Source organism: Achromobacter sp. HZ01, from assembly GCF_003267925.1.
GTDB classification, from domain to species: Bacteria; Pseudomonadota; Gammaproteobacteria; order Burkholderiales; family Burkholderiaceae_B; genus Achromobacter; species Achromobacter pulmonis_A.
Genome location: NZ_LWKV01000002.1, coordinates 111,021 through 221,433, shown reverse-complemented (window position 1 = coordinate 221,433; position 110,413 = coordinate 111,021). Strand labels below are relative to the sequence as shown.

Annotated in this window: 113 protein-coding genes and 1 pseudogene (2 of these 114 only partly in view); 68 read left to right on the top strand and 46 right to left on the bottom strand. The window is 69.1% G+C overall.

From position 1 onward, the window contains the following. The 4 genes from A6B37_RS10095 to upp form a co-directional block, all read left to right on the top strand. Positions 1-65, top strand: partial view of an LLM class flavin-dependent oxidoreductase gene (locus tag A6B37_RS10095; protein ID WP_111825667.1) — the final stretch only. 934 nt of this gene lie to the left of the window's left edge; the window shows 65 of its 999 coding nt (coding positions 935-999); the start codon falls outside the window, past its left edge; the stop codon is at positions 63-65. Positions 66-149: 84 nt separating this feature from the next. Beyond that, on the top strand, positions 150-1,310 hold the full coding sequence (locus A6B37_RS10090; protein WP_111825666.1) for an ABC transporter substrate-binding protein: 1,161 nt from the start codon (positions 150-152) through the stop codon (positions 1,308-1,310). A gap of 81 nt (positions 1,311-1,391) precedes the next feature. Further along, positions 1,392-2,840: a D-alanyl-D-alanine carboxypeptidase/D-alanyl-D-alanine-endopeptidase gene (dacB, locus tag A6B37_RS10085; RefSeq protein ID WP_102773697.1), complete on the top strand. Its 1,449-nt coding sequence runs from the start codon at positions 1,392-1,394 to the stop codon at positions 2,838-2,840. Between the two features lie 167 nt (positions 2,841-3,007). Continuing rightward, positions 3,008-3,646 (top strand): uracil phosphoribosyltransferase, encoded by a 639-nt coding sequence (gene upp / locus A6B37_RS10080; protein ID WP_102773696.1) that lies wholly within the window; start codon positions 3,008-3,010, stop codon positions 3,644-3,646. A gap of 245 nt (positions 3,647-3,891) precedes the next feature. Here upp and cysG read toward each other — a convergent pair whose 3' ends face one another. After that, positions 3,892-5,307 (bottom strand): siroheme synthase CysG, encoded by a 1,416-nt coding sequence (gene cysG / locus A6B37_RS10075; protein ID WP_102773695.1) that lies wholly within the window; start codon positions 5,305-5,307, stop codon positions 3,892-3,894. Positions 5,308-5,424: 117 nt separating this feature from the next. Continuing rightward, the gene (locus tag A6B37_RS10070; protein WP_102773694.1) at positions 5,425-6,006 is read right to left on the bottom strand and encodes an ANTAR domain-containing protein; all 582 of its coding nucleotides are present in this window, start codon (positions 6,004-6,006) and stop codon (positions 5,425-5,427) included. A 338-nt stretch (positions 6,007-6,344) separates the two neighbouring features. Between A6B37_RS10070 and A6B37_RS10065 the strand changes: the two genes are divergently transcribed. The 9 genes and pseudogenes from A6B37_RS10065 to A6B37_RS10025 all read left to right on the top strand — a co-directional run bounded on the left by A6B37_RS10065 (position 6,345) and on the right by A6B37_RS10025 (position 15,398). Continuing rightward, the gene (locus A6B37_RS10065) at positions 6,345-7,646 is read left to right on the top strand and encodes a CmpA/NrtA family ABC transporter substrate-binding protein (RefSeq protein ID WP_111825665.1); all 1,302 of its coding nucleotides are present in this window, start codon (positions 6,345-6,347) and stop codon (positions 7,644-7,646) included. A 26-nt stretch (positions 7,647-7,672) separates the two neighbouring features. Next, positions 7,673-8,503 carry a nitrate ABC transporter permease gene (gene ntrB / locus A6B37_RS10060; RefSeq protein WP_111825664.1) on the top strand — a complete coding sequence of 277 codons (831 nt, stop codon included), beginning with the start codon at positions 7,673-7,675 and terminating at the stop codon, positions 8,501-8,503. Between the two features lie 4 nt (positions 8,504-8,507). Then, positions 8,508-9,377 carry an ABC transporter ATP-binding protein gene (locus A6B37_RS10055; protein WP_102773692.1) on the top strand — a complete coding sequence of 290 codons (870 nt, stop codon included), beginning with the start codon at positions 8,508-8,510 and terminating at the stop codon, positions 9,375-9,377. Positions 9,378-9,384: 7 nt separating this feature from the next. Further along, positions 9,385-10,599, top strand: a pseudogene (locus A6B37_RS10050) (FAD-dependent oxidoreductase); the annotation flags it as partial. 21 nt (positions 10,600-10,620) lie between these two features. Beyond that, on the top strand, positions 10,621-13,350 hold the full coding sequence (locus A6B37_RS10045) for a nitrate reductase (RefSeq protein WP_111826305.1): 2,730 nt from the start codon (positions 10,621-10,623) through the stop codon (positions 13,348-13,350). A gap of 78 nt (positions 13,351-13,428) precedes the next feature. Beyond that, a complete protein-coding gene (locus tag A6B37_RS10040; RefSeq protein WP_168202166.1) occupies positions 13,429-14,145 on the top strand; it encodes a hypothetical protein in 717 nt (238 codons plus the stop codon). Between the two features lie 84 nt (positions 14,146-14,229). Beyond that, a complete protein-coding gene (locus A6B37_RS10035; RefSeq protein WP_043544379.1) occupies positions 14,230-14,547 on the top strand; it encodes a DUF883 family protein in 318 nt (105 codons plus the stop codon). A 59-nt stretch (positions 14,548-14,606) separates the two neighbouring features. Then, positions 14,607-15,026, top strand: coding sequence for a phage holin family protein (locus A6B37_RS10030; RefSeq protein WP_102773689.1), 420 nt, complete (start codon positions 14,607-14,609; stop codon positions 15,024-15,026). Positions 15,027-15,029: 3 nt separating this feature from the next. Continuing rightward, positions 15,030-15,398 carry a hypothetical protein gene (locus tag A6B37_RS10025; protein WP_111825661.1) on the top strand — a complete coding sequence of 123 codons (369 nt, stop codon included), beginning with the start codon at positions 15,030-15,032 and terminating at the stop codon, positions 15,396-15,398. A 15-nt stretch (positions 15,399-15,413) separates the two neighbouring features. Here the strand turns inward: A6B37_RS10025 and ubiD are convergent, their stop codons facing one another. Further along, positions 15,414-16,958, bottom strand: coding sequence for a 4-hydroxy-3-polyprenylbenzoate decarboxylase (gene ubiD, locus A6B37_RS10020; protein WP_102773687.1), 1,545 nt, complete (start codon positions 16,956-16,958; stop codon positions 15,414-15,416). Between the two features lie 81 nt (positions 16,959-17,039). Between ubiD and A6B37_RS10015 the strand changes: the two genes are divergently transcribed. Continuing rightward, positions 17,040-17,858, top strand: coding sequence for a lytic transglycosylase domain-containing protein (locus A6B37_RS10015; protein WP_102773686.1), 819 nt, complete (start codon positions 17,040-17,042; stop codon positions 17,856-17,858). A 145-nt stretch (positions 17,859-18,003) separates the two neighbouring features. Here A6B37_RS10015 and A6B37_RS10010 read toward each other — a convergent pair whose 3' ends face one another. After that, positions 18,004-19,164, bottom strand: coding sequence for a pyridoxal phosphate-dependent aminotransferase (locus A6B37_RS10010; RefSeq protein ID WP_102773685.1), 1,161 nt, complete (start codon positions 19,162-19,164; stop codon positions 18,004-18,006). A 43-nt stretch (positions 19,165-19,207) separates the two neighbouring features. Here A6B37_RS10010 and A6B37_RS10005 point away from each other — a divergent pair, with 43 nt between their 5' ends. The 4 genes from A6B37_RS10005 (at position 19,208) to A6B37_RS09990 (ending at position 24,186) form a co-directional block, all read left to right on the top strand. Further along, complete coding sequence (locus tag A6B37_RS10005) at positions 19,208-20,092, top strand: FAD-binding protein (RefSeq protein ID WP_111825660.1); 885 nt, start codon at positions 19,208-19,210, stop codon at positions 20,090-20,092. Between the two features lie 131 nt (positions 20,093-20,223). After that, positions 20,224-22,512: an NADP-dependent malic enzyme gene (locus tag A6B37_RS10000; protein WP_111825659.1), complete on the top strand. Its 2,289-nt coding sequence runs from the start codon at positions 20,224-20,226 to the stop codon at positions 22,510-22,512. Next, a complete protein-coding gene (locus tag A6B37_RS09995) occupies positions 22,493-23,722 on the top strand; it encodes a patatin-like phospholipase family protein (RefSeq protein ID WP_168202165.1) in 1,230 nt (409 codons plus the stop codon). Before A6B37_RS10000 ends, A6B37_RS09995 begins: the two co-directional genes overlap by 20 nt. Next, positions 23,719-24,186: a barstar family protein gene (locus A6B37_RS09990; protein WP_102773683.1), complete on the top strand. Its 468-nt coding sequence runs from the start codon at positions 23,719-23,721 to the stop codon at positions 24,184-24,186. The genes A6B37_RS09995 and A6B37_RS09990 overlap by 4 nt, the downstream gene beginning before the upstream one ends. A gap of 13 nt (positions 24,187-24,199) precedes the next feature. Here A6B37_RS09990 and A6B37_RS09985 read toward each other — a convergent pair whose 3' ends face one another. After that, positions 24,200-24,931 (bottom strand): 16S rRNA (uracil(1498)-N(3))-methyltransferase, encoded by a 732-nt coding sequence (locus A6B37_RS09985; protein WP_102774141.1) that lies wholly within the window; start codon positions 24,929-24,931, stop codon positions 24,200-24,202. Positions 24,932-25,157: 226 nt separating this feature from the next. On the opposite strand from A6B37_RS09985, the gene tkt reads away from it, so the two are divergent. From tkt to A6B37_RS09965, 4 genes are all read left to right on the top strand, one after another. Beyond that, positions 25,158-27,194 carry a transketolase gene (gene tkt / locus A6B37_RS09980; protein WP_111825658.1) on the top strand — a complete coding sequence of 679 codons (2,037 nt, stop codon included), beginning with the start codon at positions 25,158-25,160 and terminating at the stop codon, positions 27,192-27,194. Positions 27,195-27,208: 14 nt separating this feature from the next. Further along, positions 27,209-28,219: a type I glyceraldehyde-3-phosphate dehydrogenase gene (gene gap / locus A6B37_RS09975; protein ID WP_102773681.1), complete on the top strand. Its 1,011-nt coding sequence runs from the start codon at positions 27,209-27,211 to the stop codon at positions 28,217-28,219. 95 nt (positions 28,220-28,314) lie between these two features. Then, a complete protein-coding gene (locus A6B37_RS09970; protein ID WP_111825657.1) occupies positions 28,315-29,523 on the top strand; it encodes a phosphoglycerate kinase in 1,209 nt (402 codons plus the stop codon). Between the two features lie 68 nt (positions 29,524-29,591). Next, positions 29,592-31,304: a SulP family inorganic anion transporter gene (locus A6B37_RS09965; RefSeq protein ID WP_181390971.1), complete on the top strand. Its 1,713-nt coding sequence runs from the start codon at positions 29,592-29,594 to the stop codon at positions 31,302-31,304. Here the strand turns inward: A6B37_RS09965 and A6B37_RS09960 are convergent. The 5 genes from A6B37_RS09960 to A6B37_RS09940 form a co-directional block, all read right to left on the bottom strand. Then, entirely contained in the window at positions 31,264-32,460 is a 1,197-nt protein-coding gene (locus A6B37_RS09960; protein WP_111825656.1) for an acetate kinase, read from the bottom strand. The two genes, A6B37_RS09965 and A6B37_RS09960, sit on opposite strands and share 41 nt — an antisense overlap. Positions 32,461-32,515: 55 nt before the next feature. Further along, positions 32,516-33,460, bottom strand: a complete 945-nt coding sequence (locus A6B37_RS09955; RefSeq protein ID WP_168202164.1) for a phosphate acetyltransferase — start codon at positions 33,458-33,460, stop codon at positions 32,516-32,518. Further along, on the bottom strand, positions 33,457-35,850 hold the full coding sequence (locus A6B37_RS09950; protein WP_111825655.1) for a DUF3141 domain-containing protein: 2,394 nt from the start codon (positions 35,848-35,850) through the stop codon (positions 33,457-33,459). Before A6B37_RS09950 ends, A6B37_RS09955 begins: the two co-directional genes overlap by 4 nt. A 186-nt stretch (positions 35,851-36,036) precedes the next feature. Further along, positions 36,037-36,672 carry a glutathione transferase gene (gene yfcF, locus A6B37_RS09945; protein WP_102773677.1) on the bottom strand — a complete coding sequence of 212 codons (636 nt, stop codon included), beginning with the start codon at positions 36,670-36,672 and terminating at the stop codon, positions 36,037-36,039. Between the two features lie 39 nt (positions 36,673-36,711). Then, positions 36,712-37,041 (bottom strand): DHCW motif cupin fold protein, encoded by a 330-nt coding sequence (locus A6B37_RS09940; RefSeq protein ID WP_102773676.1) that lies wholly within the window; start codon positions 37,039-37,041, stop codon positions 36,712-36,714. Positions 37,042-37,236: 195 nt separating this feature from the next. Here A6B37_RS09940 and A6B37_RS09935 point away from each other — a divergent pair, with 195 nt between their 5' ends. The 4 genes from A6B37_RS09935 to A6B37_RS09920 all read left to right on the top strand — a co-directional run bounded on the left by A6B37_RS09935 (position 37,237) and on the right by A6B37_RS09920 (position 39,616). Then, on the top strand, positions 37,237-38,178 hold the full coding sequence (locus A6B37_RS09935; protein WP_102773675.1) for a DnaJ C-terminal domain-containing protein: 942 nt from the start codon (positions 37,237-37,239) through the stop codon (positions 38,176-38,178). 2 nt (positions 38,179-38,180) lie between these two features. After that, a complete protein-coding gene (locus tag A6B37_RS09930) occupies positions 38,181-38,498 on the top strand; it encodes a chaperone modulator CbpM (protein WP_102773674.1) in 318 nt (105 codons plus the stop codon). Between the two features lie 63 nt (positions 38,499-38,561). Further along, positions 38,562-39,272, top strand: coding sequence for an AzlC family ABC transporter permease (locus A6B37_RS09925; RefSeq protein ID WP_246842441.1), 711 nt, complete (start codon positions 38,562-38,564; stop codon positions 39,270-39,272). Then, positions 39,269-39,616 (top strand): AzlD domain-containing protein, encoded by a 348-nt coding sequence (locus A6B37_RS09920; RefSeq protein WP_111825653.1) that lies wholly within the window; start codon positions 39,269-39,271, stop codon positions 39,614-39,616. Before A6B37_RS09925 ends, A6B37_RS09920 begins: the two co-directional genes overlap by 4 nt. Before the next feature lie 132 nt (positions 39,617-39,748). Here A6B37_RS09920 and A6B37_RS09915 read toward each other — a convergent pair whose 3' ends face one another. The 3 genes from A6B37_RS09915 to A6B37_RS09910 all read right to left on the bottom strand — a co-directional run bounded on the left by A6B37_RS09915 (position 39,749) and on the right by A6B37_RS09910 (position 42,697). After that, the gene (locus tag A6B37_RS09915; protein ID WP_102773671.1) at positions 39,749-41,224 is read right to left on the bottom strand and encodes an inorganic phosphate transporter; all 1,476 of its coding nucleotides are present in this window, start codon (positions 41,222-41,224) and stop codon (positions 39,749-39,751) included. Between the two features lie 208 nt (positions 41,225-41,432). After that, a complete protein-coding gene (locus A6B37_RS26295; RefSeq protein ID WP_281492758.1) occupies positions 41,433-41,558 on the bottom strand; it encodes a hypothetical protein in 126 nt (41 codons plus the stop codon). A gap of 14 nt (positions 41,559-41,572) precedes the next feature. Beyond that, positions 41,573-42,697 carry a D-alanyl-lipoteichoic acid biosynthesis protein DltD gene (locus A6B37_RS09910; RefSeq protein WP_111825652.1) on the bottom strand — a complete coding sequence of 375 codons (1,125 nt, stop codon included), beginning with the start codon at positions 42,695-42,697 and terminating at the stop codon, positions 41,573-41,575. A 153-nt stretch (positions 42,698-42,850) separates the two neighbouring features. Between A6B37_RS09910 and mog the strand changes: the two genes are divergently transcribed. The 3 genes from mog to A6B37_RS09895 all read left to right on the top strand — a co-directional run bounded on the left by mog (position 42,851) and on the right by A6B37_RS09895 (position 44,750). After that, entirely contained in the window at positions 42,851-43,468 is a 618-nt protein-coding gene (gene mog, locus A6B37_RS09905) for a molybdopterin adenylyltransferase (RefSeq protein ID WP_111825651.1), read from the top strand. A 71-nt stretch (positions 43,469-43,539) separates the two neighbouring features. After that, positions 43,540-43,878 carry a hypothetical protein gene (locus tag A6B37_RS09900; RefSeq protein WP_102773668.1) on the top strand — a complete coding sequence of 113 codons (339 nt, stop codon included), beginning with the start codon at positions 43,540-43,542 and terminating at the stop codon, positions 43,876-43,878. A 5-nt stretch (positions 43,879-43,883) separates the two neighbouring features. Further along, positions 43,884-44,750, top strand: coding sequence for a peptidoglycan DD-metalloendopeptidase family protein (locus tag A6B37_RS09895; RefSeq protein WP_102773667.1), 867 nt, complete (start codon positions 43,884-43,886; stop codon positions 44,748-44,750). Positions 44,751-44,763: 13 nt separating this feature from the next. On the opposite strand, the gene A6B37_RS09890 is transcribed toward A6B37_RS09895, so the two are convergent. The 5 genes from A6B37_RS09890 to A6B37_RS09870 all read right to left on the bottom strand — a co-directional run bounded on the left by A6B37_RS09890 (position 44,764) and on the right by A6B37_RS09870 (position 47,365). Further along, positions 44,764-45,051: a hypothetical protein gene (locus A6B37_RS09890; RefSeq protein WP_102773666.1), complete on the bottom strand. Its 288-nt coding sequence runs from the start codon at positions 45,049-45,051 to the stop codon at positions 44,764-44,766. A 157-nt stretch (positions 45,052-45,208) separates the two neighbouring features. Further along, positions 45,209-45,478, bottom strand: coding sequence for a translation initiation factor IF-1 (infA, locus tag A6B37_RS09885; protein ID WP_102773665.1), 270 nt, complete (start codon positions 45,476-45,478; stop codon positions 45,209-45,211). Positions 45,479-45,982: 504 nt separating this feature from the next. Continuing rightward, entirely contained in the window at positions 45,983-46,522 is a 540-nt protein-coding gene (locus tag A6B37_RS09880; protein ID WP_111825650.1) for an SRPBCC family protein, read from the bottom strand. Continuing rightward, entirely contained in the window at positions 46,515-46,880 is a 366-nt protein-coding gene (locus tag A6B37_RS09875) for a metalloregulator ArsR/SmtB family transcription factor (RefSeq protein ID WP_111825649.1), read from the bottom strand. Before A6B37_RS09875 ends, A6B37_RS09880 begins: the two co-directional genes overlap by 8 nt. Before the next feature lie 53 nt (positions 46,881-46,933). Next, complete coding sequence (locus A6B37_RS09870; protein ID WP_102773662.1) at positions 46,934-47,365, bottom strand: GFA family protein; 432 nt, start codon at positions 47,363-47,365, stop codon at positions 46,934-46,936. A 199-nt stretch (positions 47,366-47,564) separates the two neighbouring features. Between A6B37_RS09870 and phnC the strand changes: the two genes are divergently transcribed. From phnC to phnE, 3 genes are all read left to right on the top strand, one after another. Next, positions 47,565-48,386, top strand: coding sequence for a phosphonate ABC transporter ATP-binding protein (gene phnC / locus A6B37_RS09865; protein WP_102773661.1), 822 nt, complete (start codon positions 47,565-47,567; stop codon positions 48,384-48,386). A 53-nt stretch (positions 48,387-48,439) separates the two neighbouring features. Next, positions 48,440-49,420, top strand: coding sequence for a phosphonate ABC transporter substrate-binding protein (phnD, locus tag A6B37_RS09860; protein WP_111825648.1), 981 nt, complete (start codon positions 48,440-48,442; stop codon positions 49,418-49,420). A gap of 84 nt (positions 49,421-49,504) precedes the next feature. Then, positions 49,505-50,299, top strand: a complete 795-nt coding sequence (gene phnE / locus A6B37_RS09855) for a phosphonate ABC transporter, permease protein PhnE (protein ID WP_102773659.1) — start codon at positions 49,505-49,507, stop codon at positions 50,297-50,299. A gap of 25 nt (positions 50,300-50,324) precedes the next feature. On the opposite strand, the gene A6B37_RS09850 is transcribed toward phnE, so the two are convergent. From A6B37_RS09850 to A6B37_RS09840, 3 genes are read right to left on the bottom strand one after another with little or no spacing between them, the layout of a single operon-like run. Then, the gene (locus A6B37_RS09850; protein ID WP_102773658.1) at positions 50,325-50,819 is read right to left on the bottom strand and encodes a GAF domain-containing protein; all 495 of its coding nucleotides are present in this window, start codon (positions 50,817-50,819) and stop codon (positions 50,325-50,327) included. After that, complete coding sequence (locus tag A6B37_RS09845) at positions 50,816-51,790, bottom strand: tripartite tricarboxylate transporter substrate binding protein (RefSeq protein WP_111825647.1); 975 nt, start codon at positions 51,788-51,790, stop codon at positions 50,816-50,818. The genes A6B37_RS09850 and A6B37_RS09845 overlap by 4 nt, the downstream gene beginning before the upstream one ends. Positions 51,791-51,845: 55 nt before the next feature. Further along, positions 51,846-53,681, bottom strand: a complete 1,836-nt coding sequence (locus A6B37_RS09840) for a gamma-glutamyltransferase family protein (protein WP_111825646.1) — start codon at positions 53,679-53,681, stop codon at positions 51,846-51,848. A gap of 102 nt (positions 53,682-53,783) precedes the next feature. Between A6B37_RS09840 and A6B37_RS09835 the strand changes: the two genes are divergently transcribed. Then, entirely contained in the window at positions 53,784-54,725 is a 942-nt protein-coding gene (locus A6B37_RS09835) for a LysR substrate-binding domain-containing protein (protein ID WP_111825645.1), read from the top strand. A 231-nt stretch (positions 54,726-54,956) separates the two neighbouring features. On the opposite strand, the gene phnN is transcribed toward A6B37_RS09835, so the two are convergent. The 4 genes from phnN to phnF form a co-directional block, all read right to left on the bottom strand. Next, the gene (phnN, locus tag A6B37_RS09830; protein ID WP_111825644.1) at positions 54,957-55,538 is read right to left on the bottom strand and encodes a phosphonate metabolism protein/1,5-bisphosphokinase (PRPP-forming) PhnN; all 582 of its coding nucleotides are present in this window, start codon (positions 55,536-55,538) and stop codon (positions 54,957-54,959) included. Then, positions 55,535-56,278 (bottom strand): DUF1045 domain-containing protein, encoded by a 744-nt coding sequence (locus A6B37_RS09825; protein WP_111825643.1) that lies wholly within the window; start codon positions 56,276-56,278, stop codon positions 55,535-55,537. Before A6B37_RS09825 ends, phnN begins: the two co-directional genes overlap by 4 nt. A 2-nt stretch (positions 56,279-56,280) precedes the next feature. Then, entirely contained in the window at positions 56,281-57,480 is a 1,200-nt protein-coding gene (locus tag A6B37_RS09820) for an alpha-D-ribose 1-methylphosphonate 5-triphosphate diphosphatase (protein ID WP_111825642.1), read from the bottom strand. Between the two features lie 88 nt (positions 57,481-57,568). Further along, positions 57,569-58,291: a phosphonate metabolism transcriptional regulator PhnF gene (phnF, locus tag A6B37_RS09815; RefSeq protein WP_111825641.1), complete on the bottom strand. Its 723-nt coding sequence runs from the start codon at positions 58,289-58,291 to the stop codon at positions 57,569-57,571. 171 nt (positions 58,292-58,462) lie between these two features. Between phnF and phnG the strand changes: the two genes are divergently transcribed. From phnG to A6B37_RS09770, 9 genes are all read left to right on the top strand, one after another. Further along, positions 58,463-58,933 carry a phosphonate C-P lyase system protein PhnG gene (gene phnG, locus A6B37_RS09810; protein WP_111825640.1) on the top strand — a complete coding sequence of 157 codons (471 nt, stop codon included), beginning with the start codon at positions 58,463-58,465 and terminating at the stop codon, positions 58,931-58,933. Between the two features lies 1 nt (position 58,934). Then, positions 58,935-59,555 (top strand): phosphonate C-P lyase system protein PhnH, encoded by a 621-nt coding sequence (gene phnH, locus A6B37_RS09805; protein WP_102773652.1) that lies wholly within the window; start codon positions 58,935-58,937, stop codon positions 59,553-59,555. Between the two features lies 1 nt (position 59,556). Further along, a complete protein-coding gene (locus A6B37_RS09800) occupies positions 59,557-60,672 on the top strand; it encodes a carbon-phosphorus lyase complex subunit PhnI (RefSeq protein WP_111825639.1) in 1,116 nt (371 codons plus the stop codon). Continuing rightward, complete coding sequence (locus A6B37_RS09795) at positions 60,669-61,565, top strand: alpha-D-ribose 1-methylphosphonate 5-phosphate C-P-lyase PhnJ (RefSeq protein ID WP_102773650.1); 897 nt, start codon at positions 60,669-60,671, stop codon at positions 61,563-61,565. The genes A6B37_RS09800 and A6B37_RS09795 overlap by 4 nt, the downstream gene beginning before the upstream one ends. Beyond that, positions 61,562-62,344, top strand: a complete 783-nt coding sequence (gene phnK, locus A6B37_RS09790) for a phosphonate C-P lyase system protein PhnK (RefSeq protein ID WP_102773649.1) — start codon at positions 61,562-61,564, stop codon at positions 62,342-62,344. Before A6B37_RS09795 ends, phnK begins: the two co-directional genes overlap by 4 nt. A gap of 2 nt (positions 62,345-62,346) precedes the next feature. Continuing rightward, positions 62,347-63,066, top strand: a complete 720-nt coding sequence (gene phnL, locus A6B37_RS09785) for a phosphonate C-P lyase system protein PhnL (RefSeq protein ID WP_111825638.1) — start codon at positions 62,347-62,349, stop codon at positions 63,064-63,066. Positions 63,067-63,068: 2 nt separating this feature from the next. After that, positions 63,069-64,268 carry an alpha-D-ribose 1-methylphosphonate 5-triphosphate diphosphatase gene (locus tag A6B37_RS09780; protein ID WP_111825637.1) on the top strand — a complete coding sequence of 400 codons (1,200 nt, stop codon included), beginning with the start codon at positions 63,069-63,071 and terminating at the stop codon, positions 64,266-64,268. An 18-nt stretch (positions 64,269-64,286) separates the two neighbouring features. After that, complete coding sequence (locus A6B37_RS09775; protein ID WP_111825636.1) at positions 64,287-64,829, top strand: MOSC domain-containing protein; 543 nt, start codon at positions 64,287-64,289, stop codon at positions 64,827-64,829. A gap of 105 nt (positions 64,830-64,934) precedes the next feature. Further along, entirely contained in the window at positions 64,935-65,369 is a 435-nt protein-coding gene (locus A6B37_RS09770; RefSeq protein WP_111825635.1) for a hypothetical protein, read from the top strand. An 11-nt stretch (positions 65,370-65,380) separates the two neighbouring features. Here A6B37_RS09770 and A6B37_RS09765 read toward each other — a convergent pair whose 3' ends face one another. Both A6B37_RS09765 and A6B37_RS09760 read right to left on the bottom strand, forming a co-directional pair. After that, on the bottom strand, positions 65,381-65,758 hold the full coding sequence (locus tag A6B37_RS09765; protein WP_102773644.1) for a hypothetical protein: 378 nt from the start codon (positions 65,756-65,758) through the stop codon (positions 65,381-65,383). 58 nt (positions 65,759-65,816) lie between these two features. Next, positions 65,817-67,097: a dicarboxylate/amino acid:cation symporter gene (locus A6B37_RS09760; RefSeq protein ID WP_111826303.1), complete on the bottom strand. Its 1,281-nt coding sequence runs from the start codon at positions 67,095-67,097 to the stop codon at positions 65,817-65,819. 285 nt (positions 67,098-67,382) lie between these two features. Here A6B37_RS09760 and A6B37_RS09755 point away from each other — a divergent pair, with 285 nt between their 5' ends. Together A6B37_RS09755 and fba are read left to right on the top strand one after the other, a co-directional pair. After that, the gene (locus A6B37_RS09755; RefSeq protein WP_102773643.1) at positions 67,383-68,282 is read left to right on the top strand and encodes an SMP-30/gluconolactonase/LRE family protein; all 900 of its coding nucleotides are present in this window, start codon (positions 67,383-67,385) and stop codon (positions 68,280-68,282) included. 184 nt (positions 68,283-68,466) lie between these two features. Continuing rightward, positions 68,467-69,531, top strand: coding sequence for a class II fructose-bisphosphate aldolase (gene fba / locus A6B37_RS09750; RefSeq protein ID WP_102773642.1), 1,065 nt, complete (start codon positions 68,467-68,469; stop codon positions 69,529-69,531). Between the two features lie 60 nt (positions 69,532-69,591). Here the strand turns inward: fba and A6B37_RS09745 are convergent, their stop codons facing one another. Then, a complete protein-coding gene (locus A6B37_RS09745) occupies positions 69,592-70,047 on the bottom strand; it encodes a GFA family protein (protein WP_102773641.1) in 456 nt (151 codons plus the stop codon). Positions 70,048-70,279: 232 nt separating this feature from the next. Between A6B37_RS09745 and A6B37_RS09740 the strand changes: the two genes are divergently transcribed. The 16 genes from A6B37_RS09740 (at position 70,280) to A6B37_RS09670 (ending at position 83,547) form a co-directional block, all read left to right on the top strand. Then, positions 70,280-71,161: a phosphoribosylaminoimidazolesuccinocarboxamide synthase gene (locus A6B37_RS09740; protein ID WP_102773640.1), complete on the top strand. Its 882-nt coding sequence runs from the start codon at positions 70,280-70,282 to the stop codon at positions 71,159-71,161. A gap of 129 nt (positions 71,162-71,290) precedes the next feature. Beyond that, positions 71,291-71,956 carry a fumarylacetoacetate hydrolase family protein gene (locus A6B37_RS09735; protein WP_102773639.1) on the top strand — a complete coding sequence of 222 codons (666 nt, stop codon included), beginning with the start codon at positions 71,291-71,293 and terminating at the stop codon, positions 71,954-71,956. Continuing rightward, entirely contained in the window at positions 71,953-72,708 is a 756-nt protein-coding gene (locus A6B37_RS09730; protein ID WP_111825634.1) for a fumarylacetoacetate hydrolase family protein, read from the top strand. Before A6B37_RS09735 ends, A6B37_RS09730 begins: the two co-directional genes overlap by 4 nt. Positions 72,709-72,752: 44 nt before the next feature. Beyond that, a complete protein-coding gene (locus tag A6B37_RS09725; RefSeq protein ID WP_111825633.1) occupies positions 72,753-73,730 on the top strand; it encodes a tripartite tricarboxylate transporter substrate binding protein in 978 nt (325 codons plus the stop codon). 28 nt (positions 73,731-73,758) lie between these two features. Next, positions 73,759-75,216, top strand: a complete 1,458-nt coding sequence (gene hpaE, locus A6B37_RS09720) for a 5-carboxymethyl-2-hydroxymuconate semialdehyde dehydrogenase (protein ID WP_111825632.1) — start codon at positions 73,759-73,761, stop codon at positions 75,214-75,216. A 38-nt stretch (positions 75,217-75,254) separates the two neighbouring features. Continuing rightward, complete coding sequence (locus tag A6B37_RS09715) at positions 75,255-76,229, top strand: tripartite tricarboxylate transporter substrate binding protein (RefSeq protein ID WP_102773635.1); 975 nt, start codon at positions 75,255-75,257, stop codon at positions 76,227-76,229. Between the two features lie 27 nt (positions 76,230-76,256). Then, complete coding sequence (gene hpaD, locus A6B37_RS09710) at positions 76,257-77,174, top strand: 3,4-dihydroxyphenylacetate 2,3-dioxygenase (RefSeq protein ID WP_102773634.1); 918 nt, start codon at positions 76,257-76,259, stop codon at positions 77,172-77,174. Positions 77,175-77,178: 4 nt separating this feature from the next. Continuing rightward, positions 77,179-77,619: a 5-carboxymethyl-2-hydroxymuconate Delta-isomerase gene (locus tag A6B37_RS09705; RefSeq protein WP_111825631.1), complete on the top strand. Its 441-nt coding sequence runs from the start codon at positions 77,179-77,181 to the stop codon at positions 77,617-77,619. 3 nt (positions 77,620-77,622) lie between these two features. Then, positions 77,623-78,459 carry a 2-oxo-hept-4-ene-1,7-dioate hydratase gene (gene hpaH, locus A6B37_RS09700; RefSeq protein WP_111825630.1) on the top strand — a complete coding sequence of 279 codons (837 nt, stop codon included), beginning with the start codon at positions 77,623-77,625 and terminating at the stop codon, positions 78,457-78,459. Positions 78,460-78,461: 2 nt separating this feature from the next. Beyond that, entirely contained in the window at positions 78,462-79,292 is an 831-nt protein-coding gene (locus tag A6B37_RS09695; RefSeq protein ID WP_111825629.1) for an aldolase/citrate lyase family protein, read from the top strand. Positions 79,293-79,372: 80 nt separating this feature from the next. Continuing rightward, positions 79,373-79,861, top strand: coding sequence for a homoprotocatechuate degradation operon regulator HpaR (hpaR, locus tag A6B37_RS09690; RefSeq protein WP_111825628.1), 489 nt, complete (start codon positions 79,373-79,375; stop codon positions 79,859-79,861). Positions 79,862-79,928: 67 nt separating this feature from the next. Further along, positions 79,929-80,087: a DUF5993 family protein gene (locus A6B37_RS26055; RefSeq protein ID WP_219929589.1), complete on the top strand. Its 159-nt coding sequence runs from the start codon at positions 79,929-79,931 to the stop codon at positions 80,085-80,087. A gap of 10 nt (positions 80,088-80,097) precedes the next feature. Next, positions 80,098-80,670, top strand: a complete 573-nt coding sequence (locus tag A6B37_RS09685) for a disulfide bond formation protein B (protein WP_111825627.1) — start codon at positions 80,098-80,100, stop codon at positions 80,668-80,670. Positions 80,671-80,777: 107 nt separating this feature from the next. Continuing rightward, positions 80,778-81,293 carry a 5-(carboxyamino)imidazole ribonucleotide mutase gene (purE, locus tag A6B37_RS09680; protein WP_168202163.1) on the top strand — a complete coding sequence of 172 codons (516 nt, stop codon included), beginning with the start codon at positions 80,778-80,780 and terminating at the stop codon, positions 81,291-81,293. Between the two features lie 5 nt (positions 81,294-81,298). After that, complete coding sequence (locus tag A6B37_RS09675) at positions 81,299-82,489, top strand: 5-(carboxyamino)imidazole ribonucleotide synthase (protein WP_111825626.1); 1,191 nt, start codon at positions 81,299-81,301, stop codon at positions 82,487-82,489. 8 nt (positions 82,490-82,497) lie between these two features. Then, on the top strand, positions 82,498-83,547 hold the full coding sequence (locus A6B37_RS09670) for an L-threonylcarbamoyladenylate synthase (protein WP_111825625.1): 1,050 nt from the start codon (positions 82,498-82,500) through the stop codon (positions 83,545-83,547). 182 nt (positions 83,548-83,729) lie between these two features. Here A6B37_RS09670 and A6B37_RS09665 read toward each other — a convergent pair whose 3' ends face one another. From A6B37_RS09665 to A6B37_RS09650, 4 genes are read right to left on the bottom strand one after another with little or no spacing between them, the layout of a single operon-like run. Then, positions 83,730-84,557 (bottom strand): IclR family transcriptional regulator C-terminal domain-containing protein, encoded by an 828-nt coding sequence (locus A6B37_RS09665; RefSeq protein WP_102773626.1) that lies wholly within the window; start codon positions 84,555-84,557, stop codon positions 83,730-83,732. Continuing rightward, complete coding sequence (locus A6B37_RS09660) at positions 84,557-85,198, bottom strand: 3-oxoacid CoA-transferase subunit B (protein WP_102773625.1); 642 nt, start codon at positions 85,196-85,198, stop codon at positions 84,557-84,559. The genes A6B37_RS09665 and A6B37_RS09660 overlap by 1 nt, the downstream gene beginning before the upstream one ends. Before the next feature lie 10 nt (positions 85,199-85,208). Continuing rightward, positions 85,209-85,889, bottom strand: coding sequence for a 3-oxoacid CoA-transferase subunit A (locus A6B37_RS09655; protein ID WP_111825624.1), 681 nt, complete (start codon positions 85,887-85,889; stop codon positions 85,209-85,211). A gap of 46 nt (positions 85,890-85,935) precedes the next feature. Next, entirely contained in the window at positions 85,936-86,934 is a 999-nt protein-coding gene (locus A6B37_RS09650; RefSeq protein WP_102773623.1) for a tripartite tricarboxylate transporter substrate binding protein, read from the bottom strand. Positions 86,935-87,247: 313 nt separating this feature from the next. Between A6B37_RS09650 and A6B37_RS09645 the strand changes: the two genes are divergently transcribed. Then, on the top strand, positions 87,248-88,270 hold the full coding sequence (locus A6B37_RS09645) for an amino acid ABC transporter substrate-binding protein (protein ID WP_102773622.1): 1,023 nt from the start codon (positions 87,248-87,250) through the stop codon (positions 88,268-88,270). A gap of 37 nt (positions 88,271-88,307) precedes the next feature. Here A6B37_RS09645 and A6B37_RS09640 read toward each other — a convergent pair whose 3' ends face one another. From A6B37_RS09640 to A6B37_RS09625, 4 genes are read right to left on the bottom strand one after another with little or no spacing between them, the layout of a single operon-like run. After that, positions 88,308-88,718, bottom strand: a complete 411-nt coding sequence (locus A6B37_RS09640) for an OB-fold domain-containing protein (RefSeq protein WP_102773621.1) — start codon at positions 88,716-88,718, stop codon at positions 88,308-88,310. 3 nt (positions 88,719-88,721) lie between these two features. Beyond that, a complete protein-coding gene (locus A6B37_RS09635; protein ID WP_111825623.1) occupies positions 88,722-89,891 on the bottom strand; it encodes a thiolase domain-containing protein in 1,170 nt (389 codons plus the stop codon). A 14-nt stretch (positions 89,892-89,905) separates the two neighbouring features. Next, on the bottom strand, positions 89,906-90,886 hold the full coding sequence (locus tag A6B37_RS09630) for a tripartite tricarboxylate transporter substrate binding protein (RefSeq protein ID WP_102773619.1): 981 nt from the start codon (positions 90,884-90,886) through the stop codon (positions 89,906-89,908). A 53-nt stretch (positions 90,887-90,939) separates the two neighbouring features. Beyond that, positions 90,940-92,496: an AMP-binding protein gene (locus A6B37_RS09625; protein ID WP_111825622.1), complete on the bottom strand. Its 1,557-nt coding sequence runs from the start codon at positions 92,494-92,496 to the stop codon at positions 90,940-90,942. Positions 92,497-92,665: 169 nt separating this feature from the next. Here A6B37_RS09625 and A6B37_RS09620 point away from each other — a divergent pair, with 169 nt between their 5' ends. Both A6B37_RS09620 and A6B37_RS09615 read left to right on the top strand, forming a co-directional pair. After that, the gene (locus tag A6B37_RS09620; RefSeq protein ID WP_102773617.1) at positions 92,666-93,244 is read left to right on the top strand and encodes a TetR/AcrR family transcriptional regulator; all 579 of its coding nucleotides are present in this window, start codon (positions 92,666-92,668) and stop codon (positions 93,242-93,244) included. Between the two features lie 152 nt (positions 93,245-93,396). Then, positions 93,397-94,953, top strand: a complete 1,557-nt coding sequence (locus tag A6B37_RS09615) for an acetolactate synthase large subunit (protein WP_102773616.1) — start codon at positions 93,397-93,399, stop codon at positions 94,951-94,953. Here A6B37_RS09615 and A6B37_RS09610 read toward each other — a convergent pair. The 8 genes from A6B37_RS09610 to A6B37_RS09575 form a co-directional block, all read right to left on the bottom strand. After that, positions 94,950-95,660 carry an ABC transporter ATP-binding protein gene (locus A6B37_RS09610; protein ID WP_102773615.1) on the bottom strand — a complete coding sequence of 237 codons (711 nt, stop codon included), beginning with the start codon at positions 95,658-95,660 and terminating at the stop codon, positions 94,950-94,952. The two genes, A6B37_RS09615 and A6B37_RS09610, sit on opposite strands and share 4 nt — an antisense overlap. Continuing rightward, positions 95,657-96,424 (bottom strand): ABC transporter ATP-binding protein, encoded by a 768-nt coding sequence (locus A6B37_RS09605; protein WP_102773614.1) that lies wholly within the window; start codon positions 96,422-96,424, stop codon positions 95,657-95,659. Before A6B37_RS09605 ends, A6B37_RS09610 begins: the two co-directional genes overlap by 4 nt. Next, a complete protein-coding gene (locus A6B37_RS09600) occupies positions 96,417-97,472 on the bottom strand; it encodes a branched-chain amino acid ABC transporter permease (RefSeq protein WP_111825621.1) in 1,056 nt (351 codons plus the stop codon). Before A6B37_RS09600 ends, A6B37_RS09605 begins: the two co-directional genes overlap by 8 nt. 2 nt (positions 97,473-97,474) lie before the next feature. Continuing rightward, positions 97,475-98,356, bottom strand: coding sequence for a branched-chain amino acid ABC transporter permease (locus A6B37_RS09595; protein ID WP_111825620.1), 882 nt, complete (start codon positions 98,354-98,356; stop codon positions 97,475-97,477). 33 nt (positions 98,357-98,389) lie between these two features. Beyond that, positions 98,390-99,550, bottom strand: coding sequence for an ABC transporter substrate-binding protein (locus A6B37_RS09590; protein ID WP_102773611.1), 1,161 nt, complete (start codon positions 99,548-99,550; stop codon positions 98,390-98,392). Positions 99,551-99,587: 37 nt separating this feature from the next. Continuing rightward, positions 99,588-100,403, bottom strand: a complete 816-nt coding sequence (locus tag A6B37_RS09585) for an alpha/beta hydrolase (RefSeq protein WP_111825619.1) — start codon at positions 100,401-100,403, stop codon at positions 99,588-99,590. Further along, entirely contained in the window at positions 100,400-101,959 is a 1,560-nt protein-coding gene (locus A6B37_RS09580) for a benzoate-CoA ligase family protein (RefSeq protein ID WP_111825618.1), read from the bottom strand. Before A6B37_RS09580 ends, A6B37_RS09585 begins: the two co-directional genes overlap by 4 nt. A 69-nt stretch (positions 101,960-102,028) precedes the next feature. Next, the gene (locus tag A6B37_RS09575; RefSeq protein WP_102773608.1) at positions 102,029-102,499 is read right to left on the bottom strand and encodes a DUF4863 family protein; all 471 of its coding nucleotides are present in this window, start codon (positions 102,497-102,499) and stop codon (positions 102,029-102,031) included. 181 nt (positions 102,500-102,680) lie between these two features. Between A6B37_RS09575 and A6B37_RS09570 the strand changes: the two genes are divergently transcribed. From A6B37_RS09570 to A6B37_RS09550, 5 genes are all read left to right on the top strand, one after another. Next, on the top strand, positions 102,681-103,589 hold the full coding sequence (locus tag A6B37_RS09570) for a helix-turn-helix transcriptional regulator (RefSeq protein WP_102773607.1): 909 nt from the start codon (positions 102,681-102,683) through the stop codon (positions 103,587-103,589). 140 nt (positions 103,590-103,729) lie between these two features. Then, positions 103,730-105,388 carry a 2,3-epoxybenzoyl-CoA dihydrolase gene (boxC, locus tag A6B37_RS09565; RefSeq protein WP_111825617.1) on the top strand — a complete coding sequence of 553 codons (1,659 nt, stop codon included), beginning with the start codon at positions 103,730-103,732 and terminating at the stop codon, positions 105,386-105,388. Positions 105,389-105,442: 54 nt separating this feature from the next. Continuing rightward, positions 105,443-106,870 carry a benzoyl-CoA 2,3-epoxidase subunit BoxB gene (boxB, locus tag A6B37_RS09560; protein ID WP_111825616.1) on the top strand — a complete coding sequence of 476 codons (1,428 nt, stop codon included), beginning with the start codon at positions 105,443-105,445 and terminating at the stop codon, positions 106,868-106,870. Between the two features lie 54 nt (positions 106,871-106,924). Further along, positions 106,925-108,166, top strand: coding sequence for a benzoyl-CoA 2,3-epoxidase subunit BoxA (gene boxA / locus A6B37_RS09555; protein ID WP_111825615.1), 1,242 nt, complete (start codon positions 106,925-106,927; stop codon positions 108,164-108,166). Between the two features lie 99 nt (positions 108,167-108,265). Continuing rightward, on the top strand, positions 108,266-108,709 hold the full coding sequence (locus A6B37_RS09550) for a MaoC family dehydratase (protein WP_102773603.1): 444 nt from the start codon (positions 108,266-108,268) through the stop codon (positions 108,707-108,709). A 103-nt stretch (positions 108,710-108,812) separates the two neighbouring features. On the opposite strand, the gene A6B37_RS09545 is transcribed toward A6B37_RS09550, so the two are convergent. Then, a complete protein-coding gene (locus A6B37_RS09545; protein WP_111825614.1) occupies positions 108,813-109,802 on the bottom strand; it encodes a TRAP transporter substrate-binding protein in 990 nt (329 codons plus the stop codon). A 150-nt stretch (positions 109,803-109,952) separates the two neighbouring features. Next, positions 109,953-110,413, bottom strand: the 3' portion of a protein-coding gene (locus A6B37_RS09540; RefSeq protein WP_102773601.1) for an acyl-CoA dehydrogenase. Its footprint extends 733 nt past the window's final position; 461 of the gene's 1,194 nt are visible here — the last part of the coding sequence; its start codon lies beyond the right edge, outside the window — the gene reads right to left on this strand; the stop codon is at positions 109,953-109,955.

Below are 110,413 nucleotides of genomic sequence, written 5' to 3'. Positions count from 1 at the left end.
TGCTGGACTCCATGCAGCGCCTGATGGAGCAGGCCATGCCGCTTGCGGGCGTGCGCGCCGCCTGACCTCCGTTTCACGCCGTAGCGGATCGGCGCCATGCATAACCAGACATCCGCCCACCGACGTACGTCCACCACTGGAGACCGCGCATGATTCCCCGCCATACCCTGACCGCCGCCGCGCTTGCGGCCCTGCTGGCCCTAGGCGCGTCGCCCGCGCTGGCCCAGGTGAAGATAGGCGCCACCCTGTCGACCACCGGCCCGCAGGCTTCGCTGGGCATTCCCGAACGCAACACCATCAGCCTGCTGCCCGCCGAGATCGGCGGCGTCAAGGTCGAGTACGTGGTGCTGGACGACGCCTCCGACACCACCCGCGCGGTCAGCAATTCGCACAAGCTGATCTCGGAGAACAAGGTGGACCTGATCGTCGGGTCCAGCACCACGCCCAACACGATGGCCATGCTGGACACGGTGGCCAGCGGCGCCACGCCGGTGATCACGCTGGCCTCGTCGGCGCGCCTGATCGAGCCGGTCGACGACAAGCGGCGCTGGGTGTTCAAGACCCCACACTCCGATTCGCTGATGGCCGAGGGCATCGCGCGCCACGCGGCCGCCAACGGCGTGAAGAAGCTGGCCTTCATCGGCTTCAACAATGCGCTGGGCGAGACCTTCTGGGTGGAGGTCGAGAAGGCGGCCAAGAAGCATGGCATCGAAGTGGTGGGCAAGGAGAGCTTCGCGCCCACCGACACCTCGGCCGTGGCCCAGACGCTCAAGCTGGTCGGCGCGGCGCCGGACGCGGTGGTGGTGGGGGCCTCGGGCACGCCCGCCGCCATGCCGGCCCGGGCGCTGCGCGAGCGCGGCTACCAGGGCAGGATCTACTTCAACCACGGCGTGGCCAACAACGATTTCCTGCGCGTCTGCGGCGCGGCCTGCGACGGCGCCTGGGTGCCGGTCGGCCCGGTGATGGTGGCGGACCTGCTGCCCGACGACAACCCGGTCAAGGCCACGGCCAGCGCCTTCGCCCGGAAATACGAGGCCGCCAACGGCGCGGGCAGCGTCTCGCTGTTCGCCGCCTATGCCTGGGACGTCGGCCTGCTGTTGCAGCAGGCGATTCCGGTGGCGCTGAAGCAGGCCAAGCCCGGCACGGCCGAATTCCGGGCGGCGCTGCGCGACGCGCTGGAGAACGTCAGGAACCTGCCCACCGCGACCGGCGTGGTCACGATGAGCCCGACCGACCATAACGGCCTGGACGAACGCGCGCTGGTGATGGCGACCATCGCCGCCGGCAAATGGAAGCTTGAAAAGAAGTAGCGGCCGTCGCGCCGCGCCCGCAAGCCCTGCCGATTTTGTATGCTCTCGTTTTTGCTGGATGAGCAACCGGACGGGCGTGGCATGACGGGACTAGGGTACAAGCGTAGGGGCGGGCTGAAGCGGTGGCTGGCGGGAGGGCTGTTGGCCCTGGCCGCGGGCGCCGCCTGCGCCCAGGTTCCCGGCCTGCCGGCCGACGTGGTCCGCGCCTGGAAAGCCACCAAGCTGCCCGACAGTTCCCTGTCGCTGGTGGTCCAGGAAGTGAACGGTCCGCGCCTGGCGGCCCTGAACGCCAAGGAAGCGCGCAATCCGGCCTCGGTCATGAAGCTGGTGACGACCTGGGCCGCGCTGTCCGAGCTGGGGCCGAACTACGTCTGGCGCACCGAATTCATGACGGCGCCCGGCGCGCGGCCCGACGCCAAGGGCGCGCTGGCCGGCCCCCTGTACCTGAAGGCCGGCGGCGATCCGCAGTTCCTGCTGCAGGACCTGTGGGTGCTGCTGCGCGAGCTGCGCCTGAAGGGCGTCAAGCAGATCAACGACCTGGTCATAGACCGCAGCATCTTCGGCCAGGTCGCGACCGACCCCGGCGCTTTCGACGGCGCTCCGGACCGCGCCTACAACGCCAGCCCGGACGCCCTGATGGTGGGCTTCGGCGCGCTGCGCCTGCTGTTCACGCCTGATCCGGTGGCCAACAAGTGGGTGCCGCTGATCGATCCGCCGCTGCCGGGCCTGAAGATCGAGGGCCGCGTCGAATGGAGCGACGTGCGCTGCCCCGGCCCGCCGGTGGTGACCACCGATCCGGTGATCACCCAGCAGGGCGTGACCATCCGCGTCAACGGCAAGGTGGCCGGCTCCTGCGGCGAATTCAGCCTGTACCGGCTGGCGCTGTCGCAGCCGGACTACGCCACCGAAGTGTTCCGCATGCTGTGGAAGGAGCTGGGCGGCACGTTCAAGGGCCAGGTGCGCGCCGGTGTGGTGCCGCCCGACGCGGTGGTGCTGGCCTCGCACGATTCGCCCACGCTGTCCGAGGCGATCCGCCAGATCAACAAGCGCAGCAATAACGTCATGGCCCGCACCCTGCTGCTGACGCTGGGCGCCGAGCGCGGCCGGCGGCCGGCCACCGTGCCCAGCAGCGAGGCCGTGGCCAAGGACCTGCTGGCCAGGCAGGGCCTGGACATGCCGGAACTCGTCATCGACAACGGCGCCGGCCTGTCGCGCGAGGCCCGGGTCTCGGCCGACAGCCTGGCCTCGATGCTGACCCTGGCCTGGAGTTCTCCCCTGATGCCGGAGTACATTTCGTCTTTCGCGATCGCCGGGGTGGACGGCACCGTGCGCCGCCGCCTCAAGGGCAACGGCGCCCAGGGCATGGCCCACCTCAAGACCGGGTCGCTGCGCGACGTGCGCGCGATCGCCGGCTACGTGCTGGGCGCCAGCGGCAAGCGCTACGTGGTGGTCAGCATCGTCAACCACGAGCAGGCCGGCGCCGTGCGGGCCTTCGACGACGCGCTGATCGCCTGGCTCGCCGAACAATAGCGAACGGCGCCCCGGGGCCTGTACAGAGAAAAAGGAACTTCGCACCGGCCCCAAACCCGATTACGATCCCCGGAAGCGGCTCGACGCGGGCGGCGCGCAGCGCCGCGCTGCCGCGGTTGCGTCCGGGGCGACCAACCCCTTGATCAATATTCTGGAGTGTTACGCACATGCCCGTGCACGAAATCCGCCATCCGCTGATCCGCCACAAGCTCGGGATCATGCGCCGCGCCGACCTCAGCACCAAGAGCTTCCGCGAGTTGTCCCAGGAAGTCGGCGCGCTGCTGACCTATGAGGCGTCCAAGGACCTGCCGCTGGCCCCGGCCACCGTCGAGGGCTGGTGCGGCCCGGTCGAGGTGGAGAAGATCGCCGGCAAGAAAGTGACCGTGGTGCCGATCCTGCGCGCGGGCATCGGCATGCTGGACGGCGTGCTCAGCCTGATTCCGGGCGCCAAGGTCAGCGTGGTGGGCGTGGCCCGCAACGAAGAGACGCTGGAGGCCCACACCTATCTGGAGCGCCTGGTCGGCGAACTGGACCAGCGCTTGGCGCTGATCGTCGACCCGATGCTGGCCACCGGCGGCTCGATGGTGGCCGCGATCGACCTCCTCAAGCGCGCCGGCTGTAAGGAAATCCGCGCCCTGGTGCTGGTGGCCGCCCCGGTCGGCATCGACACCGTGCTGGCCAAGCACCCCGACGTGCACATCTACACCGCGTCCATCGACGACGGCCTGAACGAAAACGGCTACATCATGCCGGGCCTGGGCGACGCCGGCGACCGGATCTTCGGCACCACGCAGAAGACGGAATAGGCGGGCGGGGCGATGGGTGCCGCGCGTTGGACGGCCGGGTTTTTGCGCGAACCGTCTCGCGCTTTACCCATCCTACGATGGTTGCGGAATGCCCGGGATGCCCGGGATGGCCGCAACGCGCGGGACGACCCAATGCGCGGGATCACGCATCGGGTAGGATGGGTAAAGCGCGAGACGGTTCGCGCAAGCAATCAACCGTCGAACGCGCGACACCCATCAGGCGGCGCCAGCCGCCAATCCCCCCTTCAAGCCGCCATCCTCTCCAGATTCCCCTCGACATACTCCCCGAACCACCGCAGCCGCGGCGCCAGCCCCGCGACCTCGCCCACCAGCAGCAGGGCAGGCGAACGTATCGCGTGTTCGGCGGCCAGGGCCGGCAGCCGTTGCAGCGTGCCCGACAGCACCCGCTGCCCGGGCCGGCTGCCGTTTTCGATCAGCGCGAACGGCGTGTCCGGCGCGCGGCCGTGGCGCAGCAGGCGCTGCGTCAGCAGGTCCAGCTGGCCCACGCCCATATAGAACGCCACGGTCTGCCTTTCCTGCGCCAGCGCGGCCCAGTCCAGGTTGTCCTCGTCCTCGCGGCAGTGCGCGGTGACCAGGCGCACCGACTGGGCATGGTCGCGGTGCGTCAGCGGGATGCCGGCGTAGGCCGCACAGGCCAGCGCGGCGGTAATGCCCGGCACCACCTCGTAGCGCACGCCGTGCGCGCGCAGGTATTCCAGTTCCTCGCCGCCGCGGCCGAAGATGAAGGCGTCGCCGCCCTTGAGCCGCACCACGCGCCGCCCGGCGCGCGCGTGCTCGACCAGCAGCGCGTGGATGCGCGCCTGCGTGGCGTGGTGGTCTTCGCCCGGCTGCTTGCCGACCGCCACGCGTTCGGCGTCGCGCCGCGCCAGCGACATGACCTCGTCGCTGACCAGGCGGTCGTACAGGATGACGTCGGCCTCGTTCAGCGCGCGCAAGGCCTTCAGCGTCAGCAGCCCGGGGTCGCCGGGGCCGGCGCCGACCAGCGCCACGCTGCCGGCGGCCGGCGCGATCGGGGCCGCCAGCGCCGCGGTCAGCGCCGCCTCGGCCTGCACCGGCTGTTGCTGGCGCAGCAGGCCGGCCACCGGGCCGTCCAGCAGCCAGTCATAGAAGCGGCGGCGCGCGCCCAGGTCCGGATGGCTGGCGCGGATGGGCTTGCGGTAGCGGGCCGCCAGCGCGGCCAGCTGGCCCAGCGTGTGGTCGAACAGGGATTCGATGCGTTCGCGCAGCCGCCGGGCCAGCACCGGCGCCACGCCCGAGGACGAAATCGCCACGATCAGCGGCGATCGGTCGACGATGGACGGCACCTGGAACGACGACAGTTCCGGGTCGTCCACCACGTTGCAGAACAGGCGCCGCTCGCCGGCGGCCTGCGACACCGCGGCGTTGGCCTCGCGGTCGTCGGTGGCGGCGACCGTTAGCCAGGCGTCGTCCAGCCAGGCCGGGTCGAAGCGGCCGGCGAGATGGCGGATGCGGCCTTCGGCCGCCAGCGCCGCCAGGGCCGGCGTCAGTTCCGGCGCGCCCACGACCACGTCGGCCGAGGCCTCCAGCAGCGCCAGCGTCTTGCGCTCGGCCACCGCGCCGCCGCCCACCACGACGACCCGCCTGTCTTTCAGATCGGCAAAAATCGGGAAAAGCTTCATGAATGCCCGCCTCGGGCGAACCCGGGTAAATGTCTTTCGATCATAGGGACGGGGTTTCATCCCCACAACTTTTGATTTCTTCATTCCATATAGCCATAACTTATTAGCTCGCCGCGCCTAGGCGCGATTGAGCCACTGGCTCATCTCCACGATTTCGCGGGCGGCCTCGCCCAGCCGTTTCTGGTTCTGCATGGCGTACTCGCGCAGCAGGCGGTGGGCCTGGTCTTCCGGGACCGCGCGGGCCTTCATCAGAATGCCCTTGGCCTTTTCCACCACCTGGCGCTCGGCCAGGCGCTCGCGCGTCTCGCGCAGCTCGTCGCGGCGCGACTTTTCCATGGCGAAGCGTTCGATGGCCACGGTCAGCAAGGGCTCGATGCGCGCCGCCGGCACCTCGCCCACCACATAGGCCGCGACGCCGGCGCGCAGGGCCGCGCGTATGGTTGCGCGGTCGCCGTCGCCGGTGAACATCACCACCGGGCGGTCGCTGTGTTCGCTGGCCACGCAGACGTCCTCCAGCGTGTCGCGGCCGGGCGCATCGCTGTCGATCAGCACCACGTCCGGCGCCGCGCGGGCGATGCGGGCGGCGAGATCCATGCCGGTCGCCGCTTCCGCCACCACGCGCACGCCCGCCGCGGCCAGCACCTGCCGCAGCGACGCCGCGCGTCCTTCGCCATCGTTGAGCAGCATGACCTTGAGCATGACGCTTCCTCCTGATGGAGACGGTCATGCAAGTTCCATGCCATCGCGTCCCGCCCTGGGCGCGCCCGGCGAGGGGGCGGCGTCCGCACAGGAATGGTGCGGCGCCGCATCGGACTGCGCACCAAGTCGGTTCGCGCCGCGGCGTCCGGCGGCGCGCGCCCTGCGCGGCAGGGTCTTTTCGCGATTGGCACGGTCTTTGCTTGAGTGAAAACGGGCGGCCAACGGCGGCTGCCCACGCAAAGCGCCGCGATCCGCGGCAAGGGACAACGACGTTCCGCATCGCCACCGGCCTGGTCGCCGTGGCGCGCGGGACGTTTTTTTTTCGCCAGGAGCCACGCATGAAGCCAACCATCGCCAGCCATTCCACCGACACCGCGGCCCGCGCAGAAGCCGGCGCCGACCTGGGGCGCCGCAAGTGGCTGGGCGGCACGGCGCGCGCGGTCGCCGGCGCCGGCCTGCTGTCGCTGGTCGATCCGCTGGTGCGCGCCGGCGCCTGGGCCGCCGGCACCGACGCGCCCGAGAAAACCGAGGTGAAGATCGGCTTCATCCCGCTGACCGACTGCGCGTCGGTGGTGATGGCCTCGGTGCTGGGCATCGACAAGAAATACGGCGTCACCATCCAGCCTTCGAAGGAAGCCTCCTGGGCGGCGGTGCGCGACAAGCTCATGAACGGCGAGCTGGACATGGCGCACGTGCTCTACGGCCTGGTCTACGGCGTGCACATGGGCATAGGCGGGCCGCGCAAGGACTTGGCGGTGCTGATGGGCCTGAGCCAGAACGGCCAGGCGATCACGCTGTCGAACAAGCTGCTGGAGGCCGGCGCGCGCGACGGCGAATCGCTGGCCCGGCTGATGGCTTCCGAGAAGCGCACCTACTCCTACGCGCACACCTTTCCCACCGGCACGCACGCCATGTGGCTGTACTACTGGCTGGCGGCCTACGGCGTCGATCCGATGAAGGACGCCAGGGTCATCACGGTGCCGCCGCCGCAGATGGTCGCGAACATGCGCGTGGGCAATATGGACGGCTACTGCGTGGGCGAACCCTGGGGCGCGCGCGCCATCCAGGACCGCATCGGCTTCACCGCGGTCACCTCGCAGGCCATCTGGCCCGAGCACCCCGAAAAGGTGCTGGGCGCCAGCGCGGACTTCGTCGCGCGCCATCCGAATACGGCGCGCGCGGTCACCGCCGCCATACTCGAAGCCGGCAAATGGATAGACGCCTCGCCCGCCAACCGCCAGAAGACCGCCGAGACCATCGCCGCCAAGTCCTACGTCAACACCGACGCCGCGACCATCGTGGACCGCATGCAGGGCCGTTACGACGACGGCGCGGGCAAGCGCTGGACCGACGATCACGCCATGCGCTTCTACGCCGACGGTTCGGCCAATTTCCCCTACCTGAGCGACGGCATGTGGTTCCTGACCCAACACAAGCGCTGGGGGCTGCTGAAGGAACATCCCGATTACCTGGCGGTGGCCCGCCAGGTCAACCGCATCGATATCTACAAGCAGGCCGCGCAGGCGGCCGGCGCGGCGCTGCCGGCCGGCGAGATGCGCAGCTCCAGGCTCATCGACGGCGTGGCCTGGGACGGCAGCAACCCCGCGGCCTACGCCGACGGGTTCAAGGTCCGCGCCTGAGCGCCGATACGAAAAAAGGAGTGGCTATGTCCACCTTGACGAATGTGTCCGGCGGCGGCGAAGCCGCCATCCTGTGGCGCGTGCGCCTGGAGTCCGCGCTGCGCGCCATCGTGGGGCCGGCGGCCGGCTTCGCGCTGTTCGTGCTGCTGTGGCAGGCGGTGGCGATGCGCATACCGGAAATCCCCACGCCGGGCGCCACCTGGCATGCGGCCGTGCAGCTGTTCGCCGATCCGTTCTACGACAACGGGCCCAATGACCGCGGCATCGGCTGGAACGTGCTGGCCTCGCTGCAGCGCGTGGCCATCGGCTTCGGGCTGGCCGCGCTGGTCGGCATACCCGCCGGCTTCGTCATCGGCCGCTACGCGGCGGTGCGCGCGATGTTCTCGCCCATCGTCAGCCTGCTGCGCCCGGTCTCGCCGCTGGCCTGGCTGCCGCTGGGGCTGCTGCTCTTCAAGGCGGCCGACCCGGCCGCCATCTGGGCGATCTTCATCTGTTCGATCTGGCCCATGATCGTCAACACCGCGGCCGGCGTGGCGCGGGTGCCGCAGGACTACCTGAACGTGGCGCGGGTCCTGAACCTGTCCGAATGGAAGGTCATCACCAAGGTGCTGCTGCCGGCCGTGCTGCCGCACGTGCTGACCGGCGTGCGGCTGTCCATCGGCACCGCCTGGCTGGTGATCGTGGCCGCCGAAATGCTGACCGGCGGCACCGGCATCGGCTTCTGGCTGTGGGACGAATGGAACAACCTGAAGGTCGACCACATCGTCATCGCGATCTTCGTGATCGGCATCGTCGGGCTGCTGCTGGAGACCATGCTGATCGCGCTGGCGCGCCGCTACACCTACACCGAGGAATGAGGCCATGAAGAAATTCGTACGCATCGAAGGCGTCGGGCAGACGTTCAACACCGGCCGCGGCCCGTTCGTGGCGCTGCGCGACATCGACCTTACCGTGGCGCAGGGCGAATTCATCACCCTGATCGGCCATTCCGGCTGCGGCAAGTCGACCCTGCTGAACCTGATCGCGGGCCTGACGCGCCCGACCCGCGGCGTGCTGCTGTGTGCGGAACGCGAGATCGCCGGTCCCGGGCCGGACCGCGCCGTGGTGTTCCAGAACCATTCGCTGCTGCCTTGGCTGAACTGCTTCCAGAACGTGTATCTGGCGGTGGAGCGGGTGTACGGCGGCGCCGAGAAACGCCCGCAACTGGCGCAGCGCACGCGGGCCGCGCTGGACCTGGTGGGGCTGCTGCCCGCGCAGAACAAGCTGCCGCGCGAAATCTCCGGCGGCATGAAGCAGCGCGTGGGCATCGCGCGGGCGCTGGCGATCGAGCCGCGCGTGCTGCTGATGGACGAACCCTTCGGCGCGCTGGACGCGCTGACCCGCGCACACCTTCAGGACGAGCTGCTGAAGATCGTGGCCCAGACGCGCACCACCACCATCATGGTCACGCACGACGTGGACGAGGCGGTGCTGCTGTCGGACCGCATCGTGATGCTGACCAACGGCCCCGCCGCGACCATCGGCGACATCCTGCCCGTGCCCCTGGCGCGGCCGCGCGACCGGGTCGGGCTGGCCAACGACGCCGTCTATCTGCAATGCCGCGCCGCCGTGGTGGACTTCCTGCACCGGCGCTACGGCAATCCGGAGCGCGCGCCGGCCGCCGCGCAGGCGGACGCGGCCGCTGCCCCGGTGGCGCTGGAGGAGGCCGGCGCCGCGCGCGCCGCGGCCTAGCGGCATCATGGGAGCGAAACAGAAACTGGTGGTGGTGGGCAACGGCATGGCGGGCATACGCACGCTGGAAGAACTGCTGAAGCTGGCGCCCGACCTGTACGACATCACGGTGTACGGCGCCGAGCCCTACACCAACTACAACCGCATCCTGCTCTCGCCCGTGCTGGCCGGCGAACAAAGCCTGCGGGACATCGTGCTGAACGACGAGGACTGGTACGCGCGCCACGGCATCCGCCTGCTGATGGGGCGCAAGGTGGTGGAGGTGGACCGCGCGCGCCGCCGGGTGCTGGACGACGAGGGCGGCTGCGCGCCCTACGACCGGCTGCTGCTGGCCACCGGCTCGACGCCTTACATGCCGCCGGTGCCGGGCAAGGATCTCCGGGGCGTGGTCGCCTTTCGCGGGATCGGCGACGTGAACGAGATGATCGACGCTTCCGCGCGCTACCGGCACGCGGTCGTGGTCGGCGGCGGGCTGCTGGGCCTGGAGGCCGCGAACGGCCTGGCCGCGCGCGGCATGGATGTGTCGGTGGTGCACCTGGGCGCGTCGCTGCTGGACCGGCAGCTGGACGGCGCGGCCGCGGCGCTGCTGCGCGCCAGCCTGGAGGCTCGCGGGCTGAAATTCCTGCTGCGGCGCCAGACCCAGGCCATCCTGGGCGGCGCGGACGGGCGCGTGCGCGCGCTGCGTTTCGCCGACGGCGAGGAGATCCCGGCGGACCTGGTCGTGATGGCGGCCGGCGTCAGGCCGAACACCGAGCTGGCCGAGCGCTGCGGCCTGTACGTGAACCGCGGCGTGGTGGTCAGCGACACCTTGCAGACCTACGATCCGCGCGTCTACGCGGTGGGCGAATGCGCCAACCATCGGGGCACGGCCTACGGGCTGGTGGCGCCGCTGTTCGAGCAGGCCCGGGTGGCGGCCAATCATCTGGCGCTGCACGGCATCGGCCGCTACCAGGGCAGCGTCGCGTCGGCCAAGCTCAAGGTCAGCGGCATCGAGCTGTTCTCCGCCGGCGAATTCGCCGGCGGCGGGCAGACCGAAGCCATCACGCTGGCCGACTCGCTGGACGGCGTCTACAAGAAGCTGGTCATCCGCGGCGACAGGCTGGTGGGCGTCTGCCTGTACGGCGACACCGCCGACGGCGCCTGGTACTTGCGGCTGATCCGGGAAGGGCGGGGCATAGGCGCGCTGCGCGACCGGCTCATGGGCGGCGAAAGCGCGGCGGGCGGGTAGCGCATGGACACGATCATGATCCGGCCCGCCGCGGCCGATGGCGTCGCCGAAGTGCCGTCGGTGTGCTGCTATTGCGGCACCGGCTGCGGCGTGCGCGTGCAGGTGCGGGATGGCGCCGTGGTGGGCGTGCGGGGCGACGACGCGCATCCCGCCAACCGCGGCAGGCTGTGCAGCAAGGGACTGGCGCTGGCCGACACGGTGCGGCGCGACGGCGCGCGCGTGCTGTCGGCGCAATGGCGTGCGGCGCGCGGCCAGCCGCTGGCCGACATCGCATTGGACCAGGCCCTGGACATCGCGGCCGGGCGGCTGGCCGACTGCGTCGCGCGCCACGGTCCCGACTCGGTGGGCTTTTATCTGTCGGGCCAGCTGCTGACCGAGGACTATGCCGTCTTCAACAAGCTGGCGCGGGCGCTGGTCGGCACCAACAATATCGACACCAATTCGCGCCTGTGCATGTCGAGCGCGGTGTCGGGCTACAAGCGCACGCTGGGCGCCGACGCGCCGCCGGCCTGCTATGAAGACCTGGAGCTGGCGGACACGGTGCTGATCGCCGGCTCCAACATGGCCTACGCCCACCCGGTGCTGTTCCGGCGGCTGGAGGCGGCGCGCGCGCGCCGTCCCGGCATGAAGCTGATCGTGGCCGATCCGCGGCGCACCGATACCGCGGCCTGCGCCGACCTGCACCTGCAGCTGGCGCCCGGCACCGACGTGGCGCTGTTCCACGCCATGCTGCACGTCATGGTGAACGAGGACCTGATCGACCGCGGCTACATCCGCCGCCACACCGAGGGCTTCGAGGCGCTGCGGGAGCGGGTGCGATCCTGCACGCCGGCGGCCGCGCAGGAGATCTGCGGCGTGCCGGCGGCCGACATCGCGCAGGCGGCGCGCTGGTTCGGCCAGGCCGGGGCGGCGCTGTCGCTCTACACCATGGGCCTGAACCAGTCGACCAGCGGCACCGACAAGAATGCCGCGCTGATCCATCTGCACCTGGCCACCGGCCAGATCGGCAGGCCGGGAGCCGGACCGTTTTCGCTGACCGGCCAGCCCAACGCCATGGGCGGGCGCGAGGCCGGCGGCATGGCGACGCTGCTGCCGGGGCACCGCGATCCGGCCTCGGCCGGGGACCGCCGCGAGACGGCCGCGCTGTGGGGCGTGGACGCCTTGCCGCAGGCGCCGGGCGCAACCGCGCTGGAGATGTTCGACGCCGCGCTGGACGGGCGCATCAAGCTGCTGTGGATCGCGGCCACCAATCCCGCGCAGTCGCTGCCGGACCAGGCCCGCGTGCGCGCGGCGCTGGAGCGCGCGGAATTCGTGATCGTGCAGGAAGCGTACGCGGGCACCGAGACCCTGGCTTATGCCGACCTGGTGCTGCCGGCGGCCACCTGGCCGGAGAAGTCCGGCACGGTGACCAATTCGGAGCGGCGCATCAGCCGGGTGCGCGCGGCCGTCCCGCCGCCCGGAGACGCCCGGCCCGACTGGCGGCTGGCGCAGGCCGTCGCGCAGCGCCTGGCCGCCAGGCTGGCGCCGGGCAAGGCGGCGCTGTTCGGCTACCGCGACGAGGCCGAGGTCTTCGCCGAGCACGCCCGCATGACGGCCGGCCGAGACCTGGACTACAGCGCGCTGGACTACGCCGCGCTGGAAGCCGGCGGGCCGCAGCAATGGCCGTACCGGCAGGGACGGGGCGCGGCGCGCCTGTATGGCGACGGCGTGTACGCCACGCCCGGCGGGCGGGCCCGCTTCATCGACCTGGCGTATCGGCCCACGGCCGAAGCCGCCAGCCCGGCGTTTCCGCTGCAGCTGACCACCGGGCGGCTGCGCGACCACTGGCACACGATGGCGCGCACCTCGCTGGCGCGCGCGCTGACGCGGCACGTCGAGGAACCCTGGGTGTCGCTGCATCCCGAGGACATGCGGCGCCTGGGCCTGGAGCCCGGCGCGCTGGCCAGGCTGACGTCGCGCCGGGGCAGCGTGGTCGCGCCGGCGCAGCCGGACGAGGGCTTGAGGCCGGGCTGCGCGTTCCTGCCGATGCACTGGGGCAGCGCGTTCATGGCGGGCCTGGGCGTGAACGCGCTGACCAATCCGGCGGCCGATCCGCTGTCGCGCCAGCCCGAACTCAAGCACTGCGCCGTGTCGGCCGAACCCGCCGGCCTGCCATGGCAGGCGGCGGCGTGGCTGCAGGGCGACGCCGCCGCGCTGCGGCTGCGCCTGGCGCCGTGGCTGCGCCGATTCGACTACGCCGTGGCGCTGCCGGCGGGCGCGGGCGGCGTGCGCCTGCGGCTGGCCGCGCCCGCCGCGCCGCCGTCCGCCATGCTGGACGCCCTGGCGGACGCGCTGGATCTGCGCCGGCCCGACGTGGCCTTCGACGATCCGGCGCGCGGCCTGATGCGGCGGGTCAGGGTGGAACAGGGCGCCCTGCGCGGCTTTCTGCTGACCGGCGATCTGCGGGCCCAGGAAGCGCTGCTGTCATGGGCCGCCGGTGGCGAGGCGCCGCGCGGCGTGGCGGCGCTGCTGACCGGCCGCATCGCCGGCGCGGCGCGCTCGCGCACCGTGTGCGTGTGCAATGGCGTAAGCGTAGCGGCCATCCAGGCCGGCATCGGGCAGGGCTGCGACCTGGCCGCGCTGAAATCCGGACTGGGCTGCGGCACGGGCTGCGGTTCGTGCGTGCCCGAGATCCTGGCCATGATGGCCCGCGCCGCGCCGCCGCCGACACGTTCCGACATACGCCCCGGGACGAACCCGGTGTAGTATCGAGCCACCCCTACGCCGCAGGTCCGGCGGACGGTTTTTTACGGATTCATGGAGTGGCTTGTGACGATGCGGAAAATGGCATCCTTTGTTTTCGCGGCGGGCGCGCTGGCGGCGGCGCAGGCGACGCAGGCCGGCGTGTGCGACGCGCAGTTCATGCACGACGGCGGCGCGGTGCAGCTGACCGGCACGGGCAACCTGGCGCTGGGCGCCGACCTCAATTTCGCCGAAGTCTCCAAGACCAACGGCGACAACTGCCGCGCGCGGGTGCGCGGCGTGGCCACGTTCAGCTACGCCGGCCTGCCGCCGGGCAAGTCCAGGCTCGATTACCTGATGACCGTCAAGAGCGGGCAGGCCACCTTCGTGCGCTACGCCACCGCCGGCGAAGCGCCGCGGCCGTCCGAGGGCCAGTTCGACCTGCGCATGCTGGGCCTGTTCGCCTACGACGGCCAGCTCAGCCAGGGCCAGAAGCTGCCCGGCTCCTCGTTTCGCCTGAAGATCGGCAAGGAGGCGCCGGTGGGCGGCCAGCCCACCACCACGGTGCGCATCGGCGAAAAAACAGTGGGCAAAAAGATGTCCCTGGACACCGCCCTGGGCAAGCAGTCCTGCCATCCGATCACCTACAGCCGCGACACCACCCCCACCATGGCCACCTTCCAGGGCCTCACCCTGCCCATTCCCGGCATGAACACCACCGTGACGGACTGGTACTGCCCGGCCGTCAATCTGGTAATGAAACAGGACATCGACCAGGGCGGCGTGAAGTCGGCCGTTGAGATTACGCAGATCAAGTAGCACACCGTAGCAAGCGCGCCGCGCCGCGGCGATGGCGGCTGGTATTATGTTTGCGTCATGGACACACAACAGGAGCTCAAGAAAATGGCCACGAGAAAATCCGAAGACGTCGCAAAAGAAAAACTCATCGACAGTGTCAAGTCCAGCCTCAACGACGCCGAAAGCCTGCTGCGCGAAGCCGCCAGCAGCACGGGCGACAAGGCCAACGAACTGCGCGACCGCGCGCTGACTTCGCTCAAGCGCACGCGCGAGGCCCTGTACGAGGCCCAGGACGCCGTGCTCGAACGGGGCCGCAAGGCTGCCCGCGCGACCGACGACTACGTGCATGACAATCCCTGGCAAGCCATCGGCATCGCAGGCGTGACCGGCCTGCTGCTCGGCTTGCTGATCAGCCGCCGCTGACGGGGCCGGGCATCCGGGCGGGCGACGCCAGCCGTCTGCCGCCCGGCGTCCATCACGCCATGGGTCTGCGTAAATCTGTATTTGGCGTCGCGTCCAGCCTGGTCGGGCTGCTGCGCACGCGCCTGGAACTCCTGGCCCTGGAGGCCTCGGACGAAAAGGCGCGCTTGCTCAAGCTGCTGGGCATGGCGTTTGCTGCCTTGCTCTTCCTGACGCTGGCGGTGCTGGTCTTTACCGTCACGGTGGCGGTGGCCTTCTGGCCCACCGAAGACCGTTATCTGGCCCTGGGCCTGCTGGCGGCCTTCTACGGCATCGTCGGCGTGGTGCTGCTGCTGATGGTCCGGCACGGGCTGGTCTACGGCGCGCCGCCGTTCTCCGCCACGCTCGAAGAGCTGGGGCGCGACGCGGAGCTGCTCGACCGCATCCGCGACGCGCAGGACGAAGACGAAGCGCCGCAGGCGCCCCGCCGCGAGGAGGCCTGAGCGATGGCGAAAAGATCTCCTTCCGTCGACCGCGCCGTGCGCATCGAACTGCTGCGCGCCCGCGCCGCGATCGAGCGCGAATCGCTGGCGCAAAGCATCGCGTCCGCGGGCCGCAGGCTGGAGCCGTCCGCGCTTCTGCGCGGCCTGCTGCCCAGCCTGGCTTCCAGCAGCGCATCGCGCTGGGCGCTGCAGGCGATCAGCCTGGCGCGCCGCTATCCTCTCGTCAGTTCCTCGCTCTCGGCCATGGTCATGCGCGGGGGCAAGCGATCCAAGCTCTTGAAGATCGCCGGCGGCGCGTTCGTCGGCTGGCAGCTGTTCAAGGCCTGGCGCGGCGCCCGCCAGGACGGCGGGCGCGACGGCGAACCGCGCTGAGCCGGGCGGCCCGGCCTACAGGCCGAGCTGGCCCCACAGCGCATCCACGCGCTGCTTGACGTCGGCGTCCATCGTGATGGGCGTGCCCCATTCGCGCTGGGTTTCGCCCGGCCATTTATTGGTGGCGTCCATGCCCATCTTGCCGCCCAGGCCGGACACCGGCGAGGCGAAATCCAGATAGTCGATGGGCGTGTTCTCCACCAGCAGGGTGTCGCGCACCGGGTCCATGCGCGTGGTCATCGCCCACACCACTTCCTTCCAGTCGCGCGGGTTGATGTCCTCGTCCACCACGACGATGAACTTGGTGTACATGAACTGCCGCAGAATGCTCCACAGGCCGAACATCACGCGCTTGGCGTGGCCGGCATACTGCTTGCGGATGGACACCACCGCCAGGCGGTAGCTGCAGCCCTCGGGCGGCAGGTAGAAGTCCACGATCTCCGGCAGCTGGCGGCGCAGCAGCGGCACGAACACCTCGTTGAGCGCCACGCCCAGCACGGCGGGCTCGTCCGGCGGCTTGCCGGTATAGGTGGAGTGGTAGATGGGATTGCGCCGCATCGTGATCCGCTCCACCGTGAAGACGGGGAACCAGTCCTGCTCGTTGTAGTAGCCGGTGTGGTCGCCGTAGGGGCCTTCCAGCGCCATCTCGTAGTCGGTGTTGGCCGGCGGATTGACGCCCTCGGGCACCCGGGGCGCGACGGCGCGCGGGTCCGACGAGGGCAGCAGGTGGCCTTCCAGCACGATCTCGGCCCAGGCCGGCACCGACAGGTTGCTGCCCAGCGCCTGCGCCGTTTCGGTGCGCGAGCCGCGCAGCAGGCCGGCGAACTGGTATTCGGACAGGCTGTCCGGCACCGGCGTGACCGCGCCCAGCGTGGTGGCGGGGTCCGCGCCCAGGGCGACGGCGACCGGGAAGGGCGTGCCGGGATGGGCCAGGGCGTGGTCGCGGAAATCCAGCGCTCCGCCGCGATGCGACAGCCAGCGCATGATCAGCTTGTTGGGGCCGAGCAGCTGCTGGCGGTAGATGCCCAGGTTCTGGCGGCGCGCGTTCGGGCCGCGCGTGATCACCAGGCCCCAGGTCAGCAGCGGCGCCACGTCGCCCGGCCAGCAGGTCTGGATCGGCAGGCGGGTCAGGTCCACGTCCTTGCCTTCCCAGACGATCTCCTGGCAGGCGGGGCTCTTGACGTTCTTGGGGCTCATGTCCCATAGCGCCGATTTCAGCATCGACACCTTGGCCAGCGCGTCGCGCAGGCCGCGGGGCGCTTCGGGCTCGCGCAGCGATGCCAGCAGCTCGCCGATGTCGCGCAGCGCGCTGACGTCGTCGGCGCCCATGCCGCGGGCCACGCGGGCCGGCGTGCCGAACAGGTTGGTCAGCACCGGCATCTGCGCCGGACGGCCGTCGTGCATGGCGTTTTCGAACAGCAGGGCGGGGCCTTCGGCCCGCAGCACGCGGTCGGAAATCTCGGTCATTTCCAGCCGGGTGGACACCGGCGGGGCGATGCGTTTGAGCTCGCCCATGCGTTCGAGTTGAGCGAGGAAGTCTCTAAGGTCGCGGTATTTCACTACAGATCCCGGCGATTTGGTTACATTTTGGAGAGAAAGAGAGGTTAACATTGACTCCCTCTTTTTTACGCAGGAGGTTATATGCCCGATGCGTCAGTGGCCTCGCTCTTCAGGAGCATGGCCCAAGGAGTGCACCAATATCTTGCCGAATCGCTGCGCATCTGCTCCGTCTACCTGGGCATCGCGGTGATCGTGACGGTAAGCATGGGATTCGCCCTGCCTGGATTGCGCGACCAGGCATTGCAGGTGCACAAAGCCTTGTTGACCGCCCTAGCGCCCACGTCCATGCAAGCCGGCACCGATCTCGATACGGGTTCCGAACTCGGCACGGACATGTCGTCGGCCATCGCCATGGCCATCCCCGACGCGCCCGCCAGCAACGCCACCGGCATGCTGGGGCCGGCGCGCGTCGCTCCGCCGCCGGTGAAGCCGGTCGCCAGCATCGCGAGCGGCCCGCAGGCCGAAGCCTTGCGCAACTATATCTCGCGCAAGTACAAGGTCGCGTATGACGCGACCGGCCCGCTGCTGAACACGGTATACAAGGTCAGCCGCGAAAAGAAGCTGGATCCGCTGCTGGTGCTGGCCGTGATCGCCATCGAGTCCCGCTACAACCCGCTGGCCGAAAGCCACGTGGGCGCCCAGGGCCTGATGCAGGTGATGACCAGCGTGCACCAGGACAAGTTCGACGCCGTCGGCAAGAACCCGCTGGACCCGGCCGCCAACATCGGCGTGGGCACCACGATTCTGCGCGATTGCATCAACCGCCGCGGATCGGTGGACGGCGGCCTGGCCTGTTACGTGGGCGCCACGGGGCCCGACGACAACGGCTACGGCGCCAAGGTGCAGGCCGAACGGCGCCGCCTGGCGCTGGCCTCGGGCATCGCGCTGGCGCGCGACTGAACGCCTTAAAACGGCGGCTGGCGCCGCCCGATGGGTTACGCGCGCTCGACAGTCGCGTTCTTGTGATGATGGCGACGCGCTGCACCCATCCTACGGTGACGGGCGCGGCGCGAGGCATTCGACCGACCCCAGCCGCAACCGCCCCTCACCCCTGCAGCAACCGCCCCATCCGGGCCACCGCCTCTTCCAGGCGGTCCAGTCCCGTGGCATAGGAAAAGCGCATGGTGTGCCCGCCGTGGGCTGGGCCGAAGTCCAGCCCGGGCACGGCGGCCACGCCGGCCTCCAGCAGCAGGCGCTGCGAGAACGCGGCGCTGTCCATGCCCAGGTTGGAGATGTCGGCATAAATATAGAAGGCGCCGTCCGGCTTGACCGGCACCTGGATGCCCAGGCGCTCGAATTCCGGCAGCAGGTAGTCGCGGCGCTGCCTGAACGCCTCGCGGCGGTGCTCGAAGGTTTTCATCGCGCCCGGCGTGAAGCAGGCCAGCGCGGCATGCTGGGCCAGCGTGGGCGCGCAGATCGCCAGGCTGGCGGCGATCTTCTCCACCGGCGCCACCATGTCCTGCGGCACGATCATCCAGCCCAGGCGCCAGCCGGTCATGTGGAAATACTTCGAGAAGCTGTTGATGACGATGACGTCGTCGTCCAGCGTCAGCGCCGAACGCGGCTGGCCCTCGTAGGACAGGCCCAGGTAGATCTCGTCGACGATGGCGAAGCCGTCGCGCGCGCGGACCTGCGCCAGCAGCTCGGCCAGTTCGCCGTGGGCGATGGAGGTGCCGGTGGGGTTGCTGGGCGAAGCGATCAGCACGCCCTGGGTGGCCGGCGTCCAGTTGTCGGCCACGTCCTGGGCCGACAGCTGGAAACGCTTCTGCGCCGTGCTGGGAATCAGCCGCGGCACGCCGCCGGCGGCCAGCACGAAGTTGCTGTTGGCGGGGTAGGAGGGGTCGGGCATCAGCACTTCGCCGCCGCCGTTGACCAGGGCCGCGCAGGCCAGCGTCAGCGCGCCCGAGGCGCCCGCGGTGACGATGACGCGCGACGGATCGATGCTGGCGCCGAACTGTTCGTGGTAGAACCGGGCGATGGCTTCGCGCAGCGGGGTCAGGCCGGCCGAGGGACTGTAGCCGCTGAGCCCGGCGCGGGCCGCGCGTTCCAGCGCTTCCACGACCTGGGGCGGCGCGGTAAAGTCCGGTTCGCCGATGCCCAGGCTGATAATGTCCTTGCCGGCCGCCTGCAGCGCTTGCGCCTGCTTGAAAAGCTCCATTACCTGGAAGGTCAGGAAATCGTGGGTGCGGGCGGCAAGGCGGGGCATGGGATTCTCGAAGGCGTCTCGTAGCAAAAAAGGAATTGTAGTCATGCAGCCATCGCGCCGCGCTTTCCTCCTGGGCCGACGTCCGGTCCAGAGCCCCTGGGCGGCATTCCTGCAGCGCCTGGGGCTGCTGTGCCAGGGCGCCGTGCGCGACCTGGGCGAGAGCGGCGAGGCCGGCCCCCGGGCCGTTTTGATCCCGGCGCGCGAGGCCGACGTGGCGCACGCCCGCGCCCTGTGCGCCGAGTACCGCGTCACGCTGGCGCTTGAAGGGGCCGAAGGCCCGTTCGAAACCCATTACGGGCCGTTGCTGCGGGTGGACCCGTCGGCCCTGACGGAATTGCTGCGCCTGCCCGGCGAGCCCGCGCGCTGGCATGCCCGGCCCGGGGTGCCGCTGGCCGCGCTGGCGCGCGCCGGGCTGCGCCAGTTCGCCGGGCTGCCGGGCGAGTTGACGCTGGCCGCCTGGCTGGCCGCGCCGGCGCGCTGGGAGGCCGGGCGCTGCGCCGGTTCGGGCGTGCTGGCGGTGGACGTGATGCTGGCCGATGGGGTGGAGGCAACGCTGGGGGCCTTCGGCGAGGCCGACGTGCAGCCGCTGCGTTCCGCCACCGTGCAGCGCCTGGTGCCGTCGCTGTTCCAGCTGGCCTCGGGCGGGGACGCCTTCGCCACGCGCGACGGCGAACGCTGGCTCGGACGCTACCGCCTGGACGCGCTCAAGCCCGAGGCGCCGGCCACCGTCAACCTGGGGCAGCTGCTGCTGGGCCACGGCGGCACGCTGGCGTGGGTGTCTGGCGTCACGCTGGCCGACGCGCCGCCGGCGCCGCAACTGCCGCCGCCGGCCGAGCCGCCCGGGCTGGCCACGACCCGGCTGGATTCGCGGGTGAAGGCGCTGTTCGATCCGGACGGCCGTTTCCCCTTGTTGTCGGCGCCGCAATAGCGACAATTTGTAAGCTCGCGTTAAGATGGAAACGCAAGCCTGGCAAGGGGCGCGGAGGTATCGCGGCCGGCGCCATCGGAATAGAATTCCCCCCTTTCCGTGTCTCACACTCTAGCAAGTAGCCTGCCCCTATGGATGCCAATCTCCGCAAAGCCGCCCTTGAATACCACGAGCACGGACGCCCCGGCAAAGTCGCGGTCATGCCGACCAAGCAGCTCACCAACCAGCGCGACCTGGCGCTGGCCTATTCGCCCGGCGTGGCGGCGGCCTGCGAGGAAATCGTGGCCGACCCGGCCAACGTGTTCCGCTACACGGCGCGCGGCAACCTGGTGGGCGTGATCACCAACGGCACCGCGGTGCTGGGGCTGGGCAATATCGGTGCGCTGGCGTCCAAGCCGGTGATGGAAGGCAAGGCGGTGCTGTTCAAGAAGTTCGCCGGCCTGGACGTATTCGACATCGAAATCAACGAGACCGACCCCGACAAGCTGGTCGAGATCATCGCCGGCCTGGAAGCCACCTTCGGCGGCATCAACCTCGAAGACATCAAGGCCCCGGAATGCTTCGTCGTCGAGCGCAAGCTGCGCGACCGCATGAAGATCCCGGTTTTCCACGACGACCAGCACGGCACCGCGATCTGTGTGTCGGCGGCCTTCATCAACGGCCTGAAAGTGGTGGGCAAGGACATCAAGCAGGTCAAGGTGGTGACCTCGGGCGCCGGCGCGGCCGCGCTGGCCTGCCTGGACCTGATGGTGGACCTGGGCCTGCCGCTGGAGAATGTGTGGGTCACCGACATCGAAGGCGTGGTCTACGAAGGCCGCACGGCGCTGATGGACCCGGACAAGGCGCGCTTCGCGCAAAAGACCGACGCGCGCAAGCTGGCCGAGGTGATCCAGGGCGCCGACGTGTTCCTGGGCCTGTCGGCCGGCGGCGTGCTCAAGCCGGAGATGGTGGCGGCGATGGGTCCGCGTCCGCTGATCCTGGCGCTGGCCAACCCGACGCCGGAGATCCTGCCGGAAGTGGCGCACGGCGTGCGCGACGACGTGGTGATGGCCACGGGCCGTTCGGACTACCCGAACCAGGTCAACAACGTGCTGTGCTTTCCGTACATTTTCCGCGGCGCGCTGGACGTGGGCGCCACCACCATCACGCGCGAGATGGAAAAGGCGGCGGTGTACGCCATCGCCGAGCTGGCCGAGGAAGAGCAGAACGAAGTGGTGGCGGCGGCCTACGGCACCGATGACATTTCGTTCGGCCCGGACTACCTGATTCCCAAGCCGTTCGACCCGCGCCTGATCGTGCGCATCGCGCCGGCGGTGGCCAAGGCGGCGATGGAAGCCGGCGTGGCCACGCGCCCGCTGGCCGACCTGGAAGCCTACGAGGCGCAGCTGCAGCAGTTCGTGTACCACTCGGGCGCGTTCATGAAGCCGCTGTTCGCGGCGTCCAAGCGCATCGTGCGCGAAGGCGGCCGCGCCCGCATCGTGTTCGCCGAAGGCGAGGACGAGCGCGTGCTGCGCGCGGTGCAGGTGGTGGTCGACGAAGGCCTGGCCCGTCCCATCCTGGTGGGCCGCCCGTCGGTGCTGCTGGCCCGCATCGAAAAACTGGGCTTGCGCCTGCGCCTGGGCCAGGACGTGGAAGTCACCAACCCGGAGTACGACGAGCGCTTCCACCAGTACTGGACCACGTACTGGGAGCTGATGTGCCGCCGCGGCATCACCAAGGAAATGGCGCGGGTGGAGATGCGCCGCCGCATGACGCTGATCGGCGCGATGATGGTGCGCCTGGGCGACGCCGACGGCATGGTCTGCGGTTCGGTCGGCGCCTACCACGACCACCTGCGTTTCGTGGACGAGGTGATCGGCCGCCGCCCCGGCCACAACGTGTACGCGGCCATGAACATCCTGCTGCTCAACGAGCGCACGGTGGTGCTGGTCGACACCCACGTCAACGACGAGCCCACGGCCGAGCAGATCGCCGAGTTCACCGTCGCGGCCGCCCACGAGATGCGCCGCATGTTCCTGGCGCCCAAGGCGGCGCTGCTGTCGCGTTCCAACTTCGGCTCGGGCAGCTCGGCCTCGGGCGCGAAGATGCGCCGCGCGCTGGAGCTGGTGCGCGAGATCGACCCGGAGCTGGAGATCGACGGCGAGATGCACGGCGACTGCGCGCTGGACGAGGCGCTGCGCATGCGCATCCTGCCTTCGTCCTCGCTCAAGGGCGAGGCCAACCTGCTGGTGTGCCCGAACGTGGACGCCGGCAACATCGCCTACAACCTGCTCAAGACCACCGCGGGCAGCAACGTGGCGGTGGGTCCGTTCCTGCTGGGCGCGAACGCGCCGGTGCACATCCTGACTTCCAGCTCGACCGTGCGCCGCATCGTCAACATGACCGCCATGACGGTCGTCGATGCCAACACCCCGCGTTGAAGTCCGCCCGGCCGGCCCTGCGTGCCCGCGCACGCAGACCGGCCTGGTCCTGACCGGAGGCGGCGCCCGCGCCGCCTACCAGGTCGGCGTGCTCAGCGCCATCATGGAGCTGCTGGACCCGGACTGGCATTCGCGCTTCCAGAACCCGTTTCACATCATCTGCGGCACGTCCGCCGGCGCCATCAACGCCGCCGCGCTGGCCTGCCGCGCCGACCGTCCGCACCTGGGCGTGCGCCGCATCCGGCGCCTGTGGTCTTCGCTCAACACCGACATGATCTACCGGGCCGACACGCCCGGCATCATCCGCACGGGCGGCCGCTGGCTGGGCCTGCTGTCGCTGGGCTGGATGTTCTCGGGCCTGGCGCGCAAGCGGCCCACCTCGCTGCTGGACAACAGCCCCATGGAGGCCTTGCTGGGCCGGGTGCTGGACTTCCAGCACCTGCGCGCCAACCTCGAAAGCGGCGCCCTGTCGGCGCTGGCCATCACGGCCTCGGGCTACACCAGCGGCGAGCACCTGACCTTCTACCAGGCGCATACGCCGATCGAGCCCTGGCACCGCTATCTGCGCCTGGCCATCCCGACCCCGATCGGCATCGACCACCTGATGGCCTCGTCGGCCATTCCCTTCGTCTTCCCGGCCCGCCAGGTGCAGGTGCACGGCAAGGGCGAATGGTGCGGCGACGGCTCGATGCGCCAGCTGGCGCCGATCAGCCCGGCCATCCATCTGGGCGCCAGCCGCGTGCTGGTGATCGGCACCGGATTCCGCGACGACACCCACCCCGAGAACCGCGAAGACTCGCCGCCGTACCCGTCCCTGGCGCAGGTGGGCGGCCATGCGCTGGCCAGCATCTTCCTGGACGGGCTGTCGGCCGACGTCGAGCGCCTGCAGCGCATGAACTTCCTGACGGAGCTGGCCGGCGAGGAGGGCGTCCGCGGCGGCGTGCGCCGCGTGGAGGTGCTGACCATCACGCCCAGCCAGTCGCTGGACCTGATGGCGCTGGAGCATTTGAAGGACATGCCGACCCAGGCCCGTGCCCTTTTCCGCGTGCTCGGTGTATCGTCCGATCCAGGCCGTCCGGGAGGCGGGTCGCTGATGTCCTACCTCCTGTTTGAATCCAGCTACACCAAGCGATTGATTGAACTGGGTTATGCCGATACGATGCAGCGTAGCGATGAAGTGATCGCCTTTTTCAAGGAGGCTCGGGCATGACGCGCAATGGCCAATCTACTTTGCAGCGGCAGCTGCTGCGCGGCGGTGCGCTGGCCCACGAGGGGCTGGACAAGAAGGCCGTGGTAGACGCCGCCCATGAGCTCGGCCTGGCCTTGTTCGTCGCCAATTGCGATCCCGCCCGCAGCCGTTCGGCGGTGCTGCGCGCCATCGTCAAGGCGGTCGACTTCCCCGAGTACTTCGGCGGCAATCTCGACGCGCTCTACGACTGTCTGTGCGACACCGTGCTGGACCACAAGACCGGCGTGGTGCTGTGGCTGTACCGGCTGCACTCGGGCGATCCGGCGCTAGAGGAAGACGCCGGCCTGATCGAAACCGTATGTTCCGATGCGTCCGATTTCGCCCGCGAAAACGGGCGCGTGTTTTCGTACGTGATCGAACACGCCGGCAGGCACCCCGATCCCGAGCCGGGCGTGGCGGCCGCGCCCTACGGCGAAAACCACTGAAGCCCTGGCCGGGCTACCAGCCCAGCAGCGCCCCGGCGGCCGAGGCCAGCGCCAGGCCCGCCGTCTCGGTGCGCAGCACCCGCGGGCCGAAGCGCACCGCCTGGACCCCCGCCTGCCGCGCCTGTTCCAGTTCCTTGTCCGACCATCCGCCCTCGGGGCCGACCAGCAGCGTCAGCGCCTGCAGGCCGGGATCAGCGCGCAGCCGGGCGGCCAGATCGTCGGCCGCTTCCGGATGGCACATCAGGCGCAGGCCGTCGGCGGGCTGCGCCAGCCATTCGGCCAGCGCCAGGGGCGCGTCCACCGCCATCAGCCGGTTGCGTCCGCATTGCTCGCTGGCGGCTTGGGCGATGCGCCGCCAGTGCGCCACGCGCTTGTCCAGCCGCGGCCCCGACAATTGCAGCACGCTGCGCTGCGCCGCCACCGGGCAGACCCGGGCCACCCCCAGTTCCACCGCTTTTTCCACCACCCAGTCCATCTTGTCGCCGGAAGGCAGGCCCTGGACCAGGGTGATGCGCCCGGCCAGCTCGGCCTCGCGCGGCGAAAACGGCCCCAGCCGGGCGAACCCGGCCTTGCCCTCGGCCTCCAGTACGGCGGGGAATTCGCCGCCCTGGCCGTTGAACAGGACGATGGCCTCGCCGTGGCGCAGCCGCAGCACCCGCAGCGCGTGGTGGGCCAGGGCGTCCGGCAGGGCGACTCGGGCGCCGGCGGTCAGGGGGAGGTCGCAGAAGAAGCGGGGGGCGGACATGAAACGAAACGTGGCGGATCGGGGGAAAAACAGCCCCTCCGGGGGGCGGCCGGCCCCGGCGGCGGAGCCGGCGCGGGGCATTTGCGTCAGCCGCGTAGCCTAGCATGGGGGACGGCTTATGGCCGATGGCCTGAGGGAAACCCCCGGGTGCTAAAATCCCCTGCTTCGCAACCTACTTAACTGGCCCTGCCGTGTTCCAGGTGACCAGCTTCAAAGAGCCTTCCGAATGAGCAATCCGACCGCCCCTAAACTTGCCTTGGCGGATGCCATCCGCGCCCTCGCGATGGACGCCGTGCAACAAGCGAACTCCGGGCACCCGGGTGCTCCCATGGGCATGGCGGAAATCGCCCAAGCCTTGTGGGCCGGCAACCTGCGTCACAACCCCAAAGATCCCGCCTGGGCCAACCGCGACCGCTTCGTGCTGTCCAACGGCCACGGCTCCATGCTGATCTACGCCCTGCTGCACCTGACCGGCTACGATCTGCCGATCGAAGAACTCAAGAACTTCCGCCAGCTGCATTCCAAGACCCCGGGCCACCCCGAAGTGGGCATCACCCCGGGCGTGGAAACGACCACCGGCCCGCTGGGCCAGGGCCTGGGCAACGCCGTGGGCATGGCGCTGGCCGAAGCCCTGCTGGCCGCCGAATTCAACAAGCCCGGCCACACCATCGTCGACCACCACACCTACGCCTTCACCGGCGACGGCTGCCTGATGGAAGGCATCTCGCACGAAGTCTGCTCGCTGGCCGGCACGCTCAAGCTGGGCAAGCTGGTGGTGCTGTATGACGACAACGGCATTTCCATCGACGGCCACGTCGAGCACTGGTTCGCCGACGACACCGCCAAGCGCTTCGAAGGCTACGGCTGGAACGTGATCCGCGGCGTGGACGGCCACGACGTCGCCGCCGTGGACGCCGCCATCAAGGCCGCGCGCGCGCAATCGGAAAAGCCCACCCTGATCGTCTGCCGCACCGTCATCGGCAAGGGTTCGCCCAACATGGCCGGCACCCACAACGTGCACGGCGCGCCGCTGGGCAAGGACGAGATCGCCGCCACCCGCGCCGCGCTGGGCTGGTCGTCGGAGCCGTTCCAGATCCCGCAGGAAATCTACGACGGCTGGGACGGCCGCAAGCGCGGCGCCGCGGCCCAGGCCGAATGGCGGTCCGCCTTCGACGCCTACGCCGCCGAATTCCCGGCCGAAGCCGCCGAATTCACCCGCCGCATGAAGGGCGAGCTGCCCGCCGGCTACGCCGAGCAGTTCCAGGCCTTCCTGAACGCCACGCTGGAAAAGGCCGAGACCGTGGCCACCCGCAAGGCGTCGCAGTTCGCGATCGCGGCGCTGGCCGCCGCGCTGCCGGAAATGCTGGGCGGCTCGGCCGACCTGACCGGCTCCAACTTCACCGACTGGAAGGGCGTCGCGCCGGTGCGCGCCGGCGAGCAGGGCATCCAGTTCGGCCGCCATATCAACTACGGCGTGCGCGAATTCGGCATGGCCGCCATCATGAACGGCGTGGCCCTGCACGGCGGCTACCTGCCGTTCGGCGGCACCTTCCTGACCTTCTCCGACTACTCGCGCAACGCCATCCGCATGGCGGCGCTGATGAAGCAGCGCGTGGTGCACGTGTTCACCCACGACTCGATCGGCCTGGGCGAAGACGGCCCGACCCACCAGTCCATCGAACACGCCTCCAGCCTGCGCCTGATCCCCAACCTGTCGCTGTGGCGCCCCTGCGATACCACGGAAACGGCCGTGGCCTGGAACGCGGCCGTGACGCGCCCGGCCAGCATCGGCATGGACGTGCACGACGGCGGCCCCACGGCGCTGCTGCTGTCGCGCCAGAACCTGCCGTTCGTGCAGCGTGACGCCGCCACCGTGGACGCCATCGCCCGCGGCGGCTACGTGCTGCGCGACGCCGAGGGCGCCCGCGCCGTCATCATCGCCACCGGCTCGGAAGTCGCCATCGCGCTGGACGCGCAGGCCCAGCTGGCCAAGGAAGGCATCGCGGTGCGCGTGGTCTCCATGCCCAGCACCGACGTGTTCGACCGCCAGGACGCCGCCTGGAAGCAGTCGGTGCTGCCCAAGGGCCTGCCGCGCGTGGCCGTCGAGGCCGGCATCACCGCCTTCTGGCACAAGTACGTGGGCCTGGAAGGCGCCGTCGTCGGCATCGACCGCTACGGCGAATCCGCGCCGGCCGGCGCGCTGTTCAAGTTCTTCGGGCTGACCGCCGACAAGGTGGCCGAGACCGTCCGCCAAGTTTTGTAAAAAGGAGCTTAGTCATGACCATTCGCGTCGCCATCAACGGTTACGGCCGCATCGGCCGCAACATCCTGCGTGCCCACTACGAAGGTGGCAAGAAGCACGACATCGAAATCGTCGCCATCAACGACCTGGGCGATCCCAAGACCAACGCGCACCTGACGCGCTACGACACCGCCCACGGCAAGTTCCCGGGCACGGTCGAGGTCGACGGCGAATACATGGTCGTCAACGGCGACAAGATCCGCGTGCTGGCCAACCGCAACCCGGCCGAGCTGCCCTGGGGCGAGCTGAAGGTCGACGTGGTGCTGGAATGCACGGGCTTTTTCACCACCAAAGAAAAGGCCGGCGCGCACATCAAGGGCGGCGCCAAGAAGGTCATCATCTCGGCTCCCGGCGGCAAGGACGTCGACGCCACCGTCGTGTACGGCGTGAACCACGGCGTGCTGAAGGCCTCGGACACCGTCATCTCCAACGCGTCGTGCACCACCAACTGCCTGGCCCCGCTGGTCAAGCCGCTGAACGACAAGCTGGGCCTGGAAAACGGCCTGATGACCACGGTCCACGCCTACACCAACGACCAGGTCCTGACCGACGTCTACCACGAAGACCTGCGCCGCGCCCGTTCGGCCACCATGAGCATGATCCCCACCAAGACCGGCGCCGCCGCCGCCGTGGGCCTGGTGCTGCCTGAACTGAACGGCAAGCTGGACGGCTACGCCATCCGCGTCCCGACCATCAACGTGTCCATCGTCGACCTGTCCTTCGTGGCCAAGCGCGACACCACCGTCGAAGAAGTCAACGGCATCCTGAAGGCCGCCTCGGAAGGCGAGCTCAAGGGCATCCTGGACTACAACACCGAACCCCTGGTCTCGGTGGACTACAACCACAACCCGGCCTCCAGCACCGTCGACGCGTCGCTGACCAAGGTCTCGGGCCGCCTGGTCAAGGTCTCTTCCTGGTACGACAACGAGTGGGGCTTCTCGAACCGCATGCTCGACACCACCGTCGCGCTGATGACGGCCAAGTAAGCCACGCAGTCAGTCCACAGGGGACGGATTTGTTTTCCGCCGGCGCGGAAAATGGGTTCGTCCCCTTTGTACGCCAATCGTAGGAATCCATACTCATGCCCAAGGTCAATACCCTGTCCGCGCTGGCCAAGTCCGGCGCCCTGTCCGGCAAGCGCGTGTTCATCCGCGCCGATCTGAACGTGCCGTTCGACGACGCCGGCCGCATCAGCGAAGACACCCGCATCCGCGCCTCGGTGCCCGGCATCCGCATGGCGCTGGACGCCGGCGCCGCCGTGATGGTCACGTCCCACCTGGGCCGCCCCAAGGAAGGCGTGCTGACCGAGGCCGATTCGCTGGCCAAGGTCGGCCAGCGCCTGTCCGAGCTGCTGGGCATGCCCGTGCAGCTGGTGCGCGACTGGGTCGACGGCGTCAAGGTCGACCACGGCCAGGTCGTGCTGCTGGAGAACTGCCGCGTCAACGTCGGCGAGAAGAAAGACGACGAAACCCTGGCGCGCAAGATGGCCGCGCTTTGCGACGTCTACGTCAACGACGCCTTCGGCACCGCGCACCGCGCCGAGGCCACCACCCACGGCATCGCGCGCTTCGCGCCCGTGGCCTGCGCCGGCCCGCTGCTGGCCGCCGAACTTGAAGCCCTGGGCCGCGCGCTGCACGAGCCCAAGCGTCCGCTGGTCGCCATCGTCGGCGGCTCCAAGGTCTCGACCAAGCTGTCCATCCTGCAATCGCTGGCCGACAAGGTCGACCAGCTGGTGGTGGGCGGCGGCATCGCCAACACCTTCATGCTGGCCGCCGGCCTGCCCATCGGCAAATCGCTGGCCGAGCCCGACCAGGTCGAGCAGGCCCGCGCCGTCATCGACATGATGAAACAGCGCGGCGCGGCCGTGCCGATCCCGGTGGACGTGGTCTGCGCCAAGTCCTTCGGCGCCGACGCCGAAGCCACGGTCAAGGCCGCGGCCGACGTGGCCGAGGACGACATGATCCTGGACATCGGCCCGCAGACCGCGGCGCAGCTGGCCGGCATCCTGAAGCAGGCCGGCACCATCGTCTGGAACGGCCCGGTGGGCGTGTTCGAGTTCGACCAGTTCGCCCACGGCACCGAAGTGGTGGCCCGCGCCATCGCCGACTCGGCCGGCTTTTCCATCGCCGGCGGCGGCGACACGCTGGCCGCCATCGCCAAGTACGGCATCGGCGAGCAGGTCGGCTACATCTCGACCGGCGGCGGTGCGTTCCTGGAGTTCCTGGAAGGCAAGACCCTGCCCGCCGTCGCGGTGCTGGAAGCCCGCGCCTCGACGGACGCCGGCGCGTAACCCATCCGGCGGCGCGAGCCGCCGGTTTTCCCCGGCCCCGCTGCCGCCATTGCCGTCATTGCGCCGCCATGATCCTCCGCCTGTTTCCCGGCCTGAACAACCTCCGCGGCCTCACCCGGGAATCGGCGCGGCGCGACGCCATGGCCGGCCTGAGCGTGGCGGCGGTGGCGCTGCCGGTGGGGCTGGCCTACGCGGCCATGATGGGCGTGCCGCCCGTGGCCGGCCTGTGGGCCGCCATCGCGGGCATGCTGGGCTACGCGGTCTTCGGATCGTCGCGCACGCTCATCGTCGGGCCCGACACCGCCACCTGCACGCTGATCGCCGCCACGCTTACCGGCATGGCGCTCAGCACCCCCGAAGATCGCCTGGTGGCCGCCACCGGCATCGCGCTGACGGTGGGCGTGGGCTGCCTGATCGCGCGCGTGCTGCGCCTGGGCGTGCTGGCCAACCTGCTGTCGCGGCCGGTGCTGATCGGCTATATGGCGGGCGTGGCGGTCACGCTGGCCCTTTCGCAGCTCAGCGGCCTGACGGGCGTGGGCCTGCGCAACAGCGGCCTGGTGCATCCTTTCCTGGAGCTGTCGCGGCGCCTGCCGGAGGTCCGGATTCCCACGCTCATCCTGGGCGTGCTTTCATGCGTGCTGCTGGTGGCGCTCAAGCGCTGGCGGCCGGGCTGGCCCGGCCCCATCATGCTGGTGGCGGGCTCCTGCCTGCTGTCCTGGCTGTTCGACTTTCCCTCGCTGGGCATCGCCGTGGTCGGCGACGTGCCCGCCGGTCTGCCGGCGCTCAGCCTGCCGCTGCGGCTGGAGGGCGTGGACGGCATCCTGATGGGCGCGGCCGGGGTGCTGGTGGTGAGCTTTTCCAGCGGCATCGTCACGGCCCGCAGCTTCGCCGCGCGCACCGGCGAACACATCGACCCCAACCGCGAGCTGGTGGGCTTTGGCGCGGCCAACGTGGCCGCCGGCCTGTTCCAGGGCTTCGTGGTGACCGGCGCCGACTCGCGCACCGCGGTCGGGCTGGTGGCCGGCGGCTCGTCGCCGCTGGTCAGCATCAGCGCCGCGGCGGCGCTGGCGGTGGTGGTGGGGCTGTTGAGCGCGCCGCTGTACTGGCTGCCGCAGGCGGTGCTGTCGGCCATCCTGCTGCTGGCCGCGGTCAGCCTGTTCGACGGCCAGGCCTTCATGCGCCTGGCGCGCATTTCGCGCATCGAGCTGGCCTTCGGCATCCTGGCGGCCGTGGGCGTGATCGGCTTCGGCGTGCTGCAGGGCGTGGCGGTTTCGGTGGGCGCCACGCTGCTGTACGCCATGTACGTGTCGGGCAATCCCCGCGACGCGCTGCTGGGGCGGCTGCCCGGCGAATCGGTGCTGGGCAAGCTGCACCTGAACCCCGACGCCCAGCCGGTGCCGGGCACGGTGGTGTGGCTGTTCGAATCGTCCGTGTGGTTCTTCAACGCCGACGCGTTCCGCCGGCGCGCCCGCGAAGTGATGGACCAGGCCGCCGGCGCGCAGTGGTTCGTGCTGGACGCCGAGGCGATGACCCAGGCCGACGCCGACGCGGTCGAGGCGCTGTACGAACTCAAGCGCGAGCTGGACGCGCGCGGCATGACGCTGCTGATCGCCGGCGGACACGGCCAGTTCCGCACGGCGCTGGAGCGTTCCGGCCTGGTCAGGAAGATCGGCCGCGACAAGATCTTCGGCAGCCCCGAGCAGGCGGTCGACGCGATCGAGCGCTGGCGCCGGCCGGCGCCTAACGCTGGCGCAGCAGCGCCAGCGTGTGCTGGGCAATGATCAGTTCTTCGTTGGTGCGCACGACGTAGACGCCGATGGGGCTGTCGTCGCTGGAGATGCGCGGGCCGTGGCGGGCGTTGCGTTCGGGGTCCAGCCTGATGCCCAGCCAGCCCCAGTGCGCGCTGATCGCCTGGCGGATCTCGGCGGAGTTCTCGCCCACGCCGGCGGTGAAGACGATGGCGTCCACGCCGTTCATGGCGCAGGCCAGGCCGATCATGCCTTCGGCCACGCGCCATGCGAAATACTGCAGCGCCATCCTGGCCGACGGCGCTTCGCTGGCCAGCAGTTCGCGCATGTCGTTGCTGATGCCGGACAGCCCCTTCATGCCGCAGTCGTAGTACAGCATGTGCTCGATCTCGTCGTGGCTCATGCCTTGTTCCATCATCCACAGCACCACGCCGGCGTCCAGCCGGCCCGGACGCGTGCCCATGGGCAGCCCTTCGAGCGCGGTGAAGCCCATGGTGCTGTCCACGCTTTTGCCGTGGTGCATGGCGCAGGCCGACACGCCCGAGCCCAGGTGCGCGGCGATGATCCTGCCCGTGGCGATGTCGGGCAGGACCTGGCGCAGGCGCTGCGCGATGTATTCGTAGGACAGGCCATGAAAGCCGTAGCGGCGCACGCCTTCGCGGTACAGCTTTTCCGGCACCGCATAGCGGTCGGCCACGTCGGAATGGCTGCGGTGGAAGGCCGTGTCGAAGCAGGCCACCTGCGCGATCGCCGGGCGGCGCTCGCGGATCACGCGGATCGGGGCCAGGTTGTTCGGCTGGTGCAGCGGCGCCAGCGGCGCATAGGCCTCCAGCTGCGCCAGGATCTCGTCGTCGACCAGCACGGGCTCGGAGAGGTCGGGGCCGCCATGCACCACCCGATGGCCCACCGCCAGCGGCGCGCCGCCCAGATGGCCGCTCAGCCAGGTGCCCACCACTTCCTGCGCATTGGGCACGTCGGACGCGTGGCCCGGCGCGATGTCGCGCTCGACCAGCGGCTGGCCGGCCGCGTCGCGCACGCGCAGCCTGGGGCGCAGCGTGCCGATGCCCTCGATCTGGCCGCCCAGCCGCGGGGTCAGGTCCTGCTCGCCGCCGATGTCGTACAGGTAGAACTTGATGCTGGAACTGCCGGCGTTGATGACGAGAATGGTGTCGCGGGGCGTGTCGCTCATGGCGCTGTGACTCCGGGAGAGTAGGGGCGGCGGGTTTTTTTGCCGGGTTTTACCTTTACGCCAGCGGGCGGGCCTGCTGCTGGCTCAGGTGGTGCGCGTAGATGGCCGCCACCGCACAGGAAGCCAGGCGCGAGCGCGGGCTGTCGGCGCGGCTGGTCAGGATGATGGGCACGCGCGCGCCCAGCACGATGCCGGCCGCCTCGGCGTTGGCCAGGAAGGTCAGGTTCTTGGCCAGCATGTTGCCGGCTTCCAGGTCCGGCACCACCAGCACCTGCGCGATGCCGGCGACGGGGGAGCGGATGCCCTTGATGCGGGCCGCCTCGGGATTGATGGCGTTGTCCAGCGCCAGCGGGCCGTCGAGCAGGCCGCCGGTGATCTGGCCGCGGTCGGCCATCTTGCACAGCGCCGCCGCGTCGATGGTGCCGGGGATGCTGGGCGTGACCTGCTCGACCGCCGACAGGATGGCCACGCGCGGCTCGCCCAGGCCCAGGCCGTGGTGCAGGTCGATCACGTTGCGGATGATGTCGGCCTTGGTTTCGAGGTCGGGGAAGATGTTGATGGCCGCGTCGGTGATGAACAGCGGCTCGGCGTAGGTGGGCACCTCCATGATGAACGCATGGCTGATGCGCCGGCCGCTGCGCAGCCCGGTGTTGCGGGCCACGACCTCGTGCATGAGCTCGTCGGTGTGCAGGCTGCCCTTCATCAGCAGCGTGGCCTCGGCGCTGCGCACCAGCGCGACCGCCGTTTCGGCGGCCGCGTGGCTGTGCGGCGCGTCGACGATGCGGGCGTTGCCCAGGTGCAGCCCGTGCTCGGCGGCGGTAGAGCGGATCTTCAGTTCCGGCCCCACCAGGATGGGCTGCAGCAGGCCCAGGTCGCGCGCCATCAGCGCGGCCGACAGCGACGGTTCGTCGCAGGGATGGGCGATGGCGCACGGGGCCGGCGCCAGCGTCTGCGCGCGGGCGATGAGCTTGTCGTAGTGGGTGGCGGCGGGCAGGGTCATCGTGTGTTGGCCTTGGCGGATTTGCGTGCGGGGGTCTTGGCGGCGCGCTTGGCCGGCGGAGCGGCCTTGGCGGCGGTCTTCACGGCTTTCACGGCCTTCACCGCCTTGGCGGGCTTGACCGCGGCGGCCGGCGCGGCGCTGCGGGCCGAGGCCACGCGCGCCGCGGGCTTGACCGCGGGCGAGGCTTCGAGCAGGGCCTGTTCGCGCTTCCTGGCGCGTTCTTCGGCGGCCTCGAAGATGCGTTCCATCTCGCCCAGGCTGGCGCGCGCGGCCTCGCTGAGTGGCTCGGCCGCCTCCAGCACGTGCTTCATGGTGTCCAGCGTTTCGCGGATCGCGGCAGCCGGCGCGCCGTCGAGCAGACGCGGCATGGCCTGGACCGCGGCGGCCGAATCCAGCGTCATCATCAGGGCCTGGTCGCGGGTGATGTCCTTGAATTCCTGCAGGGTCAGCGCGGTGTCGGACTCGGCGCGCATCTTGCGAATGAGTGCGAAGCTGCGCTCGTCCAGGCCGCCCTCGGCGCCCGAGACGTACAGCAGCATGCGAATGGCGGCCACGCGCAGGCCGCCTTCCTGCAGCAGCGAGCACAGCTCGGCGGCGCGCTGCTCCATGAACTGCAGGTGTTCGGGCGAAACGCCGGGGTGCTTGCGCGGCGGGCCGGAGCGCGCGCCCAGCCCCGCCAGGTCTTGCACCAGGGGCGAGCCGTACACGCTCATGAAGGTGCGCTCGTCGGCCGAGTCGCGCAGCTCCTGCCAGATGTTCAGGCTGGTCTCGATCAGTTTCGAGAACATTTCCTGGGCCTGCAGGAAGGGGTTGTTGGGCGAGACCGGCTGGCGGTGTTCGCGCACCTGCTCGGCCACCTGGGCGACCGGCGCGACCAGCGGGTTGCGGTCGGAGATCAGTTCGTAGGGCAGGCGCAGCGGATGCAGGCGCTGCGCCCATTCGGCCGATTGCGGCGTGACCATGGCGCGCACCCAGGGCTGCACGAAGCTGCGGTACATGCCCAGGTTGATGTCGGAGATGCGGGCGACGGCGGCGAAGCGGCGGTCGTCTTCTTCCTTGCGGTCGACGATGGCGCGCACGTCGTCCAGCGTGCGCTGCTCGAACGACAGCACGTAGTTGCCATAGGCCAGGTCGGCGTTGGGCGTGTCGGGCGTCTTGTCGGCGATTTCGGCCTGGTAGATGCCCGGCGGCAGCACGTCGATCATGTCGATGTTGGAGGTGAACTCCAGGTGCTCCTTGCAGGCCACGCTGCCGGACACGAAGATGCCCAGGTGGCCGATGCTTTCATGCACGGCGTAGACGATGGTCTGGCCGTGGGCCAGCACCTCGGCCTCGTTCTGGTACAGGTCGGGAATCCAGCCCAGCGCCTGCGGCGGGGGCGTGATGTTGTCGCCCTTGGAGCAGAACACCACGATGGGCGAACGGATGTTGCGCAGGTCGATGCGGATGCCGTCGGAAGTCACCAGGCCGGCGGTGGCCAGCCGGTTGCCGACGAACAGGTTGTCGACGATGTACTGGATCTCGGGGCCGTTCAGGAAGACGTGGCCGCCCCACCATTTCTCGAAGCTGAGGTAGCGCGGGGACTCGGTGTCCACCTTGGAATACAGGTTGTACTGCTTGGACCACAGCGTGTTGGCCGGATTCAGGTTCTCGAAGTTCTGCACCAGCCAGGCGCCGTCGAACATGCCGTTGCCCAGGTCGCTGGTCAGCGCGGTGAGCCAGCTGCCGCCCAGCAGGCCGCCGGCGTAGCGCATGGGATTCATGCCGCGCCAGCCGGCCCAGTACGACAGCGGCGCGCCGGCCACGATGATGGGGCCGAACAGCTCGGGACGCACCGCCGCGGTCATCATGATCTGCCAGCCCGCCTGGCAATTGGCGACCACCACCGGCTTGCCCTCGGCGTCGGGGTGCAGCGCGATGATTTCTTCCAGGAAGCGGGCCTCGGCCATCATCACGTCTTCGACGGTCTGGCTGGGCATGGGCTGCGGCAGGAAGGTGGCGAAATAGCAGGGATGCCCGGCGCGCACCGCCACGCCGATTTCGCTCTGGGGCTTGAAGCCGCCGATGCCCGGGCCATGCCCGGCGCGCGGGTCCACCACCAGGAAGGGGCGCTTGATGGGGTCGGTTTCGACGCCGGCCGGCGGCTTGATGCGCAGCAGGCCGTAATTGACGGGACGCGGCAGGCAGCGGCCGTCCAGCACCAGCTCGGATTCCATGCTCAGCACGTTGGGCGCGCGCTTGGCCATGTGTTCGTGATACTGGTTGCCGCGCTGGCGCATCACGTCGGCGTAGAGCACGCCGCGCTGCCAGGCGTCCACGGCGTATTCGTAGGCCGCGGCCCAGGGATTCAAGAGCGGGGCGGGGGAGCGATTGGTGTCGGAACCGGCCATGGGCGATCTCCTTTGATATCGGCGGCGACGGTCGCCGCCAGGCCGGTTCCGAGTGGAACCGGCCAGATTGACTCCCCCATTACACCGCAATGGATGTTGCATCGCAACATGAGCAAGGCTGATCGGCGTCAAACAGGCCGGAATTACCCGTCCCTTTATATCCCGCGCCGCGGCCGGCGCGCCCGATCAGGCCCGCGCCGCGGCGTTGTGTTCCAGCCAGGTCTGCACCGAGGGCCGCTGCCATTGCCCGTCGGCGTAGGCGCGCAGCGCGTCGGGCAGGTCGTCCTGGGACAGGCGCTTGAGCGTCACCGCCAGGTCGGTGTCCGCGATGCACCATTCATCGAACAGACAGGACCGGCCGCCTTCCAGCAGACAGCTCGCCACCTGGATAAGCTTGGCGGCCGCGGCATGGGCGGCGTCGGACAGCGGCTGGCCGGCGGCGCCGTAGAACACGGTTTCGGTGGGGCGCTCCTGGCGCAGCGCGGCCAGGTCGCTGCGCAGCCAGGCCTGCAGCTGGCGGGCGCGGGCGCGCGCCCGCAGCTCCTTCGGATAGAGCGCGGCATGCGCCGGCGCCGGGAAGGCTTCGTCCAGGTATTCGGCGATGGCGCTCGATTCGGTCAGGTGAAAGCCCTCGTGGGTCAGGGCGGGCACCCGCGAAGTCAGGGCGCGCGCCTGGTAGGGCTGCATGCGCTGCTCGCCCGCCTCCAGGTCGATGGGGCGGATTTCGAACGGCAGCCGTTTCTCGGTCAGCGCCACATAGGCCGACATGGCGTAGGGGCTGAGGAACAGGGAATCGACGAATAGCGTAAGCGGGGCGCCCAAGTGCGGTCTCCGGTGATATCCAAACTGATGCGGGCCGGCTCAGTCCACGATGAAGAGCCGGGCCCCGGTGGCGGTCGAGGAACGGTGCGGCTCGGCCTGGTCCGCGACCTGGTAGCTCATGCCGGGCGTCAGCACGAATTGCCGGCCGTCCTCGAGTTCGGTGTGCAGTTCGCCTTCCAGGCAGAACAGGATGTGGCCCTTGCTGCACCAGTGGTCGGCCAGGTAGCCGGGCGTGTATTCGACCATGCGCACGCGCAGGTCGCCGAAGTGCCGCGTGCGCCAGTAGGCCATGCCGGTCTCGCCGGCGTGTTCGGTGCGTTCCACCTCGGACCAGTCTGTGGTGCCGAAGGGGATATTGCTCATTTTCATGGTCGATCCTGCGTTGCGATAGGACGGTTTCACCCGGTAAAACATAAATACTACGCTAATCGCCGTCCCGGCCGCCGCGCACGATGGCTGACCGGACGCATTGAAAAATCGGTACGCAGCCCCTATCTTCTTGATATTCAAGGCCGGATTCCGGCGCGATCCGAAGGCGGCCGCAACCCTCGCAAAGGGCGGACCATGGAGTTCAAGGATTACTACGGCATTTTAGGAGTGGAGCGCGGCGCGTCCGAGGACGAGATCCGGCGCGCCTACCGCAAGCTCGCCCGCAAGTACCATCCCGACGTCAGCAAGGAAAAAGACGCCGAGACCAAGATGCGCGACGTCAACGAGGCCTACGACGTGCTGCGCGACCAGGAAAAACGGCTGGCCTACGACAATCTGGCCGCGGGCGTGTCGCCCGGAGGCGGCTTCCAGCCGCCGCCCGGCTGGGACGAGGGCTTCGAATTCCACCGCGGCGCGGCGCCCGGCGAGGAAGCCCAGTTCAGCGAATTCTTCTCGTCGCTGTTCGGCGGCCGCGCCCGCCGCGGCGGCCCGCAGCAGCAGGAATTCCGCGCGCGCGGCGAAGACCATCACGCCGCCATCGAGGTGGACCTGGAGGATGCGATCAAGGGCGCCACGCGCGACATCAGCCTGCGTTCCATGAAGATCGACGACGAAGGCCACCCGCAGATGCAGACCCGCACGCTGAGCGTGCGGATTCCCGCGGGCGTGCGCGAAGGCCAGTACATCCGGCTGGCCGGCCAGGGCATGCCCGGCTATGGCGGGGGCGAAAACGGCGACCTGTACCTGGAGATCCGCTTCAAGCCGCACCCGCGCTACCGCGCCGATGGCCGCGATCTCTACATGACGCTGCCGGTGGCGCCCTGGGAGGCCGCGCTGGGCGCCGCCGTCACGGCGCCCACGCCGGGCGGCGCGGTCGAGGTCACGATTCCGCCGGGTTCCGGCAACGGCCGCAAGCTGCGCCTGCGCGGACGCGGCATTCCGGGCGATCCGCCGGGAGACCTCTACCTGGTGCTGGACCTGGTGCTGCCGCCGGCCGACAGCGAGGCGGCCAAGGCGGCCTACCGCAGGCTGGAGCAGGAGCTGCCTTTCAACCCGCGGCGCCACATGGGGGTCTGATCATGAAGAAGCTCGTCATCACCAGCGCCACCGTCGTGGGCAAGTCGCAGCCGCTGAGCGCCGACGACCTCGCTCGCGCCTGTGGCCAGGAAGTGGAATGGATAGCCCGGCTGGTCGAGGTCGGCATCGTCAACGCCAGCGGACGCCGGCCCGCGGAATGGCGTTTCTACAGCGTGGACCTGCAGCGCGCGCTGGACGCGCGGCGGCTGGAGCGCGATTTCGGCGCCAGCCTGGACGCCGCGGCGCTGATCCTGGACCTGAGCCAGGAGGTGCGGCGCCTGAAAGCCCAGTTGCGGGTGCTGGGGGCCGACGACGTCTAGCGGGGCCGGGTAACGAGGCTCGGTAAACTACGCGCCTGCCGCAACCCATAAAAGCGAAAAAACTTGGAGACTTCATCCGCCCCGGCGCCCGCTCCCGCGGGCGCGCGCCTCGATGGCCTGAAATCCTGCCTGCCGGTCATGATCGGCTACTTTCCGGTGGCCGTGACCTTCGGCATCGCCGGCATGGCGGCCGGCCTGGCGCCGCTGCAGGTCGTGCTGATTTCGGTGCTGGTGTATGCCGGCGCCAGCCAGTTCCTGCTGCTCGCGTCCATCAAGGCCGGCACGCCCTGGCTGTGGGTGGTGGCGCTGTGCTCGCTGCTCAACGCCCGCCACCTGCTGTACGGCCCGCTGCTGTCGCGCTTTCTGCCGGCGGCGCTGCGCGACCGCCTGAAAATCGCCTTTCTGCTGACCGACGAGGTCTTCGCCACCGCCTTCAACCGCCTGCAGGGCGTCAGCCCGGCAAGCCGCCAGGCCTGGATGACGGCCCTGGGGCTGGGGGCCTGGCTGACCTGGATCGCCGGCACCGCCGTCGGCGTCTATGCCGGCGACGGGCTGGAACGCCATTACCCGATGCTGTCGCAGGTGATGCGATTCGCGCTGCCGGCGCTGTTCATGGCCCTGGTGTGCCAGAGCGCCCGGCGCGGCATGGGCCTGCCAGTGATGGCCGCGGTGGCCGCCGCCGGCGCGGTCGCCGCGCTGGGATACACCAGCACGGCCATTCTGATCGGCGCCGTCGTGGGCTGCATCGCATACCGCCTGAGGAGAACGGCATGAACGCCGACGGACTGGGTTTCTGGGCGGCGGTGGCCGCCATGGCCGTGATCACTTATCTGACCCGGGCGCTGCCCTTCATGCTGTCGGAGCGCAGCCGGCTGCTGCGCCACCTGTCGCGCGAAGGCTCGGCGCTGGCCGCGCTGGGACCGTCGCTGCTGGCGGGCATCGCCGCCGCGGTGATCGTGCCCGACCTGCTTGCCGTCGGCGAGCAGGCCGCAATTATCGGGCCTTATGCCGGCGGGCTGGTCGTCACGGCCGTGGCGGCGCGGCTGGTCAGTAACACGGGCGCGGCCGTGCTGCTGGGCATGGCGGGGTATGGGGTTTTGCTGGCGTTGGCTGGCTGATGGGCGCCGCGCGTTGGGTGGTGGGGTTCTTGGCGGGGTGATCTCGCGCTTTACCCATCCTGCGGTGTCGAATCCGTAGGATGGGTAAAGCGCGAGAGTCCTGGCGCGAGAACGCGAATTGCGAACGCGCGGTCAGCCCGCGATCTGCACGCCGACCCAGAACAGGCCGGCGGCCAGCAGCATCGAGGCCGGCAGGGTCAGCACCCAGGCCATCAGGATGTTGCGCACCGTGCTGCCGTGCAGGCCGGTGCGGTTGGCGACCATGGTGCCGGCCACGCCCGAGGACAGGACGTGGGTGGTCGACACCGGCAGGCTGAACACGTTGGCCAGGCCGATGGCGCCCATCGCGGTCAGCTGCGCGGACATGCCTTGCGCATACGTCATGCCCTGCTTGCCGATCTTCTCGCCCACCGTCAGCACCACGCGGCGCCAGCCGACCATGGTGCCCGCGCCCAGGGCCAGGGCCACCGCCACGATGACCCAGAACGGGGCGTATTCGGTGGTGGCCGTGAGGTCGGCGCGCAGGCGCTGCAGGTCGGAGCGTTCGCGCGCCGGCAGGCCTTCGATGCGCGCCACCTTCTTGGCCGTGTCGTCCAGGCACAGCAGGTAGCGGCGCACGGAGATGCGCTTGTCGGCCGGCAGGTCGACGTAGTTGGCCACGCCGTGCAGATCGGTCTGCAGGGCGGCGATGGTCGGCAGGGTCAGTTCGGGATCGCAGCGGAAGTTGGGCGGCAGCTCGGTGGTGGCGTCGTGGCGCTTGAGCGCCAGGTAATCGCCCAGCATCGCCTCGTTGCGCTGGTAGAACATCTGCAGGTGATTGGCCGCGTCGCGGGTGCGCTCGATCTGGTAGGTGGTGCTGTTGGTGTCCAGCACGAAATTGGCCGGCACGATGCCGATCAGCACCAGCATGATCAGGCCGATGCCTTTCTGCCCGTCGTTGGAGCCGTGCACGAAGCTCACGCCCATCGCCGACAGCACCAGCACCAGGCGGTTCCAGAACGGGGGGTGCTTTTTGTTGTCGATGGCGCGGCGCTGTTCCGGCGTCTTGTGCATTTTCGACAGCGGCAGCCAGCGCTTGAGCGCGAGCAACAGGCCGCCGGCCACCAGGAAGCCGGCCACCGGCGACACCACCAGCGACAGGCCGATGTCGATGGCCTTGCCCCAGTTCACGCCCTCGGCCAGCGGCAGGTCGGTGATCAGCGCATTGGCCAGGCCCACGCCCAGGATCGAGCCGATCAGTGTGTGCGAGCTGGAGGCGGGGATGCCGAAGTACCAGGTGCCCAGGTTCCAGGCGATGGCCGCGGCCAGCATGGCGAACACCATGGCCAGCCCGCGGCCGGTGTCCACGTTGATCAGCAGCTCCACCGGCAGCAGGTGCACGATGGCGTAGGCCACGCCCACGCCGCCCAGCAGCACGCCGAAGAAATTGAAAATGCCGGAAAGCACGACCGCCAGGTGCGGCGGCATGGCCTTGGTGTAGATGACGGTGGCCACGGCATTGGCCGTGTCATGAAATCCGTTGATGAATTCGAAGGCCAGGACGAATGTCAGGGCCAGCACGAGACTGAGGCCAACCCAGAAGTCTAGGCCGTGGAAGAGGTCGAACATGGAGGAGGGGAGATGTTCCGGCGAGACGCTGATTATTGCAGATTTGTGACCTGTTTCTTGTCACATTCCCATCCCAAAAATCGGGACGCACCCCAGCGGGCACACTGCTTCGTTTGAGATGACCCCATCGGGGGCACAGCGGATCCGGCTCCGCCGGTCCGCCAGTGCCGCCCCCTTGAGGGGGCCCGCGCAGCGGGTAGGGGGTGGGCTAAAACTTTGAATATTGGAATTCGATTTCTATCGGCTTGCCCAGATTGGCCGAGGTATCGGCCTGGATCAGCATGACCGCCAGCAGCCCCAGGTACAGCAGGCACAGCCACAAGGTTCTTTTCATGGGCGACTCCGTCTTCAGGGGCGAAAGGTTTCGGCGATTTTCTGGTTCACGCGCAGCCAGCCCAGCTCGCCCAGGTGCTGCACGTCGCGCAGCGTGCCCACTTCGAAGGGCGCGCCGTACATGTCCATGCAGCGCATGGCGTAGCGGCCGCAAAGCGCCGCGACCTCGCGCCGCACCGGCTCGAAGCGGTCCAGGTCCTTGAACACCAGCGGATGCAGCGGCTGCATCACGAACAGCGCGTCCACGCCGCGCCCGCGCAGCAGCGCCATCAGCGCGTCCAGCTCGCGCAGCTCGTCGCGGCCGGTCAGCGGCTGGGGCAGCCAGGCCGTCTTGCCGCCGGCCGGCACCGTCCGCAGGTACTTGCCGAAGAACTCGTCGCGCACCGCATAGGGATTGCCCGCCATCCGGGCCTGTTCGGCGTCCTGCGCCTGGCTGGCCAGGGCGTCCCAGTCCACCACCCGGGCGGCGGCGGCCGGCCCCGCGATTTCCGGCTGCGGCGCGGGCGCGGCATGGGCCGGCGTCCACAGCCCGGCCAGGCGCTGGCGCAGCACGTAGGCCTGTTCGGCCGCCATCGACCAGGCCACGCCCGCGTCGCCCTTGGCCCGCAGCCAGCGCAGCAGCTCGGCCCGGCCCTCGGGCTGGCGCAGCAGGCGCGGCAGCAGCGGATTGACGTGTTCCTTGAATTCGTCGGGGCCCAGTCCGCCGTCGCCGTCGAACCAGCCGGGCGACAGCATCACCACCACGCGCGACGCGGGCGAGAGATCGTCGGCCAGCGCCGCCAGCACCAGCTGCATGCCCAGGGACTGGAAGCCCGAATGGCCGTAGGCCAGCACCGGCATCTGCAGCTCGTCTGGCAGATAGCGGTAGGGCACGAAGCGCAGGTCGTTGCTGGTCAGCTCCGACGAACCCAGGATGACCAGGCGGTCCCCCGTGCGCAGGGCCTGGCTCAGGCGCGACAGGTTGCGGGTCTGTTCCTCCAGCGTGTTGCCCAGGTTGGGGATGTGGATGCCGGGGGCGGCGGGCGGCACGGCCTCGGCGCGCAGCGCCAGCGCGTGCAGCGCGATCCATCCGGCGGCCGCGGCGGCGGCCAGTGCCAGCGCCGCCGCCAGCGCGTGCTGCCGCAAGGTGCGTTTAGTCATGGAAGATCGCCGATCGGAGGGTAGGCGGATGTTAGCCAGCCCCGGGAAAGAATGCGATAGCATCGTTGCTGCGCGGTGCTCGTGGATTTCCATGATTGACCGCGCCACGAGCCGCATCCGCGGCGCCCATTCTGCCCATACGACGATTTCGCCATGACCGCTACCCGTATCGCCCGCAGCCACCCCGATGAACTGATCATCGGCCTGGTATCCGTTTCCGATCGCGCCTCCAGCGGCGCCTATCAGGACCAGGGATTGCCCGCGCTGCGCGAGTGGCTGGGCGGCGCGCTGGCCTCGCCGTGGCAGGCGGTCGACCGCCTGATCCCCGACGAGCCGGCCCGCATTTCCGAGACGCTGATCGAACTGGTGGACGGCTGCGGCTGCGACCTGGTGCTGACCACCGGCGGCACCGGCCCGGCGCGCCGCGACGTCACGCCGGAGGCGACGCTGGCCGTGGCCACCAAGGAAATGCCGGGCTTCGGCGAACAGATGCGCCAGATCAGCCTGCGCTTCGTGCCCACGGCGATCCTGTCGCGGCAGGTGGCCGTGATCCGGGAAACCGCCGACCACGCCGCCCTCATCGTGAACCTGCCCGGCCAGCCCAAATCCATCCGAGAAACGCTGGAAGGCCTGAAGGGCGAGGACGGCGCCGCGCTGGTGCCGGGCATCTTCGCGGCCATTCCGTATTGCATCGACCTGATCGGCGGCCCGTATTCCGAGACCCGCCCCGAGGTCGTCGCGGCCTTCCGCCCCAAATCGGCCCGCCGCTGATACCGCGCCGGCGCTGCGCTATAGTTGGCCGCGCCCGATCCCATTTTCATCCGCACGAGAGTTCCATTGCCATGAAGGTCCGTACCGTCCTGTCCCTTACCGCCCTGGCCGCCTTGACCGCCTGCGCCAACGTCAAAGACGTGCGCGAGCGCGACCCCGTGTTCTACGGTTCGACCCAGCGCACGGCGGAGGACTACACGAACTGCGTGGCCGAGGCCTGGAAGAACCTGGGCATCGAATTCGAGCGCAAGGCCGTGCGCAACGGCTTCGAGCTGGTCCAGCAGGACAGCTTCGGCGTCGAGGCGGTGCTGACCACCACCCACTGGCGCGGCAAGACCGAGGCCCGCCTGTCCACGCGCATCGCGCGGCGCGACCAGAGCATCATCGAGCCGGCGAACCTGTGCCTGTAAGCGCCATGTTCCGACGCCGCGACCTTCTGAAGCTGGGGCTGGCCGCGGCCGCCGCCGGCCTGGGCTGGCCCGCGCACGCCGTGCCGGCCGGCTATCTCACCCGCAAGCTCGACTTCCCGGTGCCCGGCGGCGTCGCCGTGCTGGGCCTGGGCGACGCCGATCAGGCCCCCGAAGTCACGTTCCAGGGGCGGCGCGTGCTGGTCGTGCGCGAGGAGGGCCGGCGCTGGATCGCCGTGGTCGGCATCGCGCTCAGCGTCAAGCCGGGCGAGCACCAGGTTTCCGTGTCCGACGCGCAGGGCCAGCGCACGCTGTCCTTCAAGGTCCGCGCCAAGGAATACGCGGCCCAGCGCATCACGCTGAAGAACCAGCGCCAGGTCGAACCCAACCCGGACGACCTCAAGCGCATCGAACGCGAACTGGCCGAGCAGAGCGCGGCCAATCGCGGCTACCGCGCCGGGGTCACGCCCAGCAACCTGCTGCTGGACCGCCCGGTCGACGGCGGCCGCCTGTCCAGCCCCTTCGGCCTGCGGCGCTTCTTCAACGGCCAGGAGCGCAATCCGCACTCGGGCCTGGATTTCGCCGTACCGGCGGGCACGCCCATCAAGGCGCCGGCGGCCGGCGTGGTCGTGCTGGTGGGGGATTACTTCTTCAATGGCAAGACGGTGTTCCTGGACCACGGCCAGGGTTTCGTCAGCATGTTCTGCCACATGTCGGCCATCGACGTGAAGGTCGGCGACGAGCTGCCGCGCGGCGGGCTGGTGGGCAAGGTGGGATCGACGGGGCGGGCGACCGGCCCGCATCTGCACTGGAACGTCAGCCTGAACGACGCCCGCGTGGACCCCGCCATCTTCATCGGGGCGTTCAAGCCCTGAGCGGGCGCGCGCCTCAGGCGGGCGCGGCCTGCAGCGCGATCTGGCCGAGCACGTGCTGGTGCATGCGCTCGGCATACTCCATCTGCTGGCGCACGTGCAGCTGCTGGGCCTGTTGCTCGTCCAGGCAGTTGTCGAATTTGGTCTTGGCCTCGGCGTAGGTCAGGCCGGTGTTGCGCAGGCTGTTGATGAACGCCTCGCGCGACTGGTTCAGCAGGCGCAGGCCTTCCTCGCCCTTGGCGTATCGCCGGCGCGCCAGGGCAAGCTCGTCAGCGGCTGCCTGCAACTGTTCTTTCAGATCCATCTTGCGTCGTGCGCGTCCCGCCCCAGGTGGCGCCTGGCGGGATCGCCATTCTTTCAGGGTGCGGCGCTGCCCGCATTACGGCATGCCGGCGGGCCGGCTTAAGGCTGGCGCCGGAAAGGCCGGGGGCGGCTGGAAGCCGCCGGCCCTGGCATCCGGCTCAGCGGCGAAACTGCTGCGGGCGGCGCTGGGCCGTGGCGGGGGCGCGCTCGTCCTTGTGGCGGAAGTTGATGCGGCCCTTGGTCAGGTCGTACGGCGACATTTCCAGGGTGACGCGGTCGCCGGCCAGGATGCGGATGCGGTGCTTGCGGATGCGGCCGGAGGCGTAGGCGCCGACTTCGATGCCGTTGTCCAGCGTGACGCGATAGCGGCTATCGGGCAGCACTTCGTCAACGATGCCATCCAGTTCGATGAGTTCTTCTTTAGCCATTTTCTACTCCTATCAATACGCGCAGCCATGCCGGCGGCATGGCTCGCCGCGGGGCGGCAAGCGCGTTGGACTCAAATTAGCAGGTCCAGCGGTTTGAACGTAAAACGTCCGGGCAGGCGCGGTAGGGGCCACGGCATCCTGGCGGATGTCTGAAATGACGGATACTCGCGCCTGGTCAGGCGAGGTGCGCGCGATGCGCGGCTTGGTCGCGGCGCCGCGCCATGCGCGCGTTGCCGGAAGAAGCGGATTGGAACGTTTGGTGCAGCGCCGGCAGGCACTGCACCCGGTGCGGCGGCGCCTCTGGCGGCGACGGGCTTGATCCTGAAGTGCCGGGCGCGTCCAGAAGGGGCCTCGCAATACTGCCCTGAGGCGTTACAGGTTCGCGACGCAGAATGACCGAAGCCCGGTTTTCGCGGAAAAATCACGGACTTATGTTACTGCAAAGCGCAATGATTAGCCAGTTTTTATCTGTTGCAGACCTGTGATAGTTGCGGCTGAACGACTTCAGGCCGCCGGGATGCGCTGCCGGTATTCCGCCTCGACCCGCCCGAGCACGGACCAGAAAGGTCCGGGTTCGCGCCCGGCGATCCGGGCCGACAGCACGCCCAGGTGCACGTGCCAGCCGCCGGCCACGTCCACCATATCGCCGCGCGAGCCCAGCTTGCGGTGCGTCAGGACCAGGCGGGTGCCCTGGTCCTGCGGCGACAGCTCGAACGTGACCTCGGACGGATGGCCGGGCGAACCGCCCCAGGTGAAGGCCAGCAGCCGCGGCGGCTCGCAGCGGGTGATGACGCCCTGCGTGGTGACGCCGTCGGCATAGGGTTTGTAGGCCTCGGGCACGGGCTCGGCCACCGAGGACAGGTCCGCGTGCACGAAACGCAGCGTCACGCCGCCGCCTTCGCGCAGTTCCATGTCGCCGCTGGCCAGCCAGCGGCCGCGTTTCTCCGATTCGGTCAGGAATGCCCAGACCTCTTCGACGCTGGCCGGCAGGATGCGGATGAAGCGGATGGAGGTGGGGTCAAGGACGACGCCGTAATCATTCATGCTGATCTCCAGAAGGCTCGGCCGGGGCGCGGCTGGCGGCGATCGCGGCTTCCAGCGCGCCCAGCCTGCCCGACCAGAATCGTTCATAAAAGCGCAGCCACTGCATGGCCTCGGCCATGGGTCCGGGATCGAGGCTGCATACGTGCGTGCGGCCGCGGATGGAGCGCCGGACCAGGCCGGCGCGCTCCAGGGCCTGCACGTGTTTGGAGGCGCCCGCAAAACTCATGCTCAAGGGGGCGGCCAGTTCGCCGATGGTCAGATCGCCTTGCGCCAGGCTGCGCAGCATGTCGCGGCGCGTGGGGTCGGCCAGCGCGCGGAACACGGCATCCAGGGCGGGAGAGGAAGTTGATTCAACCATGCGGTTGAATATAACGCCGCCCAGGCCGGAGATTCAACTGTTTGGTTGAGCTTTTATGTAACCGCCTGCGGATCGGCTTCTTCGAACGAGCCGCAGCCCTCGGGGTACTGGGGCAGGTTGTCGGTGATGTCGAACCACGGCGCCTTGCTGGAGACGTGGCAGTGCGCGGCGGGTTTGACGCCCGGGTCGTCGTCCAGCGCACCCAGCGGCAGTCCGTAGAAATCGGGCCGCTGGTCGAAGCGGCTGAGCAGCGGCGTGCCGCAGGCTTCGCAGAAGCCGCGGTAGCTGCCCGGCGATGAGCAGTACCAGGTGACGTGGTTTTCGCCGCGCGTCCAGGCGAAGTCCGTGACCCGCACCGTGGCGCGGCTGCGGAAGGCCGCGCCGTGCGACTTGCGGCACATCGTGCAGTGGCAGTTGAGGACGTCGGTGAGCGGGCCGGTGATCTCGTACGCAATGCGGCCGCACAGGCAGGAACCCTTGATCATGATGAACGCCCGGCAGGTGGTGGGGATGTTTTGAATATACCCGCGGCGCGCGGCGCTGGCGCGCCTGCGTTTATGACGGAGATCTTTCAGGCCATTGCGGTGTCCCTAAATTCCGCCAAATCATTCGATCCCCAGGTCATCGTGCTGTCATGCCGCGAAAACAGAATGCGCCCATGAACCAATCAAGGGGAATTCGACCATGACTTACGCCATCGAAGTGCAAGGGCTGAGCAAGAGCTTCCACGCGGGCGCCAAGGCGCTCGACGGCGTGGACCTGCAAGTGGCCGACGGAGAAATGGTCGCTCTGCTGGGCGCCTCCGGCTCGGGCAAGTCCACGCTGCTGCGCCATCTGGCCGGCTTCGTCGCCGGCGACGCGGGCAGCGTGGCCGTCAACGGCCAGCCGATCCAGCAGGACGGCCGCCTCAGCCGCAACGTGCGCGGCGCGCGCGCCGGCATCGGCTTCGTGTTCCAGCAGTTCAACCTGGTGGGCCGCCTGCCCGTCATCACCAACGTCCTGACCGGCCTGCTGCCGCGCGTGCCGCTGTGGCGCAGCCTGACGCGCTGCTTCCTGCGCGCCGAAGTGCGCCAGGGCCTCGATGCGCTTGCCCAGGTTGGTATAGACGACTACGCATTTCAGCGCGCCTCCACGCTGTCCGGCGGCCAGCAGCAGCGCGCGGCCATCGCGCGCACGCTGGTGCAGAACGCCCGCGTCATCCTGGCCGACGAGCCCATCGCCTCGCTCGACCCGGAATCGTCGCGCCGCGTGATGGACACGCTGGCGCAGATCAACCGCAGCCGCAAGGTGGCGGTGGTGGTGTCGCTGCACCAGGTCGACGTGGCGCTGCGCTACTGCCCGCGCGTGGTCGCGCTGCGTCACGGCAAGGTGGTGTACGACGGCCCGTCGGCGGCGCTCACGCCCGCCATGCTGCGCGAACTCTACGGCGCCGAGCTGGGCGAACTGCTGCCCGAAAGCGCGACGCCCGCGCCCGCGGCCCTGACGCAACTGGCGCACGCCGCCTGATTCCCACCCCGATTCCCGGATTTCCACTCCCCCTTTCGACCCCGGAGCCCCCCATGCTACGCAGAACCTTCGTCACCCTGATCGCCGCCGCGGCACTGTCCACCCAAGTCCATGCCGAAGAGGCCAAGCCGCTGAACTTCGGCATCATCTCGACGGAGTCGTCGACCAACCTGAAGTCCGTGTGGCAGCCCGTCATCGACGACCTGAGCCGCGCCATCGGCGTGCCGGTCAAGCCTTTCTTCGCCTCCGACTACGCCGGCATCATCGAAGGCATGCGCTTCAACAAGGTGCAGATCGCCTGGTACGGCAACAAGTCCGCGATCGAGGCCGTGGACCGCGCCCAGGGCGAGGTATTCGCCTCGGTCATCGACAAGGACGGCAATCCCGGCTACTGGTCGGTGCTGATCGTCAACAAGGACAGCGACCTGAAGACGCTGGACGACGTGCTCAAGCGCGGCGCCAAGCTCAGCTACGGCGCGGGCGACCCCAACTCCACCTCGGGCACCGCCGTGCCGGGCTACTACCTGTGGGCCGCCAACAAGATCGAACCCAAGACCTTCTTCAAGTCGGTGCGCGCCAGCAACCACGAAACCAATCTGCTGTCGGTCATCAACAAGCAGGTCGACGTGGCGGTCAACAACACCGAGGCGCTGGAGCGCTACCGCCTGAACACCGGCAAGGACGCCAGCGAAAGCGTGCGCGTGCTGTGGAAGTCGCCGCTGATCCCGGCCGACCCGCTGGTCATGCGCAGCGACCTGCCGGCCGACATGAAGACCAAGATCCGCGACTTCTTCGTCAACTACGGCAAGGGCAAGGACGCCGAGCGCGAAATGGCCAACCTGAAGGCGCTGACCTACAAGGGCTTCCGCGCCTCCGACAACCAGCAGCTGGTGCCCATCCGCCAGATCGAACTGGCGCGCCAGAAGGCCCGGGTCGAAGGCGACACCACGCTGGGCCAGGCCGAAAAGCAGAAGCAGCTGGCCGAGCTCGACAAGAAGCTGGCCAGCCTGGGCCAGCCCGCCGCACAGCAGTAAGCGCAACCGCCGGCCGCCGGCCCGTCATCCGACGCGGCCGGCGTACGCGCAGCCGAACATTTCTTTTGCCAGCCGCTCATCCCCATGAATCTCGCCACGCATACCTCCCGCCTTCCCGCCGCGCCGCGCTCGTCGCTGCCGGTTCTTCTCGTCTGGGCCATCGTGCTGGCGCTGCTCGTCATGTCGTGGCGGGGCGCGGACATGCGGCCCCTGGACCTGCTGCGCGATTCGGGCAACATGGCTCAGTTCGCGGCCGACTTCTTCCCGCCCAATTTCCGCGACTGGCGCATGTACCTCGACGAGATGATCGTGACGGTGCAGATCGCGGTATGGGGCACGTTCCTCGCCATCGTGGTGGCGGTGCCGCTGGGCCTGCTGTGCTCGTCGAACATGGTGCCGGCCTGGGTCTACCAGCCGATGCGCCGCCTGATGGACGCCTGCCGCGCCATCAACGAAATGGTGTTCGCCATGCTGTTCATCGTGGCCGTGGGCCTGGGGCCGTTCGCCGGCGTGCTGGCGCTGTGGGTGCACACCACGGGCGTGCTGGCCAAGCTGTTCTCCGAAGCCGTCGAGGCGATCGATCCGCGCCCGGTCGAAGGGGTGCGCGCCACCGGCGCCAACGCGCTGGAGGAGGTCGTCTACGGCGTGATCCCGCAGGTGCTGCCGCTGTGGATCTCGTATTCGCTGTACCGCTTCGAGTCCAACGTGCGCTCGGCGTCCGTCGTGGGCATCGTGGGCGCCGGCGGCATCGGCACCGTGCTGTGGGAAATCATCCGCAGCTTCCGCTACGCGGAAACCTGCGCGGTCATGATCATCATCGTCGGCTTCGTGGTGGTGATCGATATGGTGTCCGCGCGCATCCGCGCCGCGCTGATCTGAGCGCGGCGCGCGCCGGCGCCGACCATCAGGGCCGGCCGGGCGCCTGCAGGGCCGGCAAGGCCAGCAGGCCGGCCAGCCGCGCGGCGTGGACGTCGGCGTCCGACACGCGCGGACGCGGCATCAGGAAATTCACCGTGCCCAGGCAGGCCTGCCCATACACCACCGGCACGTTGATGACCGATTGCAGGCCCAGTTCGCGGATGGCGCCGTGGTCGTCGAAGAACTCGCGGATGGCGTCCTCGCCTTCGCCGACGAAGACGCGGCGCTCGTGCAGCACGTGCCGGCCCCATGCGGTGCCGGCCTTGTCCTTGCTGCCGCCGGGCGGATAGGCCTGCGGATTCGAGCTGTACAGGCGCACCACGCGGATCGCGTCGGCGTCGTATCGGTTCACCGTGCACAAGGTGTGCGCCAGCGTGGCGTGCGCATAGGCGTCGATGGCGCGCAGGGCGGCCGTGGCGTCGGCGGCGGCATAGGCCAGTTCGATGGCCTGCACCGCGGCCAGGGTCGGGGCGGCGTTCATTCTGCGGTGATTCCCAGCTCTTTGATCAGCTTGCCGTACTTGTCGGCGTCGCGCGCCAGGATCTGGCCGAACTGCTCGGGCGTGGTCTCGGTCAGCAGCACGCCCATGTCGGCCATCTTCTTGACCACTTCCGGGCGCTTGAGGATCAGGTTGATCTCGCGGTTGAGCCGGGCCGTGAGTTCCGGCGGCATGCCGGCCGGGCCGAAGGCTCCGTACCAGACCGCCAGTTCATAGCCGGGCAGCGTTTCGGCCACCGTGGGCACGTCGGGCAGCAGCGGCGAGCGCGTTTCCTCGGTCACCGCCAGCAGCTTGAGCTTGCCGTTCTGCACGTGCGGCAGGGTCTGCGTGCCGGCGCTGAACAGCACCTGGGTGCGCCCAGCCACGGTGTCCAGCACCGCCGGCGCGCCGCCGCGATAGGGGATGTGGGTCATCTTCACGCCGGCGGCCTTCTCGAACAGCACCGCGCTCAGGTGGTTGGTGGAGCCCTGGCCCGCCGAGGCGTAGGTCACGGTGTCCGGATGCGCCTTCAGGTAGGCGATGAATTCCTTCACGTTCGTCGCCGGCACCGACGGATTCACCACCATGGTGTTGGTGACCAGCGCGAGTTCGGCGATGGGCGTGAAGTCCTTGACGCCGTCGAACGGCATGTTGGCGTAGAGCGCCTGGTTCATGGTGTGCGTGCTCATGGAGCCCACCAGCAGCGTGTAGCCGTCGGGCTTGGCGCGGGCCACGAAGGCCGTGCCGATGTTGCCCGAGGCGCCCGAGCGGTTCTCGACGATGACGGACTGGCCGAGCGATTGCGTCAGCCCTTCGGACAGCATGCGCGCCAGGATGTCGGTGGAGCCGCCGGCGGCCCGCGGCACGATCAGCGTGATGGGCTTTTCCGGCCAGGCGGCGTGGGCGGCGGCCGGCGCGGCCAGCGCCAGGCCCAGCGCGCAGGCGCGCAACAGTTTCTTGAATCGCAGTGTCATGGTTGATACCCCTTGTGCAAAGGCCGGTCTGTGCGCCGGCTGGAAAGAAACAGGTTCAGCGTCCGGCGGCGTAGCCCTGCATGCCGCGCGGATTGGCGCCGGCGCGCAGCAGCAGGCCGCCGCCGGGGGCGGGTTCGCGGGTGCAGGCGCTGATGCGTCCTTCCGACCAGTCCGGGCCGACCTTGACCTCGTGGCCGGCGGCGCGCAGCGCGTCCAGCGTGGCCGCGGGCATGCGCGACTCCACCGTCAGCCGGTTGAGCGTCAGCGTGCGCGGCCAGAAAGAGCCGGGGAAATGGTCGATGTGCCAGGACGGCGCGTCGATGGCCTCCTGCAGGTTCATGCCCATGGCATGGCGCAGGAAGAAGGCCACCGTCCATTGGTCCTGCTGGTCGCCGCCGGGCGTGCCGAAGGCCATATAGGGCTGGCCGTCGCGCAGCGCCAGGCCCGGCGACAGCGTGGTGCAGGGGCGCTTGCCGGGCTGCAGCTGGCCGGGCACGCCCTCGTCCAGCCAGGTCATCTGCAGGCGCGTGGTCAGCGGAAAGCCCAGGCCCGGCACGACCGGGCTGGACGACAGCCAGCCGCCCGACGGCGTGGCGGCCACCATATTGCCGTCGCGGTCGATGACGTCGATCTGGCAGGTGTCGCCCACGAACAGTTCGCGCGCGGCCCACTCGGACACGGGCGGCAGCGCCGCGAAGGTCGGCTCGCCCACGCCGAAGCGGGTGTCGGAGGCCGCCAGCGTGCGCGCGGCCGCCTCCAGATCCGGCAGGCGCGGCGCGCGTGCGCCGGGGCTGCCCGGCTGGAATGCGCGCGAGGCCTGCGCGCCGATGCCGGCGGCGCGGGTCCGCGCGTAGTCGTCGCTCAGCAGATCGGCCAGCGGCACCTGCGCGAAATCGGGATCGCCGTACCAGGCGCAGCGGTCGGCGAAGGCCAGCTTGGCCGCCTCGGCCACGCGATGCACGAATTCCGGCGACTGCGGGTCCAGGCCTTCCATGCCCAGGTGGCGCAGCATGGCCAGCTGTTGCAGATGCACGGGGCCTTGCGACCAGACGCCGCATTTGGCCACGGTGTAGCGGCCGTAGTCCACGGTCAGCGGCTCGTCGTAAGTGGCGCGCCAGTCGGCCAGGTCGGACTTGCGCAGCAGGCCGCGATTGCGCTGGCCGGTCGTGTCGCGCACCGGTTCGCCGCTGTAGAAGGCGTCGATCGCGTCGGCGACGAAGCCGCGATACCAGGCGTCCAGCGCCGCGTCGATGCGCCCGCGCCGGTCGGCGCCGGCGGCATGCGCATGGTCCAGGATGCGGGTATAGGTGGCCGCGATCGCGGGCGTGCGGAACAGGGTGTCGGGCGTGGGCACCCGGCCGTCGGGCAGCCAGACCTCGCGCGAGCTGGTCCATTCGTCGCGAAACAGCGCCTGCACCGCCAGGATGGCCTGGGAGATGCGCGGCACCAGCGGAAAGCCGTTGCGCGCGTAGTCGATGGCCGGGCGCAGCACCTCGGCCAGTTCCCAGGTGCCGTAGTCGCGCAGCAGCGTCAGCCACGCGCCGAACGCGCCGGGCACCGTGGCCGGCAGCAGCCCGATGCCGGGCACCAGGTCCAGGCCCAATCCGCGGAAATGGGCGGGCGTGGCCAGGGCCGGCGCCGGTCCCTGGCCGCACAGCGCGCGCATGCGCCGCTCGCGTTCGCTCCAGAGCAGGATGGGCACCTCGCCGCCCGGCCCGTTCAGGTGCGGTTCGACGATCTGCAAGGTGAAGCCGCCGGCCGCCGCCGCGTCATAGGCGTTGCCGCCGCGCTCCAGCACGCCCATCGCGACTTGCGTGGCGAGCCAGTGGGTGGACGAGACCACGCCGAACGTGCCGCGGATTTCGGGGCGGGTCGTGAAGGAGGCGTTCATGGGCGGTTCCTGGCGGGAAGATGTCCGCAGTATAGGATCATGAAATAACTGGATTTACCTTTGTTGGCATAATTGAATAACCAACTGGTTATAGGAAAAATCGTGAACTGGGACGCGGCCCGTCTGGCCAACCGCCTCAAGCACCGCCATCTGGTGCTGCTGCTCGACATCGCCAGGCATGGCTCGCTGACGCGGGTCGCGGCGGCGGCGGGCGTCAGCCAGCCGGCGGTCACCAAGGCGCTGGCCGAACTCGAAGACATCTTCGGCGCGCGGCTGTTCATGCGCACCGGGCGGGGCCTGCAGCCCACCGCGCTGGGCAGCCTGGCCCTGGTGCGCGCGCGCCACATGCTCAGCGACCTGGACTTGTGGGCGCGCGAAGTGGAAGCCCTGCACGCGGGCCGCTCGGCGCATCTGCAGGTCGGCGTCGTGCCTTACGTATCGAGCGCGCTGCTGACCCAGGCCATCGGCCTGCTGCACCAGCGCCACGGCGTGACGCTCAGCCTGCACCGCGCGACCACCGATCATCTGGTCCCGATGCTGCGCCAGCACGAACTCGACTGCATCATCGGCCGCGCCACCTCGTCGGTGGCGCAGGACGACCTGATACACCGCGCGCTCTACCGCCAGCGTCCGCGCCTGATCGCGCACGGCCGGCTGGCCCAGCGGCTGGCGCGGCGCCGGCCGGACTGGGCGGCGGTGGCGGCGCTGGACTGGGTGCTGCCGGCGGCCAATACGCCGACGCGGCAACTCATCGTGGAGCACTTCATCCGCGCGGAGCTGAGCCCGCCCAGCCCGGTGCTGGAAGCCTATTCGACCGACGTGATCGAAGGCCTGCTGGCCATGAACGAAACCTTCGTCTCGGTCGTGCCCGAGGACATCGCGCGCGAGCTGTGCCAGCGCGGCAAGCTGGGAATGGTGCCCTGGGACTTCGGCTGGGAGCTGCCGCCGATCAACCTGATCCGGCGCAAGCGCCAGCAGCCGCTGGCGGCCGAAACGTATTTTTCCGATATCTTGCTGGATCTTTGTGGCGAGATGGCGGGCTGAACCGGGGGGGGCGATGGGTTCCGCGCGTTGGGCGGTTGATTCCTTGTGTCGGATGTCTCGCGCTGCACCCATCCTACGGCGGTCGCGCATCCTACGGCGGTCAGGAATCGTACGGTGGTTGGGAATCACACGGCGATAGGGAATCGTAGGATGGGTGCAGCGCGAGATTCCTTATGCAAGAATCCATACATCAAGCGCGCGAAACCCATCGGGCGGCAACCGCCGCCATCCCTACGCAGCCAGTTTGCCGCGCGCAATATCCAGCAATTCAGCGGCCGCCGATTCGGGCGCGGCGTCGTTGTTGACCCGCAGCAGCCGGCAGCGCGGCGGCACCGTGTATGCCTGGGTGGCGCGCGCCAGCCGCTGCGCGATCTGCTGGGCGTTTTCGCGGCCGCGGCCGGCCAGCCTGCGGGCCAGGAGCGCCGGGGCCACCGTGACCTCCACCGCGGTCAGCGCCGGATAGCGCGCATGGGCCTGCGGCAGGTGCGCGCGCGAGCCGTTGATGATGACGGCCGCGCCGCAGGCCAGCCAGGCGTCGATTTCCACGCCGATGCCGTAATGCAGGCCGTGGCTGCTCCAGCGCAGCGCGAAGCAGCCCAGCGCCGCGCGGCGGCCGAATTCGTCTTCGGTGAGGCTGAGCGAGTCTTCGCTGTCGCCGCTTTCGCGGGTGATGTAGCGGTGCGCCACCAGCACCGGTTCGTCGCCGCGCAGGTGCGTGCGCAGCAGGCGCAGCAGCGTGTCCTTGCCGCTGCCCGAGGCGCCCATCAGGTAGATCAGGCGCGTGCCGTCGGCCGGGGCGTAGGAGACGTTCATTGCGCGGCCGGGCCTTGCAGATACGCCGCGCCGGCGGCGTCGGCGCAGCTGCCGTCGAAACCGTAGTGCCTGGCCGCGACGAAGTCGGCGCCGGGCTCGGGCTGCACATAGACGCTGACGCCCGGCACCGGCATGGCCTGGCCGCGCAGCGGATCGGCGAAGGCCGCGATGCCGGCCCGCGCCCGCGCCAGCGCGTCGCCGTCGAGCTTGCCGGTCAGCGTGATGTGGAAGGTATAGGTATCGAACACATAGGGGTAGCCCCAGCGCGCCAGCATGGCCTGCTGCGCGGGCGTGAGCGATTGCGGCTGGCGCCTGGCGGTCTCCTCGGGCGTGGGCGGGGCGCGCAGCGGGTCCAGGTCGCGCACGGCCGCGTCGGCCAGTTCCTGGATGCGGGCCCGGCCCGGCGCGTCGGCGTCGGCGATGCGCCAGGCCAGGAAACCGCGCAGCGGTTCGCAGTCCAGCTGCAGCGAGAACGGGCTGCGGCCGTCGGCCAGCCGGCGGGCGGCGGCGTCGACCTCGTGAGGACTGGCGCCGGAGCGCAGGCGGAAGGGCGGCTTCAGCGTGGCGTGCAGGCCGTAGTGGCGCGGGGCCTCGGTCCATGCGCGCGGAAAATCGGCCTGCCCGGGCAGCGCGGCCAGCGCCTTGCCGGTGTCGGCGCAGCGGCCCAGCCAGCGGCTGCCGTATTCGCGCCAGGGGCCGGTGGGAGCCAGGTACAGGGCGTAGCGATGGGCCTGCGGCATGGTCAGGCCGCCATGCGCTGGGGCTGGCCGTCGCCGAAGGCGCGGCTGGCGTAGCGCAGTTCGCCGCCGACGATGGCGGCGCACACGCGCGGCAGGCCCGGCATGCGGTCGTCGACCACGATGGCGTCGGCGATCAGGCCCGGCGCCAGCGCGCCGCGGTCTTTCAGGCCGGCGGCGCGAGCGGGATTCAGCGACACCAGGTTCCAGGCCTGGGCCAGCGGCAGCACGCCGTCGCCGGCCAGGCGCAGCGCGGCCGCCAGCGGCGCGGGATAGTAGTAGTCGGAGGTCAGCACGTCGCACAGGCCGGCGCGCACCATCTCCGTGGCGCTGGGCGCGCCGGTGTGGCTGCCGCCGCGCACCACGTTGGGCGCGCCGAACACCACGGCGTTGCCCAGGTCGCGCGCCACGCCGGCAGCCTCGCGGGTCAATGGGAATTCCGCCACGCTGCAGCCCAATTGGTGGTAGTAGCGGCGCGTGGCGGCGTCGGGATCGTCGTGCGAGGCCACCTTCAGGCCGGCCTCGCGTGCGCAGGCGGTCAGTTCGCGCATAGCGTCGGCCACGGAATCGGCGGCGGCCATGGCGGCGCGGATGCGGTCCTGGAACACGTCGAGGTCGCATTCCGCGCGGTGCGCGTACTGCAGCAGCTTGCGCTCGTCGCCCAGCCGCCGCGCCATACTGGGCAGGTGGTCGTTGAGCGCCAGGAAGCGCACGCGGCCGTCGCGTATCCATTGCTGGGCGATGTCCAGCCCGCCCACGTGATGGGTCTCGAAGCGCAGGTGCACGTAGTGCCGCGCGCCCATCAGGGCCCGCATGCCTTCGAGCGCGTCGAACATGCGCTCGGCGTAGCTCTCGCCGCGCAGGCCGCCTTCCCAGGACAGCGTGACGCCGTGGAATTCGGTGGTGATGCCATTGGCCAGCAGCTGGCGGTCCACGTCGAACAGCGCGCCCTGGTAGGGGAAGGTCACGCTGGGGCGCGGCATGATGGCGCGCTCGAAGGCGTCGCCGTGCAGGTCCACGATGCCGGGCAGCACCAGCAGGTCGCCGGCGTCGAACCAGGCGGCGCCGCGCGCGGCGGGAGCCGCCGAATCGTCGATCAGCCCGCCGTGGAAACGCAGGCTGGCCTGTTGGACGCCGCGCGGCGTCAGGATGCGCTGTCCGGTGATGCCGGCCAGGGGCGAGGGGGCAGGGGTGCGTGAGTTCATGGCGCCAAGTTAGCGGGCTTGCATTACAACCAGATGTCTAGATGAGTGAGGCCGGCCCGCCGGATTCAGGGGGCGCCGCGGTGCCGGTTCAGCCTTCGTCCGTGACCATCAGCTGCACCAGGTCGCCGACGAAGCGGGCCACGCTGTACTGCAGCGGCGCGCCTTGCTGGTCCACGTTCAGCGCCTCGACCTGGAGGATGGGGCGGGTCTTGGGCTGGCCCAGCAGGCGGGCGATTTCGGGCGAGGGCAGCGCCGCGGTGATGCGCGACCACTTGCGGGTGTAGTCGCCGATGCCGTAGTGCGCATAGACCTTGGAGATCGAACGCTGGGACGCGAGGCGCTGCGCGAAGTCGGGGAAGCGCTTTTCGTCGAAGTAGTGTTCCGAGACGCTGATGGGGCGGTTTTCCGCCTTGCCCACGATCTGCACGCGCAGCAGCGCCGCGCTGCGGGCCAGCCCCAGGTGCCTGGCGATCTCGGCGGCGCGCAGCGACTGGCTGCCCAGCACCTCCTGGTGGCCCAGCATGCCCTGGCTGCGCAGGTTCTCGGAAAAGCGCGTGCGCTTGCCGATGGCGTAATCGATGGCGTGTTCCTGCACGAAGGTGCCGCGGCCCTGTTCGATCCGGACCAGGCCGCTTTGCTCCAGCTCGCCCATGGCGCGCCGTATCGTGTGGCGGTTGACCGAGAACTTGGCGGCCAGCTCGGGTTCGGAGGGCAGCTGTTCGCCCGCCGCATAGAGCTTGTTGCGGATGTCGTCCGCAAGCGATTCGCCGATTTGCCGCCAGACGGCGATGCCGGAACCTCTTTCAACCATGGAGTGCGCTCGTACTGTCATATCCGCTCTTCAAGAATGGCCACGATTGTGCCCGATGCCGCGGCCGCCGCAAAGGCGCAGCAACTGTCATCAAAAATTCACGCCCGGCTGTTGAACTTGGATTTCGAACCGATCATACTTCATCCAGTCGTCTAGACGTATGGAGGAATCTTGGAACACCCACAGACAGGACAACCGGCAACCGACGCCCGGCGCGCGGCCTGGATGCGCGTGCTGGCGCTGGCCGACGCCGGCGCGCTGGACGGCGCGTTCAGCGCGCTGGGCCGGCTGCCCCAGCATCGCACGCTGCGCCCGGCCCAGACCGGCATGGCCATGGTGCGCGCCCGCAGCGGCGGCACCGGCGCCCGCTTCAACCTGGGCGAAATGACCGTGACACGCTGCGCGGTGACGATGGGCGAGGGCGTGGTCGGCGTGGCCTACGTGCAGGGCCGCTCGCTGCGCCATGCGGAACAGGCCGCCGTGGCCGACGCCCTGCTTCAGCTGCCTGAATGGCATGAAACCGTGCAGGCGCAGCTCATCGCGCCGCTGGCGCGCCAGCATGCCGAAAAGGTCGAGCGCCAGGCCCGCGTGGCGGCGCAGACCAGGGTGGAATTCTTCACGATGGTGCGAGGCGAGGACTGACATGCAACAACCGATACTGGCCGCCGCCGCGGCCCCGGGCCGCACGCTGTTGCCCGGTTTCGCCGATCCGGTGGACGACGCGCAGGCCACCTTCCGCGCCGCGCTGGACGCGCTGGCCCATCCCGGGCGCATCCACGAAATCACGGCCGAAAGCGGCGTGCCGGCGGGCCTGTCGCCCGCCATGACGGCCCTGCTGCTGACGCTGGTCGACGTCGACACGCCGCTGTGGCTGCCGCAAGGCGCGAGCGCCGATACGCTGGCCTTCCTGCGCTTTCATTGCGGCTGCCCCATCGTGCCCTCGCCCGCGCTGGCGCGCTTCGCCGCGGCGCCGGCCGGCTTCGAGGCCCCGGCGCTGTCGGCCTGCCATCCGGGCGACCCGGCCTATCCCGATCAGTCCACCACGCTGCTGATCGAAGTCGCGTCGCTGGATGCCGGACCGCAGGCCATGCTGAGCGGCCCGGGCATCCAGAGCCGCCAGGCCCTGGCCGCGGCCGGGCTGCCGGAAGGCTTCTGGCGCGAATGGCGCCTCAATCACCAACGCTTTCCGCTGGGCGTCGACGTGCTGCTGACGCAGGGCCGGCGGATCTGCGGCCTGCCGCGCAGCACGCGCGTGGAGAACTGACATGTACGTAGCCGTGAAAGGGGGCGAGCGCGCCATCCTCAATTCCTACCGCATGCTGGACGACTACCGTCGCGGCGACCGCGAGGTGCCCGAACTGAGCCTGGCGCAGATCCGCGAACAGATGCCGCTGGCCGTGTCGCGCGTGATGGCCGAAGGCTCGCTCTACGATCCGCAGCTGGCCGCGCTGGCGCTCAAGCAGGCCGCCGGCGACGTGATCGAGGCCGTGTTCCTGCTGCGCGCCTATCGCACGACGCTGTCGCGCTACGGCTACACGCAGCCGATAGACACCGGCCGCATGCGCCTGCAGCGCCGCATCTCGTCCACCTTCAAGGACCTGCCCGGCGGCCAGATCCTGGGCCCCACCTATGACTACACCCAGCGGCTGCTGGACTTCTCGCTGCTGGCCGGACGCGAGGCCGACTCGCTGCCCGCCGGCGACGAAGCCCTGGACAGCGCCATGCCGCGCGTGACCGACCTGCTGGCGCAGGATGACCTGATCGACGCCGAGCCGGTTCCGCCCGGCGATCCCGAACCCTTCGACCTGACCCGCCAGCCGCTGGATTTCCCGGCCTCGCGCGCCGCGCGGCTGCAGAACCTGGCGCGCGCCGACGAAGGCTTTCTGCTGTCGATGGGCTATTCCACGCAGCGCGGCTACGGCAACACCCATCCCTTCGCGGCCGAGATCCGCTACGGCGCGCTGGAAGTGGAAATGCACATCGAGGAACTCGGCTACGCCGTCACCGTGGGCGAGATCGAAGTGACCGAATGCCAGATGGTCAGCCAGTTCGCGGGCAACGCCGAGGAAGGGCCGAAGTTCACGCGCGGCTACGGGCTGACGTTCGGCTACGGCGAACGCAAGTCCATGTCGATGGCGCTGGTGGACCGCGCGCTCAAGGCCGCCGAGTTGGGCGAGCTGGCCGATTCTCCGGCCAACGACCACGAGTTCGTGCTCTACCACAGCGACAACGTCGAGGCCTCGGGCTTCGTGCAGCACCTGAAGCTGCCGCACTACGTGGACTTCCAGGCCAACCTGGAACTGCTGCGCCGCATGCGCGCCGAGCGCGACGCGCCGCAGGCCGCGGACAAACAACTGATGGACGAGGCGGTTTCCCCATGACGACGCAACAACAGGCCGCGGTCGCGCGCGACGACCACTACAACTTCGGCTACCTGGACGAATCCACCAAGCGCATGCTGCGCCGCGCGCTGCTCAAGGCGGTGGCGATTCCCGGCTACCAGGTGCCGTTCGGCAGCCGCGAGATGCCGCTGCCCTACGGCTGGGGCACGGGCGGCATCCAGGTCACGGCCGCCATCATCGGGCGCGGCGACGTGCTCAAGGTGATAGACCAGGGCTCGGACGACACCACTAACGCGATCAACATCCGGCGCTTCTTCGGCCGCGTCACGGGCGTGGCCACCACGCAGTCCACGCCGGCGGCCACCATCGTGCAGACGCGCCACCGCATTCCCGAGACGCCGCTGGCCGCCGGCCAGATCATGGTGTTCCAGGTGCCCATTCCCGAGCCCCTGCGCTGGCTCGAACCCAGCGAAACCGAGACCCGCACCATGCATGCGCTGGCCGAATACGGCGGCATGCACGTCAAGCTGTACGAGGACATTGCGCAGCACGGCCGCATCGCCACCACCTACGACTACCCCGTGATCGTCAACGACCGCTACATGATGCGGCCGTCGCCCATCCCCAAGTTCGACAATCCCAAGCTGGACGGCAGCCCGGCGCTGATGCTGTTCGGCGCGGGCCGCGAAAAGCGCGTCTACGCCGTGCCGCCATACACCCGGGTCAAGAGCCTGGACTTCGAGGACCACCCCTTCGAAGTGCAAAGCTGGAGCGAGCACTGCGACCTGTGCGGCTCGCGCGAGAGCTTCCTGGACGAAATCATCCTGGACGACGCCGGCACGCGCCGCTACGTCTGCTCGGACACCGAATACTGCAACGATCGCCAGGCGCGCCAGCGCCCGGACGCCAACCCGGACGAGGCCGCGGCATGAATCCCCAAGCGAATCCCCTGCTGTCCGTGCGCGGCATGACGCGCACCTGGGACGGCGTGCACGGCTGCCGCGACGTCAGCTTCGATCTTTATCCCGGCGAGGTGCTGTGCGTGGTCGGCGAGTCCGGCTCGGGCAAGAGCACGCTGCTGTCGGCGGTGTCCCACCAGACCCGGCCGCAGGCCGGCAGCGTCTGGTACGACACCCGCGACCAGGGCTTCACCGACCTGGCCGCGCTGCCGGCCGCGCGCCTGCGCCTGCTGGCGCGCACCGACTGGGGCTTCGTGCGCCAGAACGCGCGCGACGGCCTGCGCATGCAGGTCAGCGCCGGCGCCAACATCGCCGAACGCCTGATGGCCGTGGGCGAGCGCCATTACGGCGAGCTGCGCCGCGTGGCCGGCAACTGGCTGCACAAGATGGAGATCGACGTCGGCCGCCTGGACGACGCGCCGGTATCGTTTTCGGGCGGCATGCAGCAGCGCCTGCAGATCGCCCGCAACCTGGTGACCCATCCGCGCCTGGTGTTCATGGACGAACCCACGGCCTCGCTCGACGTGTCGGTGCAGGCGCGCCTGCTGGACCTGCTGCGCCAGCTGGTGACCGACCTGGGCCTGGCGGCCATCGTGGTCACGCACGACCTGGCCGTGGCGCGCCTGCTGGCGCACCGGACCCTGGTCATGCGCGGCGGCGAGGTGGTCGAAAGCGGGCTCACCGACCAGATCCTCGACGATCCGCAGCACCCCTATACCCAATTGCTGGTGTCCTCCATTTTGCAGAGCTGAGCATGCGCGCAACCACTCCGATGATCGAGGTGCGGGGCCTCGGAAAAATGTTTACCCTGCACAACCAGGGCGGCATGCGGCTGCCGGTGCTGGAGGCGGTCGACTTCGACGCCGCGGCCGGCGACTGCCTGGTGCTGGCCGGGCCGTCCGGCACCGGCAAGAGCACGCTGCTGCGCTGCCTCTACGGCAACTATCTGGCCACCGAGGGCAGCATCCGCGTGCGCGCCGAAGACGGCTGGGTCGAGCTGGTGGGCGCGCCGGAGCAGCGCATCCTGGCGCTGCGGCGCGACGTGATCGGCTACGTCAGCCAGTTCCTGCGGGTGATTCCGCGCGTGGCCGCGCTGGACGTGGTGGCCGAGCCGCTGCGCGCGGCCGGCGTGCCGGCCGACGAGGCGCGCGCCCGCGCCGCCGCGCTGCTGCGGCGCCTGAACGTGCCCGAACGCCTGTGGGGCCTGGCCCCGGCCACTTTCTCCGGCGGCGAGCAGCAGCGCGTGAACATCGCGCGCGGTTTCATCGCCCGCCATCCGATCCTGCTGCTGGACGAGCCCACCGCCTCGCTGGACGCCGACAACCGCCAGGTGGTGATCGACCTGATCCTCGAAGCCCGCGCCCAGGGCCGCTGCCTGCTGGGCATATTCCACGACGCCGAGGTGCGCGACGCCGTCGCCACCCAGACGCTGGAATTGCGCCCAGCCGTGACCGCCACCGCGATGGAGGCCTGACCATGCACAGCACTTATCTCACCCATGCCCGCGTCGTGCTGGCCGACCGCGTGCTGGAAGACAGCGCGGTGCTGATCGATGACGGCCGCATCGTGGCCGTCGAGCCGGCCGGCGCGCGCGCCGGCCGCGAAGTCGACCTGCAGGGCCAGGTCCTGCTGCCGGGCCTGATCGACCTGCATTGCGACGCCATCGAAAAAGAGGCCGAGCCGCGCTCGCGCGTGCTGTTCCCGCTGGACTTCGCGGTGGCGCAGGTGGACCGCCGCAACGCCGCGGCGGGCATCACCACGCCTTATCACGCGCTGTCCTTCGCCAACAGCGAATGGGGCGTGCGCAACAACCAGACGGCCGCCGAAGTGGTGCGTACGGTGCGCGCGTTCCGTGGCCACAGCCTGGTCGACAACCGCATCCACTGCCGCTACGAGGTCACCGACGCCACCTCGGTGGACGTGCTGAGCGCGCTGATGGACGAGGGCGCGGTGGACCTGCTGTCGGTCATGGACCATTCGCCGGGGCAGGGGCAGTTCAAGACGCTGGAGTCCTATCTGCAATACATGATGGGCAACCACGCCATGAGCCGCGAGCAGGCCGAGGAAGCGGCGCAGGCCAAGAGCCGCGCGCGCGACGGCGCGGTGGCGCGGGTCGAGACCTTGCTGGCGCATGCGCAGGGCCTGGGCATCCCCACGGCCAGCCACGACGACGATTCCATTCACCGCATCGCCACCATGCGCAACCTGGGCGTGGCCATGAGCGAGTTCCCCATCAACCTGGATACCGCGCGCGCCGCGGTGTCTTGCGGCCTGCCCACCATCCTGGGCGCGCCCAACGTGCTGCGCGGCCAGAGCCAGAGCGGCTCGATGCGGGCCATCGACGCGGTGCGGGCCGGCGTGGCGAGCTGCCTGTGCTCGGACTACCAGCCTTCCACGCTGATCGCCGCCGTCTTCGCGGTGGCGGCGCAGGCCGAGCTGACGCTGGCGCAGGCGGCCGCGCTGGTCACGCTGAATCCCGCGCAGGCCTGCGGCCTGTCGGACCGCGGCCGCATCGCGCCCGGCATGCGCGCCGACCTGGTGGCGGTGGCGCAGGTGGGCGGCCAGCCGTTGATCAGCCACACCTGGTCGGCGGGCCGGCTGGTATTCTCCACCCACTACCCGCCCTTGCGCGCCGGCGCGGCGCTCGAACCCGAGGCCCAGGGCCTGGCGGCCTGAGACAGCAGGAGCAAGCCGATGGACCCCATCGTGACCGCCGTGGCGCGCAGCGCCGCGCACACGTTCAGCAAGTCCGTGGTGCCTGAAATCATGTTGCTCAAAGGGCTGGGCGTGGAGGGCGACGCCCACCTCGGCGTCACCGTCAGGCACCGCTCGCGCGTCAAGGCCGACCCCAGCCAGCCCAATCTGCGCCAGGTGCACCTGATCCACGCCGAATTGCACGACGAATTGCAGCTGGCCGGCTTCAACGTGGCCGAAGGCACGATGGGCGAGAACATCACCACTCGCGGCATCGACCTGCTGGCGCTGCCGCGCGGCGCCTGGCTGCACCTGGGCGCCGGCGCGGTGGTGGAGATCACCGGCCTGCGCAATCCCTGTGCGCAGCTGGACCACTACCAGCAGGGCCTGACCGCCGCGGTGCTGGGCCGCCATCCGGACGGCAGCCTGATGCGCCGGGCCGGGGTCATGGGCATCGTGCTCGAAGGCGGCGAGGTCCGGGCCGGCGATGCTATTCGCGTGACGCTGCCGGCCTTGCCGCACCTGGCGCTGGAACGTGTTTGAAATATCCTGCGCGGCCCCGGACGCGGGCCCGCGCATCTGGTTAAATGGGAACTGGAGCGCTGCCGCATTTTCCGCCGGCGGCGCGCCTTTTTTCCGGAGCGCGCGATGGCACGATTCAATTTCACCCAGGATCCCGAAGAACCCGATCTGTGGGCGGCCGAAAACGTCGCCGTGGGCGCGGATCGCCCGCCGATCCACGTCATGATCCAGACCGACGGCGAGGAACCCGGCAGCGGCGCGTCCAAGGCGGTCAAGAACATCCTGGACACCCTCGACGAGCAGATCCTGGCCGCCGCCGATTTCCTGCTCGACAACTATTCCTACGAACACTACAAAAAACTGGGCATCGAAGACGCCCAGCTGCTGCCCGAGGAAACCGCCGAGGCCATGGCCGAGAAGGCCGTGCTGCGCGCGCTGTGGCTGTTCGACGAGGACGGCGACGGCTATGAACTGTGGTTCACGCTGCCCTGGGACCCGGTGCACACCTACGACGTGGAATTCGAGGACGGGGCGCCGGTGTCTTGCTCGGTCAATGACTGAATGACCGAAACCTAACGGACCAGCTCGAACCGGCTGGCCCGCGCCTCGCCCAGCGAATCGTCATAGCGGTAGCGCAGCTTTACAGATTGCCCCTTGCGCACCGCCGTGGCGCCGGCGCCGTCGAGCACCACGTCGATTTCCCGGCCCATGAATTCGGTGCAGTCGGTGTCGGCGCGCGCGCCTTCGGGGATCTCGGCGCTGCGGACCCTGAGCCTGAACATCAATTGGCTGATTTCGGTGCCGTCGATGCGGAACTGGCGCATCTGCATGGGCGGGCTGGCGGCGGTGCCGCCCAGGTTGCAGGATATGCGCGTCCAGGCGTGCGAGGCGGGGGCTGCGGCCATCAGGGCGACGGCCGCCACGGTGCAGCGCAAGCGTAGGGAAATCATGGCTGGATCGGGCAGGGCTTGCCGGGGGCTTATATGTTGCTCCCGGCGACTGCGACGGTCAAGACGCCGCGACCCCGCCCGCGGCCTCTTTGGCCGGTGCTTCCTCATCGGCGGGCTGGCGGCCTTCCAGCTTGGCGATGACGGCGGTGGCCAGGCTGTTGCCGACCACGTTGGTGGCGGTGCGGCCCATGTCGAAGAACTGGTCGATGCCCATGATCAGCAGCAGGCCGGCCTCGGGCAGGTTGAACATCGGCAGCGTGGCGGCCACCACCACCAGCGAGGCGCGCGCCACGCCGGCCATGCCCTTGCTGGTCACCATCAGCACCAGCAGCAGCGTCAGCTGCTGGGTGAAGCTCATCGGGATGCGGTAGGCTTGCGCGATGAACAGCACCGCGAAGGACTGGTACATCATCGAGCCGTCCAGATTGAAGGAATAGCCCAGCGGCAGCACGAAGCCCGAGATGCGCTTGGGCACGCCGAAGCGCGAGAGCGCCTCGATCGTCTTGGGGTAGGCCGATTCGCTGCTGGCCGTGGAAAACGCCAGCAGCGTGGGTTCCTTGATCAGCCCGCCCAGCCGGCGCACGGACTTGCCCAGGAACAGGTAGCCGATCAAAAACAGCACGCCCCACAGCAGCGCCAGGCCCAGGTAGAACTCGCCTATCAGCTTGCCGTAGCTGACCAGCACGCCCAGACCTTCGGTGGTGATGGCGGCGGCCATCGCGGCGAACACGCCCAGGGGCGCGAAGCGCATGACGTAGTCGGTCACCCGGAACATGATCTTGGCCAGCTCGTCGATCATGTTGTAGAGGGTGTGGTGGCCCTTGCTGCGCACGAAGGACAGCGCCGTGCCGAAGAACAGCGAGAACACCAGGATCTGCAGGATCTCGTTGTTGGACATGGCCTGCGCGATGCTGCTGGGGAAGACGTGCGCGATGAAGGCCTTGAGCGTGAAATCGCCCGTCTTCAGGCCGGAGCTGGCGCCGGCGTCGGGCAGCGTCATGTTCATGTGCGCGCCCGGTTCGAACAGATTGACCAGCGCCAGGCCCAGCAGCAGCGAAACCAGCGAGGCGGCGACGAACCAGATCATCGCGCGCATGCCGATGCGGCCCACGGCGCTGGCGTCGCTCATGCTGGCCAGCCCCGTCACCAGCGTGGCGAATACCAGCGGGGCGATGATCATCTTGATCATGCGCAGGAAGATGTCGGTGACCAGGCTGAAGTAGGCGGCGATGCGGGCGGCCTCCTCGGGAGTTTGCGCGTATCGGTGGCAGAAGTAGCCCACCACGATGCCCAGCACCATGGCGATGCCGATGTAACGCGTCAGCTTCTTAGTGTTCATGATCAAAACGGAAAAACGGCGACCGTGCGCCAGGCCCCGCGGGGGCCGGGTCCGCCGGCATGGGGCGGGCGAGCGGTCGGATGACAGACATGCCAGGGCGATCCCGAGGCTTGCGGGTTTACCCTTGGGCCGCGATGTTAACGCCGCCAAGCTGACAGCCAGTTGTCGCCTCCAGTGGAGCGGATTTGTATCAAATTGGAACAGCGCCACCGCCCCGCGCCGCCATGCCAGAATGCCTGGCCGGCCGCCAAGGCGGCGTCCCGCGACAAAAAAGGAGACTGGAAAATGCAGAAACGAGAACTGTCGGTGCTGGCGTCCGGATACACCTACCTGGAGGGCCTGCGCTGGCACGAGGGCCGCCTGTGGGCGTCGGACTTCTACACCGGCCAGGTCATCGCGGTGGACCTGGACGGCCGGGTCGAGCGCATCTGCGAGGTGCCGCAGCAGCCGTCCGGCCTGGGCTGGCTGCCGGACGGCCGGCTGCTCATCGCTTCCATGAAAGACCGCAAGCTGCTGCGCCGCGAGGCCGATGGCAGCCTGGTCGAGCATGCCGACCTGTCGGCGCTGACCGGCGGGCACATCAACGACATGGTGGTCGACGCGCAGGGCAGGGCCTACGTGGGCAATTTCGGCTTCGACCTGATGAACGGCGCGCCGGTGCGCAACACCACCATCGTGCGCGCGGACCCCGACGGCTCCTGCCGGGTGGTGGCCGACGGGCTGTGCTTTCCCAACGGCTCCTTCATCACCCCGGACGGCGCCGTCATGATCGTCAACGAGACCTTCGGCAACCGTATTTCCGAATTCGACATCCTGCCCGACGGCGGCCTGGGGCCGCGCCGCGACTGGGCCGATTTCGGCCCGCTGCCCGCCAGCGACGACCTGGGCGTGCTGATCGCCGCCTCGGCCATCGGGCCGGACGGCGGCGCGCTGGACGCCGAGGGGGCGCTGTGGGTGGCCGACGCCATCGGCAAGCGCATCGTCCGCCTGGCGCGCGGCGGCCGGATACTGGAGCAGATCGACACCGGCGAGTTCGGCATCTTCGCCGCCGCCCTGGGCGGGCCGGACGGCCGCAGCCTGTTCATGGCCGCGGCGCCCGATTTCATCGAGGCCAACCGCCGCGCCAGGCCCGAGGGGCGCATCCTGGTGACGCGGGTCGACGTGCCGCACGCGGGCCGGCCGTAGGGCCCCCGCACCGGCGCCCTCGTGCTTGCGGCGGGGGCGCCGGGACGGCTTACGCCGTTCGGCGCAGCCCGAATGGCCTGGATACCGCCGGTTGCAAGACCTTTCGGCGAATCCCCCGTAAAATCACCCCATTCAGCAAGACTTCAACCATCTTTCAATAGACAGTACCTAAGGAGGACCACTCATGGCCCTAGTCTCCATGCGCCAGTTGCTCGACCACGCCGCCGAGCACGGCTACGGCATTCCCGCTTTCAACGTCAACAACCTGGAGCAGGTCCAGGCCATCATGGAAGCCGCTGCGGAGACCGACAGCCCCGTGATCATGCAGGCCTCGGCCGGCGCGCGCAAATACGCGGGCGAAGGCTTCCTGAAGCACCTGATCCAGGCCGCCGTGGAATCCTATCCGCACATTCCCGTGGTCATGCACCAGGACCACGGCCAGTCGCCCAAGGTCTGCCAGGGCGCCATCGACCTCGGCTTCTCCAGCGTCATGATGGACGGCTCGCTGAAGGAAGACGGCAAGACCATCGCCGACTACGACTACAACGTCGAAGTGACCAAGAAGGTCGTCGACGTGGCCCACAAGCTGGGCGTGACGGTCGAAGGCGAACTCGGCTGCCTGGGCTCGCTGGAAACCATGCAGGGCGACAAGGAAGACGGCCACGGCGCCGACGGCAAGCTCACCATGGACCAGCTGCTGACCGACCCGGAACAGGCCGCCGACTTCGTGCGCAAGACCCAGCTCGACGCCCTGGCCATCGCCATCGGCACCAGCCACGGCGCCTACAAGTTCACGCGCAAGCCCACCGGCGACATCCTGTCGATCTCCCGCATCAAGGAAATCCACGCCCGCCTGCCCAACACCCACCTGGTGATGCACGGCAGCTCCAGCGTGCCGCAGGAACTGCTGGCCGAAATCCGCGAATTCGGCGGCAACATGAAGGAAACCTACGGCGTGCCCGTCGAGGAAATCCAGGAAGCCATCAAGTACGGCGTGCGCAAGATCAATATCGACACCGATATCCGTCTGGCCATGACCGGCGCGATCCGCCGCTTCTTCGCCGAGAACCCCGAGAAGTTCGACCCGCGCGAATACCTGAAGCCGGCCCGCGCCGCCGCCAAGGCCATCTGTGTGGCCCGCTACACCCAGTTCGGCACCGCCGGCAACGCCAGCAAGATCAAGGCCCTGCCGCTGACCGAAATCGCCGCGCAGTACGCCTCGGGCAAGCTGGCGCAAGTGGTGCAGTAAGCACGCTCGGCAGTGCGGAAGAACGGGCCCGTATTCATGCGGGCCCGTTTTTTTTATGGTCTAGGCGGCGGGCCCGTTGCCGGCGTAGTGCGGGATGCTGCGGTCCACGTGGTGCCAGGACGGCGCGGAACCGGTCCACAGGCTGGCGCGGGCGTGGAAGGCCTCGGGATCGTCCAGCGAGCCGGCCCGCACGATTTCGTAGTCCATGCCTTCGGAGCCGCCGAACAGCGGCGTGCCGCAGGCCGCGCAGAAGCTGCGCATGACGGTGTGGCCGGAGTCGCCCTTGTAGCGGTGCTCCTTGGCCTGGCCGCGCAGCAGCGTGACCGAGCCGGCCGGAAAGATCAGCGCGTGGGCCGGGGCGCCGCCGCTGGAATACTGGCAGTCCCGGCAATGACAGGTGGCGGCGGTCAGGGGCTCGTCGGTGACGGCGTAGCGGACCGCGCCGCACTGGCAGCCGCCGGTCAGGTGCACTTGCGCGTCGGCGGCGGGCCTGCGTTTGAGGGAAGCATCCTGCATACGGCTTGGTCTCCGGGTGGAAGGGGTGCGCCGTGACGCCTGCGGCGGTCGGCGCGCATGGTAAGAGACCACAGCCTAACGCCTGCGCCGGGCGGCGTCGAGGGGAGGGCGGCCGGGCGCCGTCGGCAGCGCCGGGCCGTTTTGCAGTAACCTATGCGCCTTGCAGGTTCGACTTTCCCGCCCTGGCGCTGCCCGAGGCGGGAATCTTCATTATTGCCATAGGCCATTTCCCGTGACTTCTGCTTTGCATCAATCCAGCATCAAGTCCTTGCCGCTGCTGGGCCGCGGTAAGGTGCGCGATATGTACGCGGTAGGCGACGACAAGTTGCTGATCGTCGCGTCGGATCGCATCTCCGCGTTCGACGTGATCCTCGACGACCCCATCCCCGGCAAGGGGCAGGTGCTGACCGAGCTGACCGAATTCTGGCTGCAGAAGCTGGCCCATATCCTGCCCAACCACTCCACCGGCATCAAGCCCGAGGACGTGGTCGCGCCGGACGAGGTGGACCAAGTGCGCGGACGCGCCGTGGTGGTCAAGCGCTTGAAGCCCATCCTGGTCGAGGCCGTCGCCCGCGGCTACCTGATCGGCTCGGGCTGGAAGGACTACCAGGCCACCGGCTCGGTGTGCGGCATCGCGCTGCCGGCCGGCCTGCAGCAGGCCAGCCAGCTGCCCGAACCCATCTTCACGCCGGCGGCCAAGGCCGAATTCGGCATGCACGACGAAAACGTCGACTTCGCCCACGTGGTCAAGGAAGTCGGCCAGGAAATGGCCGAGCGCATCCGCGACGTGACCCTCAAGCTGTACGCCGAGGCCGCGCGCTACGCCGCCACCAAGGGCATCATCATCGCCGACACCAAGTTCGAATTCGGCCTGGACGACGACGGCACGCTCTACCTGATGGACGAAGTGCTGACGCCCGATTCCTCGCGCTTCTGGCCGGCCGACGGCTACCGCGTCGGCATCAGCCCGCCTTCCTTCGACAAGCAGTTCGTGCGCGACTGGCTGGAAACCCAGACCTGGGACAAGACGCCGCCGGCGCCGCGCCTGCCGCAGGACGTGCTGGAAAAGACCGCCGCCAAGTACCGCGAGGCCCTGGACCGCCTGATCGCCTGACCGGTCACAGGCGCACGAAAAGCCGCTCGCCACGAGCGGCTTTTTTTTCGCCTAGGGGTAATCCTGAGTTTGCGTTATCGGGATTTTAGTTAACATGGTAATTGTTACCTCGTTAATTAGATCCCGATCATGCAGACTCCGCACTCCATCCGGCGCGACGGCACCGTCTACGGGGCATTGCTCAACGACCGCGCCACCCTCGAACGCCTGGCGCCCCAGTTCGACGGCGCGCCCTACAAGGCCGCGCCCAAGGCGCCGGTGCTCTACATCAAGTCGCGCAACACTTACGCCGCCGACGGCGCCGTGGTGGAGATCCCCGCCGATCCGGGCGTGGTGCGCATCGACGCGACCATCGGCCTGGTGATCGGGCGGCCCGCCAGGCAGGTACCGGCGGCCCAGGCCATGAGCCACGTGGCCGGCCTGGTGATCGTCAGCGACCTGACCCTGCCGCACGAGAACTACTACCGTCCCGCCGTCGTGCAGCGCAACCGCGACGGCTTCTGCCCCATGAGCGAAGTGCTCCAGGGCCAGCCCGGCTTCGATCTCGACCAGGCCGCGCTGGGCGTGCGCGTCAACGGCCAGCAGGCCTACGAGCGCAGCTTCGCCACGCTGCTGCGTCCCGCCGCGCAGCTGATCGCCGACGTGACCGAATTCATGACCCTGGCCGAGGGCGACGTGCTGCTGCTCGGCCCCGGCGAAGGCTCGCCCGTGGGGCGCGCCGGCGACCGCGTCACGATCACCGTGCCCCGTCTGGGCGAATTGAGCCACAGCCTGGCAGAGGAGAAGCAGGCATGAAGCGCGGACGCATTGTTTACGAGAACCGGACCTGGGACGTCACCGAAGGCGAGGGCGGGGCGGTCAGGCTGCCCGACGGCCGCCTGCTGGCCCAGGCCGACGTGCAATGGCTGCCCCCGATCGAATTCGGCACCATCATCGCGCTGGGCCTGAACTACGCCGACCACGTCAGGGAACTGTCGCGCGAACTCACGGTCACGGCCAAGGACGCGCCGCTGGTATTCCTGAAGGGGCCGAACTCGCTGGTCGGCCATCGCGGCCGCACGCCGCGCCCGCGCGACGCCGCCTTCATGCACTACGAATGCGAGCTGGCCGTGGTGATCGGCCGCCAGGCCAAACGCGTGCGCGCCGCCGACGCGATGGCCTGCGTGGCCGGCTACACGGTGAGCAACGACTATGCCGTGCGCGACTACCTGGAGAACTACTACCGCCCCAATCTGCGGGTCAAGAACCGCGACGCCTCGACCGCGATCGGTCCCTGGCTGGTCGACGCGGCCGACGTGCCGGACCCGCACGCGCTGGGCTTGCGCACCCGCGTCAACGGCCAGGTCACGCAAAGCGGCAACACCGGCGACATGATCCACCGCATTCCCGAACTGATCGAGTACCTGAGCGGGTTCATGACGCTCATGCCCGGCGACGTGATCCTCACCGGCACGCCCGACGGCGTGGTCAACGTGCAGGCCGGCGACGTGGTCGATACCGAAATCGACGGCATCGGCACGCTGACCAACACCTTGGCCGAGGCCTGATTCCATCGTTTCTTGTTGCGCAACGACATCCAGGAGAAAGCGCCATGCGCTGCAATATCCGTCTTGCCGCCGCCATGCTGGCCGCGGCCGCCTCGCTGACCGGTTTCGGCGCGTCAGCCCAGAACTATCCCAATCAGCCCCTGCGCTGGGTAGTGGGCTACCCCGCGGGCGGCGGCACCGACTTCCTGGCGCGCACCACCGGCGCGCAGCTGTCGCGGCAGCTGGGCCAGCCCGTAGTGGTGGAAAACCGCCCCGGCGCGGGCGCCATCATCGCCTCGGAATTCGTGGCGCGCGCGCCCGGCGACGGCTACACCGTGCTGTCGGCCGACAACGGCGTGCTGATCTACAACAGCGCGCTCTACAAGCAGCTCAACTACGAGCCGCAAAGGGATTTCGCGCTGCTGGGCATGATGGGCCGCTCGCCGCTGGTCATCACCGCGGCGCCCAATTCCGGCTTTACCGACGCCAAGAGCCTGCTGGCCGCGCTCAAGGGCGCGCCGGGCAAGTACAGCATCGCCACCGCCGGCGTCGGCAGTCCCCACCACCTGGCGCTGGAACTGTTCCAGCGCGAGGCCCAGGTATCGGTGCTGCACGTGCCCTACAAGGGCGGCGCCCAGGCGCTGCGCGACCTGATGGGCGGGCAGGTGCCGCTGATGATGCTGGACCTGCCCAGCGGCGTCAGCGCGGTGAAATCCGGCAAGGTCGTGCCGCTGCTGGCCATGTCGGCCGAACGCATCCCGCAGCTTCCCGACGTGCCCACGGCGAAAGAGCTGGGCTTTGCCGGCGTCGAAGCCTATACCTGGCAGGGCCTGGCCGTGCCCGCGGCCACGCCGCGCGACGTGCAGGAACGCCTGAGCGCCGAATTGCAGAAGGCCATGGGCGATGCCGACGTGCGCCAGAAACTCTACGACGCCGGCTGGGAAGCGCGTCCCACCAACGCCGCGGACATGAACGCCTACGTCGCGGACGAAAGGCAGAAATGGCGCGCGCTCATCAAGAGCCGCAATATCAGTCTGGATTGAATATCGCCCGTATCACGCAAGAGAAGCCATGAAAATCGATCACCTGATCAACGGCAAGATCGTTGCCGGCAAGGATTATTTCGAAACCGTCAATCCCGCCACCCAGGACGTGCTGGCGGAAGTCGCCGCCGGCGGCGAGGCCGAAGTCGACGCCGCCGTGCGGGCCGCGCAGGAAGCCTTTCCCGCCTGGGCGGCCAGGCCCGCGGCCGAGCGCGCCAGGCTCATGCACAAGTTGGGCGAGCTGATCACCCGGCACGTGCCGGAGATCTCGCAGACCGAGACCAACGACACCGGCCAGACGATCAGCCAGACCGGCAAGCAGCTGGTGCCGCGCGCGGCCGACAACTTCCATTACTTCGCCGAGATGTGCACGCGGGTGGACGGCCACACCTATCCCACGTCCACGCACCTGAACTACACGCTGTTCCATCCGGTGGGCGTGTGCGCGCTGATCTCGCCGTGGAACGTGCCGTTCATGACGTCCACCTGGAAGGTCGCGCCCTGCCTGGCTTTCGGCAATACCGCGGTGCTCAAGATGAGCGAGCTTTCGCCGCTGACCGCGGCGCGCCTGGGCGAGCTGGCGCTGGAAGCCGGCATCCCGGCCGGCGTGCTCAACGTGGTGCACGGCTACGGCAAGGAAGCGGGCGAGCCGCTGTGCGTGCATCCGGGCGTGCGCGCCATTTCGTTCACCGGCTCGACCGCCACGGGCAATCGCATCGTGCAGGCCGCCGGCCTGAAGAAATACAGCATGGAGCTGGGCGGCAAGAGCCCCTTCGTGATCTTCGACGACGCCGACCTGGACCGCGCGCTGGACGCCGCCGTGTTCATGATCTTCTCCAACAACGGCGAGCGCTGCACCGCCGGCAGCCGCATCCTGGTGCAGCAGGGCGTCTACGCCGGCTTCGTCGAGAAGTTCGTGGCCCGCGCCCGGCGCGTGAGCGTGGGCGATCCGCTGGACGAGCAGACCATCATCGGCCCCATGATTTCCCGCGGCCACCTGGCCAAGGTGCGCAGCTATATCGAACTCGGGCAGAAAGAGGGCGCCTCCATGCTGTGCGGCGGCCTGGACGCCCCGGCGGTGCCCGACCGCGTCAGGCACGGCAACTTCGTCGCGCCCACCGTCTTCGCCGACGTGGACAACCGCATGAAGATCGCCCAGGACGAGATCTTCGGGCCGGTCGCCTGCCTGATTCCGTTCAAGGACGAGGCCGACGCCATCCGCATCGCCAACGACACCGCCTATGGCCTGTCCAGCTATGTCTGGACCGAGAACGTCGGCCGTGCGCACCGCGTGGCCGCGGCCATCGAGGCCGGCATGTGCTTCGTCAACAGCCAGAACGTGCGCGACCTGCGCCAGCCTTTCGGCGGCACCAAGGCCTCGGGCACCGGCCGCGAAGGCGGCACCTGGAGCTACGAAGTGTTCTGTGAACCGAAGAACGTGGCCGTCGCCACCGGCTCGCACCCTATTCCGCACTGGGGCGCGTGAGCGTCTGAAATCCCGATAGCACGATAAAGGAGACAACCATGCAACGCCGCCACTTTCTGCAGCTTTGTTCCGCCGCCGCGCTGGCCGCTACCGCCGGGCCGGGCCGCGCCCAGTCCGGCGACTGGCCGGCCAGGCCCCTGCGCGTCGTCGTGCCGTTTCCGCCGGGCGGCACCACCGACATGGTGGCGCGCCTGATCGGCGCCGAGCTGGGCAAGCAGCTGGGCCAGAGCGTCGTCGTGGAAAACAAGCCCGGCGCAGGCACGGTGATCGGCGTGGACTACGTGGCCAAGCAGCCGGCCGACGGCTACACCTTCGTCTGCGTGGCCAACAGCTTCACGGCCAACAAGACGCTGGTCAAGAAACTGCCCTACGACACCGACAAGGATCTGCAGCCCGTGGCGCTGATGGGCCTGTCCGAGCACGTGCTGGCCACCCATCCGTCCAGCGGCCTGAAGACCCTGGCCGACCTCAAGCAGGCGGCGCTGGCCAAGCCCGACACGCTGACCTACGCCTCGTTCGGCAACGGCACCTCGGCGCACCTGGCCGGCGCGCTGCTGTGCCAGATGATGGGCGTGGACATGGTGCACGTGCCCTACAAGGGCCAGGGCCCGGCGCTCACCGACCTGCTGGGCGGGCAGGTCAGCGTGATGTTCGGCAACTGGTCGGAATTCCGCAGCCACGTCGAAAGCGGCAAGCTGGTCGCCCTGGGCATGGCCACGCGCCAGCGTTCGCGCTTCGCACCCGACGTGCCGACGCTGGCCGAGCAGGGCGTGGACCTGGAGTCCAACTCCTGGCAGGGCCTGCTGGCGCCGGCGGGCACGCCCGACGCCGTGGTCCAGCGCGTCAACGCCGAAGTCAACAAGGCGCTGGCCGCGCCCGGCGTGGTGGAGGTTTTCGCCAAGAGCGGCGTGGTCTCGCGGGCCGGCTCGGTGGCGCAGTTCGAGCAGTTCGTCCACAGCGAGATCGGCAAATACGGTGAGATCATACGGCGCGCCAACATCACCACGGGCTGACGCGCCATCGTTTTCAAGGGAACCATCATGGGTAAGCTAGCACTCGCAGCCAAGGTCACGCATGTTCCATCCATCTATCTGAGCGAACAGGACGGCCCGCGCAAGGGCACGCGCCAGGACGCCATCGACGGCCTGACGGAGATCGGCCGGCGCTGCCGCGAGGCCGGCGTCGACACCATCGTGGTGTTCGACACGCACTGGCTGGTCAACGCCGGCTACCACATCAACTGCGCGCCGAATTTCAAGGGTCTGTACACCAGCAACGAGCTGCCGCACTTCATCAGCAACATGGGCTTCGAGTTTCCCGGCAACCCGGCGCTGGGCAAGCTGCTGGCCGAGACGGCCAACGCGTTCGGCGTGGAGACGCTGGCGCACGACGCCACCACGCTCGATCCCGAGTACGGAACGCTGGTGCCCATGCGCTACATGAACGCGGACCGGCAGTTCAAGGTGGTCTCGGTCTCCGCCATGTGCACGGTCCATTACCTGAACGACAGCGCCCGCCTGGGCTGGGCGATCCGGCGCGCCATCGAGGACAAGTACGACGGCACGGTGGCCGTCCTGGCCAGCGGCTCGCTGTCGCACCGCTTCGCGCAGAACGGGCAGGCGCCCGACTTCGCGTTCAGGATCTGGAGTCCGTTCCTGGAACAGCTGGACCGCGAAGTGCTGCGCATGTGGCAGGCCGGCGAATGGAAGGCCTTCTGCGGCATGCTGCCCGAGTACGCGGCCAAGGGCCACGGCGAAGGCTTCATGCACGACACGGCCATGCTGCTGGGCGCGCTGGGCTGGTCGGACTACGACGGCCGGGCCGACCTCGTCACGCCGTACTTCGCGGCCTCGGGCACGGGGCAGGTCAACGCGGTCTTTCCGGTGACGCCGCAGGACGGCGCCGCCATTCCCGCCGCGCAGGCCACGGCCGGCGCCGCGCCGGCGGGGAGGCTCTGACGCCATGCCTCACGTCGTCATCCTCTATACCGGCAACCTCGAAGCGCAGGCCGACATGGGCGGCCTGTGCCGGGCCGTCGCCGACGCCATGCTCACCGTGCGCGCCGAAGACGGCAGCCAGGTCTTTCCCACCGGCGGCACGCGCGTCTACGCCTATCCGGCGCCGCATTACGCCGTGGCCGACGGCGGCGCCGCGGGCCGGGCCGCCGGCGGCGACGGCGACTACGGTTTCGTCTACGTCAACCTGCGCATGGGCGCGGGCCGCTCCGACGCCGTCAGGCAGGCCGCCGGCGACGCGATCGCGGGCAGCGCCCGAAAGCACCTGGCGCCGCTGTTCTCCGATCCGCGCAAGCACCTGGGCCTGACGGTGCAGGTCGACGAAGCGCCGGGCCAGGTCTACGACGCCAAGCACAGCACCCTGCATCCCTTGTTCACGAAGAAATAATCCATGTTTTCCGCAGAACTCCTGACCCGGCTCGCGCAGGAACTCGACCAGAGCCAGAAATCGCGCCAGCAGATCGAACATTTCTCCAAGCGTTTTCCCGGCATGACGGTCGAGGACGGCTACCGCGTGTCGCGCGAATGGGTGCGCATGCAGACCGCCGCAGGCCGCAAGGTCATCGGCCACAAGATCGGCCTGACCTCGCGCGCCATGCAGATCGCCAGCCAGATCGACGAGCCCGATTACGGCACGCTGCTGGACTCCATGCTCTACACCTGCACCGAAGGGCAGGTGCTGGACATTCCGTTCGGCAACTTCATCGCCCCGCGCGTGGAAGTGGAGCTGGCCTTCGTGCTCAAGGCGCCGCTGGCCGGCCCCGGCCTGCCCGGCGGCAAGGAAGTGACGCTGGACGACGTGCTGGCCGCCACCGAATACGTGACGCCGGCCATCGAGATCATCGATGCGCGCATCGAGCAGTTCGACCGCCACACCAAGGCGATGCGCAAGGTGTACGACACCATCAGCGATAACGCGGCCAATGCCGGCATCGTGGTCGGCGCGCGCCGCGCCGCGCCGGCCTCGCTGGACCTGCCCTGGTGCGGCGCCGTGCTGCGCCAGAACGGCGCGGTGGAGGAAACCGGCCTGGCCGCCGGCGTGCAGGGCCATCCGGCGATCGGCGTGGCCTGGCTGGCCAACAAGCTGGCGCCCTGGGGCGAATCGCTGCAGCCCGGCCAGCTCGTGCTGGCGGGATCGTTCACGCGGCCGGTGGCCGCCCGGCCCGGCGACCTGTTCGAAGCCGACTACGGCCCGCTGGGCGCGCTGCGCTTCAGGATGAAAGCATGACGATGACCACGCCTACCCAAACCCCCGTCAACCGCTTCAAGGCGGCCATCGCGCAGAAACAGGCCCAGATCGGGCTGTGGCTGGGCCTGGGCAGCCCGTACTCGGCGGAGATCTGCGCCGGCGCCGGTTTCGACTGGCTGCTGATCGACGGCGAGCACGGCCCCAACGACACGCTGACCCTGCTGTCGCAGCTGCAGGCCATCGCCGCCTATCCCGGCGTCCATCCCATCGCCCGCGTGCCCATGGGGCACGGCGAGGTCGGCGAAATGCTGATCAAGCAGTACCTGGACGTGGGCGCGCAGACGCTGCTGGTGCCCATGGTCGACACGGCGCAGCAGGCCGCGCGCATCGTGCGCGCGGCGCGCTACCCGCAGAACGACGGCCAGGGCGGCATACGCGGCATGGGCGGCGCGCGCGCGTCGGCCTGGGGGCGCCGCGCGGCCTACTACCACGAAGCCAACGCCCAGGTCTGCGTGCTGGTGCAGGTGGAGACGCTCGAAGGCTTGCGGAACCTGGACGCCATTGCCGCGACCGATGGCGTGGACGGCGTGTTCATCGGCCCGGCCGACCTGTCCGCGGCCATGGGCCACGTGGGCGATCCCGGCCATGCCGAGGTGCAGGCCGCGATCGGCGACGCGATCGCGCGCATCCAGCGGGCCGGCAAGGCCGCCGGCATCCTGACCGCCGACGAAGCGCAGGCCCCCCATTACCTGGATCTGGGCTGCAGCTTCGTGGCCGTGGGCCTGGATACCCGCCTGCTGGTGCAGGCCACCAGCGCCCTGGCCGGCCGCTACAAGCGCGCGCAGCCGGCGCCGCAGGGTGGCGCGTATTGACCGGAATCGCGCCGCCCGGCCGCCCGGGCCCATGTCATGGTCCGCTTGTATACAATTTGGCGCTCCCTTGCGCCATTGCCATGACAGAACCCCAGACCCCCGCCGCATCCCGACCCCTGCGCTCGTTCTCCCGCTCCCTGCCGATGGCCTTGCTCCAGGCCCGCGAGTCGGTCATGGTGCGCTTTCGCCCCATGCTGCGCGAGCACGGACTGACGGAGCAGCAGTGGCGGGTGCTGCGCGCCATGTCGGCGGCCGGACGCAGCCTGCGGCCCATGGAAATGGCGCAGATGACCTTCATCAGCATGCCCAGCCTGTCGCGCCTGTTGAAGACGCTGGAGGCCAAGGAACTGATACACAGGAGCCGCCTGAACGACGACCTGCGCGGCGCGGAGTTCGGCCTGACCGAGGCGGGCTGCATGATCGTGGCCGAGATCGCGCCGCATTCGGAATCCACCTACGCGGAAATCGAGAACCTGGTGGGCGCCGAAGACGTGGAGCTGCTGTACCAGGTGCTGGAGCGCGTGGTGGGCCGCCTGGGCGTGCCGAGTGACGGACCGGATTCGGTCTGAATTCCGATAACATTTATTGCGCATTGTTACGCTATACTTCACCGCGACCCAGACAGGAGCGCTACGTATGGTAATGATGCTGCCTTTCCTGACCGGCCTGGTCGCAGTGTGGTTCGGGATGCTAGGAAAGCGCCGCCCCTGCGTGACCTTCTGGCTGCTCACCCTCGCGATCTACGCCGCCTGGTGCCAGTACCACATGACCAGCCCGCTGGCGCTGTCGTTCTGAGGGCGGGCGCATGATCTTCTCCCTCAATCCCGCGCGCGGCTCGCGCATCCTGAACGGCCTGGCCCTGCTGGGCGTCACCGGCGCGCTGGGCGTGGCCTTCTTCTGGCAGTTCGCCTATGGCGAGCTGCCGTGTCCGCTGTGCCTGTTGCAGCGCGTGGCCCTGGTCATGGCTGGCGTGGGTTTTCTGCTGAACCTGCGCCTGGGCCCGTCGCCGATGCACTACGCGATGAGCATCGCCGGCGCGCTGGGCGGCATGCTGGCCTCGGGCCGCCAGGTGCTGCTGCACATCATGCCGGGCGACCCGGGCTACGGCGAGCCCTTCATGGGCCTGCATTTCTACACCTGGGCCTTCATCGCCTTCGTGGCCATCATCGTGTTCTGCGCGGTGATGCTGTCGGTGGACCGCAAGTGGGGCGACAGCATGCTGAAAAAGCCGCTGCCGGCCATCGGCATCGTGGTCATGGCCCTGTTCTTCATCGCGGTGCTGGCCAACGTCGGGGCCACCACGCTGGAATGCGGCTTCGGACCCTGCCCGGACGACCCCACCACCTATCTGTTGCTGGATTCCGGCTCGCCCCGCTAGCGTCCCGCCCCGGACGGGTAAAATAGCCGGTTTCGCGGCCTGGTTCCGCGGTCCTTCCGACCTTGCCGCGGCCCTGGCGCCGCGGTCTCAACTTTCAGACACCGGTTATGACAGCCAAGACTTCCGCAGAGGCCACCCCCGTGGTGGGCGTGATTATGGGTTCTTCCAGCGATTGGGAGGTCATGAAACACGCGGTCGCCATGCTGGAGGACTTCGGCGTGCCCTGCGAGGCGCGCGTGATTTCCGCGCACCGCATGCCCCAGGACATGGCCGAGTACGGCGCCGCCGCCCACGCCCGCGGGCTGCGCGGCATCATCGCCGGCGCCGGCGGCGCGGCGCACCTGCCGGGCATGATGGCGGCGCTGACCGAAGTGCCGGTGTTCGGCGTGCCGGTGCCGTCCAAGTACCTGCGCGGCGAAGACTCGCTGTTGTCCATCGTGCAGATGCCCAAGGGCGTGCCGGTGGCCACCTTCGCCATCGGCGAAGCCGGCGCCGCCAACGCGGCGCTGCACGTCATCGCCACCCTGGCCGCTACCGACGCCGGCCTGCACCAGAAGCTGGTGGCGTTCCGCGCCCGCCAGACCGAGGCCGCGCGCGCCATGAAGGTTCCGCCCGAGGCCTGATCAGAATGACGCTATCCACTGCTTACACGATTGCCCCCGGCGGCTGGCTGGGTCTGCTGGGAGGCGGCCAGCTGGGCCGCATGTTCTGCCACGCGGCGCAAAGCCTGGGCTACAAGGTCGCGGTGCTGGACCCCGCCGCCGAGTGCCCGGCCGGCATGGTGGCCGACCTGCACATCCAGGCCGCCTACGACGACGAGGACGGCCTGGCCCGCCTGGCCGCCACCTGTCAGGCCGTGACCACCGAATTCGAGAACGTGCCGGCCGACAGCCTGCGCACGCTGGCCACCCGCTGCCGCGTCAGCCCGGCCGGCGACGCCGTGGCCATCGTGCAGGACCGCATTGCCGAAAAAACCTTCATCGCCGCCCAGGGCATCGCCGTGGCGCCGCACGCCGCCATCCGCAGCGAAGCCGATCTGCGCGCCGCGCCGGACAGCCTGTTCCCGGGCATCCTCAAGGTGGCCCGGCTGGGCTACGACGGCAAGGGCCAGGCCCGCATCGCCACGCGCGACGAGGCGCTGGCCGCCTTCGCCGAATTCGGCGGCGTGGCCTGCGTGCTGGAAGCGCTGATGCCGCTGGACTACGAGATCTCGGTGGTCCTGGCGCGCGGCTTCGACGGCGCCAGCATGGTGTTTCCGGTGGCGCGCAACGTGCACCGCGACGGCATCCTGGCGGTCTCCACCGCCGCGCCGGTCCAGCAGGACGCGGCCCATGCCGAACGCCAGGCCCGCGCCACCGAGGCGGCGCAGGCCATCGCGCAGGGCCTGGGCTACCACGGCGTGCTGTGCGTGGAATTCTTCGTGCTCCAGGACGGCAGCCTGATCGTCAACGAAATCGCGCCGCGCCCGCACAACAGCGGCCACTACACCATGGACGCCTGCCTCACCAGCCAGTTCGAGCAGCAGGCGCGCGCCATGGCCGGCCTGCCGCTGGGCGGCACCGACCTGCTGGCGCCCGCGGTCATGCTGAACATCCTGGGCGACATCTGGTATCCGTCGGCCACCGCCACCACGCAGCGCGAGCCCGACTGGGCCGCCGCGCTGGCCGTGCCCACCGCCAAGCTGCACCTGTACGGCAAGCGCGAAGCGCGCCGCGGCCGCAAGATGGGCCACATCAACATCGTGGCGCCCACCTTGCAGCAGGCCCGCGACGACGCCGCCCGCGTGGCGGCGGCGCTGGGCATGCAGGCTCCGGAATAAGCGACGCCATGAACGCCTTGCCCACTGCCTGCGCCGGCGACGCGGAGATCGCCTTGGCCGCCCGCCGCCTGCTCGAAGGCGGCCTGGTCGCCTTTCCCACCGAGACCGTCTACGGCCTGGGAGCGGACGCCGAGAACGCGCAGGCGGTGGCGCGGATCTACGCGGCCAAGGGCCGCCCGTCCAACCATCCGGTCATCGTGCACATCGCGCCGCAAGGCGACGTGTCTTATTGGGCGGCCGAAGTGCCGCCGGAAGCGCGCCTGCTGATCGACGCGTTCTGGCCCGGTCCCCTGACCCTGATCCTCAAGCGCGCCGCGCACATCGCCGACACCGTCAGCGGCGGCCAGGACAGCATCGGCATCCGCTGCCCCTCGCATCCGGTGGCGCAGGCGCTGCTGGCGGCCTTCGCGGCCGGCAAGCCGAACGGGCAGGGCGGCGTGGCCGCGCCCTCGGCCAACAAGTTCGGCCAGGTCTCGCCCACGCGCGCCGAGCACGTGCGCAGCGAATTCCCCGAGGAAGTCGCCGCCGGCATGCCGGTGCTCGAAGGCGGCGCCTCGGACGTCGGCATCGAATCCACCATACTCGACCTGTCGCGCCTGGACCGCGGCGCCGGCCCCGTGCTGCTGCGCCCGGGCCACATCAGCGCCGCCCAGATCGAAGCCGTGCTGGGCGTGCAGGTGTTCGCCCCGGACGCGGCCGCGCCGCGCGCCTCGGGCACGCTCAAGGCCCACTACGCGCCGCGCACGGCGCTGGAACTGGCGTCCGACGCCCGTCTGCGCGACGTGATCCAGGGCCGCGACCTGCCGGCCGGGCGCGTGGTCGCCGTCGCCTATGGCGAACCGCCCGCCGCGCTGGACCCCCGGGTGCAATGGCAGTCCGTGCCCGCCGACCCGGCGCGCTACGCCCAGGCCCTCTACGGCCTGCTGCGCGACCTGGACCAACAGGGCTATGCCCGCATCATCGTGCAGGCCCCGCCCGCCACCGAAGCGTGGCATGCCGTCAACGACCGCATCGGGCGCGCGGCCGCGGCGTTCACGCTGGATACGACGGATTTGTGATGGTTTAGGGGCGGCTGGCGCCGTCTGATGGGTTTCGCGCGTTCGATGTCCGGTTTTTCTTCAGGTTTTCTCGCGCTGCACCCATCCTACGTTCGACCGATTGCATCGAACCGTCGAACGTAGGATGGGTGCAGCGCGAGAGTCCTTGAGCAAGAACTCGTATCTCCAACGCGCGAAACCCATCACGCCGCCAGAAACTCCCCAATCCGCTCCACCGCCTGGCGCAGCGGCGGCAGGAACTCCTCGGTCAGCCGTTGCAGCGGCACCCTGGCGGCCTTGACGCTGACGTTGACCGCGCCGCAGGCCTTGCCGCTGGCCGAGCGCACGGGCACCGAGATGGCGCGCACGTTCAGCTCCAGTTCCTGGTCGACGACCGCATAGTCCTGTTCGCGGATGCGCGCGAGTTCGGCGCGCAGCCGGTCCTCCGACACCACGGTGAATTCGGTATAGGGCTGCAGTTCGGTCGCCGCGAAGTAGCGGGCCAGCGCGGGCGGCGGCAATTGCGCCAGCAGCACGCGGCCGATGGAGGTGCAATAGGCCGGCAACCGGCTGCCCAGCCCCATCGACGTGGCCAGCAGGCGATGGACCTCGGAGCGCGCGAGGTACAGCATCTCGTGGCCTTCCATGATGGCCAGCGCGCAGGTTTCGTTGACCGTGGCGCTCAGTTCCTCCAGCACCGGCTGGGCCAGCGAGACGAAGGGCGTGGATGAGAAATAGGCATAGCCCAGCCCGAGGATGCGCGGCGTAAGCACATAGAGCCGGCCGTGCTGCTCGGCCATGCCCAGCAGGGTCAGCGTATGCAGGCAGCGCTGCACCACGGCGCGGGGCAGGCCGGCGCGGCGGCTCAGTTCGGCCGCGGTCTGCGGCTGGCGGCGCGTGCCGAAGGCGCGGATCACGTGCAGGCCGCGCGCCAGCGTCAGCATGTAGTCCGGATCGCCACGCAGCAGGTCGGGGTGATCCTCCGCCGCCAGCGGCGCGGCGTAACCGGGAGGGGGCAGGTTGGGCGGCATCAGTCTGCGCGCAGCGGCGCGCCGGTGCGTTCCTGCAGCGTTTTCAGGGTCATGCCGTCGATCATATCCCGGACCCGCAGCCCCTCGGGCGTGACGTCGATGACCGCGAGGTCGGTGTAGATGCGGTCCACCACGCCCGCGCCGGTCAGCGGATAGGTGCAGCGTTCGACGATCTTGGGCTCGCCGCTCTTGGTGGTGTGCTCCATCATGATGTAGACGCTGCGCGCGCCCACCGCCAGGTCCATCGCGCCGCCCACCGCGGGCGGCTCGCCCGGGCGGCCGAGCGACCAGTTGGCCAGGTCGCCGTTGGCCGCCACCTGCATGCCGCCCATGACGCAGATGTCCAGATGGCCGCCGCGCATCATCGCGAACGAATCCGCGTGATGGAAGTACGAGCCGCCGGCCAGCAGCGTCACCGGCTGCTTGCCGGCGTTGATCAGGTCCAGGTCGGCCTCGCCCTCGGCCGGCGGCGGGCCCATGCCCAGGATGCCGTTCTCGCTGTGCAGCACGATTTCGCGGCCGGGCGGCAGGTGCGCGGCCACCAGCACCGGCATGCCGATGCCCAGGTTCACATAGCTGCCTTCGGGAATGTCGCGGGCCAGGCGGCGCGCCATGGCCTCGCGGCTCAGGGGTTGGAACATGCGGACTCCTTCAGCTCGAGAAGGCGGCGTCGGCCACCTCCGTCACGCGCTTGACGAAGATGCCGGGCGTGACCACGGCTTCGGGCGGCAGCTCGCCCAGCGCCGCCTTGGCGCGCACCTGCACGATGGCGGTGCGCGCCGCCATGCACATCACCGGACCGAAGTTGCGCGCGCTCTTGTTGTAGGTCAGGTTGCCCCAGCGGTCGGCGCGGTCGGCCTTGACCAGGGCAAAGTCGCCGTGCAGCGGTTCCTCGAACACGTGGCCGCGGCCGTTGATGATGCGCGTCTCCTTGCCGCGCGCCAGTTCGGTGCCGTAGGCCGTGGGCGTGTAGAAGCCGCCCAGGCCGGCGCCGGCCGCGCGCAGGCGTTCGGCGATGGTGCCCTGCGGCACGCATTCCAGTTCGATGCGGCCCTGGCGGTACAGATCGTCGAAGACCCAGGAATGCGAGGCCTTGGGAAACGAACAGATCACCTTGCGCACGCGGCCGGCCTTGATCAGCGCGGCCAGGCCGGTTTCGTGGTTGCCGGCGTTGTTGCTGACCACGGTCAGCTCGCGCGCGCCCTGCGCGATCAGCGCATGGATCAGTTCGGTCGGCATGCCGGCTCCGCCGAAGCCGCCGATCAGCACCGTGGCGCCGTCATGGATGTCCGAGACCGCCGCCTCGGGGCTGTCGTAGAACTTGTCGATCATGGAGAACTCCCGTCGGGGCAGGGCGCGGCGGGCGCGCCCGCCGCCTTTAGTTCACGGTGATGTGCGCCTGCTTGATGATCTCGGCGTAGCGCTCCGAGTCCTTCTTCATCAGGGCCGCGAACTGCTCGGTGGTGCCGCCCACGGGCAGGAAGCCCGCGTCCAGGAATTTCTGCCTGACGTCGGGCTCCTTGACGATCTCGCTGATCTCGCGCGCCATGCGCTCGATGATGGGCTTGGGCGTGTTGGCGGGCGCCATCAGCCCGGCCCAGGAGCCGGTCACGAAACCGGGCAGGCCGGCTTCTTCCATGGTGGGGACGCCGGGCTCGGTCGGCCAGCGCTCCCTGCCCGTGAAGGCCAGCGCCTTCAGGCGGTTCTGCTTGACGTACTGCATCGGCACCAGGATGGGGTCGAACACCATGGACACGCGTCCGGCCAGCAGGTCGGCCAGGATGGGGGCGCTGCCCTTGTAGGCCACGTGGGTCATGGTGATCTTGCTCTGCAACGCGAAATCGGCGCCGGTCAGGTGCGCGCTGGAGCCGTTGCCGCTGGAGGCGTAGGTGAGCTTGTCCGGATTCTTGCGGGCGTACTCCACCAGCTCCGCCACGCTCTTGGCCGGCACGTCCTGGGCCACGAACAGGAACAGCGGCAGGTCCGCCATCTGCACCACGGGCGTCAGGTCGGCCGGGCCGTAGTTCAGCTTGTACAGGTGGAAATTGATGATGTAGGCCGGCAGCATGGACAGGAAGGTATAGCCGTCCGGCTCGGCCTTGGCGGCGATGGCCGAGCCCAGGCTGCTGTTGGCCCCGGGCCGGTTCTCGACCACGATGGTCTGGTTCAGGCGCGGGCCCAGCTTTTCCATCACGATGCGGGTCACGATGTCGGTCGAGCCGCCCGGCGTGTAGGGCACGATGATCTTGATGGGCTTGCTGGGCCAGTCGTCGGCCGCCTGCGCCGGGCCGGCCGCCAGGCCGGCGGCGGCCAGGGCGGCGCACATCAGGGTCTTGAGGGTATGGCGGCGTAGCCGCGCGTTGCTTGCAAGGGCCATGGAACTTTGTCTCCTCCATGAGTCGGCGGACTGGGGGGCGCATGTGGCGCGCCTTTTCTTGTGGCGCGCCGCGGCGATCGGCCGCGGCGCGAAAAAAGTATTGCATGCAAGCGTGGGCCGCCGAGACGCCGGGCGGGCCGATAAAGTTCGATCACCGGACAGCCTGTAAACGCCGGGCCCGCGGGGCGCGGACCCCGGGTTTCCACTAGGATGCGTTCCGTTGTTCGCACCGTGGACATCGCTTAATCTGGCTCGGTTTGCGCCGCGGCCGCGCCCGCAGGCAGGCACGGCGTCCATCTCAGGAGAGGCAAAAATGAAGCGGTCCATCTTGTTTGCTGCCGGCGCGCTCGCCCTGGCTTGCGCATCCCAGGCGGCGGTGGCGGGTCCCACGCTGGATGCGGTGAAGAAAAAAGGATTCGTGCAGTGCGGCCTGACCGACGGCGTGTCGGGCTTTTCGGCGACCAACAGCAAGGGCGAATGGGAAGGCCTGGACGTGGACATCTGCCGCGCGGTGGCCGCGGCCGTGTTCGGTGATTCGACCAAATTCAAGGGCACGGCGCTGTCGACCCAGCAGCGCTTCACCGCGCTGCAATCGGGCGAGGTCGACGTACTGTTGCGCACCGTCACGCTGACCCAGACCCGCGATACCTCGCTGGGCCTGTCGGCCGTGGCCGCCAGCTTCTACGACGGCCAGGGCATCCTGGTGAACAAGAAACTCGGGGTCAAGAGCGCCAAGGAACTCAACGGCGCCACCGTCTGCGTGCAGCCCGGTACCACCACCGAACTCAACCTGGCCGACTGGTTCCGCGCCAACAACATCGAATTCAAGCCGGTCGTGATCGACAAGGTCACCGAAGTCGTGCGGGCCTTCGAATCGGGACGCTGCGACGCCTTTACCGACGACTCCTCGCAGCTGGCCGCCGTGCGCGCCACCCAGGTCGCCAACCCCGACGACTACGAAATCCTGCCGGAGCGCTTCTCCAAGGAGCCGCTGGGCCCGATGGTGCGCCAGGGCGACGAGAACTGGCTCGGCATCGTGCGCTGGACCCTGTTCGCCCTGATGGAAGCCGAGGAATACGGCATCACGCAGAAGAACGTGGACGAAATGCTCAAGAGCAAGAACCCCAACGTTTCGCGCATCCTGGGCGTGACGCCGGGCGCCGGCAAGAACATGGGCCTGGATGAAAAATGGGCCTACAACGCCATCAAGGCGGTGGGCAACTACGGCGAGATCTTCGAACGCAACGTAGGCAAGGGCAGCAAGCTCGGCCTGGAGCGCGGCACCAACGCCCTGTGGAGCAAGGGCGGCGCCATGTATCCCTGGCCGATCCGCTGACCGGAATGTGCGTGGACGGCCGCCCCGCGCGGCCGTCCTACGGTGCGAGGGTGAAGTAAGGCGCGTAGCGCCCGTCCGGCGTCTGCCGGAACACGGCGGATACGCGCTGCCCGATCCGCAGCGCGCGCAGGTCGCAATCGACCATATTGCTCAGCAGGATCGGGCCTTCGTCGAGTTCGACGTAGGCCAGGGCATAGGGCGGATCGGCGCGCTCGATGATGCTGAACGCGTACAGGCTGCCTTGGCCGCTCGCCGGTTCCCAGCCGGTGTCGTCGCCGCCGCACAGCGGGCACACGACGCGCGGATACCAGTGGGCGCGCCGGCATCGGTTGCAGGTCTTCAGCAGCAATTGCCCCTGCTGCGCGGCGGCCCAGAATGGCGCGGTCTCGGGATACGCCTGGGCGTAAGGGTCGTTCTGATGGGCGGTTGCGTCGCTAGGCTGGTTCACGCCTTACTCCCGTTCGAAGATCAAGGTGGAATGCGCATGGGCCACGCCCATGACCAGGCCCGGACCCGATGCCAGCGCCAGATTGCAGCCGGGCACCTGCACGGCCGGATGCGCTTCGCCGCGCAGCTGGCGCACCGCTTCGATCACTTTCGTCATGCCGCCGCGGTTCGACGGGTGGTTATTGCACAGTCCGCCGCCGTCGGTGTTGAAAGGCAGCTTGCCGCGTCCGGAGATGAGATTGCCTTCGGCCGCATAGGCGCCGGCCTGCCCCTTCTTGCAGAACCCCAGGTCTTCGAGCTGCATCAGCACCATGATGGTGAAGTTGTCGTAGATCGACGCGTATTTCACGTCGTCGACCGCGATGCCCGCCTCGGCGAAAGCCAGCTTGCCGCTGGCGACGGCGCCGGAAGTGACCGGGTCGATGTAGCCGCCACGCGCAGTCTTGATGCTTTCGCCCGCGCCGATGATCTTGACGAGCGGACGCGCGAGCCGCCTGGCGATTTCCGGGCTGGTCAGCACCAGCGCCCCGCCGCCGTCCGTGATGACGCAGCAATCCATGCGATGCAGGGGGCTGGCGATGATGGGCGAGGCCAGCACGTCCTCGACGCTCACCGGCGTGCGCAGCGCCGCGCGCTCGTTGTATTGCGCATGGTGCGCGGCCGCGACCTTGACGGCGGCCAGCTGCGCCGAGGTGGTGCCGTACTCGTGCATGTGGCGCTGCGTCAGCATGCCGTATATGCCCGTGATGGTGGACCGGTACGGGCGGTCCCAGGGCGTTTCGGGGCGCTCCGGACCCAGCTCGCGCGGCGCCGTGCCCGTGGCCATGCCGCTGCTCTTGGGCTTGCCGGCCAGGGTGATCAGGGCCACCGAGCATTTGCCTTGCGCGATGGCGAGCGCGGCATGGCGCACGTGCACCATGTAAGAACAGCCGCCCAGCTCGGTGCCGTCCACCCACTTCAGGTCCAGGTTCAGGTATTCCGCCATGGACAGGGGGCTGCCGCCCGGCGCGTCGCCGGCGCAGAAATAGCCGTCCACGTCCTTGATGTCCAGCCCGGCGTCGCGCAGCGCGCCGAGCGCGCATTCGGCGTGGAGCTGCGTGACCGATTTATCGGGCGCGTAGCGCGTGGGATGCTCGTATGCGCCCGCGATGTAGGCCTTGCCTTTGAGTGTCATGAGCTTTCCACCGGTCATTGTTTTGGAATGTTGCCGTCGCGGATGACGCGGCCCCACTTCGCATACTCGTCCTGCACGAATTTCGCGGTCTGGTCCGGCGTCGCCACCACGGGAATCAGCGCTGCGGCATCCAGGGTCTTGCGCAGGTCGGGATCGGACTGCGCGTCGTTGACCGCCTGATTCAGGCGGGCCGTCACGTCGTCCGGTGCGCCCTTGGGCAGGAACGCCGCCATCCAGCCGACCACCTCGAAACCCGGCACGCCCGATTCGGCGATGGTGGGCACGTCCGGCAATTGCGCTTCGCGTTTGGCCGTGGTGACGGCAATCGCCTTGATCTTGCCGGACTTGATCTGGCTGATGGCCGCGCCGATGTTGGCGAACATGAAGTCCACGTGGCCGCCGATCAGCGCCGACATGGCTTCGGACGGGCCGCTGTAGGGCACGTGCATGTATTCCAGGCCCTTGACCTCCTGCTTCAGCAATTCGGCGGCGAGGTGGGCGGAGCTGCCGATGCTGCCCGAGGCGTAATTGATGTCGCCGGGCTTGGCCTTGATGTACTTGATGAATTCGTCGAAGGTGTTCGCCGGAAATGAGGCGTTGACCACCAGCACGTTTCCGTTCAGGCCGAACATCGCTACCGGCCGGAAGTCCTTGAGCGGGTCATAGGGCGTAGACGTCATCAACTGCGGATTGATGGCGTGGGTGACGTTGGTGCCCAGCAGCAGCGTGTAGCCGTCGGAGGCGGAGCGCGCCACGTAGTTCGCGCCGATGAGCGCGCCCGCGCCCGGCTTGTTCTCGGTGACGATCGGCTGCTTGAGCGCATCCGACATGTATTTCGCGAAGGTTCTGCCGGTCAGGTCGGTGACGCCGCCCGGCGCGAAGGGGACGATCAGCTTGATGGGCCGGGCCGGGTAGGGCTCCTGCGCGTGAAGCGGGGCGCTCGCCATGCCCAGGGCCAAAAGGCATGCTTTGAAAATGCGGTGTCTGATGCGCATCGTTGTCTCCTTGGTTGCCCGTAGGCCGGCTTGTTTATTCAGGGTGGTTTCGCTCAGCCGACCTGGCGGTCGCGGCCGGTCCAGTACCGGCTTCTGATGGTCTTGCGGTCGATCTTGCCCAGCGCCGTGAGCGGCAGCCGGTCTTCGAACACCACGGTCTTCGGCGCATTCACCACGCCTTTGTGCCGGGTCACGTATTCGATGATCGCGGCGGCGTCGGCGCGCGCGCCGTCCTTGAGCACCACGATCGCCGTGACGGCCTCGCCCCACTTCTCGTCGGGCACGCCGATGACGGCGGACAGCGCGACGTCGGGATGCTGCGCCAGGCAGTTCTCGACTTCGCTGGGATAGACGTTGAAGCCGCCGGAGATGATCATGTCCTTCACCCGGTCGACGATGTACAGATAGCCCGCGGCGTCCATGCGCGCCATGTCGCCGGTGTGCAGCCAGTCGCCCGCGAAGACCTTGTCGTTTTCTTCCGGCCGGTTCAGATAGCCCTCCATCACCAGCGGGCTGCGCACGCAGAGTTCGCCTATCTCGCCCGTGGGCACTTCCTGCAGGTTCTCGTCCAGCAGCTTCACCTGGTTGCCGGCGATGGCCTGGCCGCAGGAGCGCAGCAGTTCGGGACGCCCGGGGTCGTGGTCCTGGCGGCGCAGGTAGCAGATGGTCATCGGCGCTTCGGCCTGGCCGTACACCTGGCCGAATACCGGGCCGATCCTGCGCAGCGCGTCCAGCAGCCTGGACGGCGCCATGGGGGCCGCGCCATAAAGAACCAGTTCGAGGCTGGAGCAGTCGCTGGCGGCCAGCGCCGGATGGTCCAGCAGGCCGTAGATCTGCGTCGGAACCAGGAAGGTGAAATTGATGCGGTGGCGCTGCACGCGCTCCAGAAAGCCGGCCGGCGTGTACTTGTCGCTCAGGTAGACGGCGCCGCCGCGCAGAAAGGTCGGCAGGATCAGGCCGCCCGCCGCGTGCGAGATCGGCGTGGTCACCAGATACCGCACATGCCGCGGCCACTCGTACGCGCCCAGCATTTGCAGCGTCATGGTGACGGCGGTGCGATGAGTCTGCAGAATGCCCTTGGAACGGCCGGTGGTGCCGCCGGTGTAGGACAGCTTGGTGATGTCTCCGGGCCGGGCGTCCAGCGGCAGCTCGCCGCCGTCCATCGCCGCCGCTTCCCGGACCATGCCGCCGTCCAGCGGCAGCACCATGGGCACCGCGCCGCGCGCCTCGATGGCCTGGGCGCGTTGCGCGTACTTGCTGTCGTCGACCACCAGGGCCCGCACCTGCGCGTCCTGCAGCACGAAGACGTGGTCCTCCTCGGAGGCCATCGGGTGCAGGGCGACCGACTTCAGGCCGATGAACTGCGCCGCGATGATGGCGGCGATGGCCTCGGCGCGGTTGCCGACGAGAAAGGCAATGGCGTCCTGCCGTTGCAGGCCTTTGGCGCGCAGCAGCCGCGCGTAGCGATGGCACATCGCCTCCAGCTCGGCGTAGGAAAGCGCGGCCTCGTCGGAGACGATGGCCGGGGCATCGGGAAACGCCCTGAACGACGTACGGTACAGGGCGGCGACCGTGGCGCCTTCATGCAGGGAATCGTGGGGAAGGCGCATCGGGTCTCCGTTGTTCTTTTGGTACTGAAATCTATGTTTCGGTACCGATTTGAAATGACAAACGGTACTGTGTCAATATTGTTGGTACCAAAACAGGGGGCTCCCGGACTAGGTGTTTTACCTAGGCGTCGTAGAATGCCCCCTCTCATCCACAGGCAAGCGGCGATACATGGCGAAACGACGTACCGACGAGGTTTTCATCAAGGAACTGACCGCGTTGCTGATCGTCGAGGGCGTGTCCGCGCTGACCATTGCCGACATTGCGCAGCGCATGCAGTGCTCGCGCCGGCGTCTTTACGAAATCGCGCCCACCAAGGAAGAGCTGTTCGTCAATATTTGCCGGCAGGTGCTGCAGGGCAACCTGGAGAAAGGGTTTGCCGCCGCGCGCGAGCAGGCCGACGGCGCCAGGGCGATCGCGGCCTATCTGCACGCGACGCTGAACGCATCCGGCCTGAGCAAGGCGGCCCTGACCGACCTGGACGCGACCGAGAGCGGCCGCGCGGTGTTCGACGCCTATCAATTGGCGCGGGTGCGCGGGCTGGAGTCCATGATCGAAGAGGGCGTGCGCCAGGGACTGCTGGCGCCGCACAATCCGCGCGTGCTGTCGGAAGCCATCCTGGGCGCGGCGCACCGCCTGAGGAACCAGCGGTTTCTGGAGGAAACCGGCCTGACGATCGGCGCGGCCTTCGCCGAGTTCTACGAAGTCGTGCTCAACGGCCTGCTGGCCAGGCCGCCGGCCGGCACGTGATTCCGGACAGCGGAAATTGACCGCCGAACCGGGAATGGTTCCATCCGTTCGCGCCGAGATGGCCCTATCGCGTTCGGGCCAGGCTTCCTATCATGCCAACTATCCGGGCGCGCCGCCGCGCCCGCACCGCCCAGAAATTATCAGGAGACACGATGAACGGCGCTGACAGCCTTTGCGACACCTTGCTTGCGAACGACGTGGACGTTTGCTTCGCCAACCCGGGCACCTCGGAGATGCACTTCGTGGCGGCGCTGGACCGCAAGCCCCGGATGCGCTGCGTGCTGGGCCTGTTCGAGGGCGTGGTGACCGGCGCGGCCGACGGCTACGCGCGCATGGCCGACAAGCCGGCCGCGACCCTGCTGCACCTGGGACCGGGGCTGGGCAACGGCCTGGCCAACCTGCACAACGCCAAGCGCGCGCGCACGCCGATGGTGAACATCGTGGGCGACCACGCCACCTATCACGTCCAGTACGACGCGCCGCTGACCAGCGACGTCGAGGGCGTGGCGCGGCCGATGTCGCACTGGGTCAAGCGCACGCTGACGGCCGGCGCGCTGTCGGCCGACGCGGCCGAGGCCGTGGGCGTGGCGCGCCAGGCGCCGGGCAACGTGGCCACGCTGATCCTGCCGGCCGATACGGCCTGGACCGAGCTGCCGGAAAACACGCCGCCGGTGCTGGCGCCGCGCACGGCGCCGGCGCAGACGTCGGCGCAGGCGGTGCGCGCGGCCGCCGCCGCGATCCGCTCGGGCGAAAACGTGACGCTGATGCTGGGCGGGGCCGCGCTGCGCGAACGCGCGTTGAACGCCGCCGGCCGTATCGCGCGCGCCACCGGCGTGCGCCTGATGTCGGAAACCTCGAACCGCCGCGTCGAGCGCGGCGGCTCGCGCACGCCGGTCGAGCGCCTGCCCTATGTGATCGACCTGGCGGTGTCCAAGCTCAAGGACGTGCGGCATCTGGTGCTGGTCGGCGCGCGGGCGCCGGTGGGCTTTTTCGCCTATCCGGGCAAGCCCAGCCTGCTGGCGCCGGCCGACTGCAACCAGGTGGTGCTGGCTTCGGCCGAACAGGACCTGGCGCACGCGCTGGAATGGCTGGCCGACGAACTCGGCATCGCCGCCGACGCACCGCGCCTGGCGCCGCCGGCCGCGGCCTACGAGGTGCCGCAGTCCGGCCGCCTGACCGGGGCGGCGGTGAACATCCTCATCGCGCATACCTTGCCGGAACAGGCCATCGTCTGCGACGAGTCCATCACGCAGGGCCGCGAATTCCCGATCTACAGCGCCAGCAGCGCGCCGCACGACTGGCTCGTGCTGACCGGCGGGGCCATCGGCATCGGGCTGCCCCTGGCGACCGGCGCGGCCGTGGCCTGCCCGGACCGCAAGGTCGTCACGCTGCAGGCCGACGGCAGCGGCATGTACACGCTGCAGGCCCTGTGGACCCAGGCGCGCGAGAACCTCGATTGCCTGACGGTGATCCTGGCCAACCGCTCCTACGCCACGCTGCATGGCGAAATGAAGAAGGTCGGCGTGGAGGAGCCCGGCCGCAACGCCCGCCGCATGCTGGACCTGCAGGAGCCCCACCTGGACTGGACGCACCTGGCGCGCGGCATGGGCGTGGAGGCGGTGAGCGTGGACACCGTGGAAGGCTTCGCGCGCGCGCTGCAGGAAGGCCTGAAGCGCCGCGGCCCGTTCCTGATCGAAGCGGTGATCTAGACGCCCAGGTGGCGGGTGAGCTGCTCCGGTTCGCGCGCCAGCGCGGCGCTGTCGCCGTCGCGCACGATCAGGCCTTTTTCCATGACCAGGCAGCGGTCGGTGTGCGCCAGCACCGCGCGGTAGTTGCGGTCCACGATCAGCGTGGACATGCCGCTGGCGCGGATCTGGCGGATGATCTTCCAGATCTCGGCCACGATCAGCGGCGCCAGGCCCTCGGTGGCTTCGTCCAGGATCAGCAGTTCGGGATTGGTCATCAGCGCGCGGCCGATGGCCAGCATCTGCTGCTCGCCGCCCGACAACTGCTGCCCGCCGTGTCCGAGGCGCTCCTGCAGCCGCGGAAAAGTGTCCAGCACGCGCGCGTAGTTCCAGTCCTGGCGGCCGCGCCTGCCGGGACGCGCCGCGACCTGCAGGTTTTCGCGCACGTTGAGGTTGGGGAAGATGCCGCGTCCTTCCGGCACGTAGGCCACGCCCAGCCGGGCGATGGCGTGCGGCTGGGCGCGGGTGCAGTCGCGGCCGTCGACGCGCACGCTGCCCTGCGCGCATCTGACCTGCCCGACCAGGCTGCGTATCAGAGTGGTCTTGCCCATGCCGTTGCGGCCCACCAGCCCGACGGACTCGCCGGGCGCGATATGCATGTCGACCCCGCGCAGCACGTGGCTGGCGCCGTAGTAGACGTGCAGGCCGCCGGCTTCGATCAGCGTGTTCATCGTCCGGCTCCGGCGTCGGCGTCCTCGCCCAGGTAGGCGGTGCGCACTTCGGGGTTGGCGCGGATCTCCTGCGGCGTGCCGCTGGCGATGGCGCTGCCGTTGACCATCACGGTAATGGTCTCGGCCACGCGGAAGACCGCGTCCATGTCGTGCTCGACCAGCAGGATGGCGTGGCCGGACTTGAGCGTCTGCAACAGCGCCAGGATGCGGTCGGTTTCCTCCGGCCCCATGCCGGCCAGCGGCTCGTCCAGCAGCAGCACCTGGGGCTCGCCCGCCAGGCACATGGCGATTTCGAGCTGGCGCTTGCGGCCGTGCGGCAGCAGCCCGGCCGCGCGCGGCGCGTCGTCGGCCAGCCCGGTGCAATCGAGCGCGTGGCGCGCCAGTTCGGCGCTGCGGCGGCAGTCGGAGGCCGGCCGCCACCAGCGCCAGAACCGCTGCCGGCGCGCCTGCGCGGCGAGCCGGCAGTTCTCCAGCACGCTCAGCTCCGGAAAGATGGTCGAGCGCTGGTAGCTGCGGCCCAGGCCGGCGCGCGCCCGCTCGGGCTGGCGCCAGGCGGTGACGTCGCGCCCGTCCAGCATGACCTGGCCGCTGCTGGGCGCCAGTTCGCCCGACAGGATGTTGATCAGCGTGGACTTGCCGGCGCCGTTGGTGCCGATGACGGCATGGACCTGGCCGCGCCGCAGGCCCAGCGAGACGCCGTTGACCGCGGTGAGGCCGCCGAAGCGGCGCGTGACGGCGCTGGCGGCGAGCAGGACTTCAGACATGGGGCTCTCCCTGTATGGGCAGGCGCGCCGGCGGCGCCGGACGGCCGGGCGTGGCGGCTTCCGGTCTGGGAACGGCGCCGGCGGCGCGCGCCTGGCGGCGTTGGCGCAATTGCGCCGGCAGGCCGGCCAGCCCGTCGGGCAGCAGCGCCACCAGCGCGATGATGGCCAGGCCCAGCGGCAGGTGCCAGTGGCTGGCGTAGTCGCCGAAGATCGCCTGGGACTGGAACAGTTCCTGCAGCAGCACCAGCGCCACGGTGCCCAGCACCGCGCCGCCCAGGCTGGCCATGCCGCCCAGGATCACCATCAGCAGCACCAGCCCGGACTGCTCCCAGGCCAGCAGCTCGGGCGTGACGAAGCCGTCCTTGAGCGCGAACAGAAAGCCGGCCAGGCTGGCCAGCGCCGCGCCCACCACATAGGCGGTGAGTTTGTACGGATAGGTCGAATAGCCGGCCGCGCGCATGCGTTGCTCGTTGATGCGGATGCCGGCCAGCGCGGCGCCGAAGGCCGAGCGCCGCAGCAGGGCCAGAAAGCCCCAGACCAGCGCCAGGCAGGCCAGCACGAAGAAGTAGAACGTGCGGGCCTCGCCCAGGTCCAAGGGCATCCAGCCGGCCACCGACAGTTCGGGCCGGAAGTACAGATAGATGCCGTCGCTGCCGCCGCCCACGTCGGTATCGTGGAACACGTAGTAGGCCATCTGCGAGAACGCCAGCGTGACCATGATGAAGTACACGCCGCGCGTGCGCAGCGCCAGCGCGCCGGTGACCGCGGCATAGCTTGCAGCCGCCAGCACCGCGGCCGGCAGCAGCCACCACAGGCTGGCCGCCTCCGACTCGGGCGACAGCAGCGCCGCGGTGTACGCGCCGATGCCGAAGAAGGCGGCATGCCCCAGGCTGACCAGTCCCGCGCCGCCCACCAGCAGCTGCAGGCTGAGCGCGAAGATGGCGTAGATCATGAGCTTGACCGCCAGGCCGGTGTAGTAGTCGCTGCCGCTCCAGGCGAAGGCCGCCAGCGCCAGCAGGGTCAGGGCGGGTAGGAATCGGTTCAACATATTCAGCCCTGCCTGAACAGCCCTTCGGGCTTGCATAGAAGAATGAACGCCATCAGCAGGTACACCAGCACGCCAGCCGCGGACGGGAACAGCACCTGCCCGAAGGTCTCGACCACCCCGACCAGCATCGCGGCCAGGAAGGCGCCGCGCACCGAGCCGATGCCGCCGATCACCACGACCACGAAGCACACGATCAGCACGCCGTTGCCCATGCCGGGATAGACGGAAGAGACCGGCGCGGCGATGCTGCCGGCCAGCGCCGCCAGCGCCACGCCGGCCGCGAACACCAGCCGGTACAGGCGGTTGACGTCGATGCCCAGCGAGGCGGTCATTTCGCGGTTGCTGGAGCCGGCGCGCAGCATCATGCCCAGCCGGGTGCGCGCGATCACCCAGTACAGCAGCAGCGCCACCGCGATGCCGACCGCCGAGATGAACAGCCGGTACACCGGATACGTCATGACGCCGCCCAGCGGGATGCTGCCCTGCAGCCACGCGGGCAGCGGCACGCCGTGCACGTCGTTGCCCACCAGGATGCTGCGCAGCTCCTCGAAGACCAGGATCAGGCCGTAGGTCATCAGCACCTGCTGCAGGTGGTTGCGCCGGTACAGATAGCTGAAGAAGGCGGCTTCCAGCAGATAGCCCAGCACGGCGGCGGCCACGACGCAGACCGCCAGCGTGGCGAGGAAGCCGCCGCCCAGCCAGCGGTCGACCGCCGGCCCGAGCGCGAACGCCATGTAGGCGCCGATCATGTAGAAGCTGCCGTGGGCCAGATTGATGATGCCCATGATGCCGAAGATCAGCGTCAGGCCGCTGGCCACCAGGAACAGCAGCAAGCCGTACTGGAACGCGTTCAGGCTCTGGATGAGCAGGATGCCGATGTCCATGGGGCCTCCCTGTGGCCGGTGCGCGTTGCGGGATCAGAGCTTGCAGCCGCGGGCCGGATCGGCCAGCTTGGGCACGGCGACCTCCACGACCTTGTTCTCCATCCCGTCGACGCGGCGCAGGTAGATGTCCTGCACCGGGTTGCCGGCCGCCGACAGGGTGAAGGCGCCGCGCGGGCTGTCCACGGTGGCCCCGCGCATGGCCTTGCGGAAGGCTTCTTTCTTGCCGAAATCGCCGTTCACCGCGGCCAGGCCCGACTGCATCAGCTGGGCCGCGTCGTAGCCCTGTACGGCATAGACGTCGGGCTGCATCTTGTAGGCCTTGGCGTAGTCGGCGCGGAAGGCGTTGTCGCGCGGCGTGTTCAGGCCGTCGGCATAGTGCAGCGTGGTGAGCAGGCCCTGGGCCGACTCGCCCTGGGCCTGCAGCGTGCCGTCGGTGAGAAAGCCCGAACCGTACAGCGGGATGGTCTTGCCCAGGCCCGCGGCATGGTAGTCCTGCACGAACTTCACCGCGCCGCCGCCGGCGAAGAAGGTGAACACCATGTCGGGCTTGAGCGCCGCGATCTCGGTCAGGAGCGGCTGGAACTCGACGTTGGGAAACGGCAGGCTCAGTTCCTTGACCACCTTGCCGCCGGCCTTCTCGAAGCCTTCCTTGAAGCCGCCGATGGCCTCGTCGCCGGCCGCGTATTTCCAGGTGATGGTGACGGCCGTCTTGTGGCCCTTGGCGTAGGCCACCGGCCCCATCGCGTAGGCCGGCTGCCAGTTGGTGAACGAGGTGCGGAAAATGCCCGGACTGCACAGCGGGCCGGTGATGGCGTTGGCCCCGGCGTTGGTGACGATCAGCGTGGTGTCGCTGTCCTTGGCGGCCTTGGCCAGCGCCATCGCCACGCCCGAGTGCACGGTGCCGATCAGCACGTCGACCTTGTCGCGCTTGATCAGGCGGTTGGCGTTCTCGGCGGCCTTGGCCGGATTGGACTCGTCGTCCACCTTGAAATACTCGATCTCGCGTCCGCCCAGCTTGCCCCCTTGTTCGCCGACGTACAGCCTGAAGCCGTTCTCGATGGCGTTGCCAAGCGCGGCGTAGGTGCCGCTGTAGGGCAGCATGAAGCCGACCTTGATCTTGTCGGCCGCCTGGGCGCCGCCGGCTGCGAGCATCAGGGCCGCGGCGAGCGCGGTCCGGGTCAGGGCGTGGTTCATGGTGAGTCTCCGTGCTTTGTTATGGGCCGACGCGGGGTCAGCGGGGTTGTTCCAGTCCGCCGACGAAACCGGCGACGGCCGGGGTGACGCGGGCGGGCTGGTCCTTGTGCGGCGAGTGGCCGCAGTCCGGTATCTCCAGCAGTTCGGTCTGGGGCGCGAGGCGGCGGATGCCGCGGATCTGCGCGAGCGTGCCGTACTCGTCGTCCAGGCCCTGGATGGCCAGCACCGGACAGGCGATGCGCGACAGGTAGGGTTCCAGGTTCCAGGCGCGGAAGGCGGGATCGAGCCAGATGTCGTTCCAGCCCCAGAACGCCGAATCGGCGTGCGCGTGATGGCGGCCCAGCCGGGCCGGCAGGTCCGTCTCCAGATAGGCGCGGCGCGCCTGCGCGATGCTGGCCACCGAGACGTCCTCGACGAAGATGTGCGGGGCGGCCGCCACCACGCCGGCCACGGCGTCCGGGTGCATGGCCGCGTACAGCAGCGCGATCGAGCCGCCGTCGCTATGGCCGTAAAGCACCGGCCGGTCGCGCCGCGCGTCCACGTCCAGCGCGCGGAGCAGGGCGGGCAGCACCTCGCGCGCCTGGTCGTGCATGAATTCCAGCGGCCATTTTTCCTGCGCGGGCCGCGGCGTGGAGCGCCCATAGCCCGGACGCGAATACACCAGCCCGCGGCAGCCGCAGGCTTCGCACAGCTGGCGCGGCCAGTCCTTCCACATGGAGACCGACCCCAGGCCTTCGTGCAGGAAGACCAGCAGCGGCGCGTCCGGGCGGGCGGCGGCGATCCACTGGTATTCCAGGCGCAGGTCGCGGCCCAGCGCGTGGATGTCGGCGCAGGCGATTGCGTCGGGATTCATAGCGACGCCTCGGCCAGCTGCCGCAGGCGGAAGCGCTGGATCTTGCCGGTGGCGGTCTTGGGCAGCTCGTCGGTGAAGTCGATGCGGCGCGGGTACTTGAAGGGCGCCAGGTGCTGCTTGACGTAGGTCTGCAGCGCGGCGCCGGTGCTGGCGTCGGGCTGGAAGCCGGGGCGCAGCACCACGTAGGCGCGCGTCTTGACCAGCCCGTCGTGGTCCGGCACGCCGATCACCGCGGCCTCCAGCACGGCCTCGTGCTGCACCAGGATGTTCTCCACCTCCACCGGCGAGACGTACTGGCCGCTGACCTTGATCATGTCGTCGCTGCGCCCGGCATAGGTGTAGTAGCCGTCGGCGTCGCAGGTGTATTTGTCGCCGCTCTTGAGCCAGTCGCCCAGGAAGCACTGGCGCGTCTTGTCGCGGTTGTTCCAGTACATCAGGGCCGCGCTGGGACCCTTGATGTACAGGTCGCCGATGGCGCCGGCAGGCACCGGCGCGCCGCTGTCGTCGCGCAGTTGTACTTCATAGCCGGGCACCGGCTTGCCGGTGGTGCCGTAGCGCAGCTGCCCGGCCTGGTTGGAAATGAAGATGTGCAGCATTTCCGTCGAGCCGATGCCGTCCAGGATGTCGCAGCCGAAATGGCGCGTGAAGCGTTCGCCGATGTCGCGCGGCAGCGCTTCGCCCGCCGAGGTACAGATGCGCAGCGCGACCTGTTCGCGCGCCGGCAGGTCCGGCGCGGCCAGCATGCTGGCGTAGAGCGTGGGCACGCCGTAGAACACGGTGGGGCGGTGGCGCGTCAGGCGCTGGAACACCGCCTGCGGCGTGGGGCGTTCGCTCATCAGGATGACGGTCGCGCCCACCGACAGCGGGAAGGTCAGGCCATTGCCCAGGCCGTAGGCGAAGAACAGCTTGGCCGCCGAGAACACCACGTCGTCTTCGCGGATGCCGAGCACCGGCTTGGCGTAGAGCTCGGCCGTATGCCACAGGTTGCCGTGGGTGTGGACCACGCCCTTGGGCTTGCCGGTGGAGCCGGACGAATACAGCCAGAACGCGATCTCGTCGGACAGCGTGCGCACGGCCGGCGCCAGCGGCGCGGCCGCCAGCAGCGCCTCGAATTCATGCGCGCCGGCGGGCAAGGGGCCGGCCGGCTGCGACACCACCACGTGCTCCACCTCGGCGCCGGCCTGCTTGATCGCGGCCTGCACGGTGGGCAGCAGCGCGCCGGAGACGAACACCGCGCGCACCCGGCTGTGGCCGATGATGTAGGCGTAGTCGTCCGCGGTCAGCAGGGTGTTGACCGCCACCGGCACCACGCCGGCGTGCAGCGCGCCCAGGAACACCACGGGCCAGTCCGCCGTGTCCTGCATCAGCAGCAGGACGCGTTCCTCGCGGCGCAGGCCCAGGCCGCGCAGGGCGCCGCCCAGGCGCGCCACGCGCTCGGCCAGCTCGCCGTAGCTGAGCTGGCGGTGGTCGTCGATATAGGCGGGCTTGGCGGCGCGCGCAGCGTTCAATGCCGCCAGGTGGCTGGCGAAATTCAGTTCGGCGGGACAGGTGTTCACGGTTGTCTCCTGGTGTCCTGGTGGGCGGATGCCGCGCTCTTGTCTGTTTATTGGTCGGGAAGGGCGGCGCTAGCCGCGCGAGAACTCGATGGCGCCGCCCGGCAGCAGGTACAGCACCAGGGCGCGCCCGCCCGTCACGGTAGGGCTGTGCGCGCTGCCGGGGCCGTAGACCAGCCAGCCGGCGCCGTGGCCGTCGAAGCGGGCGCCTTCGGTCAGCGGCATGATCATGTCGATCTCGCCGTTGGGATGCGCATGGTGGGGACCGGCCAGGTCGTCCATGTCCACCACGTCGACCGAGCAGTCGGCCAGGTCGGGGGCGGGCTTGATCACGCGGCCGTAGCGGATGCCGCCGCCCTCGCGCGAGCACATCCAGCCGTCGGCCACGCCTTGCCGGCAGGCCGCGAAGATATCCTGGTACAGCGCGCTGTGGGGGCCGGCCTCGCGGTTCAGCCGGGCCTGCAGCCCGGCGTCCAGTTGCTGGCCGGCGGCCAGGCGCGCGACGTCGCGCATCAGGGCATGGAATCGATCTGGCGTGGTCACCGGGGCTCCTCCTTTACACTTATCGGCGCTTTTCGAAGCGGATGAATTCCACTGCTGTTTTTTTGCATCTGACCGGCAGTTGAATTCACTTGAGTGAAAAATAGTGCTTCCATTGATAATGGTCAAGCACTATAGTGCACAAAACAATGACTATCAGGGTTTTTGCGGAGCCAGCCAGAACATGAATCAAGCGCTAGACGCGGCGCCATCCGAACCCCGGCGCGAGGCTTTTCTCGTGGCGCTGGGAGAGCGGGTGCGCCGACTGCGGGCCATACGCGGGATGACCCGCAAGAGCCTGTCGCAGGTCACGGGCGTGTCCGAGCGCCACCTGGCCAATCTGGAGCACGGGGTGGGCAACGCCTCCATCCTGGTGCTGCTGCAGATCGCGCGGGCCTTCAACTGCGCGCTGGCCGAGCTGGTCGGCGACGTGACCACGGAATCGCCGGACTGGCTGCTGATCCGGGAGCTGCTCAGCGGCCGCACCGAATCCGACCTGCAGCGCGCGCGCGAGGCGCTGACGCAGCTGTTCGGCGTGGGCGCGGGCGCGCAGCGCCCCAACCGCACCCAGCGCGTGGCGCTGATCGGGCTGCGCGGCGCGGGCAAGTCCACGCTGGGCCAGATGCTGGCCGACGACCTGGGCTATCCCTTCGTCGAGCTGAACCGCGAGATCGAGCGCGTGGCCGGCTGCAGCATCCTGGAGATCCACAACCTGTACGGCCCCAACGCCTACCGCCGCTACGAACGGCGCGCGCTGGAAGAGGCGGTGCAGATCTACCCCGAAATGGTGCTGGCCACGCCGGGCGGGCTGGTCTCGGAGCCGGCCACCCTGAACCTGCTGCTGGCGCACTGTTATACGGTGTGGCTGCGCGCCACGCCCGAGGAACACATGGGCCGCGTCATGGCGCAGGGCGACTTCCGGCCCATGTCCGGCAACAACGAGGCCATGGCCGACCTCAAGCGCATCCTGGCCGGGCGCGAGGCCTTCTACGCCAAGGCCGATCTCACCTGGGTCACCAGCAACCTGGACGTGAAGGAGAGCTTCGCGGGGCTGCGCACGCAGGTGCGCAAGGCCTGCGGTCTGCCGTTGTAGGCCCGGGGGCGGGTGGACTCGCCCGGAACCGGAATTTTTTTGCATGTCCCCGCTTGACGGGGATTTTTTTTGCCCTTAATCTGCATAATAATTCATGTTGTGCAGTATTTTTCCTGTCTAGGCGTGCAAGGAGACACACGATGAGCAGCACTCTCAACTGGGTAGATTTCCGGACCGATCCCGGCCAGTACCGTCATTGGCGCCTGAGCTACGACGGCCCGGTTGCCACGCTGGCCATGGACGTGGCCGAAGACGGCGGCCTGCGCCCCGGCTACAAGCTCAAGTTGAATTCCTACGACCTGGGCGTCGACATCGAACTGCACGATGCGCTGCAGCGCATCCGCTTCGAGCACCCCGAAGTGCGCAGCGTGGTGGTCACCAGCATGAAGGAACGCATCTTCTGTTCGGGCGCCAACATCTTCATGTTGGGCCTGTCCTCGCATGCCTGGAAGGTGAACTTCTGCAAGTTCACCAACGAAACCCGCAACGGCATCGAGGACTCCAGCCGCCACAGCGGCCTGAAGTTCATCGCCGCGCTCAACGGCGCCTGCGCCGGCGGCGGCTACGAGCTGGCGCTGGCCTGCGACGAAATCATGCTGGTCGACGACCGCTCCTCTTCCGTGGCGCTGCCCGAAGTGCCGCTGCTGGGCGTGCTGCCCGGCACCGGCGGACTGACCCGCGTGACCGACAAGCGCAAGGTGCGCCACGACCATGCCGACATTTTCTGCACCCTGGTCGAAGGCGTGCGCGGCCAGCGCGCCAAGGACTGGCGGCTGGTGGACGAGGTGGTCAAGCCCGCCCGTTTCGAGCAGGCCGTGCGCGAACGCGCGCAAGCCCTGGCGCAGGGCAGCGACCGCCCGGCCGATGCGCAGGGCGTCGCGCTGACGCCGCTGCACCGCGAGGAAAGCGCCGATGGCCTGTCCTACCGCTACGTCGACGTGCGTATCGACCGCGACAAGCGCCTGGCCGTCTGGACCGTGCGCGCGCCCGAGGGCGACGCACCCGTGGAAATCGCCGATATCCTGGCGGCCGGCGCGGCCTGGTGGCCGCTGCAGATGGCGCGCGAACTGGACGACGCCATCCTGTCCATGCGCACCAACGAACTGGACATCGGCACCTGGGTCTTCAAGACCGAGGGCGACGCCGACCGCGTCCTGGCCGCCGACGCCGCGCTGGAACGCCATGCGGACCACTGGTTCGTGCGCGAAACCGCCGGCATGCTGCGCCGCACGCTGGCGCGCCTGGACGTGACCTCGCGCAGCCTGTTCGCGCTGATCGAGCCCGGCTCGTGCTTTGCCGGCACGCTGCTGGAGCTGGCGCTGGCCGCGGACCGCAGCTACATGCTGGACGACGAGGAAGCGGCCGCGCCGGCGCGCATCGTGGTGGGCGCCGGCAATTTCGGCGCCTATCCCATGGTCAGCGGGCAAAGCCGCCTGCAGCGGCGCTTCCACGAGGAAGCCGCCCCGCTGGAGGCGGTGCGCGAGCGCGCGGGCCAGCCGCTGGCGGCCGCCGACGCGCTGGAACTGGGCCTGGTGACCTACGCGCCCGACAGCATCGACTGGGACGACGAAGTGCGGATGATGCTGGAAGAGCGCCGCGCCCTGTCGCCCGACGCGCTGACCGGCCTGGAAGCCAACCTGCGCTTCGGCGCCAAGGAAACCATGGAGACCCGGATCTTCGGCCGCCTGACGGCGTGGCAGAACTGGATCTTCAACCGTCCGAATGCAGCCGGCGAGAAAGGCGCGCTCAAGCTGTACGGCAAGGGCGAGCAGGCCGCCTTCGACTGGAACCGGGTCTGAACGGCCCGGCGACGCCGCGCCGCGCGGCCCCCACTTCAAGAACAGGAGCGAGACATGTCCGGCATCAACTACACCGATAAGATCCCCAACAACGTCAATCTGTCCGGCGACCGCACGCTGCAGCGCGCGCTGGAACACTGGCAGCCCAATTATCTGCAATGGTGGCAGGACATGGGCCCGGACGGCTCGCACGGTTTCGACGTCTACCTGCGCACGGCGGTCAGCGTGCAGCCCGACGGCTGGGCCCATTTCGACCACGTGCGCATGCCGGACTACCGCTGGGGCATCTTCCTGACGCCGCAGGACGGCCAGCGCAAGATCCATTTCGGCGAGAACATGGGGCGCGACGCCTGGCAGGACGTGCCCGGCGAACACCGCGCCAACCTGCGCCGCATCATCGTCACGCAGGGCGACACCGAACCGGCCTCGATCGAGCAGCAGCGCCACCTGGGGCTGACCGCTCCGTCGCAGTACGACCTGCGCAACCTGTTCCAGATCAACGTCGAGGAAGGCCGCCACCTGTGGGCCATGGTCTACCTGCTGCATCGCTACTTCGGCCGCGACGGCCGCGAAGAGGCCGACGCGCTGCTGCAGCGCAGCTCGGGCGACGCCGACAATCCGCGCATCCTGGGCGCGTTCAACGAAAAAACGCCGGACTGGCTGGCGTTCTACATGTTCACCTACTTCACCGACCGCGACGGCAAGTTCCAGCTGTGCGCGCTGGCCGAATCCGGCTTCGACCCGCTGGCGCGCACCACCAAGTTCATGCTGACCGAAGAGGCCCACCACATGTTCGTGGGCGAATCGGGCATCTCGCGCGTCATCCAGCGCACCTGCGAAGTGATGAACCAGTTGAAGACCGACGACCCCGCCAGCGTGCGCGCGGCCGGCGTGATCGACCTGCCCACCATCCAGCGCTACCTGAACTTCCACTACAGCGTCACCATCGACCTGTTCGGCGCGGACCAGTCCTCCAACGCCGCCATCTTCTACAGCTCGGGCCTGAAGGGCCGCTACGAAGAAAGCAAGCGCACCGACGACCACCAGCTCAAGAACGACACCTACCGCGTGCTGACCGTGGACAACGGCAAACTGCAGGAAGTCGAAGTGCCCATGCTCAACGCGCTGAACGAAGTGCTGCGCGACGACTTCATCCGCGATTCCGTGGCCGGCATCGGACGCTGGAACAAGGTCATCGAGAAAAGCGGGATCCCGTTCCGTCTGCAGGTGCCGCACAAGGCCTTCAACCGCCAGATCGGCACGCTGGCCGGCATCCGCATGTCGCCCGAAGGCGAACTGCTGTCCGAGGCCCAGTGGCAGGCCCACAGCCACAAGTGGCTGCCCAGCGCCGAGGACCGCGCCTTCGTCGCCTCGCTGATGGGGCGCGTCACCGAGCCGGGCAAGTTCGCCAACTGGATCGCGCCGCCGGTCATGGGCATCAACCGCCAGCCGGTGAATTTCGAGTACGTCCGTTTCAACTAAGACGGGGCGGCGGCCGCGCCGGCGGCCGCCTGCCGGAGCATGGGGAAGACCACGATGAACGCGCCCTTACCTGCAGAAGTCCTGAAGCAGCATCTCATCGATCCCGAGATCTGCATCCGCTGCAATACCTGCGAGGAAACCTGTCCGATCGACGCGATCACGCACGACGCCAACAACTACGTGGTGGACCCGGACATCTGCAACGGCTGCATGGCCTGCGTGCCGCCGTGCCCCACCGGCGCCATCGACAACTGGCACCTGGTGCTGCGGGCCGAGGCCTATTCCGTGCGCGACCAGCTGGGCTGGGAAGAGCTGCCCCAGCAGCAGGCGCTGGAGGCGACCGGGGCGGCCGCCGGCCAGGCCGACGCGGGTGCGGCCGAACCCGCCGCGGACGCGCCGCAGCCGGCCTATGTCACGCCGGGCGCGGCGGTGCCGCCGTGGTCCGCGGCCCATCCGTACGTCAACCTGTACACGCACAAGACCCCGATGACGGCCACCGTGGTCGGCAATTACCGGGTCACCGGCGCCGACACCGACAGCGACATCCACCATATCGTGCTGGATTTCGGCGAGCTGCCGTTCCCGGTGCTGGAAGGGCAGTCCATCGGCATCCTGCCGCCGGGCCTGGACGCCCAGGGCCGGCCGCACCACGCGCGCCAATACTCGCTGGCCAGCCCGCGCGACGGCGAGCGGGCCGGCTACAACAACCTCTCGCTGACGGTCAAGCGCGTCACCGAGGACCATGCCGGCGCGCCCGCCCACGGCGTCTGCTCCAACTACCTGTGCGACCTGGTCAAGAACGACAAGGTGCAGGTGATAGGGCCGTTCGGCAACACCTTCCTGATGCCCAACCACCCGCGCGCCAATCTCATCATGATCTGCACCGGCACCGGTTCGGCCCCCATGCGCGCCATGACCGAACGCTGCCGCCGGCGCATCGACTCCGGCGAGAACGGCAGGCTCATGCTGTTCTTCGGCGCGCGCACCGAGCGCGAACTGCCGTACTTCGGCCCCTTGATGAAACTGCCCTCCGACTTCATCGACATCAACCTGGCGCTGTCGCGCGAGGCCGGCCAGCCCAAGCGCTACGTGCAGGACCTGATCCGCGAGCGCGCCGACAAGGTGCTGGAGCTGCTGGCCGACCGCAACACCTGCATCTACGTCTGCGGCCTGAAAGGCATGGAAGTCGGCGTGCTGGACGCATTGCGCGACGTGACAGTGCAAGCGGGCCAGGATTGGTCTATCCTGCATGATGCGTTGCGCCGCGAGGGGCGGCTGCATTTCGAGACCTATTGAACGGCCGCGGCCCTGTGCATGGCCGCCCGCGGGTCGACATGCAAACAGGCAACGGCGCGCGCTGGCGCGCCGTTGGCTTTTTCGGGGGATAAACAAAACATGAAATTCGCCGATTTCAAAGACGGCATGCTCATCAAGGCCGGTCCGGTCACCGTGACGGAAGCGGAGATCCTGGAGTTCGCGCGCAAATACGATCCGCAATGGTTCCACACCGATCCCCAGCGCGCCTCGGCCGGGCGCTGGGGCGGCCTGATCGCGAGCGGCTGGCACACCTGCGCGCTGACCATGCGCATGGCCGTGGACGCGGCGCTGCACGACTCCGAATCGTTCGGTTCGCCAGGCCTGGGCGAAGTGCGCTGGCGCACCCCCGTGCGCCCCGGCGACACGCTGCGCCTGGAAGCGCGGGTGCAGGGCGCGCGCACCTCCTCGTCGCGCCCCGACCTGGGCATCATCACCTGGGCCTGGACGGTCTACAACCAGCACGACGAAGCCGTGCTGGAGCTGGATGCGACCAGCCTGTTCGACCTGTCGGGTGAGGATTAGGGGGGGCTGATGGGTTTCGCGCGTTCGGCATTCGTTTTCTTGTCCTAGGAATCTCGCGCTACACCCATCAGGCGCCCCCACCCGCCAATCTCCCGCCACACATCTACCGCTTCTTCCCGCCCTGCTTCAAAATCGCCGCGCCCTCCGGCCCGGCCTCGGCCTGCCACGTCTTCACCGAATCCGCCGCCGCGTCCTTCAAGGCCTTGCGCACCGGCAGCGGCACCGCGGTATTGATGGTCACGCCGTTCTTGCGCATGTTGGCGTAGTTCTGCTGCAGGCGGCCTTCGATCCGCTTCCATTGCTCGGTCTCGGTCTGCGCCGCCGCCTGGTCGATGGCGCGGCGTCCGCGCGCGTCCAGCTCCTGGTAGGCCCGCAGGTTCATCGTCGCGATGGAGATCGGCATGGCGTAGTTGATCTCGGCGAAATGCGGCAGGTATTGCCACAGCTTGCGGCCCGCGCCGCCGTCGCCGGACGACAGCACCGCGTTGATCTCGCCCGAGGCGATCCGCGGCATGGCGTCGGAGAACGAGATGTTCTGCGCCTGGGCGCCGGCCTTCTGCATCACGTTCTGCGACGTCGCGTCGTAGGTGCGGATGCTCAGCTTCTTCAGCGTCGCGACGCTGTCTATCTTCTGCTTGGACCAGATGCCCGAGGCTGGCCACGGCGTGGTGTAGAGCAGCTTCTGGCCATGCGCGGCCAGCAGCTTTTCATAGGCCGGACGGGCCGCCTTGTTCAGGTTGCGGGCCTTGGACAGCGAATCCGCCAGGAAGGGCAGGGACGAGACCCCGAACAAGGGATATTTGGTGGCCAGGGCGCCGGCGAACGCATCGCCGGCGTCGACTCTGCGGGCCTGCACCGCCTCGATCATTTCGGCCGATTTGATCTCCCTGGCCGCGTCGTAACTGACGTCTATGAGCACCTTGCCGGCGCTCTTGGCGCGCACCAGGTCGGCGAAGGTCGCCAGGCCCTGGCCGGGCATGGACGTGGCCGGATATTCGGTGGTCATCGTCAAGGTGGTGACGGCGTAGGCGCCATGGGCCATGAAAGCCATGGCGAAGCCCGCCGTCAGGCGGAGAAAGGAATAGCCTTGCATGCACGACTCCTGGCCGGTTGGGATCTGGCCGATCCCACAAAGCGTAAGGCTTGCGCAAGGGCGCGGCTATCCGGGCTTTCCTCTCCTCCAAAAAAAGGAAAAGGCCGTCCCGAAGGACGGCCTCTGCTCGCCGCGCGACGCGGCCGGCGATCAATAGAACGCCTGGATGCCGGTCTGCGCGCGGCCCAGGATCAGGGCGTGCACGTCGTGGGTGCCTTCGTAGGTGTTGACCACTTCGAGGTTCACCAGGTGGCGGGCCACGCCGAATTCATCGGAGATGCCGTTGCCGCCGAGCATGTCGCGCGCCAGGCGGGCGATGTCCAGGGCCTTGCCGCAGGAATTGCGCTTCATGATCGAGGTGATTTCCACCGCGGCGGTGCCTTCGTCCTTCATGCGGCCCAGGCGCAGGCAGCCTTGCAGCGCCAGCGTGATTTCGGTCTGCATGTCGGCCAGCTTCTTCTGGATCAGCTGGTTGGCGGCCAGCGGGCGGCCGAACTGCTTGCGGTCCAGGGTGTACTGGCGGGCGGTGTGCCAGCAGGCTTCGGCGGCGCCCACGGCGCCCCAGGCGATGCCGTAGCGGGCCGAGTTCAGGCAGGTGAACGGGCCCTTCA

Bases quoted from the DNA above. Each gene is read 5' to 3' on its own strand.
- A6B37_RS10090 (WP_111825666.1), top strand. From the start codon at position 150: ATGATTCCCCGCCATACCCTGACCGCCGCCGCGCTTGCGGCCCTGCTG.
- dacB (WP_102773697.1), top strand. From the start codon at position 1,392: ATGACGGGACTAGGGTACAAGCGTAGGGGCGGGCTGAAGCGGTGGCTG.
- upp (WP_102773696.1), top strand. From the start codon at position 3,008: ATGCCCGTGCACGAAATCCGCCATCCGCTGATCCGCCACAAGCTCGGG.
- cysG (WP_102773695.1), bottom strand. From the start codon at position 5,307: ATGAAGCTTTTCCCGATTTTTGCCGATCTGAAAGACAGGCGGGTCGTC.
- A6B37_RS10070 (WP_102773694.1), bottom strand. From the start codon at position 6,006: ATGCTCAAGGTCATGCTGCTCAACGATGGCGAAGGACGCGCGGCGTCG.
- A6B37_RS10065 (WP_111825665.1), top strand. From the start codon at position 6,345: ATGAAGCCAACCATCGCCAGCCATTCCACCGACACCGCGGCCCGCGCA.
- ntrB (WP_111825664.1), top strand. From the start codon at position 7,673: ATGTCCACCTTGACGAATGTGTCCGGCGGCGGCGAAGCCGCCATCCTG.
- A6B37_RS10055 (WP_102773692.1), top strand. From the start codon at position 8,508: ATGAAGAAATTCGTACGCATCGAAGGCGTCGGGCAGACGTTCAACACC.
- A6B37_RS10045 (WP_111826305.1), top strand. From the start codon at position 10,621: ATGATCCGGCCCGCCGCGGCCGATGGCGTCGCCGAAGTGCCGTCGGTG.
- A6B37_RS10040 (WP_168202166.1), top strand. From the start codon at position 13,429: ATGGCATCCTTTGTTTTCGCGGCGGGCGCGCTGGCGGCGGCGCAGGCG.
- A6B37_RS10035 (WP_043544379.1), top strand. From the start codon at position 14,230: ATGGCCACGAGAAAATCCGAAGACGTCGCAAAAGAAAAACTCATCGAC.
- A6B37_RS10030 (WP_102773689.1), top strand. From the start codon at position 14,607: ATGGGTCTGCGTAAATCTGTATTTGGCGTCGCGTCCAGCCTGGTCGGG.
- A6B37_RS10025 (WP_111825661.1), top strand. From the start codon at position 15,030: ATGGCGAAAAGATCTCCTTCCGTCGACCGCGCCGTGCGCATCGAACTG.
- A6B37_RS10015 (WP_102773686.1), top strand. From the start codon at position 17,040: ATGCCCGATGCGTCAGTGGCCTCGCTCTTCAGGAGCATGGCCCAAGGA.
- A6B37_RS10010 (WP_102773685.1), bottom strand. From the start codon at position 19,164: ATGCCCCGCCTTGCCGCCCGCACCCACGATTTCCTGACCTTCCAGGTA.
- A6B37_RS10005 (WP_111825660.1), top strand. From the start codon at position 19,208: ATGCAGCCATCGCGCCGCGCTTTCCTCCTGGGCCGACGTCCGGTCCAG.
- A6B37_RS10000 (WP_111825659.1), top strand. From the start codon at position 20,224: ATGGATGCCAATCTCCGCAAAGCCGCCCTTGAATACCACGAGCACGGA.
- A6B37_RS09995 (WP_168202165.1), top strand. From the start codon at position 22,493: ATGCCAACACCCCGCGTTGAAGTCCGCCCGGCCGGCCCTGCGTGCCCG.
- A6B37_RS09990 (WP_102773683.1), top strand. From the start codon at position 23,719: ATGACGCGCAATGGCCAATCTACTTTGCAGCGGCAGCTGCTGCGCGGC.
- A6B37_RS09985 (WP_102774141.1), bottom strand. From the start codon at position 24,931: ATGTCCGCCCCCCGCTTCTTCTGCGACCTCCCCCTGACCGCCGGCGCC.
- tkt (WP_111825658.1), top strand. From the start codon at position 25,158: ATGAGCAATCCGACCGCCCCTAAACTTGCCTTGGCGGATGCCATCCGC.
- gap (WP_102773681.1), top strand. From the start codon at position 27,209: ATGACCATTCGCGTCGCCATCAACGGTTACGGCCGCATCGGCCGCAAC.
- A6B37_RS09970 (WP_111825657.1), top strand. From the start codon at position 28,315: ATGCCCAAGGTCAATACCCTGTCCGCGCTGGCCAAGTCCGGCGCCCTG.
- A6B37_RS09965 (WP_181390971.1), top strand. From the start codon at position 29,592: ATGATCCTCCGCCTGTTTCCCGGCCTGAACAACCTCCGCGGCCTCACC.
- A6B37_RS09960 (WP_111825656.1), bottom strand. From the start codon at position 32,460: ATGAGCGACACGCCCCGCGACACCATTCTCGTCATCAACGCCGGCAGT.
- A6B37_RS09955 (WP_168202164.1), bottom strand. From the start codon at position 33,460: ATGACCCTGCCCGCCGCCACCCACTACGACAAGCTCATCGCCCGCGCG.
- A6B37_RS09950 (WP_111825655.1), bottom strand. From the start codon at position 35,850: ATGGCCGGTTCCGACACCAATCGCTCCCCCGCCCCGCTCTTGAATCCC.
- A6B37_RS09940 (WP_102773676.1), bottom strand. From the start codon at position 37,041: ATGAAAATGAGCAATATCCCCTTCGGCACCACAGACTGGTCCGAGGTG.
- A6B37_RS09935 (WP_102773675.1), top strand. From the start codon at position 37,237: ATGGAGTTCAAGGATTACTACGGCATTTTAGGAGTGGAGCGCGGCGCG.
- A6B37_RS09930 (WP_102773674.1), top strand. From the start codon at position 38,181: ATGAAGAAGCTCGTCATCACCAGCGCCACCGTCGTGGGCAAGTCGCAG.
- A6B37_RS09920 (WP_111825653.1), top strand. From the start codon at position 39,269: ATGAACGCCGACGGACTGGGTTTCTGGGCGGCGGTGGCCGCCATGGCC.
- A6B37_RS09915 (WP_102773671.1), bottom strand. From the start codon at position 41,224: ATGTTCGACCTCTTCCACGGCCTAGACTTCTGGGTTGGCCTCAGTCTC.
- A6B37_RS26295 (WP_281492758.1), bottom strand. From the start codon at position 41,558: ATGAAAAGAACCTTGTGGCTGTGCCTGCTGTACCTGGGGCTGCTGGCG.
- A6B37_RS09910 (WP_111825652.1), bottom strand. From the start codon at position 42,697: ATGACTAAACGCACCTTGCGGCAGCACGCGCTGGCGGCGGCGCTGGCA.
- mog (WP_111825651.1), top strand. From the start codon at position 42,851: ATGACCGCTACCCGTATCGCCCGCAGCCACCCCGATGAACTGATCATC.
- A6B37_RS09900 (WP_102773668.1), top strand. From the start codon at position 43,540: ATGAAGGTCCGTACCGTCCTGTCCCTTACCGCCCTGGCCGCCTTGACC.
- A6B37_RS09895 (WP_102773667.1), top strand. From the start codon at position 43,884: ATGTTCCGACGCCGCGACCTTCTGAAGCTGGGGCTGGCCGCGGCCGCC.
- A6B37_RS09890 (WP_102773666.1), bottom strand. From the start codon at position 45,051: ATGGATCTGAAAGAACAGTTGCAGGCAGCCGCTGACGAGCTTGCCCTG.
- infA (WP_102773665.1), bottom strand. From the start codon at position 45,478: ATGGCTAAAGAAGAACTCATCGAACTGGATGGCATCGTTGACGAAGTG.
- A6B37_RS09880 (WP_111825650.1), bottom strand. From the start codon at position 46,522: ATGAATGATTACGGCGTCGTCCTTGACCCCACCTCCATCCGCTTCATC.
- A6B37_RS09875 (WP_111825649.1), bottom strand. From the start codon at position 46,880: ATGGTTGAATCAACTTCCTCTCCCGCCCTGGATGCCGTGTTCCGCGCG.
- A6B37_RS09870 (WP_102773662.1), bottom strand. From the start codon at position 47,365: ATGATCAAGGGTTCCTGCCTGTGCGGCCGCATTGCGTACGAGATCACC.
- phnC (WP_102773661.1), top strand. From the start codon at position 47,565: ATGACTTACGCCATCGAAGTGCAAGGGCTGAGCAAGAGCTTCCACGCG.
- phnD (WP_111825648.1), top strand. From the start codon at position 48,440: ATGCTACGCAGAACCTTCGTCACCCTGATCGCCGCCGCGGCACTGTCC.
- phnE (WP_102773659.1), top strand. From the start codon at position 49,505: ATGAATCTCGCCACGCATACCTCCCGCCTTCCCGCCGCGCCGCGCTCG.
- A6B37_RS09850 (WP_102773658.1), bottom strand. From the start codon at position 50,819: ATGAACGCCGCCCCGACCCTGGCCGCGGTGCAGGCCATCGAACTGGCC.
- A6B37_RS09845 (WP_111825647.1), bottom strand. From the start codon at position 51,790: ATGACACTGCGATTCAAGAAACTGTTGCGCGCCTGCGCGCTGGGCCTG.
- A6B37_RS09840 (WP_111825646.1), bottom strand. From the start codon at position 53,681: ATGAACGCCTCCTTCACGACCCGCCCCGAAATCCGCGGCACGTTCGGC.
- phnN (WP_111825644.1), bottom strand. From the start codon at position 55,538: ATGAACGTCTCCTACGCCCCGGCCGACGGCACGCGCCTGATCTACCTG.
- A6B37_RS09825 (WP_111825643.1), bottom strand. From the start codon at position 56,278: ATGCCGCAGGCCCATCGCTACGCCCTGTACCTGGCTCCCACCGGCCCC.
- A6B37_RS09820 (WP_111825642.1), bottom strand. From the start codon at position 57,480: ATGAACTCACGCACCCCTGCCCCCTCGCCCCTGGCCGGCATCACCGGA.
- phnF (WP_111825641.1), bottom strand. From the start codon at position 58,291: ATGGTTGAAAGAGGTTCCGGCATCGCCGTCTGGCGGCAAATCGGCGAA.
- phnH (WP_102773652.1), top strand. From the start codon at position 58,935: ATGCAACAACCGATACTGGCCGCCGCCGCGGCCCCGGGCCGCACGCTG.
- A6B37_RS09800 (WP_111825639.1), top strand. From the start codon at position 59,557: ATGTACGTAGCCGTGAAAGGGGGCGAGCGCGCCATCCTCAATTCCTAC.
- A6B37_RS09795 (WP_102773650.1), top strand. From the start codon at position 60,669: ATGACGACGCAACAACAGGCCGCGGTCGCGCGCGACGACCACTACAAC.
- phnK (WP_102773649.1), top strand. From the start codon at position 61,562: ATGAATCCCCAAGCGAATCCCCTGCTGTCCGTGCGCGGCATGACGCGC.
- phnL (WP_111825638.1), top strand. From the start codon at position 62,347: ATGCGCGCAACCACTCCGATGATCGAGGTGCGGGGCCTCGGAAAAATG.
- A6B37_RS09780 (WP_111825637.1), top strand. From the start codon at position 63,069: ATGCACAGCACTTATCTCACCCATGCCCGCGTCGTGCTGGCCGACCGC.
- A6B37_RS09775 (WP_111825636.1), top strand. From the start codon at position 64,287: ATGGACCCCATCGTGACCGCCGTGGCGCGCAGCGCCGCGCACACGTTC.
- A6B37_RS09770 (WP_111825635.1), top strand. From the start codon at position 64,935: ATGGCACGATTCAATTTCACCCAGGATCCCGAAGAACCCGATCTGTGG.
- A6B37_RS09765 (WP_102773644.1), bottom strand. From the start codon at position 65,758: ATGATTTCCCTACGCTTGCGCTGCACCGTGGCGGCCGTCGCCCTGATG.
- A6B37_RS09760 (WP_111826303.1), bottom strand. From the start codon at position 67,097: ATGAACACTAAGAAGCTGACGCGTTACATCGGCATCGCCATGGTGCTG.
- A6B37_RS09755 (WP_102773643.1), top strand. From the start codon at position 67,383: ATGCAGAAACGAGAACTGTCGGTGCTGGCGTCCGGATACACCTACCTG.
- fba (WP_102773642.1), top strand. From the start codon at position 68,467: ATGGCCCTAGTCTCCATGCGCCAGTTGCTCGACCACGCCGCCGAGCAC.
- A6B37_RS09745 (WP_102773641.1), bottom strand. From the start codon at position 70,047: ATGCAGGATGCTTCCCTCAAACGCAGGCCCGCCGCCGACGCGCAAGTG.
- A6B37_RS09735 (WP_102773639.1), top strand. From the start codon at position 71,291: ATGCAGACTCCGCACTCCATCCGGCGCGACGGCACCGTCTACGGGGCA.
- A6B37_RS09730 (WP_111825634.1), top strand. From the start codon at position 71,953: ATGAAGCGCGGACGCATTGTTTACGAGAACCGGACCTGGGACGTCACC.
- A6B37_RS09725 (WP_111825633.1), top strand. From the start codon at position 72,753: ATGCGCTGCAATATCCGTCTTGCCGCCGCCATGCTGGCCGCGGCCGCC.
- hpaE (WP_111825632.1), top strand. From the start codon at position 73,759: ATGAAAATCGATCACCTGATCAACGGCAAGATCGTTGCCGGCAAGGAT.
- A6B37_RS09715 (WP_102773635.1), top strand. From the start codon at position 75,255: ATGCAACGCCGCCACTTTCTGCAGCTTTGTTCCGCCGCCGCGCTGGCC.
- hpaD (WP_102773634.1), top strand. From the start codon at position 76,257: ATGGGTAAGCTAGCACTCGCAGCCAAGGTCACGCATGTTCCATCCATC.
- A6B37_RS09705 (WP_111825631.1), top strand. From the start codon at position 77,179: ATGCCTCACGTCGTCATCCTCTATACCGGCAACCTCGAAGCGCAGGCC.
- hpaH (WP_111825630.1), top strand. From the start codon at position 77,623: ATGTTTTCCGCAGAACTCCTGACCCGGCTCGCGCAGGAACTCGACCAG.
- A6B37_RS09695 (WP_111825629.1), top strand. From the start codon at position 78,462: ATGACCACGCCTACCCAAACCCCCGTCAACCGCTTCAAGGCGGCCATC.
- hpaR (WP_111825628.1), top strand. From the start codon at position 79,373: ATGACAGAACCCCAGACCCCCGCCGCATCCCGACCCCTGCGCTCGTTC.
- A6B37_RS26055 (WP_219929589.1), top strand. From the start codon at position 79,929: ATGGTAATGATGCTGCCTTTCCTGACCGGCCTGGTCGCAGTGTGGTTC.
- A6B37_RS09685 (WP_111825627.1), top strand. From the start codon at position 80,098: ATGATCTTCTCCCTCAATCCCGCGCGCGGCTCGCGCATCCTGAACGGC.
- purE (WP_168202163.1), top strand. From the start codon at position 80,778: ATGACAGCCAAGACTTCCGCAGAGGCCACCCCCGTGGTGGGCGTGATT.
- A6B37_RS09675 (WP_111825626.1), top strand. From the start codon at position 81,299: ATGACGCTATCCACTGCTTACACGATTGCCCCCGGCGGCTGGCTGGGT.
- A6B37_RS09670 (WP_111825625.1), top strand. From the start codon at position 82,498: ATGAACGCCTTGCCCACTGCCTGCGCCGGCGACGCGGAGATCGCCTTG.
- A6B37_RS09665 (WP_102773626.1), bottom strand. From the start codon at position 84,557: ATGCCGCCCAACCTGCCCCCTCCCGGTTACGCCGCGCCGCTGGCGGCG.
- A6B37_RS09660 (WP_102773625.1), bottom strand. From the start codon at position 85,198: ATGTTCCAACCCCTGAGCCGCGAGGCCATGGCGCGCCGCCTGGCCCGC.
- A6B37_RS09655 (WP_111825624.1), bottom strand. From the start codon at position 85,889: ATGATCGACAAGTTCTACGACAGCCCCGAGGCGGCGGTCTCGGACATC.
- A6B37_RS09650 (WP_102773623.1), bottom strand. From the start codon at position 86,934: ATGGCCCTTGCAAGCAACGCGCGGCTACGCCGCCATACCCTCAAGACC.
- A6B37_RS09645 (WP_102773622.1), top strand. From the start codon at position 87,248: ATGAAGCGGTCCATCTTGTTTGCTGCCGGCGCGCTCGCCCTGGCTTGC.
- A6B37_RS09635 (WP_111825623.1), bottom strand. From the start codon at position 89,891: ATGACACTCAAAGGCAAGGCCTACATCGCGGGCGCATACGAGCATCCC.
- A6B37_RS09630 (WP_102773619.1), bottom strand. From the start codon at position 90,886: ATGCGCATCAGACACCGCATTTTCAAAGCATGCCTTTTGGCCCTGGGC.
- A6B37_RS09625 (WP_111825622.1), bottom strand. From the start codon at position 92,496: ATGCGCCTTCCCCACGATTCCCTGCATGAAGGCGCCACGGTCGCCGCC.
- A6B37_RS09620 (WP_102773617.1), top strand. From the start codon at position 92,666: ATGGCGAAACGACGTACCGACGAGGTTTTCATCAAGGAACTGACCGCG.
- A6B37_RS09615 (WP_102773616.1), top strand. From the start codon at position 93,397: ATGAACGGCGCTGACAGCCTTTGCGACACCTTGCTTGCGAACGACGTG.
- A6B37_RS09610 (WP_102773615.1), bottom strand. From the start codon at position 95,660: ATGAACACGCTGATCGAAGCCGGCGGCCTGCACGTCTACTACGGCGCC.
- A6B37_RS09605 (WP_102773614.1), bottom strand. From the start codon at position 96,424: ATGTCTGAAGTCCTGCTCGCCGCCAGCGCCGTCACGCGCCGCTTCGGC.
- A6B37_RS09600 (WP_111825621.1), bottom strand. From the start codon at position 97,472: ATGTTGAACCGATTCCTACCCGCCCTGACCCTGCTGGCGCTGGCGGCC.
- A6B37_RS09595 (WP_111825620.1), bottom strand. From the start codon at position 98,356: ATGGACATCGGCATCCTGCTCATCCAGAGCCTGAACGCGTTCCAGTAC.
- A6B37_RS09590 (WP_102773611.1), bottom strand. From the start codon at position 99,550: ATGAACCACGCCCTGACCCGGACCGCGCTCGCCGCGGCCCTGATGCTC.
- A6B37_RS09585 (WP_111825619.1), bottom strand. From the start codon at position 100,403: ATGAATCCCGACGCAATCGCCTGCGCCGACATCCACGCGCTGGGCCGC.
- A6B37_RS09570 (WP_102773607.1), top strand. From the start codon at position 102,681: ATGAATCAAGCGCTAGACGCGGCGCCATCCGAACCCCGGCGCGAGGCT.
- boxC (WP_111825617.1), top strand. From the start codon at position 103,730: ATGAGCAGCACTCTCAACTGGGTAGATTTCCGGACCGATCCCGGCCAG.
- boxB (WP_111825616.1), top strand. From the start codon at position 105,443: ATGTCCGGCATCAACTACACCGATAAGATCCCCAACAACGTCAATCTG.
- boxA (WP_111825615.1), top strand. From the start codon at position 106,925: ATGAACGCGCCCTTACCTGCAGAAGTCCTGAAGCAGCATCTCATCGAT.
- A6B37_RS09550 (WP_102773603.1), top strand. From the start codon at position 108,266: ATGAAATTCGCCGATTTCAAAGACGGCATGCTCATCAAGGCCGGTCCG.
- A6B37_RS09545 (WP_111825614.1), bottom strand. From the start codon at position 109,802: ATGCAAGGCTATTCCTTTCTCCGCCTGACGGCGGGCTTCGCCATGGCT.